Source organism: Pseudomonas sp. AC229 (assembly GCF_979254655.1).
Window position 1 is genome coordinate 213,506 of record NZ_CEEDHK010000007.1, and the last position, 97,707, is coordinate 311,212.

Genomic DNA, 97,707 nt, shown 5'->3' on the forward strand with positions numbered 1-97,707 from the left:
CAAATCCACACGCCGTCCTGTGGGAGCGGCTTTAGCCGCGATGTTTTTGATTCCGTGCTGTGCAGGCATCGCGGCATTGTCTTCGAGATTCTGGATCCCCGCGTGCGCGAGGATGACGGTGGGGTGTGGGAATTTCTCGTCATTCCCGCGAAGGCGGGAATCCAGAATCGCGACTCCAGCGTGTCGCTCAAATCCACACGCCGTCCTGTGGGAGCGGCTTTAGCCGCGATGTTTTTGATTCCGTGCTGTGCAGGCATCGCGGCATCGTCTTCGAGACTCTGGATCCCCGCGTGCGCGGGGATGACGGTGCAGTCTGGGAACTCCTCGTCATTCCCGCGAAGGCGGGAATCCAGAGTCGTGAGTCCAGCGCGCCGCTCAAGTCCACACGCCGCTCCCACAGAGATTCTGGATCCCCGCGTGCATGGGGATGACGATGGCTCGTCAGCTATCGGCTTACCCATTCTGCTAACCTCGCTCCACCCTCAACCCCCACCGACGACCGCCGCCCATGACCATCGCCGACAACCTTCTGGCCTTCACCTTTGCCGCCACGCTGTTGACCATCACGCCGGGCCTGGACACTGCGCTTGTTCTTCGCACCGCCACCGTTGAAGGGAAGCGGCAGGGCTTCCGGGTGGCGCTGGGGATTAATCTCGGTTGCTTGCTGTGGGGCGCGGCGGTGGCGTTTGGGTTGGGGGCGTTGATTGCCTTGTCGGAGCTGGCCTTCAACGTGTTGAAGTATTGCGGCGCGGCCTATCTGGCGTGGCTAGGGTTGACGATGCTGTTGCGTCCACGGCGCTCGTTTGCGACAGCGGATACAAGCACCGATGCCCGAACCAATTGGTTGCTCAAGGGCATGATGGGCAACGTGTTGAACCCCAAGGTCGGGGTGTTTTATGTGTCGTTCCTGCCGCAGTTCATTCCGCAAGGCCAGCCGATGATCGCGTGGACCTTCGGCCTGGTCAGCATCCATGTGGTGCTGGGTTTGCTGTGGTCGACGGCGTTGATTACGGCGACGCAGTCGTTGGCGGTGTGGCTGCGTCGGGAGCAGGTGGTGGCCTGGATGGACCGCGTGACCGGCGTGGTTTTCGTGCTGTTTGCCGTGCGCCTGGCGCTTAGTCGGCGCTAAGGTTTTCCCACGCTTCAAGCGCTCGGTAGTGGGCAATTTTCTCTTGCAGCGCGGTCATCGCCTGTTGCATGGCCGCCATTTGCGCCTGTACCTCGATCAAATGGTTTTCCAGCATTTCACGGCGTTCGGGCACGGTGTCGTCGCCGGCGCTGCGCAGGGCGGCAAAGGTTTGCATCTTGCCGATGGGCATATGCGTGGTGCGCAGGCGCAGCAGGAATTGCAGCCACGCCATGTCGCTCGGCGCATACAGCCGCTGCCCGCCCGCCGCGCGGGCAACGGGTGCCAGCAGACCAATTTTTTCGTAGTAGCGCAGGGTGTAGGCGGTCAGGCCCGTGCGCTTGGCGACTTGCTCGATGGTGTGGTGTGCATCCATAAGCGCGATCCTCGTCTTCGGTTTGGCAATGCGGCGGCGCCGCTTATTCGGGGCTTGCCGTCGCGATGGTAATACCGCGTTTGGCAAACACTTCACGGGCGGCGCTGATGCCATTCAATGCGCTGGGGAAGCCTGCGTAAACCGCCATCTGAATAATGACTTCAACGATCTCTTGTGGCGTGCAGCCGACATTCAATGCGCCCTCTATATGCACCTTCAGTTGCGGTTGCGCGGTGCCCATGGCGGTAAGGGCTGAAATGGTCGTCAGCTCGCGCGTGCACAGCGCAAGGCCCGGCCGCGAGAACACATCACCATAGGCGAAATCGACAATCCAGGCGCCGAGTTCGGGCGAGATATCGCTCAGCGAATTCACCACCGTGTTGCCGGCAGCGCCGGTGATTTTTTCCAGGGTTTGGATGCCTTTCTCGCGCCGAGCGTCCGGTTCGCTGGCCTGCGCCGACAGGCCCAGTGCAGACAGCATAAGGCCGGTGGCGACGTTGAGTGTGGTTGATGCCATGACAGTGCTCCAGTGGTTAAACCGCGCAACGGCGAAGGCCGCTTTTGGCGGTGCAACACGGAGGCTATTGGTTAGAGCGCGCTCTAAGTCAAGGGTGAAAAAAACACGCCGTACGCCGTGGCCGCGTCAGGCAAGTGGGGCGCCAACAATGGCATGAATGGGGCGCCATAAGCGTCGCGGGCAGTCCCTTGTCAGTGAAAAAAGTCGAGCTACAGTCGGCATGGATCCATCCAATAACAAGAAAAAGGACCTTCAATGAAGCGTGTTTTAAACCCGCTCGCCGCAGCGTGTCTGCTGGCTGGCGCCGTCTCGTTTTCCCCCGCCCAAGCCTCCCCTTATTCTTCCCTCATCGTGTTCGGCGACAGCCTCAGCGATGCCGGCCAATTTGCCGATCCCGGCGGTCCGGCCAATGCCACGTTGCGCTTTACCAACCGCACAGGTCCGACCTACCTGGCGGGAAGTGGCGAAGAGATTGGCGCGTCTGCGCCCATGCTCCTGGGCGGGCGTCTTGGTATCGGTGGCCTCGGCCCGTCAACCTCGCCGGTGTATCAGGCCAATGGCTGGGTCGACGGCGATAACTGGGCAGTCGGCGGCTATACCACCAGCCAGATTTACAACTCCATCACCTCGGTCTCCGAAACCGTCATTCCGCCGGGCGGCCCCGGCGCTGGGGTAGTGCTCAGAAACCGTCCGGGCTACTTGATGGACACGGGCTTTCGCGCCGATCGCAATGCCCTGTACTACATCACTGGCGGCGGCAACGACTTCCTCCAGGGGCAAGTCGTCAGCGCGGCGACTGCCCGTGCCTCGGCGGGCCGTCTGGTTGATAGCGTTGAGGCGCTGCAGCAGGCGGGCGCTCGCTACATCATGGTTTGGCTGCTGCCGGACGTGGGCAGAACCCCGGCCATTTCGGGTACGCCGTTGGCAGGCACCATTTCCCTGCTCGGCGGCACGTTCAACACGGAACTGGTGAGCCAACTGGCCGGCATCAATGCCGAAATCATTCCGCTGAACGTGCCGTTGAACCTTGCCGAAACGCTGGCCGATCCGGGGCGCTACGGCCTGGCGGTGGGGCAGAACCTGACCGGCACCTGCTTCGACAGCTGCGCGGTGCAAAACCCCATCTACGGCATTAACGGAACCAACCCAGATCCCACCAAGCTGCTCTACAACGACGGCGTTCACCCGACCGTCACCGGGCAACGGTTGATCGCCGACTACGCCTATTCGCTGCTGGCAGCCCCGTGGGAACTCAGCCTGTTGCCGGAGATGGCCCACGACACCTTGCGTTCGCACCAAGACCAATTGCGCGCGCAGTGGCAGGCCGATTGGCAGGCGTGGCAAGCGGTCGGCCAGTGGCGCTCCTTTGCCACGGCAGGCGGGCAACGGCAGAGCTATGACGTCTATGAAAGCGATGCCGACGGCGATGGCTACAACCTGAACGTCGGTGGCAGCTACCGACTTAACGACGCCTGGCGCGTTGGCCTGGCAGGCGGCTTTTATCAGCAAGACATGGAGGCCGGCGACGCCGATTCCGACTACGACCTGCGCAGCTACCTGGCCACCGGCTTTGCCCAGTATCAGCAAAATCGTTGGTGGGGCGAGTTGGCTGCCAGCGTCGGCTATCTGGACTTCAACGACATCAAGCGCCAGTTCAATCTTGGGCCGGCCACGCGCAGCGAGAAGGGCGATACCGATGGCGAGCTATGGGGCCTTAGCGGCCGAGTGGGCTACGACATTGCGCCAAGCGCAGACAGCCAGTGGCACCTGAGCCCCTTCGTCAGCGCCGACTACGCGCGGGTCGAGGTGGACGGTTACGCCGAGAACAGCGTGAGCTCCACTGCGCTCAACATCGGCGACCAGAAGCGCGACTCCAAACGCCTGGGCGCCGGCGTGCAGGGTTTGTTTAACCTGAACGCGCAAACCCGGCTGTTCGGTGAGGTGGCTATGGAGCGCGAGTACGAGGACGATGCCACCGAAGTAGACATGGCCCTGCGCAGCCTGCCGACCCTCGGCTACACCTTGGAAGGCTACACGCCGGATGATAAAACCTGGCGTGCCAGCGTCGGCGTCAGCCATTCGCTCGCGCCCGGTTTGTCGCTGCGCGGTGCTTACAGCTACCGTGGCGCCGACGACAGCGATCAGCAGGGCATCAACCTGTCGCTGGCTTGGGATATCTAAGTCTGCTGCGGGTTGCGGGTCAGCCGACGCGGATCAACCGCGCGCGGCTGACCTCGCTGCCCAGCCAGTGTCAGAGGTTCTCAGGCGAATGGCTGCCCAGCATGTCGCTGGCCAAATCGGCCAGTGCACGCAAGCGATCCATTTGCCGCATATCGTGGTGATAGCCCATCCAGATTTCCCGCGACGGCGGCGTCTCGCTCAGTTCGATGCGCCGCAACGTGGGCAGCTGGTCGCCTAGCGAACGCGGCAGCACGGCCAGGCCCACGCCGAGGGCGCACATTTGCGCCTGCACCGTGCGGCTGCTGCTGGTGAAGACGGTTTTCGCAGCGGGGAACAGGCGCTGTAGCCATTGCACGTCCGGGTAATGCGCCTGGGCTGTGTTCATCAGAATCAGCTTGCAGCCGCTGCCATCTGCCGGCGGCATCGCCGTTGCCGAAGCGCTGGTGTACAGGCCATACGGCATGGTCATCAGCCGACGCTGCACGATGTCCGGCTGGTCGAACGGCACGATGCGAAAGGCGATATCGGCTTCGCGGCGAGTCAGGTCGGACAGCCTATGCCCGGCAAGCACTTCCGGGACCACAGCCGGATACCGCCTTACCAACTCCACCAACACCGGCGCCAGCACATAACCGGCAAACCAGTCGGCCGATGAGATGCGCAATAGGCCTTCGGGGTGTTCAGCGCTGCCGTCCACTCGGCGGGCAATGGCCAGTGCGCTGCGTTCCATTTCTTCGGCCAGGCACAGAATCCGGTCACCCATGTCCGTCGGCACCAGGCCTTCGGGTGTGCGTCGGAAAAATGGCTGCCCGCTGGCCTGCTCCAGGGCTTGCAGCCGTCTGCCCACGGTCGGGTGACTGACCCCCAATTGCTTGGCCGCCGCGCCCAGCGAGCCCGCCCTGGCAATGGCAAGAAAAAACCGCACGTCATCCCATTCCACGCTGTACCCCTTACAAAAATGCACACGCAATGTGCAGCGTTGGCAGTGCCGCCAGCCCTGTGCTGCGGCTGACAATGCGCTCCAGTTCCAGCCGGCACTGCCGCAGTTCGTGCCTTCCAAAGCGCCGGTGCAGTGTACGTAGCTGTACGCCGGGTTCGCCAGATAGCAGTGGGCGGCGAGCCAGCCCTTGAGCCTTTTTGTGGAGCCTGCCATGTCCTTTGCAACCCCAACAACCCGCGCAGCAGCACCCCATCGGTGGCTGGCTTTTGCGGTGCTATTGGCCGGCGCGTTCTTGCCGCCGTTGGATTTTTTCATCGTCAATGTGGCGTTGCCCTCGATTCGCAGCGGGCTCGGCGCCAGCCCGGCGCAGGTGCAGTTGGTGATCTCGGCATACGCCGCTACCTATGCGGTTTTCCTGATTACCGGCGGGCGGCTGGGCGACCTGTTTGGCCGACGCCGGGTGTTTCTGGCGGGCATGGCAGGCTTCGGCATGGCCTCGCTGATCTGCGGCCTGGCCACCACGCCAACACTGCTGATAGCGGGCCGGGCCCTGCAAGGGCTCAGCGCTGCCGCCATGGCGCCGCAAGGCCTGGCCTCCATCCATGCGCTGTTTCCCGAACAGGAACGTGCCCGAGCCTTGGCGGTATACGGCGCGGCGCTGGGCTTGGCCGCTGTGCTCGCCCAGGCGCTCGGCGGGGTGCTGATTGCCGCGAATCTGTTTGGTCTGCACTGGCGGATCATTTTTCTGATCAATCTGCCCATCGTGGCGGCGGTGTTCATCGCCGGCATTCCGTTTTTGCCTGATACCCGCAGCCCGACGCCGCTGCCATTGGACCGCCTGGGCGTGCTGCTGTGCGCCCTCACGTTGGGGCTGTTGGTGGTGCCGTTGGTGGAGGGGCGAGAGTGGGGCTGGCCGTGGTGGCTGTGCGTGATGTTGCTCAGCGCGCCGGTGTTGGCGATGGCCTTCTGGCGCTATGAAATTGCCTTGGAGCGGCGCGGCGGCACGCCACTGGTAAGCCCACAGCTGAGTCAGTCGCCGGGGTTGCTGGCGGGCCTGACCGGGGTGCTGCTGTTCTATGTGGTGTCGGCCTTTTTCCTGACGTTTTCGGTGTACCTGCAAGACGCCCTCGGCGCTACGCCGCTGGCCACCGGCCTGATGTTTGTGCCGTTCGGCATTGGTTACGTGATCGGCCCGTTGACCACACCGGCGGCCATCCGCCGATTCGGCCGTTATGTGCCGGCCTTGGGCATGGCCTTGGAAGTGCTCGGCTGTTTGCTCTTGAGCGCGGCGGTGGCCGCGGCGCCGCCCGGCAAAAGCCCGGCCCACGCGGCGGTCGTGCTGGCTGTCGGGCTGCTGGGTTTTGGCCAGGGCTGGGCGCTGCCCACATTGATTCGAACGGTCATCGACCGCGCGCCGGCCGGTGGCGCCGGCATGGCGGCGGGCTTGGTCAATTCGGCATTGCAGATCAGCGCGGCATTGGGTGTCGCGGTGTTGGGCGGGCTGTTTTACGCGGTGGCCGCGCCGGCTAACAGCGCCGCGTCATTGGCCGACGGCTTCGTTGCCGCGCTGCTGGGCATCGCCGTGTGCCTGAGCATTGCCGCCTGCCTTTCGGTATATGCCGGCAGACCCCGTTCGCAGCCCATTCAACCTTCGTAAAACCATCAACGCGTCAAAAGGAGCTCTGTTATGTCGGGTAAATTTTCCGGTCAGGTCGCCGTGGTAACGGGCGGCTCAACGGGTATCGGCTTTGCCATCGCCGCTGCGCTTATCGCCGAAGGCGCCGGGCGTGTTTATCTCACCGGCCGCTCGGCGGCGACCCTCGAAACGGCCGCGCGCGCTCTGGGCGAAAAGGCCGTCGCGGTGGTTTCAGATGTCACCCAACAGGCCGACCTCGATGCCCTCAAAGCCTTGGTTGAAACGCAGGACGGCCGCCTCGACGTGGTGTTCGCCAACGCGGGCATCTGCGAGAAAAACCCGTTGGGCAGTACCAGCGAAGCCAGTTACTACAGCCTGTTCGACATCAATGTGAAGGGCGTTTTCTTCACCGTGCAAACCTTGCTGCCCTTGCTCAAAGACGGCGCCGCTATCGTGCTCACCGCGTCCATCTGTTCCAGCAACGGCATGGAAGGCCTCAGCCTGTACAACGCCTCGAAAGCGGCGGTGCGCTCGTTTGCCCGAACCTGGGCCAATGAATTAAAGGACCGAAAGATCCGCGCCAACGTGCTCAGCCCTGGCTTCACGCGAACGCCATTGATGGACAACGGTTTGAAGATGGACGAGCGCCAGATCCAGGCGCTAAGCGAGCACGTCGCGCACGTCGTGCCCTTGGGCTACATGGCGCAGCCCCATGAAATCGCCTCCGCTGCCTTGTTTCTTGCCAGCGCCGATGCCGGCTACGTGAATGGCGTGGAGCTGATGGTCGACGGCGGGCTTTCACAAATCTGACGGGGCGAGGCGGCGGTCACCTGTCTCGGTTAATGGGCGGTCGCGTGGTGCGCCAACCGTTTCACAGCGACAGCCCGCCGCTATACAGCCCATAGGCAGCGACCGCCGCGGCGCCGATAACGGCGGCAAAAATAAGCTTCTCGATGGTGGTAAACACAGGTTCGCCTTGCTCACGTTTGGCTTTGGCAAACAGCAACACGCCGGGGGCGTACAGCAGCGCCGACAGCAGCAAGTATTTCACCCCGCCGGCGTACAACAACCACACGGCATAGACCAAGGCGATGGTGCTGACGATCAGGTCTTTACGGCGCGCGCCGGCGTCTTGCTCGTAGGTTTCGCCGCGCTGGCTAAGCAGCAGCGCGTAGGCCGCCGACCACAGGTACGGCACCATAATCATCGACGAGGCGAGGTAGATCAGGTTGGTGTAAGTGCCCGCCGACACCAGGGTTATCAGCAAAAACAGCTGGATCATCGCGTTAGTCAGCCACAACGCATTGACCGGCACGTGGTTGGCGTTTTCCTTTTTCAGGAAGGCCGGCATGGTGTTGTCTTTGGCGGTGGAGAACAGAATTTCAGCGCACAGCAGGGCCCACGACAGCAACGCACCCAGCAGCGAAATGGCCAGACCGACGCTGATGAATAACGCGCCCCATGGCCCGACAACGTGTTCCAGCACAACGGCCAACGACGGGTTCTGCAGCGCAGCCAGTTCGGGCCGGGTCATGATGCCCAGCGACAACAGGTTAACCAGCACCAACAACGCCAGCACCCCGAGAAAACCCAGCACCGTGGCGCGGCCGATGTCCGAGCGTTTCTCCGCGCGGGCCGAATACACGCTGGCGCCTTCGATGCCGATAAAGACGAACACCGTCACCATCATCATGTTGCGGACCTGGTCCATCACGCTGGTGAAGTTGGGGCTGCTGCGGCCCCAGATATCGCGGGTAAAAATGTCCGCGTCGAAGGCCACCAGGGTGATGCCGATAAAAGTCACCAGCGGCACCACCTTGGCCACGGTGGTCAGTTGGTTGATGAACGCTGCCTCTTTGATGCCCCGCAGCACCAGGAAATGCACCGACCACAGCAGCACGGACGCGCAGCCGATGGCCACTGGCGTATTGCCTTGGCCGAATACCGGAAAGAAATAACCGAGGGTGCTGAACAGCAACACGAAGTAGCCGACATTGCCCAGCCAGGCGCTGATCCAATAGCCCCACGCCGAGGAAAAGCCCATGTAGTCGCCAAAGCCCGCCTTGGCGTAGGCGTATACGCCGGAATTCAGCTCCGGCTTGCGGTTGGCCAGGGTTTGAAACACCAGCGCCAAGGCCAACATGCCCACCGCCGTGATCGACCAGCCGATCATCACCGCCCCCGCGTCGGCGCGCTCGGCCATATTCTGCGGCAGCGAAAAGATCCCGCCGCCAATCATCGAGCCCACCACCAGCGCCACCAAGGCGCTCAATCGAAGCTTCTGCGTCGGTTCTGACATCGCCTGTCTCTCTGCTCGCGCGCTCCCATAAGCGCGGCGTGACCCTAGTGTAACCAAGCACAGAAAGTGCAAGCGTGCCGAATAAATCGGCAGTGATGTGTACCCCGATACCCAGAAAGCCGTGCAACGCCGAACCTGTAGGAGAGGCTTCAGCCTCGATCCCTGCACAGCACATTCTCCACACTTAACGCTTGCTCGCCCTCTCCCGGCACGCCCGCCCAAACGCTTCGAAAATCACCGCGTAGTCGGGGTTATCAGTCACCTGCCACTCCGGATGCCATTGCACGCCGAGTGCAAACGCGCGGCTGCCTTCCACCGACAGCGCTTCCACCAAGCCGTCTTCGGCCACCGCCTCGATACGCAGGCCGCTGCCGACCTCGGCGATGCCCTGGCCGTGCACCGAATTGACCTTCAACACGCCCTTGAGCCCTAACCGTTCCAGCACGCCACCCGGCTGCACGGTGACGGTATGAATACGCGCGTATTGCGCTTCGATGGGTTCGTCATCAGGCGGTTCGTGCTGCAGCGGCGAGCTTTCCAGAGACTGGCGCAACGTGCCGCCAAAGGCCACGTTCAGCTCTTGCAAGCCCCGGCATGCACCGAGCACGGGCAGGCCGGCATCCACCGCCGCGCGCCATAACGCCAGCGCTTGTTCGTCGCGTGCGGGGTCGTGCTCGGTGCCCGGCGCGCTGGGTGGGCCGCCGTAACGGCGGGGTTCGATATTGGATGGTGCGCCCGTGAAAAACAGCCCGTCGAGGCTGTCGATGATATCGGTCAGCGCCAGCAAATCCGGGAACTGCGGCAGTATCAGCGGCATCCCTTTTGCCGTGGTGGCAATGGCTTGTGAATTTTTGTCGTCGTTGATTTGCACCGCGTGCGGGCCGATCTGATACGAGCAGGCCGTAACGCCAATTACCGGAAGACGCGACATAACTCCTCCTGTTTTCTCCGTTGCGCGTTACCCGTTTGGATTACGCAAACGGTAAAAACGCACAAGCTATATGCGCGGTGCCAACGTGCGCGAGCCAGGCATCGCTGCCCCGGCAGAACGGCCCATGCGCGACTACGCTGGTGAGCGACTTAATCACCCGCCGGGCCGGCGCCTGGCATTTGCGGAGAACACCTATGCACATCGACTTGAGCGGCAAGACAGCCCTGGTTACCGCCTCCACTGGCGGCATCGGTTTCGCCATCGCCGAAGGCCTGGCAGCGAGCGGCGCCAACGTGATCGTTAACGGCCGCAGCGACGGCTCGGTGCACAAAGCCTTGGCGCGCCTGCGCGAAACATCACCGCACGGGACGCTCACCGGCGTGGCGGCCGACCTGGGCGATGCCAGCGGCGCCGACGCCTTGCTCGCCGCGCTGCCCGCCGTCGACATTCTGGTCAACAACGCCGGTATTTATGGGCTGGTGGATTTCTTCGAAACCGATGACGACTGCTGGGAGAATTACTGGCAGACCAACGTCATGTCCGGCGTGCGCCTAAGCCGCGCGCTGGTGCCGGCGATGGTCGAACGCAAGTGGGGCAGGGTGGTGTTTATCTCGTCCGAATCGGGCCGCAACATTCCGGCCGACATGGTGCATTACGGCGTCACCAAAACCGCCCAGCTCGCCGTCTCGCGCGGGTTGGCCAAACGGGTGGCCGGCAGCGGCGTCACCGTGAACAGCGTGCTGCCGGGCCCGACCTTATCGGACGGCCTGGCCACCATGCTCGAAGAGCAGCGCGCCAAGTCCGGCAAAACCCTCGAAGCCGTTGCCGCCGAATTTGTGATGGCGCACCGGCCAACGTCGTTGATCCAACGGGCCGCGACGGTAGAGGAGGTGGCCAACATGGTCGTTTACCTGTGCTCGCTGCAGGCCTCGGCCACCTGCGGCGCGGCGCTGCGGGTGGATGGTGGGGTGGTGGACGATATTTTATAAGAGGACCACAGACCCGTTTCAGTGCGACGCCAGGCCCACAAAGAACCTCTGAACTCCCGCTCGCTGCGCTGGCTCTTAAACCTTAGGACCCCAACCTAACAATAAGACCTGAAGGATGCGGCGATGAATTCAGTGGAACGTGCCTACCAGCCTGGCGAAGTATTTGAAACGGACCTTCCTTCCCGGCTCGACCGGTTGCCCTGGGGGCGCTTCCACACGTTGTTAGTGTTCGCGTTGGGCATCACCTGGTTACTGGATGGCTTGGAAGTGACCCTGGCCGGCTCGGTATCCGGCGCGCTGAAAGACAGCCCGCAACTGCACATGGACAACGCCGATATCGGCCTGGCCGGTGGCGTCTATATCGCCGGCGCGGTGCTGGGTGCGTTGCTGTTCGGCTGGCTCACCGACCGCCTCGGGCGGCGCAAGTTGTTCTTTATCACCTTGTGGTTGTACGTCGGCGCCACGGCGGCGACGGCGTTTTCCTTCAACCTGGAAACCTTCCTGCTGTTTCGCTTCCTCACCGGCATGGGCATTGGCGGTGAATACACGGCGATCAATTCGACCATTCAGGAATTCACCCCGGCGCGCTATCGCGGTTGGGTCGACCTGACGATCAATGGCACCTTCTGGTTGGGCGCGGCATTGGGCGCGGGCGGGGCGATTGTGTTGCTCGACCCGCAAGTGGTGGGCGGCGATATGGGCTGGCGCCTGTGCTTCGGCATTGGCGCGCTGCTCGGCCTGGTGATTCTGGTGATGCGTTTGTGGCTGCCGGAAAGCCCGCGCTGGCTGTTGATTCATGGCCAGCCCGACGAGGCGCGGCGCATTGTTGAAGGCATCGAGCAACGCATGATCGAGCACGGCCATGAGTTGCCGGCAGTCACCAGTGCGCCGCTGCGCTTGCACGCCCGCGACCACACGCCGTTGAGCGAAATCTTCCACACCTTGTTTCACACCTTCCGCCAGCGCTCCCTGGTCGGCTTGACGCTGCTGACCGCGCAGGGGTTTTTCTACAACGCGATTTTCTTCACCTACGCCCTGGTGCTCACCGACTTCTACGACGTGCCGTCCGAGCATGTGGGCTGGTATGTGCTGCCGCTGGCGTTGGGTAACTTCTGCGGCCCGCTGTTGCTCGGCCGGTTGTTCGACGTCGTCGGGCGCCGCGTGATGATCAGCGCCACCTATGCGATTTCTGGCGTGTTGCTGGTCATCAGCGGGTATTGCTTCCAGCAAGGCTGGTTCGATGTCACCCAGCAGGCAATCGCCTGGATGGTGATTTTCTTCTTCGCCTCGGCCGCCGCCAGCTCGGCGTACCTGACCGTAGCGGAAACCTTCCCCCTGGAAATTCGCGCCCTGGCCATCGCCGTGTTTTACGCCTTCGGCACCGGCCTTGGCGGCATCATCGGGCCAACGCTGTTTGGCCAACTGATTGAAAGTGGCGAACGCGGCAACCTGTTTATCGGCTACCTGATTGGCGCTGGGCTGATGGTGATGGCGGCGGTGGTGCAGGCGATCTGGGGCGTGGCGGCGGAGCGCCAGTCGCTGGAAACGGTGGCGCGGCCGTTGTCGCAAGCCAAAGACTGAGCGCGCCGTGCGCGGGTGCTCAAGGCCGCGCGCGAAAACGTGTGGCCCACTGCTGAACCCGGGCGTGCTCGACCAGAAAGTCGACAAACGCCCGGGTTTTTGCGGGCAGCAATTTCTGGCTGGAGAAGTACAGCGAGATCTGCCCGGCATCCACATACCAGTCCGGCAGCAAGCGCTGCAGCCGGCCGTCTTGCAGATACGGCAGCACATCCGACACCGCCAACAGCGCCACGCCCAGACCCAGCAGGGCGCTTTGGCACAGCGCCTGCGGGTCGTTGACCAACAGGCGCGGCGTCAATTCAAGCGGAACCTGTTGGCCTTTCGGGCCTTGCAGCAGCCAGTTTCTCACCTTGCCCGTTTGCACCGAGCGCATGGCCAAGTGGTCCAGTTTGCTCAGGTCTTCCAGGCGCTTGATACGCCCGCGTGCTGCCAGATGGTCGGGCGCCGCCACCAGAATCAAATGAGCCGGCGCCAGTTCACGCGCCACCAGCCCGGGCGCCAATTCCAGGCCGCCACCAATCGCCGCATCGAACCCTTCGGCTACCAGATCGACCTGGCGATTTTCCAGGTACCACTCCGGAACGATGCCCGGATAGCGCTGCAGAAACGCCGGCATCAACGGCAGCAAAATGTCCCGCCCAAATCCTGGCGCCGCCGACAGGCGCAGCACGCCTGCTGGCTCGCCGGCATTTTGCGTGACGTCGGCAATGGCCGCTTGAACGCTCTCCAGGCCGCCGCCCACGGTCAGTAAAAAACGCTCGCCGGCTTCGGTAAGCGTGATGCGCCGGGTGCTGCGTTGGAATAGGCGCACGCCAAGGTTGGCCTCCAGCTGCGCGACGTTACGGCTGATCGCCGCTGGCGTCAGCCCCAGGCGCCGCGCCGCCGCTGAAAAGCTTCCGCTTTCAGCGCTGCGTACGAATGACAACAGGTTGGCAAAGGTTTCCACGGCTGATTACCTTCAAGTTCTACTTGAAAGCGATACTAGTGATTACCCGCTACTGACGAAAGAATAAAAAGCGCCTTATAGCCTCACTAACCCATAACGAGGCTTCAACCATGACCACTGACACTCGCTCACTTGCAGGCAAAATCGCCGTCGTTACCGGCGGATCGCGCAGCATCGGCGCCGCCATTGCCAAGCGCCTGGCCGCCGACGGCGCCACGGTCGCCATCACTTACAACGCCTCGGCAAGCAGTGCCGAAGCCGTGGTTGCCGCCATTACCGCAGCGGGCGGCCAGGCGGTGGCGCTGCGCGCCGAAGCGGGCGATGCCAACGCGGTTCGCGCTGCCATCGAGGACGTGGCTGAGCGTTTTGGTCGCATCGATATTCTGGTTAACAACGCCGGCATCAGCGTGCTCGGCGCACCGCAAGACATCGCCTTCGACGACTTCCAACGGATTCTGGCCGTCAACGTGACCGGCGTCTTCGTCGCCACGCAGCAAGCGCTCAAGCACATGGGCGAGGGTGGCCGCATCATTCACATCGGCAGCTCGATGGTGCAGTACGCCGCGTTCGCCACGGCCTCGGTGTACACCCTGACCAAGGGCGCTGTGGCCGGCTTCAGCCGCGGCCTGGTACGCGACCTGGGGCCGCGCGGCATTACCGTGAACACCGTGCACCCCGGCCCAACCGACAGCGACATGAACCCGGCCGACGGCGCCGTTGCCGACTTTGTTCGCCCCAACATTGCCGTGGGCCGCTACGGTGAAGGCAAAGACATCGCCAGCGCCGTGGCTTACCTGGCCAGTGCCGAGGCCGGCTTTGTCAGCGGCGCTGAACTGCTTGTGGACGGCGGCTTCACCGCCTGACAGCAACCCCTTCAACGTCGCCCACTCCGGCGACGTTGCAACCTTCTGAACAGGTGACTTATGACCGACTCCACAGCACCCCACGAACCCGACTTCGACGCGCTGCTGCGCGCCAACCTTGAGCGCGTGTTCAACGAACGTAACGCGGCTACGCGCGCGACCGCCGTGAGCGAGTTGTTCGCCAGCGCGCCGAGGCTGTATGAACCGGCCGGCATCGTCCACGGCCAAGCCGCCATCAGCGAGGTGGCGGGCGCGTTGCTTGAACAGTTTGGCGACGACTTCGCTTTCACCCCGACCGGCCCCGCGATCGGGCACCACGGTTTGGGTTATTTGCGCTGGCAGGCCGGGCCGAAAAACGGGCCGGTGGTGGTCAGTGGCGTGGATGTGGCGCACATCACGGACGGCAAGATTACCGAGCTGTGGGTGCTGTTGGACGCGCCGGCCTGACAAGAAAAAGCCCGGCGTGTGCCGGGCTTTGCAGGGGCGTTCAGCCTCGCTTCAGATCGAGAAGCGGCTCACCAGCGCATTCAGGCTGGTCGCCAGGTGGGACAACTCCTGACTGGCAGCCGTGGTTTGGTTAGCGCCAGCAGAGGTTTGCACGCTCAGGTCGCGGATGTTGACCAGGTTTCGATCAACCTCGCGAGCCACCTGGGCTTGCTCTTCCGAGGCGCTGGCAATGACCAGGTTTCGTTCGCTGATCTGGCTGATCGCATCGGTGATGCGCTGCAAGGCTCCGCCGGCGTCCTGGGCAATTTCAAGGGTCTGACGAGCACGCTGGGTGCTGGTTTCCATCGCACTCATGGCGCCGGCTGAACCTTGCTGGATGGTGCCGATCATCTGCTCGATTTCCTGCGTCGAGGTTTGCGTGCGGTGTGCCAAGGCGCGCACTTCGTCGGCCACCACGGCAAACCCGCGTCCGGCTTCGCCTGCCCGCGCCGCTTCAATGGCGGCGTTGAGCGCCAGCAGGTTGGTTTGCTCGGCGATGGCGCGAATCACATCGAGCACCTTGCTGATGCTGCTCACGCCGTCGCCCAGGTTTCTCACTTGTTCGGCGGTACGGGTGACGTCGTCCGATAGCAGCCCAATGGAGTCGACGGTTTTGGTCACCTGTTGCTGACCATGCTTGGCGGTCTGGGTGGATTCTTTGGATGCCTCGAAGGTCGCGACGGCATTGCGCGCCACCTCATCTACCGCAGCGGTCATTTCATTAACGGCGGTGGCGGCTTGGTCGATTTCGTTGCTCTGCTGGTGCAGCCCGCGAGTGGAATCTTCCGTGACGGCGTTCAGTTCTTCGGCGGCAGAGGCCAACTGATTAGAAGAGTCGGCGATCGCGGAAATGGTCTGCTTCAGGTTTTGTTGCATCACCTTGAGCGCGGCCAGCAGTTGGGCGGGCTCGTCTGCTCCGGTCACGCTAATCGACTCGGTCAGATCTCCCTTGGCAATCACCTGAGCCACCGCCACGGCTTCGGTTAAAGGCCGGGTAATGCTGCGCGTGAACAGCAAGGCCATAAAGCCGGTGAGCACCGTGGCAACGGCGATAAACACCATCACGCCAGTCATCGCAGCGGCATAACCTGTATCGGCCTTTTTATCGGAATCGGCGGCGCCGTCCTGGTTGATTTTGATGAGCGCCGCCATCTGCACGCCCAATTCATCCGAGGCTTTTTTGTAGGTGCCGCCCAACAGCGCGCGCATCGCGTCGGGCTGGTTGGCGTTGGAAAGCTGCACCAGCTCCCGGTTGGCCGCTTTGTAATCGTTGACCACGCGCTGAAAGCTTTGGTACTGGGCGCGCTCCTGGTCGTCGTCGATGAGTTTTTCATAGCGCGCCAACGCCTGATCGACCTGGCCGCTCAGCTCATCAATACGCGCCACCGTTGCCACGAGTTTGTCTGCGTCGCGGTCAACCAGCAGGCGGTAGGCGGTGATGCGCAGGCGCAGCATGCTTTCGTTCAGGCTACTGAGCGCCGAGAGGCTGGGAATGCCTTTGTCAGAGAGGTCTTCCCCTTGTTGACGTACCGATTTCAGCTGATACATGGCAAACAAACCCAACAGAATCACCAGCACCCCAATGAGGGAAAAACTGATGATGGCGCGAGGGGCGATTTTGAGCTGGCGCATGCAGGGGGCTCCCGTTTTTTGTTGTTGGCTTACGCAAATTATCGTCCGGCCTGGAACAAGCATGAGTGCCGTCTGGCGGGACATGGCGGTGCGTGTGGAACAACCCTGGGCCGGCGCGAAGGCGCCTGAGGTCAGCGCGGCGTGGCCCGCAGGTGCAGGCGGTAAATGAATTAATTGGCCTATCGCCGATCTACGTTTGCGAGCCCCACTCGACAGGAAGCGCTGCGTTGAACGAACCCGAGATCCGTACATTCATTGCCCGATGGGACACGCTTGGCCTGGACCCCGTTGCCGCTTGGCAGGTGACGCAGGCATGCGAGGAACACGTGCTGGCGCTGCTGACGCGGCTGCCAGAGGGGTATCGGCGCTACGCAGATTGCGCCATTCATGAAAGCGCCACCGTCGAGGAAGGCGCGGTGCTCAAGGGCGCCATCATTGTGGGTAAAGGTGCATTCGTTGCGGCGGGCGCGTACTTGCGTGGGGGCGTTTTCCTCGGCAGTCATTGCATTGTTGGGCCGAGCTGCGAAATCAAAAGCAGCTTTATGCTGGCGGGCAGCAAGTTGGCGCATTTCAATTTTGTAGGCGATTCATTGATTGGCGAGGGCGTGAACATCGAAGCCGGCGCAATCATCGCCAATTACCGCAATGAACTGGACGGTGCAGCCATTAAGATTCGCCACGGCGATCAGGTAATCGACACGGCCGTAAACAAGTTCGGCGCGCTGGTGGGGGATGGCAGCAAGATCGGCGCAAACGCCGTCATCGCTCCCGGCGCTTTGCTGCTGCCCAACAGTCGGGTGCCCAGGCTGGGGTTGGTTGACCAGTTTGCTTACGATTAAGCCCGGCTGTTGATCGCAAGCTTCGCGAGCAAGCTCGCTTCTATGTTGGTTAAAAGCTTCGCGAGCAAGCTCGCTCCTACTGAGACCGCGTTTGACCGGCTCTTCATATCTCCATGCAAGGATTGCCCATGAGCTTATTCGACAGATTGCGTAACGCACTTCGCCCCTCCACCGAATCCGCCGCCGAGCCGGCAGCCTGCCTGGCGGAGCCTTCTCTGGTAGACAGCGCTGACGAAGCGCGCAGGGCCACCCATGCCGCGCTGGACCGTCACTGGCAGAGCGTGGGATCGGTGGAAAAGGACGTGCTCGGATATTTTCTCAGTCCTTCCTTCACAGGCGGGCCGGCGTGGCCGTCGACACGCCAGGCGTACCGCGTGGTGCGTCGTGGTGAGCGGATTCTTCTGGCCAGCGATGGCCTGAGCGACCCGTTCGATGATGCTGAAGGGTTCGGCAACGGCTTTGAAATGGAGCTGTTTGTTGAAACGGCAGACATTGCTGAAGCGCATCGCGGCACGCCCGGTGATGTGTCGACGTTAAGTGATTCCTGGGCCTTCGAACTGCTTGAGCACGTCGCGCAGATTGTGGCTGACGCCGGTGGCATTACCGCGCAGTTGGAGCAATACGGTGCGTTGTCGATGGAGCTGCCGGGCGTCAGCCAATCTCGCGCCATCGGTGCGGCACTGCCAGCGCTTTTCGTCACCGAAGACGACGCCCTCGGCGTGCTGCTTGGCGCTCCTAAACCGGACTTCAACGACGTGCTCGATGACATGCCGCTGTCACCCGTGAGGTTGGTGCCCATCGTGGTGCTGACCGCCGCAGAGCTTGAATTTGTGCGCGCAGGCGGCGGCCAGGCCCGCGCTGAGTTGCTGGAGCGACTGGTTGCGGCCAACGTTGGGCATGTCAGTGATTTGCAGCGAAACAGCGTGATGTGAAAGTTGCCCACGGGTTCGGGCTCCAGCGGGCTGGTGGGCTACGAGGCGGGGGCATGGTTTGGCGCAACTTACCGAGCGCTGGTGCGCTATCAACAAACTATCCCGCGTTCCCTACGCGTACGTGAGCTTTTCCCTACTAGCTGATCGGACGGCATCCCTAAAACTAAGCACATCAGCACATCAGCACATCAGCACGAGCAGCTGCTCAGTGCGTGTTCAGTCTTAGGAGAATCCCATGGCAACTTCCACGTGGTTAATGTTCCGGTCATTGCAGCAGAACGCGGTAGAGAGCCGTCGGGCCTACACGTTGCTCATGGAGCTGTCGCGCTACGCGCAAAACAACGAAACCGCGACACGCATCTGGGATGCTGCGCAAGGCTTAATGGAAAACGCCGACACGCTCAGCCGCATTTCTCTGGAATTGCAATCAGGTGTGCTATGTCGCAGAAGCTGCCTGGGCCGTGTTCCATCGCTGGACTCGTTAGGCATGTTCAGCGCGGCGGCCGGGCAGCAGGCGCATGGGGTAGTGGCGGACAAGCATTCCCAGGAACAGTGAGCAGCAAGCAGGGCCAGTACGGGCGCTCAACGCTTCAATGACATGGGCCGTTCGCCACCCTCAGGCAATCCAAATCCACGTCGAACCACGTTGAGAAAGGCGCCGTACGGGCGCCCCAGTACCAGCATGATGACGCATACGCCCAGCGTGCCGCGCAACACGGCCTGGCCGTCGGCGCCGGCCAACGCCAGCAACGCGGCATAGATGGGCACCTGAAAACTCAACAGGGCGAGGGAATCCCAGGCCAGCTGCGACAGGCGGCCAACGCCGGCGAAGCGCATCACCCAATCTCGCCACAGGCCATAGGGCCGTCCGCAAAACACCATCAATGCAGCGCCAATAAGTCGGGCCTCCAACACCTGTCGCCAGCTCATGCCCGCGACGAAGCGCTCGTTGATGATGCCGGTGGTGGTGAAGAACAACAGCAGAGCAAGCGTGTCGGCCACAAAAGACCGCCACTGAGTGCGGTTGGCGTTGGGTGAGTCAGACAACGTAGGCGTTCCCCGTTTGCAAAATTGGTCGCTCGTACATGGAGTCGACGCAAACGGCGAACGTTCCCGCTTAAAAGGCCAGTGCGTACTGATGAAGCCAAGCAGTCGCCCGCCCTTTTTTTTTCTTCGCGTTGGCCATGGTGGATCCTCCGCCGGGCTGTTAGTGGAAGGGGAAGATGTAGTTCATCCAGGCCGCCATGCGCAGCAGAATCTTGCGCATGATGGCCACGTGGTGAAAGTGCTGGCTGTACAACGCCGCCTGGCCATAGGCGCCGCCCGGCATGCGCGCGGCGTACTCGGCGTAGGCGGGGTCGGTGATTTCGATAATCACCGGCACGCGCCCCGGTGGCGGCGAGCCGCTGTAGCTAATCAAGGTGCCCGAAGGTTGCACCTGGCCCTCGCCGATAACACCGAGCACTTGCTTGACCTTGCCGGCGAACACCTTCCCGGGAATGCCATCGAAAGCCACTTCGGCTTCATCTCCAGGGGTCAGTCGCAGCTGGCTGTTCTGGCGCATCCACGCGGTGAAGTAGGGGCCTTCATCCGGCACGAACACCATCGAGGGGCGCAACGGTAACTGGCTGGCCATCATGCCGGGACGCAACGACACATGGGTGACGAAGCCGCGCGCCGGCGCACGCACCACGGTGTTGTCCAGTTCGAACTGAGCCAGGCCCAATTGCGCTTCAAGGTTGTCGACTTGCGCGGTCGCCAGGTCGACGTTGCGACGGTTGCCCACTTCGCGTTTGACCAATTCGCTGGCGCGGTTCTGGTCGGCGCGGGCGGACACTAACTGCGCCTTGATGGCTTTGACCCGCCATTCGAATGGCTTGGGATCGATGCGAAACAGCACGTCACCTTTTTCGATCATGCGGTTGCCTTCCACCGGCACCTCGATGACCTTACCCGTGACCACTGGAATCACGGGCGTGGTGACGAAATACGAGCGCGCCACTTCGGAGTAGGGGTGGTTGTAATTCATCACAAAAATCAGCGCACCGATCAGCAGAATGCCGCCGAGCACGGCGGTGGGCACGGTCCATTTGTTCAAGGGAATTCGGAAGATTTTGAAGATGGCCACGCAGATGGCGGTGTACGTCAGGATTAGTAGCAGGTCCATGGCTAAACGTCCTTGTCGATGGCAGCTTGGGTCGATGTAGGAGTAGGAATCTCCACCTGCTGTGGCTCAGGTTCCGGCACGCCGCGCTCGAGACGCTCGATGCGTTCGCGCAGTTCGCTCAGTTGAAACTCGAGGTCGGACGAGGGCAGGGCGGCACCGGTTGCCGGGTTGAAGCCCCAGCCGCGGTCGCTGCGGTACAACATGGCCCAGATCCATAAGAACGGCCACAGCGCATGCAGCGTAAACAGGCTGACCCAACCTGCCGCATGAATGGCGTCCTGGTGAGGGTGGTTACGGTGTACGGCGATTTCGTACGGGATGTCGTGCATCACGATGATTCCGTAGAACAACACCAAGCCCGCAAAAAACAGAATTCCCAACGCGATGTAATCGAGCATACGCAGCCTCCCGTCTCCGTCGCTTCCAAGAGCGAAGCTGGCTGAGTATGGACGAGCGTTCAGGTTTTGCTTTCGGGGTAGAGGATTTGCGCGGCTGATTTAACGCATCGCGGCTCAAGCCACTCCCGCAGCGCGGTGGCGACGCAGCATGTTGCCCTGCACCGGCTTAAAACTTATCAATCTGCGCGTACACCTGCAGCCACTCGCCTTTGGCTGCGGCGCTGGCCTCTGGCTGAGCGGCGGCATCGTCTTTGGGCATCGCGTTTAGCAGCGAGAGTTTGGTGCTGTCGGCGCTGAGCAGTTTCACCGCGTACTGCTTCCAGATGGCCTTGCCTTCTTTGTCGGTGGTGGCGGCCAGCACCCTGGCTTCGGGCTCTTCCAGCTCGGGATAGTCGACGGCGTCGGGCGTCTCGAAGCCTGCCTTTTCCCAATCGGCCAGCTCGATGGTCAGTGACGAAGTGGTGTAGTCGAGCGTGGATTTTTCAGCCTCGCTCATGCCCGTCAGCAGTTTGAGCTGGGCTTTGAGCATCATCGGTTTGGTGTCGTTGTCGTTATCGTTCTTGATTTCGGCGTCGTTGATGCGCTTGTAGGTTTCGTCCCAGAAACGCGAGTCGCCGGCGTTCATTTCACGCATGGCGGCGGCAATTTCGCTGGTGGTGTAGGTGCTGGTGTCGTCGTAGCTGATCGTCGACAAGGTTTCCCGACTCAGCCCAGAGAAGGGGTTGTTGGCTTTATCCAGAAGGAACTGGTTAGCCTGCTCGACGAGCGCCAGACGCGTTGGGTCTTCACTGGCGGGCTTCTCTTTGAACACCTCGGCGTCTTTGCCTTCGGTCAGAATCTGCTGGTTAACCGAGGCCAGCAATTCGGCCGGCAGGGGCTTGGAGCGCCAGCCATCAAGCCGTTTGGGTTCGTCGGAGTAGGGGTCCACCTTTGGCGTGGTGCCAATGGACAAGGTGATGCCCACGGTGGGCATTTTGTTCTCGGGCACCGGCGCGATTTTGCTCGCGTTGGGGTCCGGCGCTTTGCTTAGCAAGCGTGTGTAAAAACGGTTTTCCAGCTGCTGGAATCCCGCGCTACGAATGCCTCGGTCCATCACGTTGAGCCTCCTTTCTACGTGGTTCTGAACACCGTATCGGCCACTGGATGATCGGCTTGAATGGGCAAAAAAAATCCAGTCACCACGTGGGGGACTGGATTTTTTCTAAAAAGAACATCGAGGCTGAAGCCGCTCCTACAGAAACGGCGCTGCATTCAGAAGCTGCGGGTTCGGCGTTAGAACCCGCAGCGCTCGCTGCCTTCGCCCGTTGCGGAACAGCCTTGCGCTGAGCCTTTGCCCTCTACCGCTTTGCCCGACGCATCCGACTTGAGCGCCGTGCGCACCATGTTCACCCCGTCTCCATTCATAAACAGATTGCCTGTAATGCGCTGGGCGCCGCCTGCCGTTGCCACGAACGAGCTGTTGCCAACTGAGTTGAAGGAATCTTCTGCCACGCGGTTGAGGTTCTGCACGCTGAAGTCGGTGCGGTCCAGGTAGCGGTCGTAGTTGGTCACCGGCCGTTGTACGAAGGTTGCCACGCGGCCGTTGGGCACGCTCCAGGTGCTCATGTTGATGTCGTGGTAGTAGGTGACTCCGGTGGTGTCGAAGACCATTTTCACGTCGCGCAGGTTGATATTGCTGTCGCCTGCGACGTGAATGTCCCCAACCTGCTGCACCTGGTTCGCCCACGCTGCCATGCCTGGAACCCAAGCGGTTTGCGGGGTGCCTTGGGTCCAGCGGCTGCGATCGTACTCGCCGCCGAAGGTCACTTCGGCCTGCTGATTGAGCAGCTTTTTCAGCGTGGTGAGCGTGTAGTTGGTTTGCACCGAGGCGTCGAAGTCGCGGGCGGAGTTCACGCCGATGATGTTGTTGGTGTTGAACGACGCCAACTGCACGTGACCGTTGCCGGTGGACAGGGTGATGGTGGGTGCGCTGTCGGTGAGACGGTCGGAAACCAGTTTCAGATCCGCGCGCTTGCTCGCATCCGCAGCGCTGACACTGAGCGGGCCGCTCAGCACCAACGAGGTCGGCGCGCCAAGGTTGACCATGGCGTTGCCGGTGCCTTTGGCAGCGGCACTGACGGTGCTCACCGCCACGGTATTGCCGCGTACGCCCACGGTGGCATCGCCCGCGCCCGTTTCGACACTGGCTTTCACGGTGCCGCCCAATTGCACGGCAGCGCTGCAGCAGTCGCTGGCCTGGATGTCGACCGTGGCGTTGCCGCCATTGCCGGCGGTGGTGGCGCTGATGGTGGTGCCGCCGGCCTGCGTGATGCTGCCGCCAGCGCTGGTGTTGCCCACGGTCAGCAGGGCGATCAAAGCCTTGCCGGCACTGGCGCCCAGGCCCAGGTTGCTGGCGCTGAGGTTGCCGGTGGTGGTCAGGCTGGCGGCCGCTTTGGCCAGTAACGAAGCTTCACCGCCGCCTTGAGCGGTGACGGTGGTCTGGCCCAGGGTGGCACTGCCGCCGTTGGCCGCCAGGTTTACCTTCGCGCCGGCGTTGCTGCCGCTGTTCAGGTTAGTGGCGTTCAGGGTGGCGGCGCCCGTGTGCAGCGAGCCGGCGCTGGTAACGTTCAGCAGCGCAGCGCTGCCGCTGTTGGCGTTGGCGGTCACGCTGCCGGCGCCGTTCAGGGTCAGCACCGTATTGGCGCCCAGGCTGGTGATAGCGACGGTGGCTGCGTTGCCGGCCGATTGCGCGCTGACGTCGTGCACGCTGCCAGACGCTGCTTTAACCCGTACATCGGCGGTGCCGGTAGTGGCCTGCGCTTTCAGATTACCAGCCAGCGCTACGTCTGCCGCGTTCGCCGATGTGGCTGTGGCATTGCCGGCGTTGAGGCTGACCGCCGCGCGGTTACCGTCTGCCAGTACGGTGCTGTTGGCGCCCTGGCGGACGGTGGCGCTGGTGCCGCCGGTGGTGAGCAGATCGACCGTGGCGTCGTTTGAAGTGGACTGCGCGGTGACATTGCCGTTAACGGTCAGACCGGTGGCGCCCGTGAGGTTGACGTCCGCTTTGCCTTGCGCGCTGCTGGCCGACAGGTGCGAACCGGCGTCCACCAGCAGCAAGCCGTTGGTGCTGGTGACGTTGAGCAGGGCGGTGCTGCCCGGGCTGCTCAGCAATGCGCTGAGGGCGCCACGGGTGCTCAGGTTGCCGGTGGAGGTGGCGTTCAGGGTGCCCACCGAAACGCCGGTGACCGAACCGGTACCGGTAAGGTCCAGGGCGCCGTCCAGCGCGTTGATGTCGGCGGTGGCCACACCGCCTTCCACGCTGAAGTCATGCACGCTGCCCGATTTGCCGGTGATGGCGATGCCAGCGGTGCCGCCTGCGCTGCGCGCTTGCACATCGCCCAGCAGACTCAGGGTGGCGGCGTTGCCGGAGGTGGGTGCAGCGTCACCGGCATTGATGGCGACCAGGCTGGTGGCGCCGCGTGCCAGCAGGGTGCTGTTGACGCCCTGGGTGATCGCCGCGCCGCTGCCGCCCGTGGTCGTGATGGCCAGGTTGGCGGTGCCGTTGTTGGCGGTCGCGCTGGCGTTGCCGTTGAGGGTGGCGCCGGTTACGCCGCTCAGATTCACATCGGCGGTGGCGAGGGCGTTGAGTGCGGTGACGCCGAGCGAGCCGCCGTCAGCGATGCCCACAGCCGCGTTGCTCGATGTCAGGTTCGCTTCGGCGCGGGTGCTGCTGCTGACCGTGGACGCGCCAGCGGCCATGACGGCGCCTGTGCCGGTGGCATTGAGCACGGCGGCCTTGAAACCACTTACGCCAATCGAACCGACGGTATTGGAGCCGTTGCCGGCGATCAGATCGGCGCGGGCGCCAGCCACGTTGCCGCTGTTGTAGTTGACCAGACCGAGTGTCGCCGCGCTGGAATCCAGCGAGCCGGCGGCGTTCACGGTCAGCAGGGCGCCAGTGGCGCTGTTGAGATTGGTGGAGATGCTGCCGTTGCCGCCCAGTACCAGCAAGCCGCTGCTGTCCAGTGCGTTGACGGTGACCGAGGCGGTGTTGCTGGCGGAGCTGGCGCCCAGGCCGCTGACGGTGCCCGAGGCTGCGTTAACGGTCACGCTGCCGGCGCCGGTAGAGCCTTGGCCGACGATGGCACCGAGCATGTCGACGGTGGCGGCATTGCTGACCGTTGGCGCCGCCGAGCCGGCGTTCACATTGACCGTACCGGTGCTGCCGCTGGCCTTGATCAGGCTGCCGCTGCCCTGAGAAATGGCGGCGCTTGGCCCGCCGTTAGTGGTCAGGCTAACCAGACCGGCGCCGTTGCCGTTGCTGACCAACGCGCCAACGCTGCTGCCCAGGCTCATGCCGCCGTCGGCGATGAGCGTGGTGGTGGCCGAGTAGGTGGGCGCTCGCAGGTAGCGAGCGTAAGACGAGGTGGTAAAGGTTTGGCCGACTGCGGCGGTGCTGAGCGTTTTGCCGCTTGCGGTGGTCAGGGTTTTGCCTGGCGCATTAGCCGTGGCATTCACGGTGGCGGTCTCGTAACCCTGGGCTTTTACATCGCCATTAAGAGCGACGTTGCCGGTGCCGCTGGCCACGTTGATAGCCGCAGTACCGCCATAGACGCGGTGGTCATAACCCAGGCCCTGACCCGCGTCGTAGTAGCCGGACACCGTGCTGTCGACGAAGTGATCGGACGTCGCCAGTACGTCACCAAGGGCCACATTGCCGGTGCCGAACAGGTTGACGTTGGCTTGCGCGATGCCGTCGCTGCTGGCAGTCATCGAGGCGGCGCTGGTGGCGCCGTCGATGCTCAGGTTGCCGGCCGAGGTCACGTCAACAAATGCCGAGCGCTGACCCGCTACCGCCACACCGCCCAGGTGGATGTTGCCGGCATCGGTGCTGATGGTCGCGCGGGCATCGGCGTTGTAGTAGCCGTTGGAAACGCTGGCGGCCATGTCCGAGCCAATGATGTCGCCGTTGTCAGCGTGAATGGTCAGCGTGATGTCGTTGGCGCTGGAGCCACTGACCGTGACGTCGCTGCCGATAAAAATCGGCCCGTTGTGCGCCAGCACGTTCATGCTGGCCGCGCCCGGCACGCTGCTTTGCGGGAAGCCGGCGATGACGTCGTAATTGGAACCGCCGCCCATGTTCACGGCGCCGCCAGCGGTGATGTTGGCGGTGGAGGTGGACGCCGCAGCGGTATAGGCAGTGTTGAAGGTGTCGGAGTAATCGACTTCGCGGCTCGCCGAGGTGAAGCTCGAACCGGTGCCATTCAACCCGTATGCAGTGTCTTGCTGGCCCCAGTTTGCATCGGTGTACGAGGCGTTGCCGGAGGCCGAGTGGTTGACCGAACGCACGTCCATGCCATCCATGCTCACCGAGCCGGCGGCGTTTATGTCCAGTGTGGAACTCAAGCCGCTCAGGCCCGAATAACGGGTGGTGGTCTGGTTGCTGGTGCTGCTGTCAGTGCGCACGTTGATGTTCGGGCTGTTGTTCACGCTCGCGCCGTTGATCACCGTGTACGAGCCGAATTGCCAGATATAGCGGTCGCCACCGGCGCCTTTTACCGAGCCTTTGAGGTTGTTGTAGTTGTTCACCGTCTGCTGATTGACCGGCTGGCCATTGCCGTCGGTTGTGGTGGTGTTAACCGTCTGGCTGCCGCTGGTGTAGTTGAAGTTGTCGACCATGGTTCGCCAGCTCTCGGTTTCCGAGTAGCTGTTCATGGCGTAGCCGTCGGCGATGACGCTGGTTTTGCCGCCGATGCTGACATTGCCGCCCGACAGAATCGTAGCGCTTGCCGACGCTGCGGTCGGACGCCAGAAGTTGTGCTGAGTGGCGGTCTGGGTTTGCCAGTAACCACCGCGGTCGGTATCGAACGCGGTATTGGTGTCGATGGCGCTGACGTCGATGGCGCCGGTGCTGACGTTGCCGGTTGCTTCGATATTCAGTTGGGCCTTGATGGCATGGTCGCCCTGGCTGTCGAGCGTCCACGGTTGCTGACCCAGGTAGCTGGGTGCGGCGTTGCCGGCGGTGCTCCAGTCGTAGTTGTAGTAGCCCAGACCTTTGGCTTTGGCCGACACGTCGCCGGTCGTGATGACGCCGTCGGCACGCAAGGCGACCGCCGCACTGACGCCGGCTGCTGCCGTGTTGGTGACATCGACCTTGACGTTGCCCAGGTTGAGGTTGCCGGCGTAGGCGCGGGCATTGATGTTGTAGCTGCTGTTGGTGCTGCTGTTGATGGTTTTCGCGATGCTGAGGTTGCCGGCACTGATGCTGCCGGCTTTCAGGTCGATGGACGTGCCAGCGTCGAGATTGCCCAGGGCCAGCGAGCCCACGGCATGGCTGCCGGCGCCGTTGTCGACGGCCAGGTTCAACGCGCTATCGACCTTGATGGTGTTGGTTACGTTGTCGAAGCGGATGGTCGGCATGCCGCTGCCCGAGGCGGTCAGGGTCAACGAGCCACCGGCGCCGTTGTTGCTGCCATCGAGCATGCCGTCGGTGAGGTCGGCGAGGGTGATGCTGGCGTTCGGGCCGGTGGCGGCGAGCACCATGTTGCCGGTCTTCAACTGCGCTTCGAGATTTTCTTCATAAATCGTGCTCTGGTCGCCGGCATCGATGCCCGCGCCGTTGGCGATGGTGATGGCCGTCGGGTCGAGGGTCAGGGTGCCGAGCTTGCCTTTCGGCGCGCGCAAATCGACGGTGCTGCGGTTCAGCACGGTGTTGCCCGACAGCTCGACCTGGCCGCCATCGCCGCCTTCAGCGCCGCCACGGGCGACGATGCTGGCGTCTTTCTTGTAGTGGTTGGTGCCGTCGGCCCAGGTGTACACGGTGCCGGCGTTCGATGTGCCGGTGGCCGCGCCGCTGGCGTTGATCAGGCTGCCGGCTTCGTGGCTGATATCGCCGGTGGCGCGGATGTCCACCTTGCCGCCGTTGGCGCCTGCGTGCGCCGATACGTCGACGGTGCCGCTGTTCACCACGCTGCCGCCAGTGCCCGCGAAATACACCGCGCCGTCTTTTTCAACGAGGCTTTGCGCCTGCACCAGACCCGAGTTATTGACCACGGTGGCGGCGAGATCATTGGCGACGTCGGCGGTCATGATCACGCGGCCGCCGTTGGCGAGAATCTGTCCGCTGTTTTCCACGCCGGCCAGTTGCGCGACGGTGGCTTTGTCGACTTTGTAACTGACCAGGCCGCTGCCGGAGGTCTGCAGAGTCAGGGCATCACCCGAAGCGAGCATGGCGGTGCCGAGCTGCGCCTGCACAATGCCTTTGTTCGCCGCGTAGTCGCCGGCCAGCACCACGTAGCCGCCGTTGCGCGCGGTGATGCTGCCTTCGTTGATGACCGTGGCACGATCCGCCGCCTGGTTCGCGCGCTGGAAACGGTAGTCACCGCGCATGAAATCGTCGTTGTTGATGTCCAGCGTGGTGGCCACGATACCGCCCACGTCGACCACCGCGCTCTGGCTGAAGAACACGCCATTGGGGTTGACCAGAAAAATCTGCCCGTTGGCCGTCAGGTGGCCAAGAATTTGCGACGGGTCTACGCCCACCACGCGGTTCAACGTCACCGCGCCGCTGCCTGGCTGTACGAATTGCACATAGCCGTTCTGGCCGATGGAGAACGACTGCCAGTTGATAACGGCTTTATCCGAGCCTTGGGTGATGACGGTGTGCGCGGCGTCCGGCGTGGCAATGTTGGCCGAGCCGGCGATCACCTGGCCGCCGGTGGGCATTTGCGCCAAGGCGACCATGGGCATGGCACCGAACGCCAGGCCCAACGTTACAGGGCTGTGAATCCAGGCAAGGATGGAGCGAACCAACGGCTTCAGCGCCGGAGCAACAGGGAGGGTGGCGTGAGCGGAAACTTTGCTGTGTTTAGTCATGATGTACTCGGCGAACGTCAGGTGCCTTGAAAAGGCCGGCTCAGAAACGGGTAGTCAGGTTGGCCCAGAGGCGCCCGCTGTCATGGAAGTCGCTGGTTTCGTGACTGCCGGTCGGTACGGCGGCCAGCAGCTCAAGCTGCAGCGCGCTGATCGGGAAGAACGTGGCACCTACGCCCGCACTGCCGATGGAGTTCGATTTGTCGCTGCCCACTGCCGGGTCGATGCGCGACACATGGCCGCCATCGACAAAGGCACTGAAGTAGCCCGGCGCGGTGAGAATGCGGGTGCGATAGCGCAGCTCCAGGCTGGCAAACAGACCGCGATCACCGAGCACGTCCGCCGACGGGTAGCCGCGCACTGAAGACGGCCCGCCAAGACTGAATTTTTCCGCGTCGGCCAAGGTGTCGGCCGACCACTGCGCCGCACCGGCGAGGCGCACGGCCCACAGCGCAGTGAGGTTGTAGAGGTAGCTGGCATCGCCATCAATCTTCAGGCGTTGGCCGACATTGCGGTCGGTTTCGCTGTAGCTGGCGAAGTTGCTGCTGGCGCGGGCGCTGGCCGTGGCGACGTTGAGGCCATCGTCCACGTGGTTCCACGCAGTGCCCAATTCGGCGACCGAAACGCGGTTGTCGGAGGTTTCAAAACCCAACACGGTTTGCTCACCGTGGAAAGTGCGCGCACCAAACGTGCCGTACACGTTCTGCTGCTGGCTGCGCTGGAACGGGTGCACCACGGTGGCGCTGGCCAACTGGCTTTTGCCCTTGATATCGAGAACGCTGAGGTCGCCGCCGATGCGGTAGCGAATGTCGGTGTAACTCAAGGCCAGGCGGGTGCCGGCGGTGTTCAGCGGCAGGCTGTAATTCACGCCGCCCAGCTTGAGCAACCCGGCTTCGGAGTAGCTGCTGCGCACGCCAACCTGATCGCCAATGCCCAATGGGTTATTGAAATTCAGCGCGGCATCCACACGCGCCCGGCCAATTTCGCGACGGCCGTAATTGTTCACGCTGACTTCGCCTTCATAGGCTTTTTCAGTGGTCACGAATTCGGTGGTGGTGGTGCCGTACTCGGCGCCCGGCGTCAGCACGGCGCGGGTCGACAGGCCGGGCAGGTCATTGAGCGTCAGCACGCGCTCTTCGAGGGTGTCAGTTCTGGCCGTGTGGCCTTCAAGCGACTGCGTCCACCGCTGCAAAAAAGCGTCGCTGTAACGGTCGTTGCCAGTGAAGGTCGAACGGTCGATCCGGCCTTCGATGACCTCGATGGTCACGTTGCCGAACTCGACTTTCTGCGCCGGAATTACCGCGCGCGCCACCGGATAACCATTGCTGCGGTAGTGATCGGTAATCAGGCGGGCAACCTGGTTCAGTTCATACAGGTTGAGCGGCTTGCCGGCTTGGCCATCAATCAGCCCGTGCAGCGTGGCGCTGTCGATTTCGTCGTTGCCAACAATACGAAACGCCGCGATGTGCACCCGGCTCCCGTTGGGGTCCAGCGTTTGGCTATCCGTTGCCTGGGGCAACTCGATGGAGTCAGTCTGCGGGGCCGGAATGATCGACTCTTCCGGGCGTACCGAATTCAGCACCGAACCTGGCGTAGGAATGGTTGCTGCCGCCACATCCAATGCCGTTAAGCCACCCAACATCACAATAAATACGTCGGCGAGAACAGTTCGTTTTACAGCGAGGGTGCACGAGCGGGGGAACGTGGGGCGCATAAAATCCTGCATGCCAAACGGCAAATCGAGTGGGCGACTTCTCGAAGCCGGCAGATATCCGGCGACGAACTTCCTGTTACTGAGGCGGTAAAAGCGCTAAGGCGAATCGGGTGATGGCACGATGCTACTACATGGTTTTTTATTGGCGCCAGATTCACTTATGCATTTCTCGACATTGAATTGAACTTCTTTAAATCGAAACAGTCGTCCCCGATAAACGGCCGCTTCGCTTGATTTCATTGGTTTTTTTGCAAACGCCCTGCGGTGGACTGTCTAGAAAATCGAGCAAAAAGGGGGGTGGCGCGTACAGGGTGAGCTGATGCGTAAAAGTTGGTATCAAGCGGTAGTCGACGCCAAACGTGTAGGGATTTGCCGATCATGAGGTTGCGAGCGCAACGAATGAATCGAGGTCGCAAATAGGAAAAACGAGAGGGGAATCTGAACGGCAGGACGCTATCGATCGTTAGAAAGGGAGGCTGAGACTGAGCGCAGAAGGAGGAAAAGCAGCGATTTAGCGATCAAAAAGTAACCGCTTCGCCGCTGTTAAGCGACGAGCGGTGAATCGAACGCAACGCCCAGCTCGGCAAACGGGCCGTTACGCCTTGGCAATCTGCGGCGTCAGCAGCCACTCGGCACTGTCGTTCCAGACGTCCATGTGGGTGATTTTGCCGTCGCGCACTTCGAAGCGGTCCAGATAACGGTTGCCGGAAAAGCTGCTGCCGTCGGGCCATTGGCCGAACAGCGTGCCGTTGGAATACACCACGGTGTGGTCGCCCCGGTCCATCCAGTCAAAGTTGCCCAAGGCTTTTTTGACCCAGGCATAGCGGCTGCCATTAAAGGCGGTGATGGCTTGTGGCGTCGGCATTACGCGCCCGCCGGTGAAGGTGATTTTCACGTCGTCGCTCATGAAGGTCGCCGCTTTTACCGGGTCGGGCGCCATGGATGCTCCGAGGAAATTGCTAACAATCTGTACCGCTTCGTTAAGGTCCGGCATAGCGACTTACTCCTGATTCAAGAACGTTGAGAACGCCTCCGCATGGTGCAGCCTGCCTGATTTAAGTGCCAAAACAGGCAAGCGCTTGGGCGCAAGCCGCGGTGTAGCGCGGCGCGGCGACTGGCATCGTACTTGCTAGCAATAAATATGCAAATGCTAGCAATCAGGAGAAAAACGATGGCCGTTCGATTTCCACAGCTGCAACGTCTGCTACGTCCTGTAGCAGCAGTCGTCTCGCTCAACGTGGCAGTGCTCGGCGGCGCTTATGCCGCCGAGCCGCCTATCAAGGTCGGTCTGGTTGCGGCCCTGTCCGGGCAATCAGCCAAATCCGGTGAAGCACTGACCCGTGGTCTGACCATGGCGATCAACGAAGTGAACGCCAATGGCGGCGTGCTCGGTCGTCAACTGGAACTGGTGCGCCGCGACGATGAAAGCAACCCATCCAAAGGCATGCTGGCGGCGCGCGAATTGGTGCAGCGCGAGAAGGTCACCGTGCTGTTCGGTGGCTTGGATACGCCGGTATCGCTGGCCATCGTGCCCCTGGCTAATCAGTTGAAAGTCCCGTTTATGGGCATCTGGGCAGCAGGCACGAAAATCACCGAGAACGGCGCGGCGGATAACTACGTGTTCCGCGTCTCGGCCGTCGACGAGCTGGTGGACGAAGCGCTGGTGAAGTACGGCGTGGACAACGGCATGAAAAAGCCCGGGATGATCCTGATCAACAATCCCTGGGGCGAATCCAACGAAGCGGGTTTCAAGCGCGCGCTGGAAAAACGCGGGCTGGCCAATGCGGGTGTCGAGCGTATTCAGGACAGCGACTTGGACGTGGTGCCGCAACTCACGCGCCTGAAAAACGCAGGCGCTGACACCTTGTTGATGGTCGGCAACGTCGGCCCGTCGGCGCAGGTGGTCAAGTCCCTGGATCGCATGGGTTGGGACGTGCCCGTGGTGTCGCACTGGGGCCCGGCGGGCGGGCGCTTTGGCGAACTGGCGGGGCCGAATGCCTCGCGCGTGCATTTCATTCAGACCTACGTGTTCACCGAGCACAACAGCGCCAAGGGCGACGCGCTGCTGGCCGCGCTGAAAAGCGCTTACCCGCAAATCAAGACGCTGGCCGACGTTACTCCTGCGGTGGGAATCGCCAACGCCTACGACGCCTTGCACCTCACCGCAATGGCCATCGCCAAGGCCGGCAGCACCGAGGGTAAAGCGGTGCGCGACGGCTTCTACGCCATCGGTGAATACGACGGGCTGATCAAGCATTACCAGCAGCCGTTCAGCGCCAGCAAGCACGACGCACTGGGGCCACAGGACTACCTGTTCACCCACTTCGTTGACGGCCAGATCGTACCGCTGGCACCCAAGGAGTAAGCCATGTTCACCGCCGCCATTATTTCCGGGCTCGGCCTGGGCAGCATGTACGCGTTACTGGCGTTGGGGTTTCACCTCACCTACGTGGTTTCGCGCACCGTCAACTTTGCCCAGGGCAGCGCAATGATGGTTGGCGCGGTGCTGGGTTACACCTTCTGCATCAACTGGGGTTGGTCGTTGTGGCTGGCGTTGCCGCTGACGCTGAGCCTGTGCGCGCTTTACGGGCTGGTGATCGAGCGCTGCCTGGTGCGGCCGTTTCATAGTCGCGGTTCGCAGGCCTGGCTGATGGCCACGGTGGCGGCCGGCATTCTGGTCGACAACCTGGCGCTGTTTACCTTCGGCAAAGAACCGCGGCAATTCGAAAGCAGCCTGGTGCACCTGAACGTGGAAATATTCGGCAGCAGCGTCGGTGCGCAGCAGTTGTTGATACCGCTGGCCGGCGCGGCCATTGCTCTGGCGCTGTACCTGGTGCGCCGCTACACGCGCCTGGGCAAGGTGCTGGAGGCCTGCGTGCAAAACCCGCGTGCGGCCATGCTGATGGGCATCAACGTGAACCGGGTGGTGGCGATTGCCTTTGCAGTGTCCACGGTGTTCGCGGCGGTGGCCGGTTTGCTGATCGCGCCGCTGTTTAGCGTGAGCGCGGAGATGGGCATGTTGTTTGGCCTGAAGGCATTCGCGGTGGCGATTCTTGGCGGCATTACCAGCGCGGGCGGGGTGTTTGCCGCTGGCCTGTTGTTTGGTTTGGCCGAGGCGTTGATCACGTTGTATTTCGGCTCGGCGTTTACCCAGATCGTGACCTTTGCCTTGGTTATTCTCGCGCTGGCGACGCGCCCTAACGGTCTGTTCGGCAGCCAGGCACTGGTGAAAGTATGAATGCATTCAAAACCTTTGCCGCTCCGGTATTTATCGGCTTGCTCGCCACAGCCTGCGTTGCGCTGGCGTTTACCCTGGACAGCTACTCGCTACTGGTTTTCACCCTGTGCGCCCTGGCGGCGGTGGTGGGCGTTGGGCTGAATATTCTGATCGGCCTCAGCGGGCAGATTTCCTTTGGCCATATCGCCTTCTACGCCATCGGCGCCTATGTGTCGGCGCTGCTGACAATGGCGGGCTGGCCTTTGTGGTTGGCGTTGCCAGTGGCCGGTTTAGTCAGCGGTTTGATCGGCGCGCTGCTGGCAATCCCTGCGTTACGGGTAAGCGGGCCGTACCTGGCGATGATCACCATCGCCTTCGCCTTTGTGGTGCACCACGGCCTGATTGAGTGGCGCGGCGTGACCGGCGGCTCCAATGGCTTGATGGGCATTCCCATGCCGGAATTCGCCGGGCTTGATCCGATGGTGCTGCTGGCCTTGCTGGCGGGCGGCCTGATGATTGCCGCGCTGTTGTTCTACCACCGCGTTAGCCGCAGCAGTTGGGGCATGGCCATGCGCGCGGTGAAAGCTTCGGAGATTGCCGCGCGTTCGCTGGGCTTTAACCCGGTATTGAGCAAGACCCTGGCGTTTGCATTGTCGGCGGCCTTCACCGGTTTGGCGGGCGGCTTGCTGGCGCCGCTGCTGATGTTTATCAACCCCGAGTCGTTCCCCTTTTCGCAGTCCATTCTGTTTGTGCTGGCAGTGATTGTCGGTGGCAGCGGCATGCTGTTTGGGCCGTTGATTGGCGCGCTGTTGATCGTGCTGGTGCCGGAGCTGCTGTCGAACTTTGCCGAATACCGGCTGCTGATTTTCTCGGCGCTGTTGCTGCTGGTGCTGTGGATCGCCCCCAACGGTTTGCTCGGCGCCATTGCGGCGCGCTGGCTGAAACCGACCCGCCTGCTGCCGCCCACCCAAATCAACGTACAACGCATCGCCGCGCACTTGCGCAGTCGAGGTCCGGCGACCGGTTTGCAGGTAACCGATATCGGCATCCGCTTCGGTGGCGTGCAGGCCGCGCAGCATGTGAATGTGCGCGCTGCGGCTGGCAGCATCACCAGCATCATCGGTCCTAACGGCGCGGGTAAAACCACGGTGCTGAACATGATTAGCGGCTTCTACGCACCCGATAGCGGCGAGATCCACTTGCAGCAGCCGTTGGCGGGCTTGCCAGCCTGGAAAAGCGCCCGCGCCGGTATTGCACGCACCTACCAAACCACGCTGCTTTTTGGCGAATTGTCGGTGCTCGACAACGTGCTGGTGGCCATGCAGAAAGGCCGGCTCGGGCTCGCCTTCAGCCTGCCCACTGCCGAGCAGCGCAGCCTGGCCATGGACTTGCTGGCCTTGGTGGGCTATCGCGGCGAAGTGAATATTGCCGCTGATGAGTTGCCCCACGTGGACCGCCGTCTCGTGGAAATTGCCCGCGCGCTGGCCACCGCGCCGTTGGTGCTGTTGCTTGACGAGCCGGCGGCAGGCCTGAGCCGCGCCGACACCGATGCGCTCGCCGTGCTGCTGCGCAAGCTGGCCGATTTTGGCCTGACCGTGATGTTGGTTGAGCACGACATGCAGCTGGTGATGTCGGTGTCTGAGCATCTGTTGGTGCTGGACGCGGGCAAGCCGATTGCCAGCGGATCACCGGCCGACATTCGGCAAAACCCGCAGGTGATTGCGGCGTACCTGGGCGGCACCGAATACCAGGCAACGCCACGGTCACACGCCTGGGATGGCAGCCGCGACGCGCGCGTGTACGTTAAAGACCTGATCATCGACTACGGCGCCTCGCCGGTGGTGAACAAAGTCAATTTGCTGGTCAATCCCGGCGAGCTGGTGGCCATTCTTGGCGCGAACGGCGCCGGCAAGTCGAGCATCTTGCAGTGCCTGGCCGGGCTGCATCGGGCGAGCGGCGGCAGCGTGCTGCTGGACGACGAAAATATCGAGCAAGCCAGCGCCAGCCATATCGCCGCGCGCGGCTTGGCCCTGGTGCCTGAAGGCCGTCAGGTGTTCCCGTATTTGAGCGTGCGCGACAACTTGCTGCTGGGCGGTTATTCGCGCCCGGATGCGTTTGATGCCGACGCGGAAATCGAGGCCATCCTCACGCGCTTCCCACGGTTGCGTGACCGTATCGATAACCCGGCCGGGCTGCTTTCCGGTGGCGAGCAGCAGATGGTGGCGGTAGGGCGAGGCTTGATGGCCAAGCCGAAGATTCTGTTGCTCGATGAACCCTCGCTGGGCCTGTCGCCCGCCATGATCGGCGAGCTGTACGACGCGCTCGCGGCGCTGCGCGATGAAGGCGTGACCATTCTGTTGGTCGACCAAATGGCCAACCTGGCGCTGCAAGTGGCCGACCGCGCCTATGTGCTGGAAACCGGCTGCATCGTCAAAGCTGCCAGTGCCGCCGAGCTGCGTGACGACAAGGAGCTTGCCGCCGCGTATCTGGGCGAAGCGGTGGCGGTATGAGTGCGCTGAAAATCATTAATGCCAGGCTGGGCGAGGAGGGCGGTTTGACCGAACTGTTGGTCGAGGACGGTTATTTCGTCCAGGCCTTCAGCGCCGCCACGCATGATTGGCAAACCCTCGACCTGAACGGCCAACTGGTGTTGCCCGGGCTTATCGAAACCCATATCCATCTGGACAAGGCCTGCATCATGCAGCGCTGCCGATTAACTGAAGGCACGCTGGTGGAAGCCGTGGCGCAAACCCGCGCGGCGAAGGCTGAATTTACCGAGCAAGACGTTTACCAGCGCGGTGCGCGGGTGCTGGAGAAAGCCATTTTGCAAGGCACCACCCACATGCGCACCCATGTGGAACTGGACCCGCAAATCGGCCTTATCGGCTTCAACGCCATCCGCCGTCTGCAAACCGATTACGCCTGGGCCATCGGCCTGGATATTTGCGTGTTCCCCCAAGAAGGGTTGCTGAACAACCCCGGCACCGAGGCGCTGCTCTGCCAGGCCCTGGAAACCGGCGCTAGCGTACTGGGCGGTTGCCCGTACATGGACAGCAACCCCCATGGCCAGATTCAGCGTCTGTTCGAACTGGCCACGCGCTACGACTGCGACCTGGACCTGCACCTGGATTTCGACCTCGACCCCGACAACATGACCGCCCTGGAAGTGGCGCGCTGCACGGCGCTGCACGGTTGGGGCGGGCGGGTGACCATCGGCCATGCCACCAAACTCTCAGCGCTGCCCAAAGCGCACCTGATGCAGTTGGGCCTGCACCTGGCGGAGGTCGGCGTGCAGGTGACGTGCTTGCCCAGCACCGATTTATTTCTCACCGGCCGCGACACCTTTCACAACAAGCCGCGCGGGTTGGCGCCTTTGGCGCAGTTGCACGCCTGTGGCGTGACCTGTTCGCTGTCGACCAACAATATTGGCAACCCGTTTACGCCTTATGGCGATGCGTCGCTGGTGCGCCAGGCGAACCTGTTTGCCAACGTCACGCAGCTGGGCACACAGGCCGAACTGGGCCAATGCCTGGCCTGGATTTCCAGTGAGTCGGCACGGTTGCTGCGCTTGAAAGCGTACGGCCTGGTGCCGGGCTGCAAAGCGGATTTTATCGTCTTCGACGCCGACTCGCCGGCCGCCGTGATTGCCGAAATAAGCGCGCCACTGATGGGCTTCAAAGGCGGGCGACAAACTTTTAGCCGGCCGGCCGGCCAGTTGCTGAAGCCGGCAGCCTAGTCGCTCAGTGCTTGCTTGAGATTGAATTCTTCTGACTCGCCTTGCTCCAGCGCCAGTTGCGCTTCCAGCTCATCCAGGTGCTCGATCATCACCGCTACGGCCTGCTGGTTATCGCCGTTTTCCAGGGCGGTGATGATTTGCTGGTGCTCGTCGGAAGCGCAGGAGGGCACGTCGTTGCGTTGGTACAGGGCGACGATCAGCGAGCTGCGCACCATCAGGTTGGCAAGAATATCGCTGAGCACGGTGTTGCCACTGATCTCTCCCAGCAGCAGATGAAATTCGCTGAGCTCGCGCACGATGGCGCGGCGGTCGGTGTCGTTGGTGGCCTTGCGTTCGCTGTTCATGTGGCTGGCGATGCGCTGGCGGTGCTTGCGCATGATTGCCGGCGTAATGGCCTCGACAATCGCCCGTTCCACCGCGCGGCGGGCGCTGAAAATATCCCGCGCTTCCTTGGCCGTGGGCTGCGCCACCATGGCCCCACGGTTGGCTTCGATGGTCACCACTTTTTGCATCGCCAGGCGCTGCAACGCGACCTGCACATGGTTGCGATTGGCCTGCAAGGATTCGACGATCTGCGCTTCGATCAACCGTGTGCCCGGCGGCAGACGATGCTGGGCAATCGCCTTGAAAAGCTTGTCGACGATGCGCTCCACCTCAAGCTGTTTGGCGGTGACAGTGCTCAACCTAATGGTTCCTCTGCGGCTGACGGGCAAACGGCGGCATTATCCGCTAGCCGCCTGAGCCCGGTAAATACGCGTAAATCGCTCAATCCGCCTGCCCCAGCGCGGTGCCTTCGCCACGGGGATCATGCATGGCCGTGCGTTGCCCAGTCGCGCCGATGGCAATCACGCCAGCATGGCCGGTCATGGGGCTGAGCGCAGGAATAATTTCCACCTCGTGCCCCAGCGCGGCCAAGCCTTGGATCGTGCTCGGCGGCATATCGCCTTCCAGCTTGAGATTGTCGGTGCTGTCGAAAAAGCTGCGGCCGAGTAGAAAGCGCGGGGCTTTGAGCGCGGCGTCGACGGGCTGCTGAAAGTCGATCAGCTGGCTGGCCAGCACCATTTGCGTCTGCGGCTGACCATCGCCGCCCTGAGTGCCGAAAAACCAGCGCCGGCCATCGTCGGCGAGGTAGCACGACGGATTCAGCGTATGCGCCGGCCGCTTCCCTGGCGCCCAGCCGTTGGCATGCTGCGGGTCGGCGTTGAAGCCCGCCGCGCGGTTCTGCCAGAGCACGCCGGTGTCGCCGAGCACGCAGCCGGAACCGAAATCATGGAACAGACTTTGGATCAGGCAGGCGGTGCGGCCCCGCGCATCGGTGGCCGCCATCCATGCCGTATCCGCCGGGCGGCCGGGCTCGTTCCAGGGGGCGGCACGCGTTTCATCTATTGCATCTGCGTAGGTTCTGACCAGTGCAGGCTCAAGGCTGGCGGCAAAATTCCACGGATTACTTACTGGGTCGCACAGCTGCGCATTGCGGCGCAGCAGCCCTTGTTTGATGGCTTCAACCAGATAGTGGTAATACCGCGCGCTGCCGTTACCGGCGCTCGCCAACGGCTTGTGCTGTAACGCTGCCATGGCCTGTAACGTATAAAGCCCCTGCGACGGTGGCGCCACGTTGTACAGGTGACCGTTGCGGTAGCGCACCGAAATCGGCGCGACGTCCATGGCGCGCGTGGCCGCCAGGTCTGCCGCCGTCAGGCCGCAACCCAGTTCGGCAAAGGCTGCCGCGAATGCGTGGGCCAATTCACCGTGATAGAAATCCTGCACACCGTGGCGCGCCAGATGGCGAAGCGTGTCGGCCAGCTGCGGCTGGCGCAGCGTATCGCCCTCGCGCAGCCAACGACCTTCGGTCATGCACAGCGATTGCAGGTCTGGCAATTGCGCAATCAGCGGCTGGCGCAGCGTCTGCCAAAACAGCTGCGACTGCGACACCGGCGCGCCGGCCTCGGCGATAAATGCCGCGTCTTCCAGCACGTCCGCCCAGCCCAGTTTCGAGCCCCACTGTTGCCGACTGATCTGTGCCGCGACCTGCCAGCTCGCCAATGCGCCGGCGGTGGTGGCAACCGACCCAGGGCCTCGCAAGGTGATGGCGCCCCCGTCCGGCAGGCGCTGTCCGGCCTGACCAATCCCCACGATGGTGCGCACTTTGTCATCGTGGATCATCCACAGGGCATCGCCGCCTAGCCCGGTCATATGGGGGAACACCGCGCCCAGCATGGCGCTGGCTGCCAGCATCGCGTCGATGGCTGTGCCACCCGCATCGAGAACCCGCATGCCTGCGGCGCTGGCCTCGACGTGAGGCGTGCAAATTACTGCTCGGTTGGAACTGGCAATCATCGGGGAGGGTGTCTCGCTGCTAGCCATGTATATTTTGATTGCTAGCAAAGCAATAACTGTGCCCCTGATTTTTTCCCGGCCGCAGTTCAGCCCTACGCTTAAACCTACGGCTCTACAAAAAACTCGAAATCGCGCGCAATGGTGCCGTCGTCGCGATAGCTGATGTACACCACTTGGCCGTCGCTGCCGGCGACAAACGCATAGGGCCATTTGCCGTTGGCTTTGCGCATTTGCTCGTACAGCGGCATGAAAAAATCCAGCGTCTGGCCTTGCGGGTCGTACGGCAAGTCGACAAAGAAAATTGGATAGTGGCCGCCGTTGCACAGCTGCAAACGGTTCAGCTTGATGCCGTTTTTCTCCAACACCAACCGCGTCGGGTGCTGCCAGGTAGTGAGGTCTACATCGTGGCAGTCGCTCGCCAGCTTTGTATAAAGCTCGGTGTTTTCAAGGGGTGTGCCTGCCATCGCCATGCTCGGCAGCAGAAGAAGCAAAGAGAGAAGACGCGGCACGGCTTGGCTCCAGAGAAGGGCGTTTGAGAGCCGGCATTCTAGGTTTTTGCCCGCGAAATTTCACATAAAAATTCCCGCGTTTTCGCTTGCCAGCCGGGCTTTGCACTGCAGCTCAACCCGAGGCGGTTGGGCGTGAACTTGGGAGCCGTCCGATTTTTTTCCGCTAACTACCGCCGCAGGCTGCTGCCCGGGATTAACGGAGAGAAATCAATGAGCGAAGGTCATTTCATCGGCCTGGGTGATAAAACCACCTGCGGCGGGAAAGTGCTGGAAGGTCATAGCGGAATCAACATGTTCGGCGTCATTCACTCTCGCCAAGGTGATCAGGTTTCTTGCGGGAAAGACGGGAAAATCTACCGGATCGTCGGTGGCATTTCCCATATGGTCAGCCATGGCAGGCTAATGGCCGGTACGTTGGACAGCTTCAGCAGTTGCCCTTGCAACGCTCGCTTGATCCCTTCGGTTCTTACCGCCATTTATCATAAAAACGACGCACCGCCTGTAGCACGAACTACTTCGGCTGGCGCTCCGCCATTGGCCCATGCCGTTCCAGCCCAAACGGGCCATTCGGGTCAAACCGGTTTTTCCCCTCCCATCGAACCTGCGCCGGCGCAAAAGAAGGCGGCGCCAGTCACCTGCCAACACCCCGATGTAATGGAACCGGTGGCCCGCTATATCGCCGAGGAAATGAACCGCAACATCACCCATCCCTCCGTCCTGAAAATGAAAGAACTCACAGGCTTTGACGCGGCAGCGGAACGGGAAAAGTTTGAAAAGCTTCCTTGGTATTTACGTCGTTCAACTCCGGATTTCCAAGCCATGGAGCTTGGTAACACGGTTGCTGCGATGGCGCTTTGGGCCGAGCGGGTTGGGCAAAACAGGCCGTGGGATCACAAGCCGACGATTGAGCAGCTGTTCGGCGCGAACTGGCATAAGCAAGGTCCGGTCGACTACTTCTACGACATCTGGTCGAACATCCATTACGGCTATGTGGGGCGCATAGGTGGTCTTTCCGAGGGCGTGCTTCTGGACGGCGCTGGGCTTGAGCAGATTGCTTCGGATTCGATTCGGAAGTTTCGGGAGTGGGAAACGCGCGAATGGCCGCACCGCTCAGCAGACATCGCTGGGTTGCGAGCGTGGGATGACGTCGGAGACCGAGTCGCTATCAGCATTGGAGTCAGCCTATGCGAGCAGCACCCAGACGGTGGGATTACCGCGAAGCTGCTCATGGACGAAGTTCTAGCATTACCACTTGTAAGCTGGGGAGGTGCGACCCGTGTCCACATCTGCGAATAAACCGAAGCGGTACGTTCGACGATGGGTGATGGCGGTGTTACTCGCACCCATACTCTTTTGGTATTTCGCCACACCCCAAGTGGGCTTCCATTTCTCTAGCAACGGGCAAGGGCGTCTCGGTTATATTTTAAATGTTCAGCACTCCATTTCGAAAGGCCAGATCTTCCCCGGTGAAGCTACTGGTGGCGTTGGGCACATCTTTCCCAACGGCGGATTTTTTATGGAGTTCGATTGGAACAACGATGGAAGATCGCACTGCATCATGGTCAAACCGAAGTGGCCCAAAGTCGATATTTACATCGGCCCAGATGGTGCTATCGATCGCAGCCGCACTGACGGTAGCGTTATTGAAAAGTGTGGGCCCCTACCGTAATGGAGAACCCAAAATTCTGGCCTTGTAAGGCCTGAAGCGCCGAGCGATTCGACTTGCATCCGCTGATGCCCAGTTAAACCGACGGCTTGGCAAATCAAGTCGTTGGACTAAAACTGCGCCACTGCTTTTAAAACGTCGACGTCAGCAGCCGTTAGGGCTGCCACGTTGAAGTTTGGGAAACGCCACATGACCAAATCTGCGAATAAACCGAAGCGGCACTTCTGGCGTTGGGTTCTAGCGCTATTACTGTCCCCTCTCGTCTTTTGGTATTTCGCCACCCCCCAAGTGAGCTTCCATTTCTCTGACAAGGGAGAGGGGCGTCTCGGTTATATCTTGAATGTTCGGGACGTTATCTACAAAGGCGAGATCCACCCCGGTGAAGCCACCGGTGGACCCGGGCATATCTTCCCGAGCGACGGATTTTTTATGATGTTCGAATGGAACAACGGTGGTAAGTGGCACTGCATCATGGCTAAACCGAAGTGGCCAAAAATCAATATCTACATCGGCCCAGATGGTGCCGTCGATCGCAGCCGCACTGATGCCAAGGTTATTGAAGAATGCGGGCCACTACCCTGACGGAACAACTCCACGCTCTGCCTTTTTGGGAAGCGTGAAGCTCCGAGTTACTCGACATCATAAACTCCGAAATTTGCAGACTTTAGTGCTGCCATGTTTTAAGGCTGGGAATTACAAACATGTCCACATTTGCGAATAAACCGAAGCGGCACTTCTGGCGCTGGGTGTTGATGCTTTTACTGGCTCCAATCGTCTTTTGGTATTTCGCCACACCGCAAGTGAACTTCTATTTTTCTGAAAAGGGGCAGGGGCGCCTCGGTTACATTTTGAATGTTCAGCACAGTATCTACAAAGGTGAAATCTACCCTGGCCAAGTCACAGGTGGTCCCGGTCACATCTTTCCGGACGACCATTTTTTTTTCGAGTTTTATTGGGTTAACGGCGGAAAGTGGCACTGCACCAGGGTCAAACCGAGGTGGCCTGATACAGACGTTTACATCGGCGCAGACGGCGCTATTGATCGCAGCCGCACTGACGTCGATGTCCTTGAAAAATGTTAACCACCACCATGATGGGACACCTCCACAGCTTGGCCTTTTGTGAGGCCTGAAAGCTGCGCTATTCGACTTGCATCCGCTAATACCCAATCAAGCCTGACTAATCCTTTCTAGCCGTTCGATGCGCGCTGCAAGAAAAGAGCGCCATCAACGCCGCCATTCCCGTGCAAAGTCGATGAATGCCCTGAGTGCCGGGGGCACATGTCGGCGGCTGGGGTAGTAGATGAAAAATCGACTGGGTAGTGCTTTGCAGTCCGAAAGCAGTTCTGTCAGTTGCCCGTTGGCGAGGTGTTCCCGGGCCATTTCCTCATAGACATAAGCGATGCCGGCGCCGTCTTTGGCGGCCTGAATCATCAGGCTGTCGTCTTCCAATACGAGGGCGCCGGTCACGGCCAGGCGCAGGGGCTGGCGACCGTCGAGGTACTCCCATTTGTATAGTTTTCCGCTCGGAAAGCGCCGGCCGATGCAGGTGTGGAGCAGCAGGTCATGAGGCGTTTTCGGCACACCGTTTTGCTTGAGATAACCCGGCGTCGCTACGGTGACAAATGTCTGAGGTGCGCCAATGGCCATGGCAATCATGTCGGCGGCCAGGCTTTCACCGAAGCGTACGCCCGCGTCGAAACCGCTGGCGACGATGTCGGTCAAGCTGTCGTCGGTTTGCAGTTCCACGGTGATACGCGGGTACGCCGCCGAGAAGGGCGCTAACAAAGGGCCAATCACCAAGCGCGCAGCCGGCCGCGACACGTTAAGGCGCAACGTGCCGGCGGGCACGGGTTGTTGCGAGGTCAATTCGTGCAAGGCGCCGGTCACTTGCGCCAGGGCTGGCACCAGCGTGGCCAATAATTGATGGCCCGCTTCGGTAGGCGTCACGCTGCGTGTGGTCCGGTTCAGCAGGCGCACGCCCAGGCGCTCTTCGAGGGTCCGCAGGGCATGGCTCAAGGCAGAGGGCGAGATGCCGCGTTCGTCAGCAGCTTTGCGAAAACTCGCATGGCGAGCGACGGCGGCAAAGGCGTCGAGGTCGGACAGGTCGGGGAGCGTTTTCATGAATTTTATTCAGTAGCTCAAGCAAGATTGCCCATCTTATCGAGGGTAGCGTTCGCTCCGATACTGCGGCCTCAACTGACCTGAGGTTTATATGCAGAAGCACCGTTTGGGCACATCCGACTTATTTATTTCGCCGATTGGCATGGGCACGTGGGCCATTGCCGGCCAAGGTTGGGAATTCAGCTGGGGCGCGCAGGACGACGGTGACAGCCTGGCAGCGTTGGAATACGCCGTTGATCAGGGTGTGAACTGGATTGATACGGCGGCGGTTTACGGGCTTGGGCATGCCGAAGTGCTAACGGGTAAATTGCTGCGCCAGGTGCCAGCGTCGCGTCGCCCCCTGGTGTTCACCAAGGGCAGCCTAGTGTGGAGCGCTACGACCGGTGCTATCTCTCACTCACTGGCCCCACACTCACTGCGCAAGGAAATCGAAGACAGCCTGCGCCGCTTGCAGGTAGACGCCATCGACCTCTACCAAATTCACTGGCCAGCGTTCCCGGCGACAGCCAATAGCGAGGGCATTGAGGAGGCGTTGGCCACCCTGGCCGAGGCCAAGGCAGCGGGAAAAATCAGAGCCATTGGCGTTTCGAATTTCGACGTCACGCAGCTCAAGCGCGCCCAAGCCGTCACCGACATCGCCTCGTTGCAACCGCCGTACTCGGCACTGATGCGCGACATCGAGGCCGAGGTGTTGCCTTACTGCGCTGCGTCGCAGCTCGGCGTTATCGCCTACTCCACGCTGCAATCGGGCCTGCTCAGCGGCAGCATGAACCGCGCGCGCATCGCCCAGCTTCCCGACGACGACTGGCGCAAAGCGCGCAGCGCGGATTTCCAGGAACCGCGCCTGAGCCAAAACCTGGCGCTGGTGCAGGTGATGGCCGACATCGGCGCACGGCACAACGTAAGCGCGGCGGCAGTTGCCATTGCTTGGGTGCTGCGAACGCCGGTGGTGACTGGCGCGATTGTGGGCGCACGTCGCCCCCAACAGGTGGACGGCTTGCTCGACGCCACGCGCATTCGGCTTAACGATGAAGAACTGGAGGCGATACGACCGTATTTGCCAGAAGGCACGGGAGTGAACGTACCGGGAAGGGTGGCGTGATTATTTTGCCGGTTGGCGGTGCTCCGCTTTGCCGGTAGGCGTAAACGGGGCCAGATTTGTAAACGACCCTGACTACTCAGGATCGTTAAAAAATCTGGCCCGTTTAACTCACGTTAACAATCCGCCACCCGCAGCAAACGCCGCGCCCTCGATGTGGTAGACGCTGGGTTCGTCAGAGAAATAATCCTCCAACCCCTGCATAAACAGCCGATGGTCTTCACTCGCCTCGAAGCCGGGCGTGTGGTCTTCGAGCGACGCCCATTGCACGATCAGGTTGAACACCGCCGGCTGTTCAATGCCTTGGGCAAGCATGTGGCCGCCGTAGCCCTTGGCGCGTGAGAGTAGCGGGGCGACGCTTGCAAATGCCCGTCGGAAACTGTCGATGCGGTCTGGGTGGACCGGCAGCAGAGCGATCTCGTAAATCATGGTGTACCTCCAGTAGGCGCAAGCGGGCTTAGGCAATGAGTGATGGCTCGACGGCAATCACGATTTTTCCCCGAAGACCGTTGTTCGGACTTTCCAAACGGGCATGGGCGGCACCGAGGTCGGCCAACGAATACACGGCGCCCACGTGAGGTCGCAGCTGACCGCGTTCAACCAGCGCGCTCAATTCGTCGAGCTTGCCGCGATTTTGTCGGGTGAAAACGAAGTGGTAGCTCGCGTTTTTGCCCCAGGCCTGAATCACGTTTTGCGGCTTGGCGATGTCGACAATCGACACCACACGGCCCAACTGGGCGAGCACGTCGGGGCTGCGCGTCAGCGTGTCGCCGCCGATGGTGTCGAACACGACGTCGACGCCGTGGCTCGCCGTTTCGCGGTTGATGGCGTCGACGTAATCTTCTTTCTCGTAATCGATAACCACATCGGCGCCCATGCTGAGCACGAACTCGGCGTTTTCCTCACGCGCAGTGGTGTACACCTTCGCGCCCATGGCTTTTGCCAGTTGAATGGCCACATGGCCGACACCGCCCGCGCCGCCGTGGATAAGCACGCTTTCGCCCACTCTCAGCGCTGCGCGCACCACTAAGGCTTCCCATGCCGTGCCGCCCACCAAGGTGAGACTGGCGGCTTCCAGATGGCTTAACGATGCTGGCTTCTTGCCGATGATGGCTTCGGCCGCCACGTGGTATTCGGCGTAACTGCCGGGGCCGTCAAAAATTTGCGGCGTGTACCAAACCTCATCGCCCGGCGAGAAGCTCGTCACGCCGGGACCCACTGCTTCGACAACGCCTGACACGTCGTGACCGGTTATGGCGGGCAGGGGCACCAGGTCGGCGTAGTCGCCACGGCGAACTTGGTAGTCCAAGGGATTGATGGAGGTGGCATGCACCCGCACCAGTACCTGTCCGGCGCCGGGCACGGGTTTGGGCACTTCGCTTAACTGGAACGATTGCGGGCCGCCGAAGGCGTTGAGCAACATTGCTTTCATGGTGAATCCTCGTATCTAGATAAAGGGATATCGAGGAATCTCGATATACGTGAGCAAAAAAATTAGAGACCTGTCCCTATGATCTGGGCCAGAGCAGTGATGTTCGCTTCATTGCGCTTGTAGTACGTCCACTGACCGATGCGCGTGGCGTCGACCAGACCGACTCGTTGCAACGTCGCCAAATAAGCCGACACCGTTGACTGCGAAAGGCCGATGCCTTCCTGAATGCTACTGACGCAAACGCCAACCGTGTGAACGTCGCCCTCATCTTGCGGAGGGAAATGTTTCTCCGGGTCCTTTAGGCCTTTCAAAATTTGAAGGCGTATGGGGTTGGAGAGGGCTTTGAAGATTTCGACGAGTTCCATGGGGAGAGGAGGATATCGAGATTATTAGATATGTCAATACGGTTGGGGTAATCGTTTTGGCGTGAGCTTTGTGGTCTTGGGGGAGGGGCGGGAATTTTTGTTGCCAGGGTTCGCCACCAAGGTGGCTCCAACAGAGCCGTTAGCCGTCTGTACGAAGGAGGCGAAACCGCCGTAGGCGTTAGCTTGCTAGCGAACCCCGCAAACTAAAAATCACCCCCCACGCACCCGCTCATCCCACGGCGTAGGCGAGGGAAACAGTTCTTCCAAAAAACCTACAAACGCCTTCACATTCGGACTGCCGCGCCGGCTCTCCGGCCATAAAGCGGTGATGAACGAACGGTCTACGGCGTGCTCGGGAAACAGCGGCGTCAGTTCACCGCGCGCTACATACGGCGCGGCGACATAGGTAGGCGAAATGCCAATGCCGCCGCCGGCCGCCACCACGGCGGCGACTGCATCGCTGGCATCGATGGTGATGCCCGATTCCGGCACCCATTCGCTGACGTTGCCCTCCACATTGAACGGCCAGCGCAACGCCAGGCCGGAACTCTGATAACGGAAGTTCACGCAGTCATGTTGTTCCAGTTCGCTCAGGTGCAGCGGTGTGCCGCGCCGGGCCAGATACTCGGGCGAAGCGAATGCGGCGATGCGATGGGGCGCCAATGTTTTCGAGATCAATCGAGAGTCCGCCAGGTTGCCGACGCGCACGGCCACGTCGATGCCTTGCTCGATGATGTCGGCGAGCGAGTCGCCCAGGCGCAGATCTATGGCGAGCTTGGGGTAGCGCTGGCGAAATCGTGGCAGGGCGGGGGCCAATATGTTTAAACCAATCGGTGGCGGTGCGGTGATTTTCAACGTGCCCGCAGGTTCGGCACGCGAGGCCACGGCGGCCTGATCGATGGCTTCCACTTCACGCAAAATGCGCAGGGCGCGCTCGTACAAATCGCGGCCTTCGGGTGTGAGCGTCAGCGAGCGGGTCGTGCGGCTAAACAACTTGAGCGCGAAGTGCTGCTCAAGGCGCTGCACGCTCTTGCTGATGGCCGAAGGCGACACGGACAAGTCCCGGGCGGCGGCGGTGTAACTGCCTAGCGACGCAGCGCGAGCAAACGCAATAAGACCGGTCAGGCGGTCCAAGCCTATTTGTTCCTTCATGGCATCAGTAAAGCGACTTGCAGCCTAATTATCAATCTTCGCGCTTACCTTTAGCCTTTCTCCCATCGACGCCATCCCGGCTTTCAAGGAGATAGACATGACCACAACCCCTGCTCTTAACAGCGCGATTCCCAGTAACCTGCACGGCCGCACCGTGGTGATTTTCGGCGGTACCTCTGGCATTGGTCTGGCCGCCGCCATTCAAGCCAAAGCCAGCGGCGCGCATGTAACCGTGATCGGCTCCAATGCCGCCCGTGCCGAACAGGCCGCCCGCGACAACGGCCTGGACGCCTGGCGCGCCGCCGATGTAACCGACAGCGCCGCCATTTACACCGCGCTGGCAGATATTCCCCACGTCGATCACCTGGTTCTGCTGGCCGGCACCTACGTGGTGGGCAACGTGCTGGACGCGGAAATCGGTCTGCTGCACCGCGCTTTTGACGAGCGCATGTGGGCGTCCGTGCATGCCATTCGCGCCCTGGGCGGGCGCCTGGCCAAAGACGGCTCCATCACCTTCATTTCCGGCATGTTGTCGGAACGCCCAACGGCCCATGGCAGTGCGGTGCTGGCGGCTGCGTCGGCGGCGATGGAAGCCTTGGCCCGAGGCCTGGCGTTGGAATTGGCACCGATTCGGGTGAACACCCTGTCGCCCGGTCCAATCGACACGCCCATCTTCAGCAAAGCGCTAGGCGAAGGCCGCGATGCGTTCGTGAGTGCTCTGGAACAAACGCTGCCGTTGCGCCGTCTCGGCACCGCCGAAGAGGCGGGTGCGGCCACGGTTTTCCTGATGACCAACGGCTTTATGAACGGCGCCACGCTGAACATCGATGGCGGCGCACGGTTGGTCTGAGGAAGCTAGCGGTGGGGGAGGCATTAGCGCGTCACAAGCAACCAGCTTCGCCAAGCTTTATGGCGGGGCTGGAGCGGCGTGCCAGGGCAAGCGCCGCCATTAAAAAACACATCGTTGCCTCCCATTCTTAGCGCGGCCCCTTGTTCTCCGACAAACAATTCCCCCCATCGACCACCAGCACCTCGCCGGTTATATAGCTCGACTCAGGCGAAGCCAGAAACGCCACTGCTGCAGCAACTTCTTCCGGCCTGCCGGCACGCCCAACTGGCACGTACTGCGAGGCAACCAATTCCTCAGCGGTGCTCGACTGGGTGGCAATCCATCCAGGCGCCACCGAGTTCACGGTGATGCCATACGGCGCCACTTCCAGCGCCAAGCTCATGTTCATGCCAACCATGCCGGCTTTCGCTGCTGCGTAGGCCGCCTCGCCAGGGTTGCTGACGCGGGTGCCTGTGGTGGAGCTGATTTGAACGATGCGCCCGTAACCTCGGCGCTTCATGCCCGGCAACACCGCGCGAGTCAGCAGAAACGCCGTGGTGAGGTTTCGCGCAATCGAGGTGTTCCAGGCCTCGAGGCTCATGTCGGCCAGGTCAGCGAATTCCTCGGCTTCGCCTTGAACGGCCATACCCGCGTTGTTCACCAGCACATCGACGCGTCCCCAAAGCGATTCAGCCCATGCCGCCAAGTCGGCGACCTGATCGGCTTGCGTGAGGTCGGCCGGGCGACCTTCTACCTCGTAGCCTTCACTGCGCAATTGCGCGACGCGGTCATGGATGCGCGCGCTGCTGCCGGTGACGATCAACTTCGCCCCCGCGTCGCCAAGGCGCTTGGCGATGGCAAAGCCAATGCCGTGCTCGCTGCCGGCGCCGCTGACCAGCGCAACTTGACCGCTGTGGTTGTTGTTCATGGTTTGCTCCCCATCATTTCCCTGGCTGCTTATGCCGCGCGTACAGCACATGGCCGCCAGTGCTCGTGCCACCGCGCGTTTGCAATTCGAAGGCGTGCGGATGGCCCTTGATCAAGTCGCTCAGCTTCTTGAAACCATGTGCGCGAGGGTCGAAGCCAGGCCTGAGTTTGGTGATGTTTGTGCCGAGTGCGCCGAGGTGCGCCCAGCCATCCTCGTCGGCGATGTCGTCCAGAATTTTGGCGATGAATTCTACGGGAGCTTTGGGCGGCTTCTTCGGTTGCGCCGGTGGGCTGGGTTTAGCGGGCGATACCGCTGGATTCTCAACGGCGGAGGTTTCGCTGACGACCACCAGGTCTTCACGGAGCAATTCGGTGTAGATGAATTTATCGCAGGCGGACACGAACGGCTGCGGTGTTTTGTCTTCACCAAAGCCGTAAACCGTTAGCCCTTCTTCGCGCAATCGAGAGGCCAGGCGCGTGAAGTCACTGTCGCTTGAAACCAGGCAGAAGCATCGAAGCGCCGGGTGTATAGCAAGTCCATGGCATCAATGATCAGCGAGCTATCCGTCGCGTTTTTGCCTTTGGTATAGGCGAACTGCTGAATGGGTTGAATGGAGTGGTCGAGCAAGACTTTTTTCCAGCCACCCAGCTGAGGACCAGTCCAGTCGCCGTAGATCCGTTTGACGTTGGCGACACCGTATTTGGCGATCTCCTCGAACAATCCTTCGACGATCGAAGCAGGCGCGTTGTCCGCATCGATCAAGACGGCGAGGTGTTTTTGGTTGCTGTTCGGCGAGTGGCTGGGCATGGTTCGTCCTTGAAGTGAGCAGCCAACATACCGAGAAATGCGCCGAGGTGGGACAGGTTTTTTTAAGCAAGCAGCGCGCGTAATGCGTCGTTACGCGGCCATGGCTGTTAAGCTCGCCGGCTTTTTTCAGGGAAGGGATTCCACATGGTTATGTTCTTGGTCTTGTCCGGGCTCGGACTCATCATCGCGATGCAGATCGCGATTGTCATCGTCGCGTCGAAACACTCGGTTCTGCACGCGTTGCTCTGCTTTGTTATCCCTTTTTATGTCTACGTGTATGGCAGGAAACAACCTGAGGCCAAGCCATTCATATGGCTGTGGTATCTGGGCGTGGCGCTGTTGGGGGGAAGCGCAATCGCAAACGCTTAATCGCCGGCCTTACAGACTCAGGTAACGGCCAATCAGCGCCAAGCCGCTGGCCAGTACCAACCAGGTCACCAATCGAATAAACGCCTCGCGCGATAGTCGCCGCGTGAGCTGCCGCCCCGCCCAAAGCCCTGCTGCCATCACCGGCAGCAACACCAATGCCAGTAGTAACAACGCGCTATCGGCATACACACCCGCCAGCAGAAACAACCCCAAGCGCACCACGGTGCTGCAACTGATCAGCGCACTCTGCGTGGCCCGCGCCTGTTCGCTGGAGTCGAGCCGCGCGTTCAAATACAGCGCATACAAAAAGCCGCCGCTGCCAAACAACGCGCCAAACAAACCGCCCACCGTGCCGGCTGGCAGCGCCCACCAAGGGCTGAGCTGGGCCGGTCGGGTTTTCACCGCCAAGCTGTACAGCGCGTAACCGCTGACAAATAGGCCCATCAGCAACAGCAACACATCCGCCTTGAGCCGCAATAAAAACACCACGCCCACCGTGCAGCCGACTGCCATGCACGGCAGCAATCGGAACAGTTCATTGCGCGCCACCGCCTTGCGCGCGGGCAGCCAGTTGCCGAAGGCGGCGACGAAGTCCAGCAGCACCAACAAGGGGATGATCCGCGACAGCGGCATAAAGTGAATCAGCACCGGCCCAGCCACCAACGCCGTGCCGAAACCGGCAATGCCAAACACCACGTAGGCCGCCGCAATGCCCAACACGATTAAAAGCCAGTCGATGGTGGAGAAGGGCAGGTGGGCGAGGACAGAGGCGAGCATGGAAAATCCGTTTTGAAAGGAGCAGGTGGCATAGGTTAGCGCTGAGGGGGTTGGGGCGAAATGGTGTGGCTGCATCGCCACCCGTCGCGAGCCTGGCCAATTTCCCTAAACCTCTGCGCCTCACCGTCTTTCTACACCTGATCTCTCGAACCAAAAGGTGAACGGTATGAAAGCGATCAGAATCTCCCAATTCGGTGGCTCGGATGTCATGTCTTTTGAAGACGTAGACATGCCGCAAGCCAAGGTCGGCGAGGTGTTGGTGCGCGTGGTGGTGGCGGGTACCAATCCCGTTGATTACAAGATTCGCCAAGGTGAATTTCCGGAAATTACCGAGAAGGATCTGCCGCTCGCGCTGGGGCGCGAAGTCACTGGAGTCGTCGAGCAACTGGGCGATGGTGTCACCGATTTCAACGTCGGCGACCGCGTATTTGGCATGCTCGGCGCCGACGGCAGCTTCGCCGAGTTCGCCGCAGTGGCGGCAAAAAATCTGGCGAAGATTCCCGCGTCGCTCAGTTGGGAAAAAGCCGCCGGCTTACCGCTGGCCGGCCACACTGCCTGGCAGGCGTTGGTCACCCACGGCAGCCTGGAGGCGGGGCAAAAAGTGTTGATCCACGGCGGCACGGGCGGGGTCGGGCATCTGGCGGTTCAGTTCGCCAAGATCAAGGGCGCGCAGGTGTATGCCACTGCTTCCACCGACAGCCTGACGTTTCTGAAATCCCTGGGCATGGACCGCGCCATCGATTACAAGAAGGAGCGTTTCGAAGACATCTGCAACGACTTCGATCTGGTTATCGACCTCATCGGCGGCGAAACCCAGGCCCGCTCCTGGCAAGTGCTGGGCGAGGGCGGGCGGCTGGTGTCGACCCTGCAAATGCCCGACGCCCATCACCCCGATGCGGCCGGTAAAACCGGCACGCGCTTCATGGCCGAGCCTAACGGCCTGGAGCTGACGCAGATTGCCGGGCTGGTGGAGGCCGATGACGTGTCGGTGGTTATCGCCAAGGTTTTTGACCTGCCGCAGGCGGCTGAGGCGCTGGATTACCTGGCTAATGAACATGTGCATGGGAAGGTGGTGTTGCGGGTGAGTGAAGGCAGCTGAGGGCTGCGCAGGTAACTGCAGTCAAATAAGCGGCTGCCGCTATTGGCGCTTTTTGCGGACCATTTCTGCGGGGTGGTCCGCTCCGCGCGCGGCGAGCACCGCCAAGCCCGACACGCCCCAAACCCTCTTCGCATTCAGGAAGGCCGGGGTTGCCGGGCTATCTGAATCCGCGCAATCGCTCAATTGCACGTTTCCTTACCGGATTCAGCCCATCCGCACGTCAATGTCCCTCGCGCCCGCGCGTTAAAGCCGATAGTAGAGGCGTGCATCCAGGCGCACGCTTGCTGCTAACCCGCTTATTAAGCGAGGCCGGCATGGTAGCCGGGGTAGCCATTAACGGGCTTTTACAGCGGAGAATTCTGATGGACCAGCACAGCACCTGCGCCTTTGACTCATGGATGGAATGCGCACAATATATGCGCATTGATGTCCTTGAGGATTTGCGAATGCCCACTGCCTACAACCTGAACGCACCCAAACGCGCTGCCAACCTCAGCATTAACAGCGATCTACTGAACAAGGCCAAGGAAATGAACATCAACATCTCAGCAACGTTGGAGCACGCGCTTGCCGAGGCGCTCAAAACGAAACAGCGTGAGCAATGGCTGGCAGAAAACCGCACTGCCATCGATGCCTATAACGAGCACGTGGAAGCACACGGTGTGTTCAGCGACGACGTGCGGAGTTTCTGATGCCGCAATTTGCCGTGCACAAAAACACCAATCCCACGACCAAGGCCGCCATCCCGTTTCTGCTCGACATTCAAAGCGACCTGATTGCCGAGCTTGGAACCCGCGTCGTGGTGCCGCTTTACACGGCCGCTGCCATGAAGGGCAAAGTGCTGAAAACCCTGACACCGACCTTTTTCATCGAGGGTAAGCCGTGTGTGATGGTGACGCCTCAGCTCGCGGGTATCGCCAGGAAACAGCTCGGCGCGCAGGTTGCCGATCTTTCGGCTCAGCGCGATGAAATAGTGGCTGCGCTCGATCTACTGATTACCGGCATTTAAATGACGCTTTGCTTTCTGGCGCGCCCAGCCACGTGCGAACCCCGACGGTCCGATCCCGCCAGGGCGGCGGGGGCGACCGTGCTGAAAATGCTCGCTCAGCGTGCCGAATTCACACGCCAGGTCCATTGCCCTAGCGGACTGTTCTCTGCGGCTAACACGAACACACCGTAGTCCTCGAGATAGTCGAAGCGTTGAGTCCATTCCATGCGTTTTGTTTTTATCTTTGTGCAGGTCAGCGGTTTAGCCGTGCCTTGCAGAGCCGCGTTTATCTGGCTGGCCGCGCGCGCCGAGCCGACTTGGCAGGTCACAGTGCTGGTGTGGGGCTTCGGGCCAGTGGCTTGCGTTAACGAGTAAGCGACCTCGCTGCCTTGCGGCAGGTTTTTCCAGTCACCTTTGAATTCCAAGCCGATAACCGGAGACTTGTCGCTGACTTGCTCACCGGTGCTGCGGTCGAACGAGCGACTGGCGAGGTCTATCAGTCCGCGAAAGGTCAGGCGCAGCTCTGTACCTAATGCTGTGTCATTGGGCTGCACCAGAAGCTGGCCGCTTTGGGGATCTTGAGTGAAGACGTCTTCACGATGGACGTCGGTAATCGTGTGCTTCGCCATCACGGTTGCATCGTATCGGTAGTCAACAGCCTGCAACCTCAAGCGCGGGGGCGGAAGCTGAAGGGCACTGATGGCGGCTAACACGGCAGGCGCTGCTACCGGGGTATCCAATTGGGGCATCAGTGGCGTACGTGCCGGCGGCTTGGGCAGCATTGCCCACTCGGCTGCCGGCTTACAGATCGAGTCGATCAGGCGCTGGTCATCTCGCCCCTGCGGTGCGATCAGCGGCGTGGCTTGGCCATAGAGCGTGCCGGTGAGCACTGCGCCATTTGCATCGGTTGAAAACTGGCTTAAGCGTTTGAACGTGCGTTGCGTGCAATCGACGGCTAAACGCTCATGCCGTTGGGCTACCAAGGTTCTTTCAGCCCCCATTTGATAGCGTGCCGGGTAGCGTGCGGTCCATAGCATCAGGCGCCCGTTTTCCGTCTTCGCGCTGTTGCGGTCGAGCAAGAGCCAGTCCTGGTTCTCGGCTGTATCCAATGCTCGCCAGTCTGGTGTCGCACGATAGTCACAGGCTGCACGACGTTGTTCACTGCGGTGCAGTAACTGAAGCTGAGCGTCGGGCAGGCGGGCAGAATCATCATCAGAAAAAGCGTGCATGTAACCACCGGATGTCAGGTAGTAAATGCTGGCGGTTGGCTCGCTACAGGAGGCATCGAAGCGCGCCAATGCAGCGTGTTCGCCGGAAGAGATTACGAGGTAGGTAACGCGATCGCCGCTTCGCATGATCGTGTCGGGGTTGGCCGCCGAGTTGATCACACTCTCGAAGACCGTGAGACCTGGTTGCTTCGCGGGTTTTGACGGTGCTGAGCTACAGGCCGCCAGAGCGAGCGATAGTGCAGCCAGAAGTGAAGAACGTGCGTCCATGCTGAAAATCTCTGGGTGAAAAAAAGCGCGATTGTATCGGCTAAGCAGCCTCCAACACAGGCGGTTTTCGCTAGTCTGCGACAGCCCGACCAACTCATAAAATCAGCGAGTCCACTACGCGCCCCGAGGTCCCCATGCGTCGCTTCATCGCTCACCTCAAACACTGGGCCCATCGCCTAAAAACCAACCTGGCTTTGCTCTGGCTGTGCTGCCGCGATAAGGCCATGCCGTGGTTGCCGAAGCTGGTCGCCTTGGCCACGCTCGCGTATGCGGCCAGCCCTATCGATTTGATTCCTGATTTCGTGCCGATCGTGGGTTATCTGGACGATCTTTTGTTGTTGCCGTTGGGTATCGCTCTCGCGCTACGCCTGACGCCGGCCGCCGTGCAAGAGCGTTGTCGGCCCGAGGCCGAGGCGATGGCGGGGCAGCGCTTGGCGCTGAAGGGGCGGTGGTTAATGGCGGGTTTGATTGTGCTGAGTTGGCTGGCGCTGTGCTTTTGGTTCTGGGGGTACGGCCGGCAGCTGTTCGTCAACTGAGCGCCCGATGGCGGCGCGCAAGTCCCGAGGGGAAATGCCGAAGCGCGCGCGAAAGCTCACGGCAAACCGGGACGCCGAGGCATAGCCGTTGCACGCGGCGATGTCGCTGACTTGCCGGGTGGTGGTTTGCAGTAAGTGCAGCGCCGTGCCCAGGCGAATTTCTTTGAGAATTTCGCGAAAGCTGCGCTGTTCGCTGTTCAGTTGCCGACGCAACGTCGAAGCGCCGAGGTGCAGCTTTCGCGCGGCGCTTTCTACGGTCCAGTCACTGCCAGGGGCGCTCATGATCAAGTGCTGCAAGCGCTCGCTCAGCGGGTCGTGGCGGTCTTCGAAAAGCGGGCCCGCGAGACCTGCCAGCCCCAGGCCGAGTAAAACCGCCTCGCCATACAGCGTGCGCAGGGCGTCCGGGGCGCCGGCGTTCACGGCCTGTAAAAGGTGATCCCAGGCTTGGCTGGTGTGGGCGTCGAGCGGCACGCTGAGGTCCTGGGCCGAGCCGCGATGGGCGTCCAGTTGCTGCCGGTAGCGCGCGTGAAAATCGCGCAATAGCTCGGTGGGGAAACTGATGGCATCGGCAATGTAGTGGCCGTGCTTGCCGGGAATATTGGTGACCGCCAGTTCATAACCTGCCGGCAACAGCACCAGATGCTGAGGCCCGCCGCGCATTTCTTTGCCGTCCCAGTGCAGCACTTTTTCGCCCTGTCGAACGCGGCACAAGGTGGTGACGAACACGGTGACTCGCTGCAACGCATGGTGCTGGCGAGCCTCGATTACGCAGGCAGATATTCGGCTTTCCTGGTGTTGAATGCCGGCAGAAGAGGGCATGGCAGTTAGCGTCCGTACACGGGGGTGAGCGTGGCCTTTTCCAGAACATTGGCGTTGAGCATGTAGCCCACGAGCGCGCCGCTGGCCTGGTTGTCGAGCGGCAGTTTATCCACTTTCAACGCCCACACGGTGAATTGGTAGCGATGGGGTTTGTCGCCCACCGGCGGGCACGCGCCACCGAACTGCGCGGTGCCGTAATCGCTGCGCCCTTGCATGGCGCCGGTCGGCAAGGTGCTGGCGTTGGCGGCGGCGGGTAACGCGTTGACAGAGGCGGGCAGGTTGAAGACGGTCCAGTGCCACCAGCCGCTGCCGGTGGGCGCGTCCGGGTCGTAAACGGTGACGGCGAAACTTTTCGTGCCCGCCGGGGCATGGCTCCACGACAGTGCGGGCGAGACGTTGCCGCCTTCACAACCAAACCCCCGGTACACCTGGCGCGTATCCAGGCTGCGGTTGTCGGCAATGTCCGGGCTGCTCAGGATCAAGCCCTGGGCATGGGCAAGGCTGGCGGCGGTCAACGCGATTGCGCCGATCAATACACGACTGTTCATAAGCTCACTCGGGGTCGTTGGATGAGGCTTGATGTTAATAATCGCGCCGAACCTGCACTGTGCCGAAACGCTCGGCGCCTGTGCGCAAACGCTCGCTGTGAGTGCGCACGGTGGCGACGCTACAATACCGGCCCATCGGTTTTCCCTTGCCGCCTCCGGAGCCCAGCCGTCCATGTTCACTCTCGTACACCTGAACACCCCGCCGCCCGAGTCGCTGAAAAGCCAAGTGCTGCAAATGGTGGTCGACTACTTCACCGATATCAGTCCGGTGCCGCTAACGCCCGACAATCCGCTGTTTCAGCTGTACCAGTACGTGATCGGCTTTGAGGTGCACTTGTATCTGCAGGCCATGAGCGACACGCAACCGGGCGCGCCGCAGTTGCTGTTGGCGCTGGATGACGAAGATCCGTCGCAGGTGTTGGGCTTTGCCCTTTACCTGCCCAGTCACGACGATGCCCAAGCCTGCACACTGGCCTACACGGCGGTGCAAGCCAGCCATCGTCGGCGCGGAATAGCGCGGGCCATGCTGAAGAAAATCATCGAGCAACGCCCGCACCTGGAGTTGGCGTGCGTGGCGAGCCAGGTGCCCACCTTCGAGGCACTGGGCCTTCGCGTGCTGGCAGCGCAGGGCCCGCAGGTGCTGCTCAACACACGCGCCCAGCGCTCAAGCGGCCTGGTGGCGGTGCAAGATCAGGCGCCGATTTATCAGTCCAAAGAAGTGCGGCAGATTCACACGTATCTGCTTAAACAACACGGCGAGGCGGCCATGCGCGATGCGGAGTACGAGCGCGACCGCTTGCTCGATCAGCTCGCCGACCAGGCCCAGGTACTACTCAAAGAACGCTTCCCCACGCTTCACTGAGCGGGTTCGCGGTAAGTTCACTGACCAACCGGCTGTTGGTCGGAAGTGTCGAACCAGCGCTCCGGGCTGCTGCTCGTACGTACACAACGTCGTCGCTCGCGGCTTTTTCATGCACAAGCGCGAACAACGCTGACGACGTCTTTACGAACGGCTGCCGGAGTTTCGCCATGTGTAAATGTATTGTTCAACACGCTTCATCCACGGATTTTTCTGAGTTATTTGCACATACCGAAACTCGCCTGGTCAGCGGCGAATCCAGGGCCATGGGCAGCCGGCATTCGGCGGCTACGTTCGCGACATCCGAGCAGAAAAAAAGCGTGATCAAACCCAATATGCCGGTCAGCGTTTTGCGCCAGCGTGACGGCCAGATCGAAAGCGTGAAAGTGCGCTGGGGTTGGTCGCCGGTATGGGCCATGGGCACGATGCCGCCGCGTACCCAGATGCCGTTGCACCTGGTGATGCGCTCGAAAGTGTTCGACCGCGTGCGCAGCAATGGCCGCGTGTTGGTTCCGGTGGACGGTTGGTACGACCTGCCCGCCGACGCGCCGCTCGATCAGCCGCTGCGCCTGAGCTACACCACCTCGCGCCGCTCCACGCCATTATTCCTCGCCGGCCTTGCGCAAATCAGCGAGAAGCCCAGCGGCTGTGATGGCATGGCGTTTATGACCTGCAGCCACAATGATTACTCCCAGCGGCTGCTGGCCTTCACCGCCGAACATGCCATGCAGTGGCTGGACCCGGATCTGCAATGGGAGCAGGCGCAACATATGGCCTTGCACCTGGCCGTCGATGAGCCGCAACTGGAGCACGTTCTTACCTCACCTCGGCAGCTTCAGGCGCGGCGCTAAAGGCGCGCCCAGGGTGGGTCGGCCTCGGCCCCATCGCGACTGAAGTCGCTCCTACAGTGACCACCGTTACCGCCTTTGTAGGAGCGCCTTCAGCCGCGATGCTGTTTGCGTACCACCGGTCAACCGAGCTTCTGCCAAAACGCTTCAGCCGACGGGCTGATGGGCGCCACGGGCCGGGTGATGTGGATCTCCAGCGGAATATCCCAGCGCTCATCCAGTGCACGCTTCAAACGCGCGTCGACGATTTCCTGCTCCGTCAGGCTTTTGGGCAGCCAGGCAATCCCTTTGTTTTCCAGCGCCATGGACATCAGCACCGCTGCCAACGGGCTGCTGAACAGCGGTTCCAACGGCGGCGATTCCTCGCCAAGTAACCGATGACTGACGATGCGCCCCAGGCCTGATTCTTCGGTGTAGGCGAGGTAGGGCAGTGCGTTGGTGTTGTCGCCAAATTCGGCCGACGCGCCCATCAGTGGCATCAACACGTCATGGCCGATGACCTTGCTGACGAACTGCTCCGGCGCTAGCAGCGGCGGCACATCGGGGTGGCGGTGGCAGAGCAGAAATTGCACCTGGCCGTGAACCAGCATGTGCTCGCACACCGCCATGCTGCCTGAGTCCAGACGCACCGCTTCAATGGGCGCGCCTTTGTCGGCGCTGCGAATCCAGCGTGGAAAGAAGGTAAACGACAGCGAATGGGTGGCGGCGAACAGCAGGGTTTTTGCGGCTTTACCGGCGACTTCCTGGGCCTCGGCGCGAATGCGGTACAGCCGGCTGGCGGCGTCCTGGGCGCTGGCCAGAATGTGCTTGCCTGCCTCGGTCAGCGTGGCGCCATGGGGCGTACGAATAAACAGTTCCACGCCCATCCAGGTTTCCAATGAGCGCACCCGTCGACTGAATGCCGGTTGCGTAATGTGCCGCGCTTCGGCGGCGCGCACGAAGCTGCCGTAGGTGGCCAGCGCAGCGAAATCTTCGAGCCAGACGAGTTCCATCGAGGCAATGCCGTTTGTGCATGGGGTGCCGCATTAATAGCATTGGGCGCGCTGCGGAGCCAAGTTTACGGTGACCTCCTCAACAACAAGAGGAGCGCGCCATGCGTATCGTCGACATCCGCGAAAAAACCGTTTCCATTGCCTCGCCCATTGCCAACGCCTACATCGACTTTTCCAAAATGACCTGTTCGGTCGTGGCGGTGGTCACCGATGTGATCCGCGACGGCAAGCCGGTAATCGGTTACGGCTTCAACTCCAACGGCCGCTACGGTCAGGGCGCGCTGATGCGTGACCGCTTCCTGGCGCGCATCACCGAGGCCGACCCGGAGTCGCTGATCGACAAGGAACACAACAACCTCGACCCGTTCGCCATCTGGAAAACCCTGATGACCAACGAGAAGCCCGGCGGCCACGGCGAGCGCTCGGTGGCGGTGGGCACCATCGACATGGCGGTATGGGATGCGGTGGCGAAAATTGAAGGCAAGCCCTTGTACCGCCTGCTGGCCGACCGTTACCGCAATGGCCAGGCCGACGACAAGGTCTGGGTGTACGCGGCCGGCGGTTACTACTACCCCGGCAAAGACGACACCAAGCTGCAAGACGAAATGCGCAGCTACTTGGACCGCGGCTACAACGTGGTGAAGATGAAAATCGGCGCGGTGCCGTTGGCCGAAGACATTCGCCGTATCGAGTCGGTCATCAAAGTCGTGGGCGACGGCAGCCGCTTGGCCGTGGATGCCAATGGCCGCTTCGACCAACGCACGGCAATTGCCTACGCCGAGGCGCTCAAGCCGTACAACCTGTTCTGGTACGAAGAAGCCGGCGACCCGCTGGACTACGCCCTGCAAGCCGAGCTGGCCAATCACTACGAATTGCCGATGGCCACCGGCGAAAACCTGTTCTCTCACCAGGACGCGCGCAACCTGCTGCGCCACGGCGGCATGCGCGCCGACCGCGATTACGTTCAGTTCGACTGCGCGCTGTCGTACGGTCTGGTGGAATACATGCGCACGCTCAAAGTCATGGAAGAACTGGGCTGGTCGTCGCGCCGCGTGGTGCCCCATGGCGGCCACCAGATGTCGCTGAACATCGCCGCCGGCTTGCACCTGGGCGGCAACGAATCCTATCCGGATGTGTTCCAGCCGTTCGGCGGTTTTGCTGACGGCATTCAGGTGCAAGACGGTTACGTCGGCCTGCCGGATATTCCGGGCGTGGGCTTTGAAGCCAAGTCGGCGCTGTACGCCGTGATGCGCGAACTGGGCGAGGGCTGATTGAGCATTTCCACTGCCTCGCCACGTGCGGGGCAGTGGCGTTTTTAGCGCGCCGCAAAGGCGCCCGGTCACACCCACCGAACACAACAATAAAACGAGGTGCATATGCAAACGTCCAGAACGCGCTGGTATGGCCAGCTGTATGTTCAGGTCTTGATCGGTATCGCCATCGGCGCGGTACTGGGTTACGTCGAACCGCAATTCGCAGCCCGCCTGCAACCCTTGGCCGACGGCTTTATCAAGCTGATCAAAATGCTCCTGGCGCCGATCATTTTCGGCACCGTGGTGGTCGGCATCTCCAAAATGGGCAGCATCAAGGAAGTGGGGCGCATCGGCGTCAAGGCGCTTATCTATTTTGAAATTCTGTCGACCATTGCACTGGTCATCGGCCTAGTGGTGGTCAACGTGCTCAAGCCCGGCGTGGGCATGAACATCAACACCGAATCGCTCGACGGCAGCGCCATCGGCAAGTACACCCAAGTCGCAAGCGAGCAGGGCGGCGCGGTGGATTTCTTTCTCAACATTATTCCGCACACCTTTATCGACGCCTTCGCCAAAGGCTCGATGCTGCAGGTGATTCTGATCTCAGTGCTGATGGGCGTGGCGCTGGTGCAGATGGGCGAGGTGAGCAAACCGCTGATCAACACCATCGACCTGTTCCTGCAAGGGCTGTTCAAGATCGTCGCCATGGTCATGCGCCTGGCGCCGCTGGGTGCCGGTGCCGGCATGGCGTTCACCATCGGCAAATACGGCATTGGCACTTTGCTGTCGCTGGGCCAATTGCTGGTCGCGCTGTACCTGACCACGCTGGTGTTTATCGTCGTGGTGCTGGGCACGGTGGCGAGGTGGTCCGGGCTGCCGTTACTGCAGTTTTTGCGTTACTTCAAAGATGAAATTCTGGTCACCCTCGGCACCTGTTCAACCGAAGCCGTGCTGCCGCGCATGATGGTCAAACTGGAAAAGCTGGGCTGCAGGAAATCAGTGGTGGGCATGGTGCTGCCGACCGGCTACACCTTCAACGCGGACGGCACCTGCATCTACCTGACCATGGCGGCCATCTTCGTGGCGCAGGCCACCAACACGCCGCTAACCATGTGGGACCAAATGGTGTTGCTGGGCGTATTGCTGCTGACCTCCAAAGGTTCGGCCGGGGTGGCCGGCGCCGGCTTTGTGACCTTGGCCGCGACGCTGACCACCATCCACTCCATTCCACTGGTAGGGCTGGTGCTGCTGCTGGGCATCGACCGCTTCCTCAACGAAGCGCGGGCGGTGACCAACCTGATCGGCAACGGCATCGGCACCATCGCCATCGCCAAATGGGACAACGCCTTCGACCTGGCCACCGCCCAGCGTGAAGTGGCGGCGCACAAGCAGGAGTCGGCTCGGGCCAAGGAAATGACTGCCAAACCGTTGTAGTAGCCAGCTTGCTGGCGAATCCTGCCGACACCTGCGGAGCGGCGTCGGCAGGGGTTCGCGAGCAAGCTCGCTCCTACAAAAGCGCGGTGCTTGTGCCTTAGCGGTTACGCCCCAGCGCCTCATGGCTGCTGACCCAATCGCCAGCCAGAATTGCCGAGGTCAATGACACATCGCCAGCCAGCACCACGGCGGCGATGATTTCCGCCAGCTTGTCGGCTTTGCCGGCGCCGTAGCAGTCGAGCATTTGCAGGCACTCGCGCTGGGTTGGCAGGCTGGTGCCGCCGCCATGGGTGGCGCAAATGACGGCGGGCAGGGTGACCGACCAGTAGTAATCGCCGTTATCCAACAGTTGGCCGTAGGTGATGCCGCCATGGGATTCAGCCACGTTGGCGGCGTCTTGCCCGGTGGCGATAAACAGCGCCGCCAGGCCGTTGGCCGAATGCGCACCGCTGTACGCGGCACCGGCTTGAATGGCGCCCACTGCGGCAATTTGTCGGTAGCGGTAGAGGTTGGCCGGGTCGACGCGCAGCAGCTCATGGGCCACTTCGCGCTTGAGGGTGAACTCGGCGATCACCCGTTTGCCTCGGGTCTGAATCATGTTCATCGCCGAGTGTTTTTTGTCGGTGTCGATGGCGCCGGAAAGAATGTAGCGCGGCTTAAGCGGATGGTTAGCCTTGATCCATTCGCAGGCAGCGTAGGTCGCCTTGCTGGTCATGTTCTGCCCGGCGGCATCGCCGGTGGTGTAGCAAAAACGGGTGTAGAGCATGTTCGCCACCGGGTACTGCTCGATCTCGAACAGCTTGCCGCTGCGGGTGGTGGTTTCGGTGACGGCCTTGATAGTTTCGAACTCGCTCACCAGCCAGGCGCCAAACTCGCGGGCTTGCAGGGCGTCGTTGAACATAAACACCGGGGCGCGTTGCATGGAGTGTTTGACCACCGTGGTTTTCACCCCACCCGAGGCGCTGATGGCGCGCATGCCACGGCTGTAGCTGGCCAGCAGCGTGCCTTCGGTGGTGGCCATGGGAATGTAGAAATCGCCACGGGCGTGTTCGCCCTCAATGCGCAGCGGGCCCGCCAGGCCCAGCGGCATTTGCACCACGCCGATAAAGTTCTCGATGTTGCCGCGCGTGACTTCCGGGTCGATGGCGTATTGGCCGACGGTGTCGAGTGCGGCACCGGTTTGCGCCTTGATGAACTCGCGGCGCACGGTGGCCTGCTCGGTGGAGTAATCGTTGTCGGGGTGACGGGGAATCGGAACGCCTCTGGACATCATGCTCTCCTGCATAGTCGTGCTCACTGCACGGTCGGTCGAATCAGCCTAGGTGAAAATCCGTGCTCCGCAGTGTGCCGAACGGCCAGCGCACCGGCTTGCCCGACCGCGCCAAACAGGTGATCCAGCGCGTCAATCTGCACAGCGCCCGGCGCTCGGTTTTCCGAACGCGGTCTGATGGATGTATTCGGAAAACCGTACATTTTGCGTAAGGTATTTCCCGTGTATTTCTAAAACATCCTTAATAATCAGTAATTTAAGCTGTGGCGATGACCTTGGCACAAGACATGCTCTATCCCCAATGACTGCTCGTTACGCCAACCCCTTCAACGGTGGCGAGCCGGCAACGCACAAAAGGGCCAGCGAACTGGCTCCATAAAAAAAACAACATTGAGGAAATTTGATGCGCATCGTCCCCCATCTCCTGGGCGCAGCCATGGCCGCCGCTCTGCTTGCTCCCCACGCCGTTGCTGCCGAACTGACCGGCACCCTGAAAAAAATCAAAGAGTCCGGCGTGATCACCCTCGGTCACCGTGACGCCTCCATCCCGTTCTCCTACATCGCCGACGCCAGCGGCAAGCCGATGGGCTACTCCCACGACCTGCAACTGAAAATTGTCGAAGCGCTGAAAAAAGACCTCGACATGCCCGACCTCAAGGTCAAGTACAACCTGGTGACGTCGCAAACCCGTATTCCGCTGGTGCAGAACGGCACCGTCGACGTGGAATGCGGTTCCACCACCAACAACGTGGAACGCCAGCAGCAAGTCGATTTCTCCGTGGGCATTTTCGAAATCGGCACGCGTCTGCTGTCGAAGAAAGACTCGGTGTACAAAGACTTCGCCGACCTCAAAGGCAAGAACGTGGTGACCACCGCCGGCACCACGTCCGAGCGCATTCTCAAGTCCATGAACGCCGACAAGCAGATGGGCATGAACGTGATCTCGGCCAAAGACCACGGTGAGTCGTTCCAGATGCTGGAGTCGGGTCGCGCCGTGGCGTTCATGATGGATGACGCCTTGCTGGCCGGCGAAGCAGCCAAAGCCAAGCGCGCCGATGACTGGGCTGTTACCGGCACGCCGCAGTCGTATGAAATTTATGGCTGCATGGTGCGCAAGGGCGATGAACCCTTCAAAAAGGCCGTCGATGACGCCATCGTCGGCGTGTACAAGTCGGGCGAAATCAATGCCATTTTCGAAAAATGGTTTATGAAGCCCATCCCGCCAAAAGGCCTGAACCTGAACTTCCCGATGAGCGAAGAACTCAAGGCCCTGATCGCCAACCCGACCGACAAAGCGGCTGACGACAAAAAATCCTGATCCCTCACTGACCGTGCCTGCCGAGCGCCCTGTGCGCTCGGCAGAACGCTGCGTGCTGCGCGCCGTTGCGCTGAGCGTGATGAGCGTTGTCGCGGGCGGGCCTGTGTCTATTGAACGATCTGAGGGGAGACCCGAATGAATTACAAATGGGACTGGAATGTGTTCTTCAGGTCCACCGGCGTGGGCAGCGAGACCTATCTCGACTGGTTCATTTCCGGGCTGGGCTGGACCATCGCCATTGCCGTCGTGGCCTGGATTGTTGCGCTGCTGTTGGGTTCGGTGCTGGGCATTATGCGCACCGTGCCAAACCGGCTGGTGGCCGGCATCGCCACCTGTTACGTCGAGCTGTTTCGCAACGTGCCGCTGCTGGTGCAACTGTTTATCTGGTACTTCCTGGTGCCCGATCTGCTGCCGCAAAACTTGCAGGACTGGTACAAGCAAGACTTGAATCCCACCACCTCGGCCTACCTGAGCGTGGTCGTTTGCCTGGGCCTGTTCACCGCCGCGCGGGTGTGCGAGCAAGTGCGCACCGGCATTCAGGCGCTGCCCCGTGGCCAGGAATCCGCCGCCCGAGCCATGGGCTTCAGCCTCGCGCAAATCTACTGGAACGTGCTGCTGCCGCAGGCTTATCGCATCATCATTCCGCCGCTTACTTCCGAGTTCTTGAACGTGTTCAAAAACTCCTCGGTCGCGTCCTTGATCGGCCTAATGGAATTGCTCGCGCAGACCAAACAGACCGCCGAGTTTTCCGCCAACCTGTTTGAGGCGTTTACCCTCGCCACGCTGATCTACTTCACCCTGAACATGAGCTTGATGTTGCTGATGCGCGTGGTGGAGAAAAAAGTCGCGGTACCGGGCCTGATTTCCGTAGGGGGTAAGTGATGGAACTCGACTTCTCGGGCATCGTTCCGGCCTTGCCGGGCTTGTGGAACGGCATGATTCTGACCCTGCAATTGATGGCGCTGGGCGTAGTCGGCGGCATTATTCTGGGCACCGTGTTGGCGCTGATGCGCCTGTCGCACAACAAGCTGCTGGCCAATTTGGCGGGCGCCTACGTCAACTACTTCCGCTCCATTCCGCTGCTGCTGGTCATCACCTGGTTCTACTTGGCAGTGCCGTTCGTGCTGCGCTGGATCACGGGCGAAGACACGCCCATCGGTGCGTTCGCTTCGTGCATCGTCGCCTTCATGATGTTTGAAGCGGCGTATTTCTGCGAAATCGTCCGCGCCGGCGTGCAGTCGATTCCCAAGGGCCAGATGGGCGCCGCGCAAGCGCTGGGCATGAGCTACGGCCAAGTGATGCGCCTGATCATTCTGCCCCAGGCCTTTCGCAAGATGACCCCGCTGCTGTTGCAGCAAAGCATCATCCTGTTCCAGGACACCTCGCTGGTATACGCCGTCGGCCTGGTCGACTTCCTTAACGCCTCGCGCGCCAGTGGCGACATCATCGGACGTTCGAATGAGTTCCTGATTTTCGCCGGGGTTACCTATTTCACCATCAGCTTTGCCGCCTCGCTGCTGGTCAAGCGTCTGCAAAAGAGGTTCGCCGTATGATCTCCATCAAGAACGTCAACAAGTGGTATGGCGACTTCCAGGTGCTGACTGATTGCAGCACCGAAGTCCAGAAAGGCGAAGTGATCGTGGTGTGCGGGCCGTCGGGCTCGGGTAAGTCCACCTTGATCAAGTGCGTCAACGCGCTGGAGCCGTTCCAAAAAGGCGACATCGTCGTTGACGGCACCTCCATTGCCGACCCGAAAACCAACTTGCCGAAACTGCGCTCGCGCGTGGGCATGGTGTTCCAGCATTTCGAGTTGTTCCCGCACCTGACCATCACCGAAAACCTGACTATCGCGCAGATCAAAGTGCTGGGCCGCAGCAAGGAAGAAGCCACCGCCAAAGGCCTGCAATTGCTTGAGCGGGTTGGCCTGTCGGCGCACGCCCACAAGCATCCGGGCCAGCTCTCCGGCGGTCAGCAGCAACGCGTGGCAATTGCCCGAGCGTTGGCCATGGACCCCATCGTCATGCTGTTCGACGAACCAACGTCGGCGCTCGACCCGGAAATGGTCAACGAAGTGCTCGACGTCATGGTGCAACTGGCCCAGGAAGGCATGACCATGATGTGCGTAACCCACGAAATGGGCTTCGCCCGCAAAGTGGCCGACCGCGTGATCTTCATGGACGCCGGCAAAATCATCGAAGACTGCAAGAAGGAAGAGTTCTTCGGCGACATCAGCCAGCGTGCGGAACGGACGCAGCACTTTTTGAACAAGATTTTGCAGCACTGAGGCTATCTGCGGGCTGGCCGATAATCGCGACACCCGCTTGCTACGCGTTGATGCAAGCAGAGCAGCGGAGAAGCCCCTGCACCGCTCTGCTTTTCCCACAGTAAGAGGCGTAGCGAGCGGACGTCAGCCGTACCCGGCCAGCGCGCAGGAACCGCAGCGTACTCAAGTACGTGAGGATTCCGAGCACTGCCCGGGTGCGGATGGCGTTCGCGCAGTAGCCGTAGCTAGGTGCACCAAAAGGTTATGTGATGAAATGCGACTCTTCTCTCCATCGCGCCGTGTCGCCATCACTCGCCGTGAAACCCCGCCTGATCCGCCACCTGTTCCTCCCACCGTTGGTCATCGCCCTGATGATCGGCCTGGGCTTTGTCGGCTTCTGGGCCAGTGAACACGTTGGTATTCGCAGCCTCAGCGAAAACGGCCAGCGGCAGCTGGAACTGCATGCCCGCGCCGTTGAAAGCGAGATCAGCAAGTACACCTATTTGCCCAGCCTGTTGGAGCTTGAGTCCAGCGTCTCCGAGCTGCTGGCCGATCCCACGCCAGAGCATCGGCAAACCGTCAACGATTACCTCGAAGGCCTGAACCGCCGCAGCCGCAGCCGCGCCATTTACGTGATGGACACCACTGGCCGCGTCATGGCCACCAGCAACTGGCGCGATGTCGACAGCTACCTGGGCGAAGACCTGTCGTTCCGTGCCTATTTCCAAAGCGCCATTCGCAGCCAGCCGGGGCGTTTCTACGGCATCGGCAGCACCAACGGCGAACCCGGTTATTACTTGGCCCATGGCCTGGAAGAACACGGCAAAGTCATTGGCGTAGCCGTGGTGAAAGTGCGCCTGGAACCGCTGGAAGAACGTTGGCAGCGGGCGCGGCTGGAAGCGTTTGTGAGCGATGAAAACGGCATCATCATCTTGTCTAGCGATCCGGCGCGGCGCTTGAAATCGGTGGTGCCGCTGAGTGACGAGACCAAGGAAAAACTCGCCCGCAGCCTGCAGTACTACTGGTTTCCGCTTAACGAGCTGCAACCGCTGGACCGCGAAACGCTGGCCGAAGGCGAAGAGAAACTCACCTTTCCCGCCAACACCGAAGTGGCGGGAGACGACGGCAATATCAGCTACCTGGCGCAAACCCGGCCGCTCAGTGACACGCCGTGGAACTTCACCTTGCTCACGCCCCTGCAGGACCTGCGCCGACAAGCCATCAATCAGGGCATTCTGCTGGCCGTGGGCTTTGCCTTTGTGGCGTTTCTGCTGATTGCCTGGAACGAGCGGCGCAAGGTCATCGCCACCCGGCTTGCCGCCCGCGAAGCCTTGCAGGAAGCCAACAACCAACTGGAGCGTCGGATTACCGAACGCACCGCCGACCTGCGCGCCAGCAACGAGCGGCTCAAGGGCCAGATACGCGAACGGCGCCAGGCCGAAGAAACGCTGCGGCGCTATCAAGACGAACTGGTGCAGGCCGGCAAGCTCGCTGCCATCGGGCAGATGTCCACCAGCATCGCCCACGAACTGAACCAGCCGCTGGCGGCGCTGCGCACGTTGTCCGGCAACACCGTGCGTTTTCTTCAGCGCGGGCAGTTGGACGTGGCCAGCACCAACCTCACCACCATCAACGAACTGATCGACCGCATGGGCCGCATCACCGCCAGCCTGCGTTCGTTCGCCCGACGCGGCGACGACAAAGGCCAGGCCTCCCTTGGCAAGGCCGTGGACGCCGCACTGCAATTGCTCAGTGGCCGCTTGGACGACATGCGCCTGACCGTGCACCGCGACTTCGCTGATGTGCAGTTGCTCATCAACCAGACGCGCCTGGAACAGATTCTGGTCAACCTCATCGGCAACGCCCTCGACGCCATGCAGGCGCAGCCGCAGCCCGAGCTGTGGCTTGAAGGCGAAGCGCAGGAAGGCAAATACCTGCTTCGCGTGCGCGACAACGGCCATGGCATCGATGCCGAAGCGCGTAAGCATCTGTTCGAGCCGTTCTTCACCACCAAGCCCGGCGAGCAAGGCCTGGGCCTTGGCCTTACGCTGTCGGCCAGCCTGGCCGCCGCAACCGGCGGGCACCTGGGCGTCGAACACCCGGACGATGGTGGCACCACATTCGTTCTCAGCTTAGCGTTAGCGAGCCCCCACCTTGGCGAGCCTCTATGAACCCTGAACTTAGCGTGCTGATTGTTGAAGACGACCCCCACGTACTGCTCGGCTGCCAGCAAGCGCTGGCGCTGGAAGACATTCCCTGCACCGGTGTTGGCAGTGCCGAGGAAGCGCTGGAGCAGGTGGGTGACAACTTTGCCGGCATCGTTATCAGCGACATTCGTTTGCCGGGCATCGACGGTCTGCAACTGCTGACCCAACTCAAAGCCCGCGACCGCAGCTTGCCGGTGGTGTTGATCACCGGTCATGGCGACATTTCCATGGCCGTCGACGCCATGCAGAAGGGCGCCTATGACTTCATGGAAAAGCCGTTTTCGCCCGAGCGCCTGGTGGACGTGGTGCGCCGCGCCTTGGAGCAACGCAGCCTGGCGCGCGAAGTGTCGTCGCTGCGCCGGCAACTGGCCGAACGCAATTCACTGGAAGGGCGCATTATCGGGCGCTCGCCAGCCATGCAGCAGCTGCGCGAACTGATCGCCAATGTTGCCGACACCTCCGCCAACGTCCTCATCGAAGGCGAGACCGGCACGGGCAAAGAACTGGTCGCACGTTGCCTGCACGACTTCAGCCGCCGCCACAGCAAGCAATTCGTTGCGCTGAACTGCGGCGGGCTGCCGGAGAACCTGTTCGAAAGCGAAATTTTCGGCCATGAAGCCAACGCCTTCACCGGCGCTGGCAAACGCCGCATCGGCAAAATCGAACACGCCGACGGCGGCACCCTATTCCTCGACGAAGTGGAAAGCATGCCGCTGCCGTTGCAAATAAAACTGCTGCGGGTGTTGCAGGAACGCACCCTCGAACGACTGGGCTCGAACCAGAGCGTGGCGGTGGACTGCCGGGTGATTGCCGCGACCAAATCGGACCTCGACGAATCGAGCAAAGCCGGCGAGTTCCGCAGCGACTTGTACTACCGCCTCAACGTGGTGACGCTGGAACTGCCGCCGCTGCGCGAGCGCCGCGAAGACATCCTGCAACTGTTCGAGCATTTTTTGCAGCAGTCGTCCCTGCGCTTTGATCGCGCGGTGCCAGAGCTGGATAACCAGACGCTGTCCCACCTCATGAGCCACGACTGGCCCGGCAACGTACGCGAACTGCGCAACGTCGCCGAGCGCTTTGCCCTGGGTTTGCCAGCGTTCAAAAAAACGGGAGCGGGGAGCGCGCAGCCGTTGGCGTTTTCTGAAGCGGTGGAGGCGTTTGAGCGCAATTTGTTAAGCGATGCGTTGCAGCGCAGCGGGGGGAATTTGAGTCAGGCGAGTTTGGAGCTGGGGATGGCTAAGACGACGTTGTTCGATAAGGTTCGGAAGTATGGGTTGGGGCAGTGAGGGTTTGCGGGGGTTGGGTTTAGACGCTCGTGAGGCTTGAAATTCTGGATTCCGAATGTTGCGCCTTACGCGTTTCCCTGACAGACCCTGGATTCCCGCGTGCGCGAGGATGACCGAGGTTTTTGGCGCGATTGTGTGGGAAAACACACGTCTGCAAGCAATTCCCCGTCATCCTCGCGAACGCGGGGATCCAGAGTGTTGCGACTTACGCGTTCTCCTGACAGACCCTGGATCCCCGCCTGCGCGGGGATGACGGAGGTTTTTAGCGCGACACCGTCATTCCCGCGGAGGCGGGAATCCAGAATGTTGCGACTTACGCGTTCTCCTGACAGAGCGTAAATCCCCGCCTGAGCGGGGATGACGATGGTCGCGCCCTCACTTCCCAAACCGCTCCACCAACTCCCCCGCAAACGCCTTCAACCCGGCAAACTCCTTAAAATCTGGCGAATAATCCATCCGCTTCGGCCACTGCTCTGCCGCCACCTTGTGCCAATACAAAATCGCGTCATGCCCGGCCACGGAGTCGGGCATCTGCCTGCGCGTGTATTCCCACGGCTCGCCGTTGGCCCAGCGCCATTCGCGCTTGACGTCGTCCGGTTCGTCGTCGGTGGAGACCATCACCAGCTGGCCGTTATCAAAGGTGTAGAAATAGCGCAGGTAGGTTTCATCGTCCGTGCCGCTCAGCCAAATGGTGCACACCTCGCCGTTTGGCTTGCTGGTCACCCGTATTTCCACTTCGTGCCGGTAAGGCCAGCCCAACGAGACGGGCAGGGTGGCGAGCAGGTCGCGGCTGAGGTACTGCTGGTTATCGGGCAGACGGCACAGGGTGGTGTGGTCGCCGCGTGCAGGGTTCCATTGCCAGCCGTGGTCGCGCGTGGGGATGGCGGTGAATACGTTGAGCATTTCGCTGCTGAACATCTGCTGGTCATCACCGAAATGGCCGCGCACCCGTTGCATCACAGTGGCCTGGTTGGCCCACGTCGTTTCGTCGCCCACATGCAGCCCGCATTGCGCGGTGGCCGGATGGGCCTTGGCGCCGCGTGAATAGCGGAACACCATGCCCGCGGCCAGCACTTCGCCGGCTTCGACTTCTTCATCCCAGCACGACAGCCGCACGTCCAAACGCTCCATCGGGCAGCCTTTGGCACAGGTGGTGTATTCCATCACCACGTCCTCGATACCAAAGACGCCGCCTTTGTCCTCAACCACGGGGGGGAAATCCAGGTTTAGCGTGCGCGCATCGGCTGCACGCATTTGCGCGGCCGGCAGTGTTCTGGACACGCTTCTGTCGTACGTACGGGTGCAGCGTCGCAATGTCCACCCCGAGTTGAAGGCGCCTGAACTTTTGCAGTTATCGCTCGACGTGGTGGTTTCAGTGGTATTCGGCGCGCCTCGTTCCAAGGGCGCGTAACTCACCCACACCTTTATCCGCCACTGGCCGACAGGCACGGCGTTGGGGTCCAGGGTGCGCAACGTGATGCGGTGGTTTTCGGCTGCTACCGGCGTGGCTGCGTGCAGTGCCGGGGCGCTGAGGGCTATGACCGTGAGCAGCGTCAGGCGCAGCAGGCCAAGGGACTTCAAGGACGAGCGCTGCGCGCGTCGCGTTTCTGCAGAATCTGCGAGGCTTCCGTGAACGCCGCCTGGAAGGTTTCACCGCCCACCCATTCCACCGCCGCGTCTTCGTCGTCGTTGTGGAACAGGCCGCGATACACGATCAGCAAGCCCATCATGAAATCCGTTGCTGGCTCTTCAGCTTCCTCGGCCACCACCAGTTCAAGCACGGGGTACTGCAGGAATACCAGGCACATCGCCAACAAGCTGATGCCCTCGGCGGCGCGCATGGTCTGGAACAGGTCATCGAACAGCGCCGGGTCGAAACCGTTTTCTTCGATGTCTTTGAAGTCAAACGTGCTCAGGTCGATTTCCACATCATCGAACGGCTCGTTGATTGCCGGATTGGCCAGCAGCGGATGCACCACGGAGGGTTTGCCCTTGCCCGAGCGATTCTGTTTGGCCTTGGCTTTGGCCCGCTGGGCACGTTTTTGTTGTTTGTCGGCTGAGGCCATGGGGGCGAGTTCCTTTGGGGCAGCCAGTACCTGGCGCACGTTAATCATGCCGGGCAGTGTAATTAATCTTGGCGGCGCACGGCGGTCATGGGCGACAAAATTAAACGCTTGGCGCCGGCGTCTGCTTCCTGCCAGCAGCTTTCACCGGCCACACCTGCGCCAGCCCAAATACCACCTCCATCACGGTAAAACCCAGCACCAGAAAGCTCGCGCCATGCGCCACGGCAACCACCTGCCACACGGTAAACAACAGCCGCGCCAGTGCGTCATACAGGCCGACGCGGCGGCTGGGGTTTCGCAGGCGCCACAGCGACCACACCACCACCACGCTGCCGAGCAGATTGGCCAGCAACATGGCGTCGCCAGCCAGCGTCGGGGTGGGGCGCGTTAGTGCCAGTGCCTGTGATAACGCGGCGAACACGTCAAACAGCCAGGCGGCCGTCCACGGCGTCACAAACGCCAGCATCACGATCAGGTCGTAGCCGGCGCTGGCGCGCACGATGTTCAGATTGTTCTTTACGCTAATCATGGCCTTCCCTCACAGTTCGAGCCCGCAGGCTAAAGCCTGGTCCTAGGTCCAGAGTCAATACGGGCACGCGCGATGAGAATTGGAGAAGTGGCAACACGCACCGGGGTGTCGGTGGATGCGTTGCGGTTTTATGAAGACAAAGGCCTGATCAAGCCCCAGCGAGGCGCCAACGGCTACCGCTTTTATCCCGAGCAAACGCTGGAGCTGGTGGGCTATATCAAGCTGGCCCAGCAGCTCGGTTTTTCCCTGAAAGAGATCGGCGAAAACCTGCCGCTGTTATGGAACAGCGAGTCGGCATCGGCGCCGCTGTTGGCCGACTTGTTCCGCGAGAAAATCGCCTTGCTTGATGAGCGCATCGCCCAAATGCACGCCTTGCGCAGTCTGCTGGCCGACCGCGCTGCCCAGGTTTGCCCGCTGCTCACGAAGGCGTGAACGCTTTAAGCGGTTGACTTCATTCGGGTTTCGACGTGTGATCACAAAATTCCGTAACCTTTTCCAACGGCGACGGTCGGAGCCTCAACGCCTCCCGATTTATTCCTTTTTCCTGTGCCCGTAGTGGCAGCTTCAGGTGTGCAGTCGTCCATGAACATCTCTTCGTCTCATCCGCCAGCAACCATCGACGAGCCGGCATCGGCACTTGATCCGCTAGAGCGTTTGCAATTGGCCCTGGATGCGGGGGCAATTGTTGGAACGTGGGTGTGGGACATTCCCAACGACCAGATCAATGCCGATGAACGCTTCGCCCGTACTTTTGGTATTCCTTTAGAACAGTGCGCCAGTGGCCTGTCGTTGGATCAGGCGTTTGCCTCGATCCACCCCCACGACAGTGCCCGCGTTGAAAGCACCATCACCGACGCCATGGCGCGTGGCGGGCCCTACCGGTGCGAATACCGCGTGATGCACAGCGACGGCTCGTACCGCTGGGTGGAAGCCAGCGGCCACGCCCAGTTGGATGCCTTCGGCAATGCAGTGCGCTTTCCCGGTGTGCTGATCGATATCGAACCGCGCCGCCGCGCCGAGGCCGAGCGCGATCGGGTGTCGAGCCTGCTGGAAGTGTTTGCCGCCGCCGTTCCCGGCGTGGTGTACGCCAAAGACCTCGACGGCCGAATGCTGGTGGCCAACCAGGGCACGACCGAACTGATCGGCAAGCCGCCGGCTTATTACCTGGGGAAAACCGACCTCGAGTTTCTCGAAGACAAAGAACAGGCCCGCCAGGTTATGGAGAACGACCGGCGGATTATGCGCAGCGGCAAAGCTGAGCAAATTGAAGAATATGTCGACATGCCGGACGGCTCTAAAACCGTGTGGCTGTCGGTCAAGGCGCCGTTGCTAAACGAGATCGGTGAGGTGATCGGTTTGATCGGCTCGTCCATTGATGTCACCGCGCGCAAGAACGCCGAAGCCGCTATTCAAGAGCTTAACCGCACCCTGGAACAGCGCGTCGCCGAAGCGGTGAGCGAACGGGAAATCGCCGAAGCCGCGTTGCGCCAGTCGCAAAAAATGGAAGCAGTGGGCCAGCTCACCGGCGGCATCGCCCATGACTTCAACAACCTGCTGGCCGGTATCAGCGGCAGCCTGGAACTGATGAAAATGCGCGTGGCCCAAGGCCGCGTCGCCGACATGGAGCGCTATATCGCCATCGCCCAGGGCGCCACCCAACGGGCAGCCGCCTTGACCCATCGCTTGCTGGCGTTCTCGCGCCGGCAAACCCTGGCGCCGGTTTCAACCGATGTGAACGGTTTGATTGGTGGCATGGAAGAGCTGATCCGCCGCTCCGTGGGCCCCGAAATTGATGTGAAGGTGCGCTTGGCACCGGACCTGTGGGCGGCGCTGGTGGACCCGGCTCAGGTGGAAAACTCGCTGCTCAACCTGTGCCTCAACGCACGCGACGCCATGCCGGATGGCGGCAGCATCGCCATCGAAACCCACAACTGCCTGCTCAAGTCGGGGCCAGAGCTGGACCCCGGCTTAGCCGAAGGTGAGTACCTGGCCATTTGCGTCAAAGACACCGGCGTGGGCATGCACGAGGACGTGCTGGCGCGCGCCTTCGAACCATTTTTCACCACCAAAACCACCGGCGAAGGCTCCGGGCTTGGCTTGTCGATGATCTACGGTTTCGCCCAGCAATCGGGCGGGCAGATCCGGGTGGATTCAACGGTTGGGCAGGGCACCACCGTGCGCTTGTACCTGCCCCATCATGTCGGCGCGGCCGCTGTGCCCGAAGCGCCGTCGACCTTGTTGCAGCCCGGGCAGGTGGCGCCGGGCAAATCGATTCTGGTGGTCGAGGACGAATCCTCCATCCGCCTGCTGGTCACCGAACTGCTCACCGGCCTTGGCTACGACGTCATCGAAGCGACCGACAGCAACGCCGGCTTGAACCTGCTCAATTCCGATGCGCGTATCGACCTGCTAATCACCGACGTCGGCCTGCCTGGCGCCGTGAACGGCCGGCAGATGGCGGATATGGCCAGGCGCAATCGGCCGGGTTTGCCGGTGTTGTTTATGACCGGCTACGCCGAAAGCCATGTGCTGGACGAATGTCATCTACAGGCGAGCACTGAAGTGCTGACCAAACCGTTTGCGCTGGAAACGCTGCTGTCGTGTGTCAAGGCGTTGGTGCGGTCGTCGGCTGAGCGCGGCGCTTAAGCGCTGTCTCGGCCTGGCGAAACAGCTGTGGCCATGCCTGCTGCCAGCAACAGTGATGGTCGAAACCCGGCTCAACCTGCACGGTGTCGGGCGCAATAACGGCCGCGAATTGCTGCGTCAAAACAGGCGGCACGATGTCATCTTTGTCACCTGCGAAGTGCACTTGCGGCAGGCTGCGCAACGCGTCTGGGTTGTCCATCGGATCTAACGATTCGCGCAGCGGACTGATGCGATGAAAACGCGTCCATGCCCGGTGGTCGATGTTGCCGGCTACGGTGATCCAGCCGACCACATCGGTACGTCGCTCGGCCAGCAATGCGGTGACAGCCGCGCCGCCTGAATACCCCACTAACACCACGCCCTGCGTGCCGGCTTGCTCAATCAGCACGTCCAGCGCGTGGTTCATGCTGTCGATAATCGGCGGGGCGAAGCGCTGGCTAGTCCATAAGATCGGGGCGCAGCGCGCGTCCTTTACGTACTGGCAGGGGCGGCCAAGGTAGGCGGCATTACCGCCCGGTTGCGCCACGGCCAATTGCAGTGCGACTGGCGTTATCGGCGTGGGGTCGGCGGAGGGCAGGCTGGCGGTCAGCCAAGCCAGACCATCACCTTCGATATACACCGTGAGCGGCTGGCCGGCTTGCAGGTCTGGTTTTATCCAGGCCATCACATCGAGCCCGCCAGGAATTTGCAGGGGTTGCCAGTGCTGTGCGGCGGCCAGGGCTTGTGCGTTCTTCACGCGCGACTCGTGGCTCGGCACGCTGCTGCACGCGCCAAGCACTGTCAGGCACAGCACCGTGAACAGTCGAGCGACGCCACGCGCTCGAGGCATCACGGTGTGCTCGGCGTTACCGACTAGAACAACCAACTCACCTTCACCGACGCGGTCTGGTTGTCGAAGTCTTCACGCACTTCAGCGTCGTAACGCACGCTCAGTTCAACCGTGTCGGTCACCTGGCCGATCACGCCCAAACCGCCACGGGTGATCCAAGGGTTCGGGTCGATACCGCGCGTGGAAAAGCGGGCCGACGGCGCGCCGGCGAAGGCCGAGGTGATGCTGGCCTGGTCGTTGATCAGGTCGTAGCCCACGCCCAGGTTGGCTTCCACTTTAGTGCGTGTGGCGACGGCATAGGCCAGCTTGCCATCGACACCGAGCACGAAAGCTTCGCTGCTGTTGCTGTCGACGTCGAGGTTGAGCGCGCCGGCGCCGTCTTCTTTGTACGAGTCGGTGTTGAGGTAGGTGTAATCGGCGCGTACCGACGGGGTGAACACGGTGGCGTCGGACAGCGGCAAGTCGTGGGCCAGTTCGGCGCCGAGGTGGCCGCTCCAGCTGTCGAAATCCGACTTGGCTTTGCGGTCCAGGTCGCCGAAGTTGATGGTGCGCTCGCCGTCGGTCTTATAGAAACCGGCGTCGGCTTGCAGGTTGATGCTGGTGCGGTCGTCGAGGTCGTAGCCGCCGTAGAACACGGCGTTGTAGCCATCGACATCGGCGCTCTGGTGCGCGGCATTGCTGGTGACGTCGATGGTGGAATAGGCGAACGCGGCGCCCAGGCGGACGTTGTCTTTGTGGCCGTCCATACCCACGATCAAGCCGTGGGAGCGGGCATCGAAGCCGAACACGCCGTCGTGGTCATCCTGGTTGGCCCATGAGCCGAACGGTTTCAGCCACACCACTTCATTGCCGAGAAACCCGTCACCGGACGACAAGCCCGTGTCGCCTTGCTGACGCGAGCCGATCACGCTGTTGACGCCGTTGAGGCTGCTCAGAATCGCCTGCGAACCGGCGGCTGCGCTCAGCGGCACGGTTTGCGTGATGGCGTCGGACACTTCTTCAGCGCTGCCCAACGAGCCGAGCGCGGTGATCACGGTTTGCATATCGCCGGTGGCGCCATTGGCGATCAACTGGCTGAACACCGCCGCTGCGCCTTCGGCCGATTTGTTGTCGGTGCTGATCACCGCGTCTTCGGTGGTGTTGCCGGTGTCGCCGAGAATGCGCAGGTCGATGGCATTGCCACGTTGTTCGGCGCCGAGGTCAAACAGAAAGCTGTTGTCGGTGACAGTCAGGGTGCCCGCCGTCAGGGTGCCGCCTGCGGTGATCACATCGGCCATCACTGTGCCGACGGCAATCACTGGTGCGCCGACCACGTTCACATTGATGGCGCCGCTGGCAGTCAGGTTGACATTGCCGCTGGCTGCCAGCTTGCCGTAGCTGTTGGCGCTGGCCAGACCGGTACGCAACACGCCACCTGTGGCCTGCACGTAGTCGCCGGTGAGGCTGAGGGTATCGCCGGCGACAATGGCCAGCGTGCCGGCGTTGGTCAACGTGGTGCTGCCTATTTGCATGCCGCTGCGGGCATTGAGCTGGCTGCCGGCGCGGATGTTGAGCTGATCCAGCGTGAGGAAGTCGCCTTGCGCAGTAAAGGTGTTGAGGTTAACGCCGGTGCCGATGTTGAGAATGCTGCCGGCCCCGCCCACCACGTTGCCCGTGACCGTGCCGCCACTCAGCAGGTCGAGCTGGTTGATGCCCAGCAACACGTCACCATTGAGCGCGCCGCTGTTGCTGACGACGAAGGCGTTGGCGCTGTTGGCCAGATCGAGCGCTTTGCTGGCGGTAATGGTGCCGCTGTTGTTGAGGGCGGTGAGGGTCGAACCGCTCGTCACGCTCACACCCACCAGGTTTGCGGTGATGTTGGCGTTGCTGTTGTTAACGATGTTGCGGATGCTCGAGACGCTTTCAAGGCTGATCGCCGTGTCGGCATCGACGCCACCAATGGAGCCGCTGTTGATCACATCCTGAGTGATCGTTGCGTTATCGAGTCGCAGCGCCATTAGGCCGGCGTTGGCAAAGATGTTGCCGGTGTTGCGGATGTTGCCGTTTATGGTCGAGCCGATGACATGCAAACCGCTGCCGTTTTCGCCGCTTATAGCGCCGATATAGCCTTCGTTGAACACGTCGCCGTTGAGGGTCGCAGTGTTCTGAATCATCAGTGCATTTTGGCCTTGGCCGCTGAGCAATTCACCGCTGGCGCCGTTGTGAATGTCGCCGGTTACGGTTGAAACATTTACGTGCAATGCGTGGGTGAAATGCGAGGTGACCGTGCCGGTGTTTTCGATATTGCCGGCGTTCGCCGTGGCAAAAAGGAAGATGCTCTCCTGGCCCGTTTCGAGGGTGCCAGAGTTCTTGATCGTGGCGACCGAAGCGTCGTTATCCAGGCGGATGGCCGAGACGTTCGAGAGAATCAGCCCGCGGTTTTCCAGGCTGCCGGTGATCGTCCCGCCCGATGCCCATAGGCCGTAATCACCCATTAGGCTGCCAGTATTGGCGTTCAGAATGCCGCCAGCGCCGACCGAGGCGTTGTTTACATGAATACCTTCGGACGCATTGATGTGGCCCAGGTTTCGAATGCCGTCTTGCACCGTGGAGCCTTGAACACTAATGCCAATACCTTCGGCCGCATTGCCGCCGCCACCGCTGATCGAAGCGCCAGTGGAGTTCTGTATGGCCCCAGTGACCAAGCTTGTGGACACATCAATGGCATTGCCCTTGACTGCGGAAATGTCTTTGTTGTTGATAAGGCTGCCCAACAACGTGCCGTTATCCAGGCTGATGGCTTGGGAACTGGCGGAATTACCGGTGGCGGCAATGGTTTTATTGTTGGTGATATCGCCGTTTACCGTGCCTTGTACCAGCAGTGCAGTATCGGTGGACTCGATGCGGCCGTTGTTAAGCACTTGACCGCTGCTGCCGACGTTAGAGATGACGAGCGCCGGGGTTGAAGCCGTGACGATCTCGCCGCTGCCGGTCACCTCGACGCTCTCGCCGCTGCCCACCGTGCACGTGCTATCAACCGAAAGATTATCCACCAACAGTTGCCCGCCGCTGGGCGACGGACAAGCCACGGCCCATGCGCCGCTCGATGCGCTTAACGCGGCGGCAGTGACCAACAGAGCAAGGGATTTCTTTGGGAAAGCGAACGGAGTGGCCATAAACGTCCTTGAGAGGCGCAACTCCATTTAAGGATGCGCTAGAGGGAAAAGCTGGTCCTGTTCTGGCGTGGTCATGGCAAAACCACACCGACCGCTTCCCTCCCTACAGGCTCGCGCTGACCGCAGAGTAGCTAAATGTTCCGCCATCTAATACGTTTTTTTCGGTGGCTTACCGCAGCGGCGTGCGGCCCGGCTTAAAACCTGTAAACAAGCTTCAGTTTGCCCATCAATTCCAGCGCATTCGCCAGCCCCAGGCCGTTCATGGGCAGGCAGGCGAAGGCCTGGTATTCGTCGAGATGGGTGCCGAGGGCCAGCAGTTTCAGGTCGTGGGCATCGAGCTGGGCGTTGAAGTAGTGGAGCAGGGCGCGTTCCCAGTCGTTGGCGCGGTTGATGGCGGCGATCTGTTTGCTATCCGGTGGGGTTATTTCGATGCCCAACTCGCGCAGCGGGGCGAGGGCGTTGACGGCGGCGATGCCGTAAGTCGCCCATTCTTTCCATTCGAATTCGGCCAACTGGTTGCTCTGGGCAAGCGCGGCGGCGAGCCGGCTCCAGGCCCAGTCCCAGGCGCCGCTTGCTGGCGATAACTGTTCTACCAGCGCCTGGGCGCGGTCTTCGTCGAACAGGGTGAAGAACAGGTCGGCGAGGGTGTCGGCTGGGTCGAACGGTTCTGTTGGCGTTTCGGGATCGAGGTCCTGGCTCAGGCGCTGCCACAGGGCGGCCAGTTCCTCCCAGTCGTCCTCGTCCATGTCGTCGTCAATCACTTGCGCTTTGTGGCCGCGGTGGTAGTTGTCCAGCCGGGTCATCTGTACGCGCAGCGCGCCGTCGGCGACGTCGACGGCGTAGCTGCGGTTGTCCATGAAATTGGTCTGGAACACGATGCGCTCAGGGTAGATGTCGTGAACGATGCTTTCTTCGGCGTCGAAATACGCAGCGCCCTCGGTGTTGCCGTGGGCGGTGACGATGCGTTGAAAGGCGGACAGATCGACTGGATTCATGGCGTTAACGGGTCCGGAAGAGGGCGGCAATGGCTAAGACGTTCAAGGTAGCGCAACAGTTCGCGTGGCCCCATCAAGTAATTTTAGGCCCGGCCGATAGCCGTAAACCCACCCAGCACTCGCGGAAATCGGCACATGCTAAAAACTATCCAGGCGCGTTACACGGCCACGCTCGTCCTCTTTGTTTTGTTGATCGGCGCACTCACAGCCGTGGGTATCAACCTATGGATCAAGCCGGACCTCACCACCATTGACCAGCGCCAGTTGGTCGATCAGGCCGCGCAGATTGGCGATGTGATCAAAACCGAGCTGGCCCGCGTCCAGGCCCAGCAACGGGTAATCACCGAAACCGTGCCGCAACTGGATAACGAAAGCATCGACCGCCTGCTGCCCAATCTGGTCAACCAGTACGGCGAAGCCAAAGTGTTTGGCGGCGGCATCTGGCCGCTGCCCAACAAGCGCGAAGAAGGGCGGGCCAAATACAGCACGTTCTACCACCGCGACAGCAGCGGCAAACTCATCGTCAACACCCACTGGAACTCGCCCGAGTCGCTCAATTACTTCGAGCAGCCGTGGTTTTTGGGTGGCCTGAAAGCCCCGGCCGGCCAGTGCAACTGGGCCAACGCCTACCGCGACGACGCCAGCCCCGAGCCGCGCACCAACTGCGCCATGGCCATCAGCAAAAACGGCGCGGCGTTCGGTGTATCGACCATCGACGTGACCCTGGGCTTTTTCAACGACCTGGTGGCGCAGAAAGAGCGCGAAATTCAGGCGCTGATCATGATTGTCGAGAAAGACGGCAAGGTGCTTAGCAACCAGCCGGAGATCTCCGGCAACAACGTGCTGAAAAACGTCTCCGACCTGGCCCAGCAATACCCGTTTGCGGCGGCCGTGCAACGCGCGCTTCAAGGCAATTCCTCTAACGGCGTGAGCCAGAGCAACTACGAGGAAACCAGCGGCGACGACTTCAGCCTGTTCCTGCAACCCATCGAAGGCACGCCGTGGTCGCTGGCCGTGGCGCAGAAAACCAGCCTGTTGACCGAGCAGAGCAGCAAAGTGCTGACCACCCTTGCGGCGCTGCAAATTCCGATGGTGATCGTGCTGCTGCTGGTCACCGTGTTCGCCCTCAGCCAGTTGATGAACCGCCTGAATGTGCTGCGTGCCAATATCGACAAACTGTCGGCTGGCGATGCCGACCTGACCCAGCGCATCGTCATTCGTGCCGAAGACGAAGTGGGCGCGGTGGGCCATTCGGTGAACCGCTTTATCGTCTATCTGCAGAAGATGGTCGGCGAGGTGTCGGAGTCGTCTTCGGTCATCGCCCAAGGCATCGAGCAGTTGCGTGGCCAGTCCCGTGGCACCAACCAGATTTTGATTCGTCACGCTAGCGAGACTGATCAGGCTGTAACCGCCATCACCGAAATGAGCTCCACGGCTGACGAAGTGGCCCGCAGCGCTGCACAAACGGCTGCGATGACCCAAACCGCCAACGAAAACGCCCGTCACTCGAAAGTGGTGGTGGACGATGCCTCCAACAGCGTGCGCGAACTGATCAGCGAAGTGGAACTGGCGACTGCCAAGGTTCGCTCCATGGAACAGGACGCCGAGCGCATCAACTCGGTGCTGGGCGTGATCGGTGAAATTGCCGGGCAAACCAACCTGCTGGCGCTTAACGCCGCCATCGAAGCCGCCCGAGCCGGCGAGCAGGGCCGAGGCTTTGCCGTGGTGGCTGACGAAGTACGCGCGCTGGCTGGCCGCACGCAAACCAGCACCTCGGAAATCAACGAAATGCTCGCCCGCCTGCAGCAAGGCGTGGGCGCTGCCGTGGTGGCGATGGAGAAAACCAAACAAAGCTGCCAGGCCACCGTCGACAAGACCTCGAAGGTGAACGAGGGCTTGGACGTAATGGCCGAGTCGGTGGTGCGCATCAACGACCTGAGCACGCAGATCGCCACGGCCGCCGAAGAGCAGAGCGCGGTGAGCGACGAGATCAACCGCAACATGGTGGCGGTGCGGCATATCGTCGAAGAACTGGTGGCCGGTGGCACCGAAAGCGAGCGCAGCACGGCGGCGCTGGCGGCATCGAACGACAAGCTGATTGCGGTGGTGCGGCGCTTCAAGGTGTAACGCCCGACCCTCTCCCCCAGCCCCTCTCCCGCAAGCGGGCGAGGGGAGACCAGCGGGATCGCCTGACTCTCAAACGTCGCTATCCGTCCCCTCTCCGCGTGCGGGAGAGGGCTAGGGAGAGGGCAAGCAGCGCGCACGGCCTTTCCCTCACCCCCAGCCCCTCTCCCGCGAGCGGGCGAGGGGAGACCAGCGGGATCGCCTGACTCTCAAACGTCGCAATCCGTCCCCTCTCCCGCGTGCGGGAGAGGGCTAGGGAGAGGGCAAGCAGCGCGCACGACTAGCCTGCCATTCCCCCAACCGCTACAAACTCGCCAAATACTGCTTGGGCGTCATCCCCGTGCGTTCTTTGAAGCAGCGGTAAAACGTCGACAGCGAGTTGAATCCCGCCGCATACGCCACCTCATCAACACGCGCCGTTGCGTTGTCGGCGTGCACCCGTCCCAGCACTTCATCCAGCCGCAATTGGTTGAGAAACGCGTAAAAACTTTGCCCACGCACCTGGTTGAGAAAAAACGAAATCTGGTTGCGCGTATAGCCGGTGGCCGCTGCCACCTGGGGCAGGTCCAGCGTCGGGTTCAAGTACGGTTTGCTCTGGCGGAAATACTCTTGCAGGTCATTGGCCAGCGCGCCCACCTGCCGGGCCGACAAGCCCAGGCGACTGACTGGGTCGCTGCCTTCGCGAACCGGCGGTTTGCTGGCGACGTTACTGATCAGCACGGCGTATTCGTTGACCTTGAAAATCAACCCATCGCGCACCGACAGCGCCTCGATGGCATTCAGCGACACCAGACCATCGCTGCCATTGAGCGTGACCTGGTATTGCAGTACCGCCGTGTCGCCATCGATGAGTAAGCGTTCGGTGTACCGCTGCAATTCCTGCGCGCCAACCGGCATGCTGGCGGCCAGATAAGCGCGCAAGTCGGCGTGGGCGATTCGCCGGTTTTGCAGTTTGTCGTGGTAGTCGATGGCCGGGTCGTACAGCGCCATCAGGGCATCCAGGTCGCGGTTCTGCCAGGCGCGGTGGTAGGCCAGAATTACCGCGTGCGTGGCCGCGCCAGCGGGGTCGGGTTGGAACACGAGACTGGTGGGCAAATCCGGGACGTTCACTGCAAGCTCCAGCACACAAATTAAACCGCCGCACCAGTGGCCCGGCACGCCAGAGCCCGAGTATTCCAGAACAGCCGGTTTTCCGCCCGTGCCCGCTGGGAAGCATGGTGGCGGGTCTTTGCTTTAGAACGTGCACATCTTTTCGCGATGGAGCACAACCATGTCCGTCCTTTCTCCCCGCCAGGCGCTGGCTGAAGCCTGCCCACAGCCGTTTTGGCAAGACACCTGCCAGCGTGCCGCCATGGCACCGCCGCTTACGGCCGACATGCAGGCCGACCTGGTGATCGTCGGCGGCGGGTTTCTCGGTTTATGGTCGGCTTTGCAGGCCCTTGAACGTTGGCCGAACGCCAGCGTGGTGGTGATCGAAGCCGGCAGATGCGGCGCCGAGGCCAGTGGCCGCAACGGCGGCTTTTGCGCGCCGAGCATTTCCCATGGTGTGTCCAACGCCTTGCGTCGCTGGCCAAACGAAGCCGAACAGTTGATTCGCATCGGCCGCGACAACCTGACGGCGTACGCCGAAGACGTGCAACGTTTTGGCTTGGACGTGGAGTTCGAGCTGGCCGGCAAACTCAACGTCGCCAGCCAGCCGTGGCAAGTTGAAGGCTTGCGTTCGATGCAGCGCAATTACCAGCGATTTGGTGTGGCGTGTGAATTTCTTGAAGGCGATGCGCTGCGCGAAAAGCTCAATTCGCCGGCCTATGTCGCCGGTGTGTTCGAGCCCAATTACGCCTTGATCAATCCGGCCAAAATGGTCGCCGAGTTAAGGCGCGTTTGCCTGGCGCGCGGCGTGGCGCTGTTTGAGCACTCACCCGTGACCGGGTTGCGCACCGACGGTCATCAGCAGCGCGTACAAACCCGGTTGGGCTCGGTGCGCGCCGGCAAGGTGGTGCTGGCCACCAATATCGCGCCGCCGTTGTTGGGCAAGCTCAAATCGGCGGTGGTGCCGATCTACGATTACTCGCTGGTCACCGAACCGCTGAGCGATGACCAACTGGCCGCCATCGGCTGGCGCGAGCGCTACGGCATTGCCGACAGCGGCAACCAATTCCACTACCTGCGCAAAACCGCCGACAACCGCATGCTGTGGGCCGGTTACGACGCCATCTACCACTTCGGCAGCCGCCGCGATGAGGCGCTTACCCAACGCCCGGAAAGCTTCGAGCGCCTGGCTGAACAGTTTCAGGCCACGTTTCCGGCGCTGGCGGATGTGAAGTTCACCCATGCGTGGGGCGGCATCATCGACACCTCGGCGCGCACCACGTTGTTCTGCGGCACCGCCGCCAACGGCCAGGTTGCCTACGCCCAGGGCTTTACCGGCCAGGGCGTATCGGCCACACGCTTCGCGGCGCTGACGGTGCTGGACCTGCTCGAAGGCCTGCGGAACGAGCGCACGCAGCTGGCCATGACCGCCACCGCGCCGTTTCCGTTTCCGCCCGAACCGTTGCGCTACGCCGGCATTCGCCTGGCCCAGCGCGCGCTGGCCCATGAAGACCGCACCGGCGAGCGCAGCCTGTTGCTCAAGGGCTTCGATGCCCTGGGCGTCGGCTTTGATTCCTGACTTTCTCTAACCCACGGAAGCGACCATGACTACGCCTGCCCCCCAACACGTTATCGACTTCGCCAACCCGCAACTGGCGCCCGTCGAGTTCATCACCGACGATCCCAAAGCCGTCGACACGCCGTATACCGCGCGCAGTTGGCGGCACTTTGTGGAGCCGAGCAAGAAAGCCACCGGCGGCATCTGGGAAGCGCCGCCGCACCTGGAACGCTGTGAATGTGACTACGACGAACTGTGCCATTTGCTTGAAGGCCAGGTGCGCCTGACCGACAGCGCAGGCGTGAGCCAGCAGTTCACCGCCGGCGATACCTTTGTGGTGGCGGCGGGGTTCAAAGGCACTTGGGAAAACCTCACCAAAGTGCGCAAGGTGTTCATGATTTTGCGGGGATGAAGCATGGCTCTGTTTTTGTAGGAGCGACCTTGGTCGCGAACCCTGGAAACGACAATCTCGGAACCGGGGTTTTCAGGCTTCGCCAGCAAGCTGGCTCCTACAGAGGTATCGATCTTCAGCCCACTCGCTCAATCAACTCCAGCTCACGCACCAACCAATCGGCAAACGCCTTGGCCAGGTCGTTGGCGCCGCGCGGCGGCATGATGATGAAGTACGGATGGGGCGCCGGAAATTCGATGTCGAACAGGCGAATCAGCGTGCCCTGGGCCAGTTGTTCGCCGGCCAGAATATGGTCGCTGATGGTGATACCACCGCCGGCAATCGCCGCAGCAATGGTCAGTGAGGCATCGGGCAGGTAGATGTTCTGCCGGCCGCGCAAGCTGGGAATGCCGGCGGCGAGGAAGTAGCGGCTCCAGTCGTAACCATCGTCTTCGTGCAGCAATACCTGGCGCGCCAGGTCGCGGGGTTTGCGCAGGGGTTCGCTGCCGTTGAGCAGGCGCGGGCTGCACACCGGGAAGTACAGAATGTCGCCCAATGCGGCAATGCGCTGGCCTTCCACTTCGCTGTCGCCGAAGGAGATCACCATGTCCACGTCCTGATTGGCCTGGTCAATGGAGAGCAAATGCAAAGACACCTCGGGGTAGTCGCGCAAAAAGCGCTCAAGCATGCCGGAGATGCGCGCCAGCAAGGCCGGTGCGCAGGCGATGCGCAAATCGCCGGCCGGCGTGGCGGTGGGCAGGGCGGTGTGAATATCACGCAGTTGCTCAAACGCTCCGTTCACCAGTTGGCTGAGTTTTCGTCCCGCCGAAGTCAGGTGAACGCCCTTGGCGTGGCGCTCGACCAGCGCCACTTGCAACTCTTCCTCAAGCTTCTTTATCTGATGGCTGACGGCGCTATGGGTGACGTGCAGCTCCAGCGCCGCCGCGCCCGTGCTGCCTTGGCGAACCAATGCCTCAAAAGCGCGCAAGGCAATGAGAGACGGCAGCCGGCGTGTCGCTTTTAGGGGCATTTTCTAGCACTTTTGGTTAGTTAAATTCACATGAACGCTAGAAAACAAATCATTTGATGTCAATTTAATTTGCCCTGACGATAGGGTCACAAGAAGGCGCTTCGAGCGCCGCGAGCGAGAGGTAAGGTGCATGGCTGTTTCCCCTGAACATTTCGTCGACCTGCAACAGCTGGGCAAAACCTACGGCGAAACCCGCGCCCTGAGCGACTTGACGCTGCACATCAAACGCGGCGAATTCCTCACCTTGCTCGGCCCCTCCGGTTCAGGAAAAAGCACCACGCTGATGATGCTCGCCGGCTTCGAGCAGCCGAGTGAAGGCCGCATTCTGTGCAACGGCCAGGACATCACCGGGCTGCCCGCCGACCAGCGCAATTTCGGCGTGGTGTTTCAGGGCTACGCGCTGTTTCCGCACATGACCGTCGAGCAGAACATCGCCTACCCCTTGAAGGTGCGCAAAGTGCCCACCGCGCAAATCAACGAGCGCGTCGGCCGCATGCTCGAACGGGTAGGGCTGGAGGGCAAAGGCCAGCGCCAGATCAAACAACTTTCCGGTGGCCAGCAACAGCGCGTGGCCCTGGCTCGCGCCCTGGTTTTCGAGCCGCCGCTGTTGCTACTCGATGAACCGTTGTCCGCCCTCGACCGCCGCCTGCGCCAAGAGATGCAAGGCGAGCTGGCGCGCATGCACAAAGAATTCGGCACCACCTTTGTATTTGTTACCCACGACCAGGAAGAAGCCCTGGCATTGTCCGACCGCGTGGCCGTGTTCAACCACGGGCGCCTGGAACAATTGGGTACGCCGCAAGAAGTGTACGAGCGCCCGGCCAGTCGTTTTGTCGCCAACTTTCTTGGCGATACCAACTTGCTCAAGGTCGGCAACGTCAGCCGGCGCGACGACATGCTGGTGTGCAGTTACCACGACCGCCCACTCTGGGTGACCCAAGGCATTCAACAGCCGCTGCCGCCGGCCAGCAGCGACACCTGGCTGGCGATTCGCCCGGAACACTTGGAGCTGCAACCCTTCATCCAGGCCGGCAACGGCAACGGTCTGGTGGCGCAGATGGAGCATCTGACCTACCTCGGCACCCACGTGAACGTGGACTTGCGCACGCCCGACGCTCAGCCCATCGCGCTGCGCATTCCGGTCAGCCACCCATTACTGAACAGCCTCGAACCGGGCAAGCCTTACTGGTGCACGTGGTCGCGCCAGCATGGACATCTGATTTCTGCGTAACCGCACACCGCACAACAACAGCTGCTTTCTATCAACAACAGTTTGCTCACCTGCCGCCACTCTCGAAGGGGAACCTGGGATGAAAGACAAACAGCGCTTTATCGACGACGCCGTAGAAATTGCTCAGCAGCGTGTGGAGGCGGGCAGCCTCAGCCGTCGCAGCTTCAACCAGATGCTCATGGTGCTGGCCGCCGCAGCGGGCATGGGCCCGATGCGCGGCGCCTTTGCCGACGGCGGCTCGCTGGTGGTGGCCAACTGGGGCGGCGACGCGGTGCCGGCCTTTGAGAAAAGCTTCAGCGGTTTCAATGCCGACAGCGGCTTGAAGCTGATGATCGACGGCAGCGGTCCCACCGAAGGCGCGGTGAAAACCCAAGTGAACAGCGGCGCAGTGCGCTGGGATGTGTGCGACGGCGAAATGTATTCGTCGTATCGGCTGGGCAAAGAGGGCGTGCTGACGCCGCTGGATTACAGCGTGATCGACAAGTCGCTGATCGGCTACGGCGACATTCACGAGTTCGGCCTGGCCAATTACACCTACAGCTATGTAATCGGTTTCGACGCGAAGAAATTCGGCAAGAACCCGCCGAAGAGCTGGGCCGATTTCTGGGACGTTAAGAAATTCCCCGGCAAGCGCACCTTGTACAAATGGATGAGCGCCAACCTCGAATGCGCCTTGCTTGCCGACGGCGTGCCGGCCGATCAGTTGTACCCGCTGGATGTTGACCGCGCCCTGCGCAAAATCGAGGAGCTGATGCCGCACGTGGTCACCCATTGGTCCACCGGCGCCGAGTCGCAGCAATTGCTGCGTGACGGCGAAGTGAGCATGGGCCAGATGTGGCACACCCGCGCCGAGCTGGTGAAGCAAGACACCGGCGGCGCCATCGACTGGACCTTCGATAACGCCATCGTCGCGCCGTCGGTGTGGTTCGTGCCCAAGGGCAACCCGGCCGGCGCCGCCAACGCCATGAAATTCATCGCCTACGCCTTGCGCCCGGAAGTGCAGGCGCGGCTGATGGAGGTCTACAACATGGGCCCGGTGGACGCCAAGGCGAACAGCCTGTTGTCGGCCGAATTGCAGCGCATCAACCCCACCGCACCGGCCAACCTGAGCAAGCAGGTGTCGATGAACAACCTCTGGTACGCCGACCACTACAGCGAAACCCTCGACCGTTACCTGGCGCTGATTGGTGGTTGATATGCACGGCACAACCGCCCCCAAAAGCAGCCAGGGCACGCTGCGCATTTATGCGCTGCTGATACTGCCGTTGCCGCTGCTGATCGTGCTTGGCTACCTGCTGCCGACCCTCGGCGTGCTCGGCTGGAGCGTGAGCTTGCCGAAAGTCGGGTTGCAGAACTACGCCACCGTGCTCGACAGCGCGGCGATTCAGACGGTGATCTGGCGCACCTTGCGCATCTGTCTGCTGACGACGGTAATCAGCGTGGCAATTGCCTACCTGATTGCCTTTCGCTGGCGCTTCGCCTCGGCACGGGGGCGGCTGCTGATCGAGCTGTTCGTGCTGCTGCCGTTCTGGTTGTCGATGCTGATTCGCGCCTTCGCCTGGCTGGTGCTGCTGCGCAACGATGGCCTGGTGAACCAGAGCCTGCTGACGCTCGGTCTGGTAGACGAACCGCTGGCGCTGGTGCGCAACGAGTTGGGAGCGTTGATTGGCATGGTGCATTTCATGGTGCCGTACGCCGTGCTGCCGTTGTTGTCGTCGATGCGACAGGTGGACGACAGCCTGCTCAGGGCATCGAGCAGCCTGGGCGCCGGGCGCTGGCAGACGTTGCGGGACGTGTTCGTGCCGCTGACCGTGCCCGGCGTGGCGGCGGCGTCGGCCACGGTGTTTGTGTTCAGCCTCGGTTGCTTCGTCACGCCCGCACTGCTGGGCGGCGGCAAGGCGGCGATGCTGGCCGAAAGCATTTACATCCAGATGTTCCAACTCTCCAACTGGGGCTTGGGCGCGGCATTGAGCATTGTGCTGATGGCGATGGTGGCGGTGTGCGCCGTGGTGTTCGGCAAGTTGGTGGGTTTTGCACGGTTTACGGGGAGAAGCGCATGAACAGCGGGCGCGTAATTAGCGGCGCAGCGACGCCGATGCTGGCGGTTCCACGGGCGGTGAAACCGCGCCTCAACCTGGCGCGCGGGCTGTCGATTGTCGCCATGTTGCTGGCTGCGCTGTTCTTGCTGCTGCCGATTCTGGTGATTGTGCCGCTGTCGTTTGGCGACCAGCGCTACCTGGCGTTTCCCGACGGCGCCTGGTCGCTGCGCCATTACCTGACGCTGCTCGACACCGCCTGGCTCAGCTCGATTCTGCAAAGCCTGGGGCTGGCGATTGCGGTCGGTGTGGTGAGCACCGTGCTGTCGTTTCTGTTCGCCACGGGCATCTGGCTGGAGCCGCGGTATCGCGTGCTGCTCAGCGCGGTGGTGCTGCTGCCCATGATCGTGCCGCAGGTGGTGTCGGCCATGTCGATCTACTACCTCGGCGCCAAGGTGAAGCAACTCGACTCGCTGATCGGCGTCGGCTACGGCCATTTGTTGATGGCCCTGCCGTACTCGCTGATCGCCATGCTGGTGGCCTACAGCCGGCTCGACACCAGCCTGTACAAAGCCTCGCGCTCCCTCGGCGCCGGGCTGGGTACGACCATGCGCCATGTGCTGATGCCCAACGTGCGCGGCGGTCTGGCGGGCAGCTTCTTCATGGCGTTCATCATGTCGTGGGAAGAAGTGGTGGTGACCTTGTTCACCAGCGGCCTGCACGTAATCACCGTGCCCAAACGCATTTGGGACGGCCTGCGCTACAACCTCGACCCGGCCATTGCCGCGCTGTCCACGGTCATGGTGCTGATCACCCTGGTGGTCTTGCTGGTGCGCCTGTACCGCCACGACCACACCGCCTCACCGGGTCGCTAGCCGGCCCAGGCTCCACGTCGAGCCATTCAGACAACCCAAACAAACGAGCACCTTTTCCCTAAGGAGGGATTCGCCATGATGACTGCTTTTCCACTGCGCACTTACCGCCAACGTATGGAGGCGGTAAAACGCCGCATGAGCGAGCGCGGGCTCGACGCGCTGGTGATCAACTACCCCGACAACATCAACTACCTCACCGGTTTCGACAGCCTGGGTTTCCTCTGGTATCAGGCGCTGATCATCTCGCCAAAACTGGCCAACCCGATCTTCCTGACCCGCACCAGTGAAGAGCCGTGCACCTTTGAGCTGTCGTGCCTGGAAGAAGGCATTTTTTACGACATCGCCAAGCAAGACCCGCTGCGTATCGTCGCCGACTCGCTGGAAGAACTGGGCCTGAGCCAGGGCCGCATCGGCCTGGAAATGCAGGCCTCGACTTTTAGCGCGTTGCAATACACCACGCTGCTCGGCCATATGCCCCACGCCCATTTTGAAGACGCCTCCGTGGTGGTGGCCGAAGAGCGGCTGATCAAAACCGCCGAAGAAATCGAGTACCAGCGCACCGCCGCGCGCATGGCCGACCAAGGCATGCGGGCGGCGTTTGAAGCGCTGCGCCCGGGCATGTCGGAAGTGCAGATTTCCGGCATCGTCGCCAAAGCCCTGGGCGATGCCGGCAGCGAATACGCCGCCATCAGCCCGATGTGTGCCACCGGCCGACGCAGCACCATGACCCACGCCATGCCGCACCGCCTGACGATCAGCCCCGGCGACGTGGTGATTCTGGAACACGCCGGCGTGTGCAACCGCTACCACGCGATCCTCATGCGCAGCGCCGTGATCGGCAAACCCACGGCGCGGGTGCGCGAAGTGTCGAACCTGCTCACCGAAGCCTTCAACGCCGCCATCGACATCGCCAAGCCCGGCACGCCGGTGGGCGAGGCCAACCGCGTGTGCAACGAAATTCTCGACCGCATCGACCTCTCGCGCACCCGCGTGCATCGCATCGGATACAGCCTGGGCCTGGCTTACCCGCCAACCTGGCTGGAAGCGATGATGGTCGACGAGGCCGACGACCACGTGTTTCAGCCCAATATGTCGTTTTCCATCGAACCCAACCTGTCGCTCTACAACGAAGGCTTTGGCCTGAAACTCGGCGACACGGTGTTGTGCGGCAAAGACGGCTCGCAAAGCCTGTCGGAAATTGCGCCTGAACTGCATGTGATCGACTGAGGAGCCTGGCATGACTGCATCCATGGACGTGTTCTGGCACGACGACGTGCTGCGCCACGACACCGGTTTCGGGGTGTTCGAGGCGCCGCCCAGCGCGTTGCTGGACCACCAGACCCAACACCCAGAAAGCAGCCCGCGCCTGGTCAACATGCGCGCGGTGCTGCGCAACGGCCCGGTGGCCAAACAGCTGACCTGGCACGCCGGCCGCCACGCCAGCGAAGAGGAACTGCTGCGCTTTCACACCGCCGCGTACCTGCGTGACATCCAGAGCGCCGACGCCGACGGCCGGCGCTTCAGCAGCACCACGTTGATGAACACCGGTAGCCTGGCCGGCTTGCTGGCGGCGGCGGGCACCAGCATTGCCGCGCTGGAACGCACCCTCGCCAGTTGCCGCCCGGCCATGGCGCTGGTGCGCCCGCCAGGCCACCACGCCGCACCGGCCATGGCCGACGGCTACTGCTTCTTCAACAACGTGGCGGTCGCCGCCCAGGCCGCGCGGGCAGCCGGCGCCGAGCGGGTGGCGATCATCGACTGGGACGTGCACCACGGCAACGGCACCCAGGCCGGGTTCTACGCCGACCCCAACGTGCTCACCGTTTCCCTGCACATGGACCACGGCGCCTGGGGCCCTAGCCATCCGCAAACCGGTGGCGTGGACGAGCGCGGCGAAGGCTCAGGCGAGGGCAGCAACCTCAACATTCCGTTGCCCATGGGCGCCGGCGATGCCAGCTATGCGGCGGCGTTCGAGCGCTTTGTCGAACCCACCGTGCGCGCGTTTGCGCCGCAGCTGCTGATCATCGCCAACGGCCTCGACGCCTCGCAATTCGACCCCAACGGCCGCCAGTTGCTGACCATGAAAGGCTTCAACCACCTGGCCCAGCGTGCGCGGGTGCTGGCCGATGAACTCTGCGGCGGACGTTTGTTGGTAGTTCAAGAGGGCGGCTACAACCCGGCCTACAGCGCTTACTGCCTGCATGCTGCCAGCGAAGGGTTTCTTGGCCAGCCCAGCAGCCTGCCGGACCCGCTGGCCTATATGCCGGAATTCGAGGCGCGCAGTGGGGCGGATATTCAGGCCTTGGCCGTGGCATTGAACGGGGCAGGGTGGCACTTTCCTTTGTAGCGACAACGACAACGGCTCGGCGGGGCGTTGCCTGCCGAGCCGTTTAACCCGGCAACACCAGCGAGAGGTCCGGGTAGCGCCCACAGATAAAGTCCACAAACGCGCGCACCTTTGGCGCCGCCAGCCGCCGTGACGTGTGCAGCACCCATAACTCGGCGTCGGCGCGCGACACAATTCCCCACTGCACCAACTCACCGCGCGCCAACTGCTCCCACGCAATGGACTGCGGAATCAACGCCGCGCCAGCGCCGGCAATCGCCGCGTCGCGGATCATCAGAAACGAAGAAAACTTCAGCCGTGGAATCGGCTCCAGCCGTAAGCGGCCATCGTCGAGATTCCACTGCGTCGGCTGAAAATTGCTGAACACCACACTGGCAACCGGCTGCACCGCGCCGGGCGCGGGCATGGCAATGTGCGGCGCCGCCACCACCACCAGTCGATCCTTGGCAAAACAGCGGCCGACCAGGTTGCTGTCCGGGCTAGGGTTGATGCGGATGGCGACATCAAACTGCTCCTCGACAAGGTCGACCAGGCGGTCTTCGGCCACCACGTCCAGCGTGATTTCCGGATAAGCCGCGCAGAACTCCGCGCCAATGCGGCCCATCGCCAACTGCGAAAACAGTGCCGGCGCCGCCACGCGCAAGCGTCCACGGGGCGCCGACAAACCTTCGCGCGCCGCCGTCATCGCCTCGGCCACTTCCCCCAGCGGACCCTCGGTTCGCGCCATCAGCAACTCGCCGGCCTCGGTCAGCTTCAACCCGCGCGCGCTGCGCTCCACCAGGCGAACGCCCAGTTGCTCTTCCAACTCGGCAATGCGCCGCGACAACGTGGCTTTGCTGCGCCCACTGGCGCGGCTGGCCTTGCCCAAGCCTTCGTTGCTGGCGACGAGGGCGAAATCGATAAGCGCATTAAGGTCCATGGCTGTTCCAGAATTGAAACGGGGAGTCTCGATGGTGGCGTCTTCGTTTTGATTTCGCAACGACCTACTGTGGCGCCAACGCAGCAAGGTCAGCCGATGTTGCTCGCGTACCCCTTCACTCAAGCGGAGATAGACCATGAGCATTCTCATCACTGGCGCCACTGGCACCGTCGGTTCCCTGATCATCCAGCGCCTCAGCGATGCGGGCGCCGAGGTTCACGCCCTGGTTCGCCAAGCCGGCAAAGGTCAATTCCCAGCGGGCGTGAAAGAAGTCGTCGGCGACCTCACCGACGTCGCTTCCATGCGCGCCGCCCTGGTCTCGGTGCGCACCTTGTTCCTGCTTAATGCCGTCACGCCGGACGAAGTGACCCAAGCCCTGATTACCCTGAACCTGGCCAAGGAAGCGGGCATCGAACGCATCGTTTACCTGTCGGTCATCCACGCCGACCGCTTCACCGAGGTGCCGCACTTCACCGGCAAACACACCGTGGAGCGCATGATTGAAAGCCACAACCTGGCCGCCACCGTTCTGCGCCCGGCGTACTTCATGCAAAACGAATACACCGTGCAGCAAGCCATCGAACACTACGCCGTGTACCCCATGCCCATCGGTGCGGCAGGCGTGGCCATGATCGACGCCCGTGACATTTCCGACATCGCCGTCGCCGAACTGGTGCGCCGCGACCGCGCCGCCACTGCGCTCGAAAGCCTGACGCTCGAACTGGTCGGACCGCAGGCATTTACCGGCAACGAAGTGGCCGCCATCTGGAGCAACGCCCTCGGCCGCCCGATCGCCTACGGCGGCGACGACGTAGCCGCCTTCGAACAGCAGATGGGCGCCTTTATGCCCGGCTGGCTGGCCTACGACCTGCGGCTGATGATGGCCGCCATCCAGACCCATGGCATGCAAGCGGCGCCGGGTGCTTTGGAACGCCTGGAAAGCATCCTCGGACGACCGCTGCGCCGCTACGAAAGCTTCGTTGGCGAAGTGGTTGCCGCAAGCCGAGGCTGAATAGCGGGGCAGGGAAGACACGCCAGAATTCGCGCCGAAAACGTAGAGCAGTTAACCCCGCGCTCTTTCAACCAACCGCCGTTTTCCACCATCATGCAAGCCCGCCGCGCACCCGCGCGGCGCGCCTGTTTCTCCCGTTGCAAGGATGCCCACATGAAAGATTGGCCAGACCGTCGCCTCACCGATTTGCTCGGTGTGCAGCACCCCATCATTCAAGCGCCCATGCTCGGCGCTGGCGCGGCTTTGATGGCCGGCGCCGCCCAAGCCGGCGCCTTGGGTTCGCTGGCCTGCGCGACCTTGACGCTCGCGCAAGTCGAGAGCGAAGTAGCCGCCTTTCGCGCTGCTATCGACGCACCGCTGAACCTCAACTTCTTCTGCCACCAACCCGCCCCGATAGACGACGCCGGCCAGGCCCGTTGGAAAGCGCTGCTGGCCGACTACTACCGCGAAGTGGGCGCCGACTTCGACGCCCCCACGCCCGTCTCAAGCCGCGCCCCGTTCGACGAAGCGAGCTGCGCCCTGGTGGAAAAACTGCGCCCTGAAGTCGTCAGCTTCCACTTCGGCCTGCCCGCCGAACCGTTGCTAAACCGCGTAAAAGCCACCGGCGCTAAAGTGCTGGCCTCTGCCACCACGGTTGAAGAAGCCCAATGGCTGAACGCCCACGGCTGCGACGCCATCATCGCCATGGGCTATGAAGCCGGCGGCCATCGCGGCATGTTCCTGCACACCGAACTGACCACCCAAATCGGCACCTTCGCACTGGTGCCGCAAATCGTCGACGCCGTCACCGTGCCCGTCATCGCCGCCGGCGGCATCGCCGATGCGCGCGGCATCAACGCCGCCTTCGCCCTGGGCGCCGCTGGCGTACAAATCGGCACCGCCTACCTCTTTTGCGACGAAGCCAATCTCACCCCACCGCACCACACCGCCTTGCGCAACGCGAGCGCTAGCGACACCGCGCTCACCACCCTATTCACCGGCCGCCCGGCGCGCGGCATCGTCAACCGCCTGATGCGCGAACTGGGGCCGCTAAATTCCAATGCACCCGCGTTTCCCACAGCAGGTGGCGCGTTGGTGCCGTTGCGGGCCAAGTGCGAAGCGCAAGGGGTCGGGGACTTCAGCAACTTATGGGCCGGGCAAGCGTTCGCCTTGAGTGCGGGGAGAAGAGGGCAGGTCACGGCGTTTGAGTTTACGGAGGGGGTGGTACGAGGCTGCTTGACCACGTCGGGCTGAAGCCCGTGTATCAGTCAATTCGCCGCAGTAATGGCAATTGAATATAACGGGCGGTTAAGCGAGCATCGCCCGCGCTGCACCGATAAAACCCATGACAACAGGACGTCTTCATGCACCCTATGAAAACGCTTCTCGCCTTCAGCGCACTGGCCCTGGCCGGCTGCGCCAGCGGTCCTACCGTGCCGCCGCCCACGTTCCCGGGCATTGAACAGTCAGACAAAATCACCATCGAAGACCTGCGCCCCAAGACCGAGTCTGAGAAAGAATTTTCAGCCTGATGATCACCAGCGACGCCTACGCCATCTACCGCGTTGCCGACGACGCGACCAAACCGACCGGCCCGCGCCTTCTGGCGCACCGCGCGTACGAATCGTTCCCGGAATTGGCCAACCAGCCCACCATCAAAGTGCTGCACTTCGTCACCTACGCCAACCTGCAATCGCAACTGCGTAAAACCTCGATCGTCGCCGGCCTTACCGGCCCGATTGGTGTGGCAGTGATGGGCACGCCTGACTACCCGTCAAGCCAAGTGGTCACGACGCCGGTAGACAGCGGGCAATTGGAAAAAACCGCTGGCGACGAGGAATACACCCGCGCCTACTTCACCGAGCAAGAAAACCCCAGCAAGTCGCCGGTGAACGTCATCTACATCGACACCGAAATGCTCGGCAAACGC

Annotated in this window: 88 protein-coding genes and 4 pseudogenes; 52 read left to right on the forward strand and 40 right to left on the reverse strand. The window is 61.7% G+C overall.

Annotated elements, in window-relative coordinates; translation table 11 throughout:
• Window positions 1-508 precede the first annotated feature (508 nt).
• Window positions 509-1,129, forward strand: a complete 621-nt coding sequence (locus tag AC0IW7_RS12115; RefSeq protein WP_471818209.1) for a LysE family translocator — start codon at window positions 509-511, stop codon at window positions 1,127-1,129.
• Here AC0IW7_RS12115 and AC0IW7_RS12120 read toward each other — a convergent pair.
• Window positions 1,116-1,502 (reverse strand): MerR family transcriptional regulator, encoded by a 387-nt coding sequence (locus AC0IW7_RS12120; protein WP_471818211.1) that lies wholly within the window; start codon window positions 1,500-1,502, stop codon window positions 1,116-1,118. The two genes, AC0IW7_RS12115 and AC0IW7_RS12120, sit on opposite strands and share 14 nt — an antisense overlap.
• Window positions 1,503-1,545: 43 nt before the next feature.
• A complete protein-coding gene (locus AC0IW7_RS12125) occupies window positions 1,546-1,983 on the reverse strand; it encodes a carboxymuconolactone decarboxylase family protein (RefSeq protein ID WP_471818352.1) in 438 nt (145 codons plus the stop codon).
• 291 nt (window positions 1,984-2,274) lie between these two features.
• Here AC0IW7_RS12125 and estP point away from each other — a divergent pair, with 291 nt between their 5' ends.
• On the forward strand, window positions 2,275-4,200 hold the full coding sequence (estP, locus tag AC0IW7_RS12130) for an esterase EstP (protein WP_471818213.1): 1,926 nt from the start codon (window positions 2,275-2,277) through the stop codon (window positions 4,198-4,200).
• 70 nt (window positions 4,201-4,270) lie between these two features.
• Here estP and AC0IW7_RS12135 read toward each other — a convergent pair whose 3' ends face one another.
• Window positions 4,271-5,140 carry a LysR family transcriptional regulator gene (locus AC0IW7_RS12135; RefSeq protein WP_471818215.1) on the reverse strand — a complete coding sequence of 290 codons (870 nt, stop codon included), beginning with the start codon at window positions 5,138-5,140 and terminating at the stop codon, window positions 4,271-4,273.
• A 211-nt stretch (window positions 5,141-5,351) separates the two neighbouring features.
• Between AC0IW7_RS12135 and AC0IW7_RS12140 the strand changes: the two genes are divergently transcribed.
• Both AC0IW7_RS12140 and AC0IW7_RS12145 read left to right on the forward strand, forming a co-directional pair.
• Window positions 5,352-6,797: an MFS transporter gene (locus AC0IW7_RS12140; protein ID WP_471818217.1), complete on the forward strand. Its 1,446-nt coding sequence runs from the start codon at window positions 5,352-5,354 to the stop codon at window positions 6,795-6,797.
• 30 nt (window positions 6,798-6,827) lie between these two features.
• The gene (locus AC0IW7_RS12145; protein WP_471818219.1) at window positions 6,828-7,586 is read left to right on the forward strand and encodes an SDR family NAD(P)-dependent oxidoreductase; all 759 of its coding nucleotides are present in this window, start codon (window positions 6,828-6,830) and stop codon (window positions 7,584-7,586) included.
• Window positions 7,587-7,647: 61 nt separating this feature from the next.
• Here the strand turns inward: AC0IW7_RS12145 and arcD are convergent, their stop codons facing one another.
• Together arcD and AC0IW7_RS12155 are read right to left on the reverse strand one after the other, a co-directional pair.
• The gene (gene arcD / locus AC0IW7_RS12150) at window positions 7,648-9,075 is read right to left on the reverse strand and encodes an arginine-ornithine antiporter (RefSeq protein ID WP_471818220.1); all 1,428 of its coding nucleotides are present in this window, start codon (window positions 9,073-9,075) and stop codon (window positions 7,648-7,650) included.
• 184 nt (window positions 9,076-9,259) lie between these two features.
• Window positions 9,260-10,006: a gamma-glutamyl-gamma-aminobutyrate hydrolase family protein gene (locus tag AC0IW7_RS12155; protein ID WP_471818222.1), complete on the reverse strand. Its 747-nt coding sequence runs from the start codon at window positions 10,004-10,006 to the stop codon at window positions 9,260-9,262.
• 194 nt (window positions 10,007-10,200) lie between these two features.
• Between AC0IW7_RS12155 and AC0IW7_RS12160 the strand changes: the two genes are divergently transcribed.
• Together AC0IW7_RS12160 and AC0IW7_RS12165 are read left to right on the forward strand one after the other, a co-directional pair.
• Window positions 10,201-10,995, forward strand: coding sequence for an SDR family NAD(P)-dependent oxidoreductase (locus tag AC0IW7_RS12160; RefSeq protein ID WP_471818224.1), 795 nt, complete (start codon window positions 10,201-10,203; stop codon window positions 10,993-10,995).
• 123 nt (window positions 10,996-11,118) lie between these two features.
• Window positions 11,119-12,576 carry an MFS transporter gene (locus AC0IW7_RS12165; RefSeq protein ID WP_471818226.1) on the forward strand — a complete coding sequence of 486 codons (1,458 nt, stop codon included), beginning with the start codon at window positions 11,119-11,121 and terminating at the stop codon, window positions 12,574-12,576.
• A 19-nt stretch (window positions 12,577-12,595) separates the two neighbouring features.
• Here the strand turns inward: AC0IW7_RS12165 and AC0IW7_RS12170 are convergent, their stop codons facing one another.
• On the reverse strand, window positions 12,596-13,522 hold the full coding sequence (locus AC0IW7_RS12170) for a LysR family transcriptional regulator (RefSeq protein ID WP_471818228.1): 927 nt from the start codon (window positions 13,520-13,522) through the stop codon (window positions 12,596-12,598).
• Window positions 13,523-13,632: 110 nt separating this feature from the next.
• Here AC0IW7_RS12170 and AC0IW7_RS12175 point away from each other — a divergent pair, with 110 nt between their 5' ends.
• Together AC0IW7_RS12175 and AC0IW7_RS12180 are read left to right on the forward strand one after the other, a co-directional pair.
• Window positions 13,633-14,385, forward strand: coding sequence for an SDR family oxidoreductase (locus AC0IW7_RS12175; protein WP_471818229.1), 753 nt, complete (start codon window positions 13,633-13,635; stop codon window positions 14,383-14,385).
• A gap of 60 nt (window positions 14,386-14,445) precedes the next feature.
• Window positions 14,446-14,832: a nuclear transport factor 2 family protein gene (locus AC0IW7_RS12180; RefSeq protein WP_471818230.1), complete on the forward strand. Its 387-nt coding sequence runs from the start codon at window positions 14,446-14,448 to the stop codon at window positions 14,830-14,832.
• A gap of 51 nt (window positions 14,833-14,883) precedes the next feature.
• Here AC0IW7_RS12180 and AC0IW7_RS12185 read toward each other — a convergent pair whose 3' ends face one another.
• Window positions 14,884-15,747, reverse strand: coding sequence for a methyl-accepting chemotaxis protein (locus AC0IW7_RS12185; protein WP_471818353.1), 864 nt, complete (start codon window positions 15,745-15,747; stop codon window positions 14,884-14,886).
• A pseudogene (locus AC0IW7_RS12190) lies at window positions 15,739-16,587 on the reverse strand (MCP four helix bundle domain-containing protein); the annotation flags it as partial. The gene AC0IW7_RS12185 and the pseudogene AC0IW7_RS12190, both read right to left, overlap by 9 nt.
• 143 nt (window positions 16,588-16,730) lie before the next feature.
• Here AC0IW7_RS12190 and AC0IW7_RS12195 point away from each other — a divergent pair.
• The 3 genes from AC0IW7_RS12195 to AC0IW7_RS12205 all read left to right on the forward strand — a co-directional run bounded on the left by AC0IW7_RS12195 (window position 16,731) and on the right by AC0IW7_RS12205 (window position 18,830).
• Window positions 16,731-17,342 (forward strand): LbetaH domain-containing protein, encoded by a 612-nt coding sequence (locus AC0IW7_RS12195; RefSeq protein WP_463383229.1) that lies wholly within the window; start codon window positions 16,731-16,733, stop codon window positions 17,340-17,342.
• A 128-nt stretch (window positions 17,343-17,470) separates the two neighbouring features.
• The gene (locus AC0IW7_RS12200) at window positions 17,471-18,274 is read left to right on the forward strand and encodes a suppressor of fused domain protein (protein ID WP_471818231.1); all 804 of its coding nucleotides are present in this window, start codon (window positions 17,471-17,473) and stop codon (window positions 18,272-18,274) included.
• A gap of 235 nt (window positions 18,275-18,509) precedes the next feature.
• Window positions 18,510-18,830 carry a hypothetical protein gene (locus AC0IW7_RS12205; protein ID WP_471818232.1) on the forward strand — a complete coding sequence of 107 codons (321 nt, stop codon included), beginning with the start codon at window positions 18,510-18,512 and terminating at the stop codon, window positions 18,828-18,830.
• Between the two features lie 26 nt (window positions 18,831-18,856).
• Here the strand turns inward: AC0IW7_RS12205 and alaE are convergent, their stop codons facing one another.
• The 7 genes from alaE to AC0IW7_RS12240 all read right to left on the reverse strand — a co-directional run bounded on the left by alaE (window position 18,857) and on the right by AC0IW7_RS12240 (window position 31,398).
• The gene (gene alaE, locus AC0IW7_RS12210; protein ID WP_471818234.1) at window positions 18,857-19,321 is read right to left on the reverse strand and encodes an L-alanine exporter AlaE; all 465 of its coding nucleotides are present in this window, start codon (window positions 19,319-19,321) and stop codon (window positions 18,857-18,859) included.
• Between the two features lie 160 nt (window positions 19,322-19,481).
• Complete coding sequence (locus AC0IW7_RS12215; RefSeq protein ID WP_471818236.1) at window positions 19,482-20,441, reverse strand: HlyD family secretion protein; 960 nt, start codon at window positions 20,439-20,441, stop codon at window positions 19,482-19,484.
• Between the two features lie 2 nt (window positions 20,442-20,443).
• Window positions 20,444-20,839 (reverse strand): DUF3302 domain-containing protein, encoded by a 396-nt coding sequence (locus AC0IW7_RS12220; protein ID WP_471818238.1) that lies wholly within the window; start codon window positions 20,837-20,839, stop codon window positions 20,444-20,446.
• A gap of 166 nt (window positions 20,840-21,005) precedes the next feature.
• The gene (locus tag AC0IW7_RS12225) at window positions 21,006-21,932 is read right to left on the reverse strand and encodes a hypothetical protein (RefSeq protein ID WP_471818240.1); all 927 of its coding nucleotides are present in this window, start codon (window positions 21,930-21,932) and stop codon (window positions 21,006-21,008) included.
• A gap of 179 nt (window positions 21,933-22,111) precedes the next feature.
• Complete coding sequence (locus AC0IW7_RS12230; RefSeq protein WP_471818242.1) at window positions 22,112-28,693, reverse strand: two-partner secretion domain-containing protein; 6,582 nt, start codon at window positions 28,691-28,693, stop codon at window positions 22,112-22,114.
• Window positions 28,694-28,733: 40 nt separating this feature from the next.
• Window positions 28,734-30,404: a ShlB/FhaC/HecB family hemolysin secretion/activation protein gene (locus AC0IW7_RS12235; protein WP_463383221.1), complete on the reverse strand. Its 1,671-nt coding sequence runs from the start codon at window positions 30,402-30,404 to the stop codon at window positions 28,734-28,736.
• 595 nt (window positions 30,405-30,999) lie between these two features.
• Window positions 31,000-31,398, reverse strand: coding sequence for a nuclear transport factor 2 family protein (locus AC0IW7_RS12240; protein ID WP_471818244.1), 399 nt, complete (start codon window positions 31,396-31,398; stop codon window positions 31,000-31,002).
• A gap of 177 nt (window positions 31,399-31,575) precedes the next feature.
• On the opposite strand from AC0IW7_RS12240, the gene AC0IW7_RS12245 reads away from it, so the two are divergent.
• From AC0IW7_RS12245 to AC0IW7_RS12260, 4 genes are read left to right on the forward strand one after another with little or no spacing between them, the layout of a single operon-like run.
• Window positions 31,576-32,769, forward strand: coding sequence for an ABC transporter substrate-binding protein (locus AC0IW7_RS12245; protein WP_471818246.1), 1,194 nt, complete (start codon window positions 31,576-31,578; stop codon window positions 32,767-32,769).
• Window positions 32,770-32,772: 3 nt separating this feature from the next.
• Entirely contained in the window at window positions 32,773-33,642 is an 870-nt protein-coding gene (locus AC0IW7_RS12250; protein WP_463383218.1) for a branched-chain amino acid ABC transporter permease, read from the forward strand.
• Entirely contained in the window at window positions 33,639-36,131 is a 2,493-nt protein-coding gene (locus tag AC0IW7_RS12255) for a branched-chain amino acid ABC transporter ATP-binding protein/permease (RefSeq protein ID WP_471818248.1), read from the forward strand. The genes AC0IW7_RS12250 and AC0IW7_RS12255 overlap by 4 nt, the downstream gene beginning before the upstream one ends.
• Window positions 36,128-37,357, forward strand: a complete 1,230-nt coding sequence (locus AC0IW7_RS12260) for an amidohydrolase family protein (protein ID WP_471818250.1) — start codon at window positions 36,128-36,130, stop codon at window positions 37,355-37,357. The genes AC0IW7_RS12255 and AC0IW7_RS12260 overlap by 4 nt, the downstream gene beginning before the upstream one ends.
• Here the strand turns inward: AC0IW7_RS12260 and AC0IW7_RS12265 are convergent.
• From AC0IW7_RS12265 to AC0IW7_RS12275, 3 genes are all read right to left on the reverse strand, one after another.
• Complete coding sequence (locus AC0IW7_RS12265) at window positions 37,354-38,046, reverse strand: GntR family transcriptional regulator (protein ID WP_463384724.1); 693 nt, start codon at window positions 38,044-38,046, stop codon at window positions 37,354-37,356. The genes AC0IW7_RS12260 and AC0IW7_RS12265 overlap by 4 nt on opposite strands.
• A 76-nt stretch (window positions 38,047-38,122) precedes the next feature.
• Window positions 38,123-39,694: a gamma-glutamyltransferase family protein gene (locus AC0IW7_RS12270; protein ID WP_471818252.1), complete on the reverse strand. Its 1,572-nt coding sequence runs from the start codon at window positions 39,692-39,694 to the stop codon at window positions 38,123-38,125.
• A 104-nt stretch (window positions 39,695-39,798) separates the two neighbouring features.
• Window positions 39,799-40,203, reverse strand: coding sequence for a hypothetical protein (locus tag AC0IW7_RS12275; protein ID WP_471818254.1), 405 nt, complete (start codon window positions 40,201-40,203; stop codon window positions 39,799-39,801).
• A gap of 210 nt (window positions 40,204-40,413) precedes the next feature.
• Here AC0IW7_RS12275 and AC0IW7_RS12280 point away from each other — a divergent pair, with 210 nt between their 5' ends.
• From AC0IW7_RS12280 to AC0IW7_RS12295, 4 genes are all read left to right on the forward strand, one after another.
• Window positions 40,414-41,499, forward strand: a complete 1,086-nt coding sequence (locus AC0IW7_RS12280; protein WP_471818256.1) for a polymorphic toxin type 44 domain-containing protein — start codon at window positions 40,414-40,416, stop codon at window positions 41,497-41,499.
• A 28-nt stretch (window positions 41,500-41,527) separates the two neighbouring features.
• The gene (locus tag AC0IW7_RS12285) at window positions 41,528-41,872 is read left to right on the forward strand and encodes a hypothetical protein (protein WP_471818258.1); all 345 of its coding nucleotides are present in this window, start codon (window positions 41,528-41,530) and stop codon (window positions 41,870-41,872) included.
• 186 nt (window positions 41,873-42,058) lie between these two features.
• A complete protein-coding gene (locus AC0IW7_RS12290; protein ID WP_471818260.1) occupies window positions 42,059-42,451 on the forward strand; it encodes a hypothetical protein in 393 nt (130 codons plus the stop codon).
• Window positions 42,452-42,570: 119 nt separating this feature from the next.
• Window positions 42,571-42,951 carry a hypothetical protein gene (locus AC0IW7_RS12295; protein WP_471818262.1) on the forward strand — a complete coding sequence of 127 codons (381 nt, stop codon included), beginning with the start codon at window positions 42,571-42,573 and terminating at the stop codon, window positions 42,949-42,951.
• 144 nt (window positions 42,952-43,095) lie between these two features.
• Here the strand turns inward: AC0IW7_RS12295 and AC0IW7_RS12300 are convergent, their stop codons facing one another.
• Window positions 43,096-43,992 carry a LysR family transcriptional regulator gene (locus AC0IW7_RS12300; RefSeq protein ID WP_471818263.1) on the reverse strand — a complete coding sequence of 299 codons (897 nt, stop codon included), beginning with the start codon at window positions 43,990-43,992 and terminating at the stop codon, window positions 43,096-43,098.
• 91 nt (window positions 43,993-44,083) lie between these two features.
• Here AC0IW7_RS12300 and AC0IW7_RS12305 point away from each other — a divergent pair, with 91 nt between their 5' ends.
• Window positions 44,084-45,094, forward strand: a complete 1,011-nt coding sequence (locus AC0IW7_RS12305; RefSeq protein ID WP_471818264.1) for an aldo/keto reductase — start codon at window positions 44,084-44,086, stop codon at window positions 45,092-45,094.
• 108 nt (window positions 45,095-45,202) lie between these two features.
• Here the strand turns inward: AC0IW7_RS12305 and AC0IW7_RS12310 are convergent, their stop codons facing one another.
• The 4 genes from AC0IW7_RS12310 to AC0IW7_RS12325 all read right to left on the reverse strand — a co-directional run bounded on the left by AC0IW7_RS12310 (window position 45,203) and on the right by AC0IW7_RS12325 (window position 48,022).
• Complete coding sequence (locus AC0IW7_RS12310) at window positions 45,203-45,520, reverse strand: antibiotic biosynthesis monooxygenase family protein (RefSeq protein ID WP_471818266.1); 318 nt, start codon at window positions 45,518-45,520, stop codon at window positions 45,203-45,205.
• A 28-nt stretch (window positions 45,521-45,548) separates the two neighbouring features.
• On the reverse strand, window positions 45,549-46,523 hold the full coding sequence (locus AC0IW7_RS12315; protein WP_471818268.1) for a zinc-dependent alcohol dehydrogenase family protein: 975 nt from the start codon (window positions 46,521-46,523) through the stop codon (window positions 45,549-45,551).
• 62 nt (window positions 46,524-46,585) lie between these two features.
• Complete coding sequence (locus AC0IW7_RS12320; RefSeq protein ID WP_471818270.1) at window positions 46,586-46,888, reverse strand: ArsR/SmtB family transcription factor; 303 nt, start codon at window positions 46,886-46,888, stop codon at window positions 46,586-46,588.
• Window positions 46,889-47,098: 210 nt separating this feature from the next.
• Complete coding sequence (locus AC0IW7_RS12325) at window positions 47,099-48,022, reverse strand: LysR family transcriptional regulator (RefSeq protein ID WP_471818272.1); 924 nt, start codon at window positions 48,020-48,022, stop codon at window positions 47,099-47,101.
• A gap of 115 nt (window positions 48,023-48,137) precedes the next feature.
• On the opposite strand from AC0IW7_RS12325, the gene AC0IW7_RS12330 reads away from it, so the two are divergent.
• Window positions 48,138-48,890 (forward strand): SDR family oxidoreductase, encoded by a 753-nt coding sequence (locus tag AC0IW7_RS12330; RefSeq protein ID WP_471818274.1) that lies wholly within the window; start codon window positions 48,138-48,140, stop codon window positions 48,888-48,890.
• A 127-nt stretch (window positions 48,891-49,017) separates the two neighbouring features.
• On the opposite strand, the gene AC0IW7_RS12335 is transcribed toward AC0IW7_RS12330, so the two are convergent.
• Together AC0IW7_RS12335 and AC0IW7_RS12340 are read right to left on the reverse strand one after the other, a co-directional pair.
• Window positions 49,018-49,797: an SDR family NAD(P)-dependent oxidoreductase gene (locus AC0IW7_RS12335; protein ID WP_471818276.1), complete on the reverse strand. Its 780-nt coding sequence runs from the start codon at window positions 49,795-49,797 to the stop codon at window positions 49,018-49,020.
• 13 nt (window positions 49,798-49,810) lie between these two features.
• Window positions 49,811-50,604: pseudogene (locus AC0IW7_RS12340) on the reverse strand (NYN domain-containing protein).
• A 144-nt stretch (window positions 50,605-50,748) separates the two neighbouring features.
• Between AC0IW7_RS12340 and AC0IW7_RS12345 the strand changes: the two are divergent.
• Window positions 50,749-50,973 (forward strand): hypothetical protein, encoded by a 225-nt coding sequence (locus AC0IW7_RS12345; protein WP_471818278.1) that lies wholly within the window; start codon window positions 50,749-50,751, stop codon window positions 50,971-50,973.
• A 9-nt stretch (window positions 50,974-50,982) separates the two neighbouring features.
• Here the strand turns inward: AC0IW7_RS12345 and AC0IW7_RS12350 are convergent, their stop codons facing one another.
• Window positions 50,983-51,750 (reverse strand): sulfite exporter TauE/SafE family protein, encoded by a 768-nt coding sequence (locus AC0IW7_RS12350; RefSeq protein ID WP_471818279.1) that lies wholly within the window; start codon window positions 51,748-51,750, stop codon window positions 50,983-50,985.
• Between the two features lie 166 nt (window positions 51,751-51,916).
• Here AC0IW7_RS12350 and AC0IW7_RS12355 point away from each other — a divergent pair, with 166 nt between their 5' ends.
• From AC0IW7_RS12355 to AC0IW7_RS12365, 3 genes are all read left to right on the forward strand, one after another.
• Complete coding sequence (locus AC0IW7_RS12355; protein ID WP_471818281.1) at window positions 51,917-52,849, forward strand: NADP-dependent oxidoreductase; 933 nt, start codon at window positions 51,917-51,919, stop codon at window positions 52,847-52,849.
• A 362-nt stretch (window positions 52,850-53,211) separates the two neighbouring features.
• On the forward strand, window positions 53,212-53,541 hold the full coding sequence (locus tag AC0IW7_RS12360) for a type II toxin-antitoxin system CcdA family antitoxin (RefSeq protein WP_471818283.1): 330 nt from the start codon (window positions 53,212-53,214) through the stop codon (window positions 53,539-53,541).
• The gene (locus AC0IW7_RS12365) at window positions 53,541-53,858 is read left to right on the forward strand and encodes a CcdB family protein (RefSeq protein ID WP_471818285.1); all 318 of its coding nucleotides are present in this window, start codon (window positions 53,541-53,543) and stop codon (window positions 53,856-53,858) included. Before AC0IW7_RS12360 ends, AC0IW7_RS12365 begins: the two co-directional genes overlap by 1 nt.
• Window positions 53,859-53,953: 95 nt before the next feature.
• On the opposite strand, the gene AC0IW7_RS12370 is transcribed toward AC0IW7_RS12365, so the two are convergent.
• Entirely contained in the window at window positions 53,954-55,333 is a 1,380-nt protein-coding gene (locus AC0IW7_RS12370) for a hypothetical protein (RefSeq protein ID WP_471818287.1), read from the reverse strand.
• A 134-nt stretch (window positions 55,334-55,467) separates the two neighbouring features.
• Here AC0IW7_RS12370 and AC0IW7_RS12375 point away from each other — a divergent pair, with 134 nt between their 5' ends.
• Window positions 55,468-55,869 (forward strand): YkvA family protein, encoded by a 402-nt coding sequence (locus tag AC0IW7_RS12375; protein ID WP_471818288.1) that lies wholly within the window; start codon window positions 55,468-55,470, stop codon window positions 55,867-55,869.
• On the opposite strand, the gene AC0IW7_RS12380 is transcribed toward AC0IW7_RS12375, so the two are convergent.
• Together AC0IW7_RS12380 and AC0IW7_RS12385 are read right to left on the reverse strand one after the other, a co-directional pair.
• Entirely contained in the window at window positions 55,786-56,688 is a 903-nt protein-coding gene (locus tag AC0IW7_RS12380; RefSeq protein ID WP_471818289.1) for a helix-turn-helix transcriptional regulator, read from the reverse strand. The genes AC0IW7_RS12375 and AC0IW7_RS12380 overlap by 84 nt on opposite strands.
• 5 nt (window positions 56,689-56,693) lie before the next feature.
• Complete coding sequence (locus AC0IW7_RS12385) at window positions 56,694-57,236, reverse strand: kinase inhibitor (protein ID WP_471818291.1); 543 nt, start codon at window positions 57,234-57,236, stop codon at window positions 56,694-56,696.
• A gap of 172 nt (window positions 57,237-57,408) precedes the next feature.
• Between AC0IW7_RS12385 and AC0IW7_RS12390 the strand changes: the two genes are divergently transcribed.
• Both AC0IW7_RS12390 and AC0IW7_RS12395 read left to right on the forward strand, forming a co-directional pair.
• Complete coding sequence (locus AC0IW7_RS12390; protein WP_471818293.1) at window positions 57,409-58,098, forward strand: GNAT family N-acetyltransferase; 690 nt, start codon at window positions 57,409-57,411, stop codon at window positions 58,096-58,098.
• 263 nt (window positions 58,099-58,361) lie between these two features.
• Window positions 58,362-58,946 (forward strand): SOS response-associated peptidase family protein, encoded by a 585-nt coding sequence (locus AC0IW7_RS12395; protein WP_471818295.1) that lies wholly within the window; start codon window positions 58,362-58,364, stop codon window positions 58,944-58,946.
• 119 nt (window positions 58,947-59,065) lie between these two features.
• On the opposite strand, the gene AC0IW7_RS12400 is transcribed toward AC0IW7_RS12395, so the two are convergent.
• The gene (locus AC0IW7_RS12400; RefSeq protein ID WP_471818297.1) at window positions 59,066-59,935 is read right to left on the reverse strand and encodes a LysR family transcriptional regulator; all 870 of its coding nucleotides are present in this window, start codon (window positions 59,933-59,935) and stop codon (window positions 59,066-59,068) included.
• Between the two features lie 101 nt (window positions 59,936-60,036).
• Here AC0IW7_RS12400 and AC0IW7_RS12405 point away from each other — a divergent pair, with 101 nt between their 5' ends.
• Together AC0IW7_RS12405 and dctA are read left to right on the forward strand one after the other, a co-directional pair.
• Window positions 60,037-61,206: a mandelate racemase/muconate lactonizing enzyme family protein gene (locus tag AC0IW7_RS12405; protein ID WP_463383187.1), complete on the forward strand. Its 1,170-nt coding sequence runs from the start codon at window positions 60,037-60,039 to the stop codon at window positions 61,204-61,206.
• 105 nt (window positions 61,207-61,311) lie between these two features.
• Window positions 61,312-62,622: a C4-dicarboxylate transporter DctA gene (dctA, locus tag AC0IW7_RS12410; RefSeq protein WP_471818299.1), complete on the forward strand. Its 1,311-nt coding sequence runs from the start codon at window positions 61,312-61,314 to the stop codon at window positions 62,620-62,622.
• A gap of 97 nt (window positions 62,623-62,719) precedes the next feature.
• Here dctA and AC0IW7_RS12415 read toward each other — a convergent pair whose 3' ends face one another.
• Window positions 62,720-63,892, reverse strand: coding sequence for a hydroxymethylglutaryl-CoA reductase (locus AC0IW7_RS12415; RefSeq protein WP_463539395.1), 1,173 nt, complete (start codon window positions 63,890-63,892; stop codon window positions 62,720-62,722).
• Between the two features lie 403 nt (window positions 63,893-64,295).
• Between AC0IW7_RS12415 and AC0IW7_RS12420 the strand changes: the two genes are divergently transcribed.
• The 6 genes from AC0IW7_RS12420 to aauR all read left to right on the forward strand — a co-directional run bounded on the left by AC0IW7_RS12420 (window position 64,296) and on the right by aauR (window position 70,966).
• A complete protein-coding gene (locus AC0IW7_RS12420; protein ID WP_463551974.1) occupies window positions 64,296-65,210 on the forward strand; it encodes a glutamate/aspartate ABC transporter substrate-binding protein in 915 nt (304 codons plus the stop codon).
• Window positions 65,211-65,345: 135 nt separating this feature from the next.
• On the forward strand, window positions 65,346-66,092 hold the full coding sequence (locus AC0IW7_RS12425) for an amino acid ABC transporter permease (RefSeq protein WP_463551975.1): 747 nt from the start codon (window positions 65,346-65,348) through the stop codon (window positions 66,090-66,092).
• A complete protein-coding gene (locus AC0IW7_RS12430) occupies window positions 66,092-66,763 on the forward strand; it encodes an ABC transporter permease subunit (protein WP_122494929.1) in 672 nt (223 codons plus the stop codon). The genes AC0IW7_RS12425 and AC0IW7_RS12430 overlap by 1 nt, the downstream gene beginning before the upstream one ends.
• The gene (locus AC0IW7_RS12435; protein WP_463383183.1) at window positions 66,760-67,494 is read left to right on the forward strand and encodes an amino acid ABC transporter ATP-binding protein; all 735 of its coding nucleotides are present in this window, start codon (window positions 66,760-66,762) and stop codon (window positions 67,492-67,494) included. Before AC0IW7_RS12430 ends, AC0IW7_RS12435 begins: the two co-directional genes overlap by 4 nt.
• A 248-nt stretch (window positions 67,495-67,742) precedes the next feature.
• Complete coding sequence (aauS, locus tag AC0IW7_RS12440) at window positions 67,743-69,644, forward strand: two-component sensor histidine kinase AauS (protein ID WP_471818302.1); 1,902 nt, start codon at window positions 67,743-67,745, stop codon at window positions 69,642-69,644.
• The gene (aauR, locus tag AC0IW7_RS12445) at window positions 69,641-70,966 is read left to right on the forward strand and encodes a two-component response regulator AauR (RefSeq protein WP_471818304.1); all 1,326 of its coding nucleotides are present in this window, start codon (window positions 69,641-69,643) and stop codon (window positions 70,964-70,966) included. The genes aauS and aauR overlap by 4 nt, the downstream gene beginning before the upstream one ends.
• A gap of 375 nt (window positions 70,967-71,341) precedes the next feature.
• Here aauR and AC0IW7_RS12450 read toward each other — a convergent pair whose 3' ends face one another.
• The 3 genes from AC0IW7_RS12450 to AC0IW7_RS12460 all read right to left on the reverse strand — a co-directional run bounded on the left by AC0IW7_RS12450 (window position 71,342) and on the right by AC0IW7_RS12460 (window position 73,561).
• Window positions 71,342-72,547, reverse strand: coding sequence for a hypothetical protein (locus AC0IW7_RS12450; protein WP_471818306.1), 1,206 nt, complete (start codon window positions 72,545-72,547; stop codon window positions 71,342-71,344).
• The gene (locus AC0IW7_RS12455) at window positions 72,544-73,032 is read right to left on the reverse strand and encodes a hypothetical protein (protein ID WP_471818308.1); all 489 of its coding nucleotides are present in this window, start codon (window positions 73,030-73,032) and stop codon (window positions 72,544-72,546) included. Before AC0IW7_RS12455 ends, AC0IW7_RS12450 begins: the two co-directional genes overlap by 4 nt.
• 100 nt (window positions 73,033-73,132) lie before the next feature.
• Window positions 73,133-73,561, reverse strand: a complete 429-nt coding sequence (locus tag AC0IW7_RS12460; RefSeq protein WP_471818310.1) for a hypothetical protein — start codon at window positions 73,559-73,561, stop codon at window positions 73,133-73,135.
• Window positions 73,562-73,633: 72 nt separating this feature from the next.
• Between AC0IW7_RS12460 and AC0IW7_RS12465 the strand changes: the two genes are divergently transcribed.
• Together AC0IW7_RS12465 and AC0IW7_RS12470 are read left to right on the forward strand one after the other, a co-directional pair.
• A complete protein-coding gene (locus tag AC0IW7_RS12465; protein WP_471818312.1) occupies window positions 73,634-73,993 on the forward strand; it encodes a MerR family transcriptional regulator in 360 nt (119 codons plus the stop codon).
• A gap of 150 nt (window positions 73,994-74,143) precedes the next feature.
• Entirely contained in the window at window positions 74,144-76,207 is a 2,064-nt protein-coding gene (locus tag AC0IW7_RS12470) for a hybrid sensor histidine kinase/response regulator (RefSeq protein ID WP_471818314.1), read from the forward strand.
• On the opposite strand, the gene AC0IW7_RS12475 is transcribed toward AC0IW7_RS12470, so the two are convergent.
• The 3 genes from AC0IW7_RS12475 to AC0IW7_RS12485 form a co-directional block, all read right to left on the reverse strand.
• The gene (locus AC0IW7_RS12475) at window positions 76,167-77,036 is read right to left on the reverse strand and encodes an alpha/beta fold hydrolase (RefSeq protein WP_471818315.1); all 870 of its coding nucleotides are present in this window, start codon (window positions 77,034-77,036) and stop codon (window positions 76,167-76,169) included. The two genes, AC0IW7_RS12470 and AC0IW7_RS12475, sit on opposite strands and share 41 nt — an antisense overlap.
• A gap of 23 nt (window positions 77,037-77,059) precedes the next feature.
• Entirely contained in the window at window positions 77,060-80,191 is a 3,132-nt protein-coding gene (locus tag AC0IW7_RS12480) for an autotransporter outer membrane beta-barrel domain-containing protein (protein ID WP_471818317.1), read from the reverse strand.
• A gap of 194 nt (window positions 80,192-80,385) precedes the next feature.
• A complete protein-coding gene (locus AC0IW7_RS12485; RefSeq protein WP_471818318.1) occupies window positions 80,386-81,186 on the reverse strand; it encodes a DUF6630 family protein in 801 nt (266 codons plus the stop codon).
• Between the two features lie 135 nt (window positions 81,187-81,321).
• On the opposite strand from AC0IW7_RS12485, the pseudogene AC0IW7_RS12490 reads away from it, so the two are divergent.
• A pseudogene (locus AC0IW7_RS12490) lies at window positions 81,322-82,455 on the forward strand (HAMP domain-containing protein); the annotation flags it as partial.
• Window positions 82,456-82,470: 15 nt separating this feature from the next.
• Complete coding sequence (locus AC0IW7_RS12495) at window positions 82,471-83,313, forward strand: methyl-accepting chemotaxis protein (RefSeq protein WP_463542213.1); 843 nt, start codon at window positions 82,471-82,473, stop codon at window positions 83,311-83,313.
• Between the two features lie 300 nt (window positions 83,314-83,613).
• On the opposite strand, the gene AC0IW7_RS12500 is transcribed toward AC0IW7_RS12495, so the two are convergent.
• A complete protein-coding gene (locus AC0IW7_RS12500; RefSeq protein WP_471818319.1) occupies window positions 83,614-84,420 on the reverse strand; it encodes a helix-turn-helix domain-containing protein in 807 nt (268 codons plus the stop codon).
• 160 nt (window positions 84,421-84,580) lie between these two features.
• Here AC0IW7_RS12500 and AC0IW7_RS12505 point away from each other — a divergent pair, with 160 nt between their 5' ends.
• Both AC0IW7_RS12505 and AC0IW7_RS12510 read left to right on the forward strand, forming a co-directional pair.
• Window positions 84,581-85,978: an NAD(P)/FAD-dependent oxidoreductase gene (locus AC0IW7_RS12505; RefSeq protein ID WP_471818321.1), complete on the forward strand. Its 1,398-nt coding sequence runs from the start codon at window positions 84,581-84,583 to the stop codon at window positions 85,976-85,978.
• 25 nt (window positions 85,979-86,003) lie between these two features.
• Entirely contained in the window at window positions 86,004-86,369 is a 366-nt protein-coding gene (locus AC0IW7_RS12510) for a cupin domain-containing protein (RefSeq protein WP_122450364.1), read from the forward strand.
• A gap of 115 nt (window positions 86,370-86,484) precedes the next feature.
• Here the strand turns inward: AC0IW7_RS12510 and AC0IW7_RS12515 are convergent, their stop codons facing one another.
• Complete coding sequence (locus AC0IW7_RS12515; RefSeq protein ID WP_122450365.1) at window positions 86,485-87,378, reverse strand: LysR substrate-binding domain-containing protein; 894 nt, start codon at window positions 87,376-87,378, stop codon at window positions 86,485-86,487.
• A gap of 130 nt (window positions 87,379-87,508) precedes the next feature.
• Here AC0IW7_RS12515 and AC0IW7_RS12520 point away from each other — a divergent pair, with 130 nt between their 5' ends.
• From AC0IW7_RS12520 to AC0IW7_RS12545, 6 genes are all read left to right on the forward strand, one after another.
• Complete coding sequence (locus tag AC0IW7_RS12520) at window positions 87,509-88,609, forward strand: ABC transporter ATP-binding protein (RefSeq protein WP_471818323.1); 1,101 nt, start codon at window positions 87,509-87,511, stop codon at window positions 88,607-88,609.
• Between the two features lie 79 nt (window positions 88,610-88,688).
• The gene (locus AC0IW7_RS12525) at window positions 88,689-89,804 is read left to right on the forward strand and encodes an ABC transporter substrate-binding protein (RefSeq protein WP_471818325.1); all 1,116 of its coding nucleotides are present in this window, start codon (window positions 88,689-88,691) and stop codon (window positions 89,802-89,804) included.
• Between the two features lies 1 nt (window position 89,805).
• Window positions 89,806-90,669, forward strand: coding sequence for an ABC transporter permease (locus AC0IW7_RS12530; protein WP_471818327.1), 864 nt, complete (start codon window positions 89,806-89,808; stop codon window positions 90,667-90,669).
• Window positions 90,666-91,520, forward strand: coding sequence for an ABC transporter permease (locus AC0IW7_RS12535; protein ID WP_471818329.1), 855 nt, complete (start codon window positions 90,666-90,668; stop codon window positions 91,518-91,520). Before AC0IW7_RS12530 ends, AC0IW7_RS12535 begins: the two co-directional genes overlap by 4 nt.
• 75 nt (window positions 91,521-91,595) lie before the next feature.
• Window positions 91,596-92,747, forward strand: a complete 1,152-nt coding sequence (locus AC0IW7_RS12540; RefSeq protein WP_471818331.1) for a M24 family metallopeptidase — start codon at window positions 91,596-91,598, stop codon at window positions 92,745-92,747.
• Window positions 92,748-92,757: 10 nt separating this feature from the next.
• Window positions 92,758-93,867 (forward strand): arginase family protein, encoded by a 1,110-nt coding sequence (locus tag AC0IW7_RS12545; protein WP_471818333.1) that lies wholly within the window; start codon window positions 92,758-92,760, stop codon window positions 93,865-93,867.
• 43 nt (window positions 93,868-93,910) lie between these two features.
• On the opposite strand, the gene AC0IW7_RS12550 is transcribed toward AC0IW7_RS12545, so the two are convergent.
• The gene (locus AC0IW7_RS12550) at window positions 93,911-94,786 is read right to left on the reverse strand and encodes a LysR family transcriptional regulator (RefSeq protein ID WP_471818335.1); all 876 of its coding nucleotides are present in this window, start codon (window positions 94,784-94,786) and stop codon (window positions 93,911-93,913) included.
• Between the two features lie 136 nt (window positions 94,787-94,922).
• Here AC0IW7_RS12550 and AC0IW7_RS12555 point away from each other — a divergent pair, with 136 nt between their 5' ends.
• The 4 genes and pseudogenes from AC0IW7_RS12555 to AC0IW7_RS12570 all read left to right on the forward strand — a co-directional run.
• On the forward strand, window positions 94,923-95,798 hold the full coding sequence (locus AC0IW7_RS12555; protein ID WP_471818337.1) for an SDR family oxidoreductase: 876 nt from the start codon (window positions 94,923-94,925) through the stop codon (window positions 95,796-95,798).
• Window positions 95,799-95,951: 153 nt separating this feature from the next.
• Window positions 95,952-97,031, forward strand: a complete 1,080-nt coding sequence (locus AC0IW7_RS12560; protein WP_471818339.1) for an NAD(P)H-dependent flavin oxidoreductase — start codon at window positions 95,952-95,954, stop codon at window positions 97,029-97,031.
• Between the two features lie 110 nt (window positions 97,032-97,141).
• A complete protein-coding gene (locus AC0IW7_RS12565; protein WP_471818341.1) occupies window positions 97,142-97,309 on the forward strand; it encodes a hypothetical protein in 168 nt (55 codons plus the stop codon).
• Window positions 97,309-97,707: pseudogene (locus AC0IW7_RS12570) on the forward strand (hypothetical protein); the annotation flags it as partial. The gene AC0IW7_RS12565 and the pseudogene AC0IW7_RS12570, both read left to right, overlap by 1 nt.

What these genes read in the sequence shown, in the direction of transcription:
- AC0IW7_RS12225 (WP_471818240.1), bottom strand. Translation starts at nt 21,932, where the DNA reads ATGGACCGAGGCATTCGTAGCGCGGGATTCCAGCAGCTGGAAAACCGT.
- aauR (WP_471818304.1), top strand. Translation starts at nt 69,641, where the DNA reads ATGAACCCTGAACTTAGCGTGCTGATTGTTGAAGACGACCCCCACGTA.
- AC0IW7_RS12330 (WP_471818274.1), top strand. Translation starts at nt 48,138, where the DNA reads ATGACCACAACCCCTGCTCTTAACAGCGCGATTCCCAGTAACCTGCAC.
- AC0IW7_RS12535 (WP_471818329.1), top strand. Translation starts at nt 90,666, where the DNA reads ATGAACAGCGGGCGCGTAATTAGCGGCGCAGCGACGCCGATGCTGGCG.
- AC0IW7_RS12460 (WP_471818310.1), bottom strand. Translation starts at nt 73,561, where the DNA reads ATGATTAGCGTAAAGAACAATCTGAACATCGTGCGCGCCAGCGCCGGC.
- AC0IW7_RS12260 (WP_471818250.1), top strand. Translation starts at nt 36,128, where the DNA reads ATGAGTGCGCTGAAAATCATTAATGCCAGGCTGGGCGAGGAGGGCGGT.
- AC0IW7_RS12435 (WP_463383183.1), top strand. Translation starts at nt 66,760, where the DNA reads ATGATCTCCATCAAGAACGTCAACAAGTGGTATGGCGACTTCCAGGTG.
- AC0IW7_RS12550 (WP_471818335.1), bottom strand. Translation starts at nt 94,786, where the DNA reads ATGGACCTTAATGCGCTTATCGATTTCGCCCTCGTCGCCAGCAACGAA.
- AC0IW7_RS12505 (WP_471818321.1), top strand. Translation starts at nt 84,581, where the DNA reads ATGTCCGTCCTTTCTCCCCGCCAGGCGCTGGCTGAAGCCTGCCCACAG.
- AC0IW7_RS12395 (WP_471818295.1), top strand. Translation starts at nt 58,362, where the DNA reads ATGGGCAGCCGGCATTCGGCGGCTACGTTCGCGACATCCGAGCAGAAA.
- AC0IW7_RS12555 (WP_471818337.1), top strand. Translation starts at nt 94,923, where the DNA reads ATGAGCATTCTCATCACTGGCGCCACTGGCACCGTCGGTTCCCTGATC.
- AC0IW7_RS12415 (WP_463539395.1), bottom strand. Translation starts at nt 63,892, where the DNA reads ATGTCCAGAGGCGTTCCGATTCCCCGTCACCCCGACAACGATTACTCC.
- AC0IW7_RS12540 (WP_471818331.1), top strand. Translation starts at nt 91,596, where the DNA reads ATGATGACTGCTTTTCCACTGCGCACTTACCGCCAACGTATGGAGGCG.
- AC0IW7_RS12485 (WP_471818318.1), bottom strand. Translation starts at nt 81,186, where the DNA reads ATGAATCCAGTCGATCTGTCCGCCTTTCAACGCATCGTCACCGCCCAC.
- AC0IW7_RS12420 (WP_463551974.1), top strand. Translation starts at nt 64,296, where the DNA reads ATGCGCATCGTCCCCCATCTCCTGGGCGCAGCCATGGCCGCCGCTCTG.
- AC0IW7_RS12455 (WP_471818308.1), bottom strand. Translation starts at nt 73,032, where the DNA reads ATGGCCTCAGCCGACAAACAACAAAAACGTGCCCAGCGGGCCAAAGCC.
- AC0IW7_RS12510 (WP_122450364.1), top strand. Translation starts at nt 86,004, where the DNA reads ATGACTACGCCTGCCCCCCAACACGTTATCGACTTCGCCAACCCGCAA.
- AC0IW7_RS12400 (WP_471818297.1), bottom strand. Translation starts at nt 59,935, where the DNA reads ATGGAACTCGTCTGGCTCGAAGATTTCGCTGCGCTGGCCACCTACGGC.
- AC0IW7_RS12345 (WP_471818278.1), top strand. Translation starts at nt 50,749, where the DNA reads ATGGTTATGTTCTTGGTCTTGTCCGGGCTCGGACTCATCATCGCGATG.
- AC0IW7_RS12205 (WP_471818232.1), top strand. Translation starts at nt 18,510, where the DNA reads ATGGCAACTTCCACGTGGTTAATGTTCCGGTCATTGCAGCAGAACGCG.
- AC0IW7_RS12430 (WP_122494929.1), top strand. Translation starts at nt 66,092, where the DNA reads ATGGAACTCGACTTCTCGGGCATCGTTCCGGCCTTGCCGGGCTTGTGG.
- AC0IW7_RS12220 (WP_471818238.1), bottom strand. Translation starts at nt 20,839, where the DNA reads ATGCTCGATTACATCGCGTTGGGAATTCTGTTTTTTGCGGGCTTGGTG.
- AC0IW7_RS12375 (WP_471818288.1), top strand. Translation starts at nt 55,468, where the DNA reads ATGCGTCGCTTCATCGCTCACCTCAAACACTGGGCCCATCGCCTAAAA.
- AC0IW7_RS12425 (WP_463551975.1), top strand. Translation starts at nt 65,346, where the DNA reads ATGAATTACAAATGGGACTGGAATGTGTTCTTCAGGTCCACCGGCGTG.
- aauS (WP_471818302.1), top strand. Translation starts at nt 67,743, where the DNA reads ATGAAATGCGACTCTTCTCTCCATCGCGCCGTGTCGCCATCACTCGCC.
- AC0IW7_RS12215 (WP_471818236.1), bottom strand. Translation starts at nt 20,441, where the DNA reads ATGGACCTGCTACTAATCCTGACGTACACCGCCATCTGCGTGGCCATC.
- AC0IW7_RS12335 (WP_471818276.1), bottom strand. Translation starts at nt 49,797, where the DNA reads ATGAACAACAACCACAGCGGTCAAGTTGCGCTGGTCAGCGGCGCCGGC.
- AC0IW7_RS12235 (WP_463383221.1), bottom strand. Translation starts at nt 30,404, where the DNA reads ATGCGCCCCACGTTCCCCCGCTCGTGCACCCTCGCTGTAAAACGAACT.
- AC0IW7_RS12390 (WP_471818293.1), top strand. Translation starts at nt 57,409, where the DNA reads ATGTTCACTCTCGTACACCTGAACACCCCGCCGCCCGAGTCGCTGAAA.
- AC0IW7_RS12470 (WP_471818314.1), top strand. Translation starts at nt 74,144, where the DNA reads ATGAACATCTCTTCGTCTCATCCGCCAGCAACCATCGACGAGCCGGCA.
- AC0IW7_RS12230 (WP_471818242.1), bottom strand. Translation starts at nt 28,693, where the DNA reads ATGACTAAACACAGCAAAGTTTCCGCTCACGCCACCCTCCCTGTTGCT.
- AC0IW7_RS12525 (WP_471818325.1), top strand. Translation starts at nt 88,689, where the DNA reads ATGAAAGACAAACAGCGCTTTATCGACGACGCCGTAGAAATTGCTCAG.
- AC0IW7_RS12480 (WP_471818317.1), bottom strand. Translation starts at nt 80,191, where the DNA reads ATGGCCACTCCGTTCGCTTTCCCAAAGAAATCCCTTGCTCTGTTGGTC.
- AC0IW7_RS12140 (WP_471818217.1), top strand. Translation starts at nt 5,352, where the DNA reads ATGTCCTTTGCAACCCCAACAACCCGCGCAGCAGCACCCCATCGGTGG.
- AC0IW7_RS12320 (WP_471818270.1), bottom strand. Translation starts at nt 46,888, where the DNA reads ATGGAACTCGTCGAAATCTTCAAAGCCCTCTCCAACCCCATACGCCTT.
- AC0IW7_RS12305 (WP_471818264.1), top strand. Translation starts at nt 44,084, where the DNA reads ATGCAGAAGCACCGTTTGGGCACATCCGACTTATTTATTTCGCCGATT.
- AC0IW7_RS12365 (WP_471818285.1), top strand. Translation starts at nt 53,541, where the DNA reads ATGCCGCAATTTGCCGTGCACAAAAACACCAATCCCACGACCAAGGCC.
- AC0IW7_RS12370 (WP_471818287.1), bottom strand. Translation starts at nt 55,333, where the DNA reads ATGGACGCACGTTCTTCACTTCTGGCTGCACTATCGCTCGCTCTGGCG.
- dctA (WP_471818299.1), top strand. Translation starts at nt 61,312, where the DNA reads ATGCAAACGTCCAGAACGCGCTGGTATGGCCAGCTGTATGTTCAGGTC.
- AC0IW7_RS12280 (WP_471818256.1), top strand. Translation starts at nt 40,414, where the DNA reads ATGAGCGAAGGTCATTTCATCGGCCTGGGTGATAAAACCACCTGCGGC.
- AC0IW7_RS12290 (WP_471818260.1), top strand. Translation starts at nt 42,059, where the DNA reads ATGACCAAATCTGCGAATAAACCGAAGCGGCACTTCTGGCGTTGGGTT.
- AC0IW7_RS12145 (WP_471818219.1), top strand. Translation starts at nt 6,828, where the DNA reads ATGTCGGGTAAATTTTCCGGTCAGGTCGCCGTGGTAACGGGCGGCTCA.
- arcD (WP_471818220.1), bottom strand. Translation starts at nt 9,075, where the DNA reads ATGTCAGAACCGACGCAGAAGCTTCGATTGAGCGCCTTGGTGGCGCTG.
- AC0IW7_RS12175 (WP_471818229.1), top strand. Translation starts at nt 13,633, where the DNA reads ATGACCACTGACACTCGCTCACTTGCAGGCAAAATCGCCGTCGTTACC.
- AC0IW7_RS12120 (WP_471818211.1), bottom strand. Translation starts at nt 1,502, where the DNA reads ATGGATGCACACCACACCATCGAGCAAGTCGCCAAGCGCACGGGCCTG.
- AC0IW7_RS12285 (WP_471818258.1), top strand. Translation starts at nt 41,528, where the DNA reads ATGGCGGTGTTACTCGCACCCATACTCTTTTGGTATTTCGCCACACCC.
- AC0IW7_RS12115 (WP_471818209.1), top strand. Translation starts at nt 509, where the DNA reads ATGACCATCGCCGACAACCTTCTGGCCTTCACCTTTGCCGCCACGCTG.
- AC0IW7_RS12515 (WP_122450365.1), bottom strand. Translation starts at nt 87,378, where the DNA reads ATGCCCCTAAAAGCGACACGCCGGCTGCCGTCTCTCATTGCCTTGCGC.
- AC0IW7_RS12180 (WP_471818230.1), top strand. Translation starts at nt 14,446, where the DNA reads ATGACCGACTCCACAGCACCCCACGAACCCGACTTCGACGCGCTGCTG.
- AC0IW7_RS12385 (WP_471818291.1), bottom strand. Translation starts at nt 57,236, where the DNA reads ATGAACAGTCGTGTATTGATCGGCGCAATCGCGTTGACCGCCGCCAGC.
- AC0IW7_RS12310 (WP_471818266.1), bottom strand. Translation starts at nt 45,520, where the DNA reads ATGATTTACGAGATCGCTCTGCTGCCGGTCCACCCAGACCGCATCGAC.
- AC0IW7_RS12300 (WP_471818263.1), bottom strand. Translation starts at nt 43,992, where the DNA reads ATGAAAACGCTCCCCGACCTGTCCGACCTCGACGCCTTTGCCGCCGTC.
- AC0IW7_RS12160 (WP_471818224.1), top strand. Translation starts at nt 10,201, where the DNA reads ATGCACATCGACTTGAGCGGCAAGACAGCCCTGGTTACCGCCTCCACT.
- AC0IW7_RS12165 (WP_471818226.1), top strand. Translation starts at nt 11,119, where the DNA reads ATGAATTCAGTGGAACGTGCCTACCAGCCTGGCGAAGTATTTGAAACG.
- AC0IW7_RS12565 (WP_471818341.1), top strand. Translation starts at nt 97,142, where the DNA reads ATGCACCCTATGAAAACGCTTCTCGCCTTCAGCGCACTGGCCCTGGCC.
- AC0IW7_RS12155 (WP_471818222.1), bottom strand. Translation starts at nt 10,006, where the DNA reads ATGTCGCGTCTTCCGGTAATTGGCGTTACGGCCTGCTCGTATCAGATC.
- AC0IW7_RS12380 (WP_471818289.1), bottom strand. Translation starts at nt 56,688, where the DNA reads ATGCCCTCTTCTGCCGGCATTCAACACCAGGAAAGCCGAATATCTGCC.
- AC0IW7_RS12520 (WP_471818323.1), top strand. Translation starts at nt 87,509, where the DNA reads ATGGCTGTTTCCCCTGAACATTTCGTCGACCTGCAACAGCTGGGCAAA.
- AC0IW7_RS12560 (WP_471818339.1), top strand. Translation starts at nt 95,952, where the DNA reads ATGAAAGATTGGCCAGACCGTCGCCTCACCGATTTGCTCGGTGTGCAG.
- AC0IW7_RS12545 (WP_471818333.1), top strand. Translation starts at nt 92,758, where the DNA reads ATGACTGCATCCATGGACGTGTTCTGGCACGACGACGTGCTGCGCCAC.
- AC0IW7_RS12495 (WP_463542213.1), top strand. Translation starts at nt 82,471, where the DNA reads ATGGTCGGCGAGGTGTCGGAGTCGTCTTCGGTCATCGCCCAAGGCATC.
- AC0IW7_RS12360 (WP_471818283.1), top strand. Translation starts at nt 53,212, where the DNA reads ATGGACCAGCACAGCACCTGCGCCTTTGACTCATGGATGGAATGCGCA.
- AC0IW7_RS12475 (WP_471818315.1), bottom strand. Translation starts at nt 77,036, where the DNA reads ATGCCTCGAGCGCGTGGCGTCGCTCGACTGTTCACGGTGCTGTGCCTG.
- AC0IW7_RS12245 (WP_471818246.1), top strand. Translation starts at nt 31,576, where the DNA reads ATGGCCGTTCGATTTCCACAGCTGCAACGTCTGCTACGTCCTGTAGCA.
- AC0IW7_RS12125 (WP_471818352.1), bottom strand. Translation starts at nt 1,983, where the DNA reads ATGCTGTCTGCACTGGGCCTGTCGGCGCAGGCCAGCGAACCGGACGCT.
- AC0IW7_RS12250 (WP_463383218.1), top strand. Translation starts at nt 32,773, where the DNA reads ATGTTCACCGCCGCCATTATTTCCGGGCTCGGCCTGGGCAGCATGTAC.
- AC0IW7_RS12200 (WP_471818231.1), top strand. Translation starts at nt 17,471, where the DNA reads ATGAGCTTATTCGACAGATTGCGTAACGCACTTCGCCCCTCCACCGAA.
- AC0IW7_RS12350 (WP_471818279.1), bottom strand. Translation starts at nt 51,750, where the DNA reads ATGCTCGCCTCTGTCCTCGCCCACCTGCCCTTCTCCACCATCGACTGG.
- AC0IW7_RS12355 (WP_471818281.1), top strand. Translation starts at nt 51,917, where the DNA reads ATGAAAGCGATCAGAATCTCCCAATTCGGTGGCTCGGATGTCATGTCT.
- estP (WP_471818213.1), top strand. Translation starts at nt 2,275, where the DNA reads ATGAAGCGTGTTTTAAACCCGCTCGCCGCAGCGTGTCTGCTGGCTGGC.
- AC0IW7_RS12240 (WP_471818244.1), bottom strand. Translation starts at nt 31,398, where the DNA reads ATGCCGGACCTTAACGAAGCGGTACAGATTGTTAGCAATTTCCTCGGA.
- AC0IW7_RS12465 (WP_471818312.1), top strand. Translation starts at nt 73,634, where the DNA reads ATGAGAATTGGAGAAGTGGCAACACGCACCGGGGTGTCGGTGGATGCG.
- AC0IW7_RS12315 (WP_471818268.1), bottom strand. Translation starts at nt 46,523, where the DNA reads ATGAAAGCAATGTTGCTCAACGCCTTCGGCGGCCCGCAATCGTTCCAG.
- AC0IW7_RS12530 (WP_471818327.1), top strand. Translation starts at nt 89,806, where the DNA reads ATGCACGGCACAACCGCCCCCAAAAGCAGCCAGGGCACGCTGCGCATT.
- AC0IW7_RS12270 (WP_471818252.1), bottom strand. Translation starts at nt 39,694, where the DNA reads ATGATTGCCAGTTCCAACCGAGCAGTAATTTGCACGCCTCACGTCGAG.
- AC0IW7_RS12295 (WP_471818262.1), top strand. Translation starts at nt 42,571, where the DNA reads ATGTCCACATTTGCGAATAAACCGAAGCGGCACTTCTGGCGCTGGGTG.
- AC0IW7_RS12255 (WP_471818248.1), top strand. Translation starts at nt 33,639, where the DNA reads ATGAATGCATTCAAAACCTTTGCCGCTCCGGTATTTATCGGCTTGCTC.
- AC0IW7_RS12185 (WP_471818353.1), bottom strand. Translation starts at nt 15,747, where the DNA reads ATGCAACAAAACCTGAAGCAGACCATTTCCGCGATCGCCGACTCTTCT.
- AC0IW7_RS12405 (WP_463383187.1), top strand. Translation starts at nt 60,037, where the DNA reads ATGCGTATCGTCGACATCCGCGAAAAAACCGTTTCCATTGCCTCGCCC.